We start from the raw sequence: 108,507 nt of genomic DNA on the forward strand, positions 1-108,507 counted from the left end.
GGACATTGCCGAATCGGCCGTCAATGCGCTCAGAGCGAGCGTCGCCGTACCGGCCGACGACGTAAAAGTGCTCGTGCGCGACGGCTGGATCACGCTGGAGGGAAACGTTGCGTTTCGTTACCAGAAGAGCGCTGCTGAGTCGGCGGTACGCAGCCTCTGGGGTGTCAAAGGAATCACCAATTCCATCTCGATCACGTCGTCCGTGCCGGCCGTCAGTCCCACAATTGTTCGTAGCAAGATTCAGAGCGCTTATCAGCGGCATGCCGCCATCGATGCGAACAAGGTAAGGGTCGATGTACTGGGCAGCACGGTGACTCTCACCGGCGAAGTGCATTCATGGCATGAAAAAGACGATGCCGAGAATGCAGCGTGGGCTGCGCCCGGCGTAAAGAGCGTCCACAACCATCTCTGCGTTGTGACACTTTGAGAGAACTCACCTGGAGGGGCCGGCAGCAGCGCGGCCCCTTCCTATCCGCGCGCCTATGCCATTTTGTGTCCATCCTTGACCGGTTCTCCCATGCGGGAAAGGTAATCGGCCACCGCAGTCGCTTCTTCGGTGTCCAGACCATCGAAGTATCTTACGAGGTCGCATCGACGTTGAGGCGATGCCAGGAGGCGAATGCTGGTCGCGGACCGAAGGAATGAATCCGTCGTCGTCGCCTCGAGCGTCCTCTTGATGACAGGACGCGCATTGGTCCTGATAGAGAGCAGTCTCGTCCCGCGCCCCGCGCGGCGACCACCGGTGGATTCCCCTAGCCGTTCCGCGAAATCCAGGTTGCCTGTAGTGCGCAATTCGCTGGAAACTGCTGCACTGGAAATAGGAGAAGGCAGATGGCGACTTCAGTAGATGCCAAAAAGCCCATTGTCTATGTCGTCGATGACGATGACGGCATGCGCCGCGCGCTGGCCACGCTGCTGACCACGATCGGGTACACCCCCGCACCGTTCGCGCGCCCGACCGAATTCCTCGCCAAATATGATCCGTCCAATCCCTCCTGTGTGGTGCTCGACGTTCGCATGCCCGAGATGAGCGGCCTGGAAGTCCAGCAGCAACTCAACCGCACCGGCTCGATGATTCCGGTGATCCTGATCACCGGTCACGGTGATATTCCCATGGCGGTGCAGGCAATGAAGGACGGCGCCTTCGACTTCCTGCAGAAACCCTTCCCCGACGATCAGTTGCTCGACGCGATCAAGCGCGCCCTGGCGCAAGATGTCGAGAACCGCCGCAGCGTCGAACGTCATGCGGACCTGCGCCATCGGGCCGCGTCGCTGACTCCCCGTGAGCGGGAAGTCATGAAATTTATCGTTGACGGCCGTGCAAACAAAGTAATCGCAATCGACCTTGGGTTGAGCGAACGCACCGTTGAAATTCATCGGGCCAACGTGATGGAGAAGATGGCGGCGCGTTCGGTCGCGCACCTGGTGAAGATGCATTCGCTGCTCGGGGGCGATGCTTGAAGTCAAACAGACACAACACGCATTTTCTGACCGTGGGTCACGTCGCTCAACCTGACTGAACGTCGCTGCAGTTCTCATTCAGTTCGCTCATTGCTTCCCTGCGCTTCAACTCTGCTGGCCGTTCGCGCGAGCGTCACCGCGCGAAGTCCTCTCATTGCCGATTCGGCATGACCTCATCGTCGACCCGGCACGGGCAATCTCCGCTGTAGCACATACCTGGGCGTCGGCTGTAGCTCAGACTCTAGGAGCCTCCGCGGATCGGTACTCATTGAATTTTAGCGAACTCCGAGTAGCTACTGCAGCGACCTCGCTTGCAAGTCTGGAAGTAAATCTCACCGTAGTGATCGCCGGCAAGGGCTATCGCCTCAAGGACAAGCGCAAAGCGGGGTCAATCAAGGCGGCGGTGAAGACTCAGTAGCAGGGTGCCCCGGTGGGTCAAAATTCAATCGGCGTTGACAGGGATTGCTGCCGTTGGCATCACACCTGGCGCATGCCACCGTCGACGCACAGCTCGGCGCCCGCGATGTAACTTGCGTCGTCGCTGAGCAGGAACAGCGTCGCTGCGGCGATTTCTTCGGGCCGGCCCATGCGGCGCAGTGGGATTCGATCCAGCAACGCCGCACGCATTTCTTCCGGCGTGGCAGCCATCATGGCCGTATCGGTCGGGCCAGGGCTCACCACGTTGACACGGATGCCTCGCGGCGCCAGCTCGGCTGTCCAGGTGCGCGCGTAGGATCGCAACGCCGCCTTGGTCGCGGCATAAGTTCCATACGAGGGAATGCCCATTACATCGGCAATCGACCCAACCAGCACGATGGAACCCCCATCGCTCATCTCAGCGGCGATTGCCTGCAAGCCGAGCACCGGGCCGCGCACATTGACGGAGAACAGACGATCGAAGTGTGCCGGCGTCTCCTCGGCGAGCGTGGCGGGCTCTGAAATCCCAGCATTCAGGACTAGCGCATCGAGGCGGCCATGTGTCGTGCATATGGTTGCCGTGGCTGCCGCTACATCCCGCGGCACACTTGCGTCCGCAACCAGACCCCGCGCTCCTCGCCCGATCTTCTCCGCTGCCCACTCAACCTCATCGGCACGACGGCCGGTGAGGAATACTGCCGCACCTTCGACGGCCAGGCGCTCGGCCACGGCAAAACCGATTCCCTTCGCGCCGCCCACCACCAACGCCACCTTGTTCGTCATTCGAGCCATCGTCAGCACCTTGTTTCAACGATGGCAGATTAGATATACGGTATGTATCTGCTTTCAAGAACGCACCATGAATAGCCTAGATATAGTCGAAGATACCGACCTCGAGACGTTGTCCCACCGCGCGCTCTGCGACATGCCGAGGGTGCGGCCGGTGCTGGATCAGATTGCCGACAAGTGGACCATCCTGATCCTCATCGTGCTGTGTCCGAAACCGACCCGGTTCAACGAGCTCAAACGACGCCTCGGGCGCATCACTCACAAGGCGCTGGCGGATTCGTTGAAGCGCCTGGAGCGCAACGGCTTGGTGACGCGGAAGGTGCTACCCACGACGCCCATCGGCGTGGAGTACGCAATCACTCCGCTTGGCCATTCGCTGCGCCAGCCGTTCGAGGCGCTGTGCGCGTGGGCGCTGGCTCATGGCGACGCCATCCTCCAACACAGTCAGCAAGCCAGCGAGTCGCACTCTGGTTCGGACCGGCAAAATGACGACGGGCTTTTTTCGGACGCTGTAAGTCGCTGACGCCACTGCGACTTTATTTTCTGTCGCTCCAATCCATCATGGGCGCCACGGAGATGCGGCGCTCTGAGTCTTTCACCCGCTCCGAATGGCCGCGATCGCCTGCTTCGCCGCCCGTCGACCTTCAGTCGCGGCCCAACGCCAGTTCTGATGTCCGTTGAACTCGGAGTGTCCGAAAGCGATGCGACCGAATCCCAGGCGTGCAATCGAGCTCGGCGCCGGCTGCCCGCCGCGACCGAAATAGAATCCCGGCTGGGGGGCGACGAACGCGTGTCCCCAACGATTGAGAATGATGCCTTTGATATCGCGTCGCGCATCGAACCCCTGCGCGGCGAACATCGTTTGCAACTGCTCGCGAAGCTGCAGCTCGAACTGTCGGTAGTTCGTTCCGAACAATTGCGCCCTACCCGCGGCGGTCTGCGCCGCCAGCGGCAATCCGGCATGAGGGAAGCCAAGATAGAACGTCAGTATCGCTGGATAGTTCGGATCGAGCGGCGGTGCCCGCTCGCCGACTCGCACCGACGATCGAATGTTGGTGAAGAAACCGAAGCCCTCGAACCAACGCGCGGCCGACACACCTAGCTTGTCCAGGAAGCGCCACTGCGAGACCGCCACGTTCGCAACCAGAATGGGCGCGTGGTGGAACTGCGCGAATGCACCGACGTGAGCCTCGGGAAGATCTCGAACGATCCGTCGCGTCACCCATGAGCCCGTGGACATCACGACCGCGCGGGCGCGAACACGTTGCAAACGTCCGTCACGCGAATAGATCACCTCGACGGTCCTGGCCGTTTGCGGATCGCCCACGTGTCGCACGGCCACTGCCGTGGACTGCAGCCGAATACGCAGCTTCGCTGTCGGGCTGTCGAGCGCGTCGAAGCGGACCTTGCCCGTGGCGATCGACACCAGGTCCTTGCCCCCTTCGATCGCGTCCGGCCGCAGCGCTTTGATGAAGTAGCGATACAACGTCGCATTGCCGCCGGGAAACCCCTCCAATGGATTGCCCAGCGCCGCGGCTTTGTCTTTCACCGTGCCCGGCATCGTCAACTGCTTCGCGGCGAAGGCGGAAATGGCGTCGCTGCCCACCCCGTATGCGCTCACCGCCAAGATCGGATCCACATAGCGCATCCCTGCATCGCCGACCCCATAGGCCGTGCGCAAGAACTCGGCGTAGCTGCGCTGATCCATCCATTCGTCGCTGGCCGCCTCGGCGACGACGTGAGCATCGCTTCTGTGCAAGCGAAGCAGGTCGGCACGGGTTTCTGCGACGAGCGGCGTCCGTTGCAGCTCATCCGACCACATGTCACGCACCCAACCGCCACGCTCACCGTGCGTTCGTGCGTCGAAGTAATAGCCGATGGCAGCGCCGGTATCGCGCATCATGGGCTCGTAGTATTCGTTGGCGATGCGCACGCCGTCCGCAACGTTCGCGGGACTCGCGTGCAAGAACTCCGTTGGAATGCCGAGACGGCTCCACATCTCCTGAGCCAGGTTGGGGGCTGCGCCCGCCTCGACTAGCGGCGGCACGCGAAAGTTGTGCGAGCCTTGCGGGCCCACCAGCCGATAGCCATCGACCTCCATCTCGTTCTGCCTCGCCGCGCCTCCGAAGATCGCGTGATTCTCCAGCATCAGGCAGCGGCCGCCGCTGCCTGCGTCGTTGAACTCCAAGGCCGCTGCCGCGCCGGCGAAACCACCGCCGACGATCACCAGGTCATAGAGGTCGTCGACCGCTCGCGCCTGCTCCAGTTTCTTTTCGAAAGCGCCATCGCGGAGCGCGTGCGCCGTGTTGACCACTGCTGCGGTGTTGCCGTTGGCCCGCGCGTAGTCGCCAATCCCTGAATAACCGCCCCAATCCGCATCGAGCCCTTGCGCTCCGGCGAGCGTCGGTATGCCCGGCAGTGCCGATCCGGCGGCCACCAGCGCGCCCCCGATGAAATCCCGGCGAGTGATCGCCTCATCCAACCCCAGCCGTCGCGCAGACTCATCGCGATTGCCCATGCGCCCCTTGACCTCATTTCAAGCTAAAGCCGCTCACATTGTTAAGACAATCGAGACGCGAAATCCGGCGGCCTCATCTCATCGTGCGCTCGAAGAAGTCGAACACCTTGTCCATCGGTCGCGCTCGCGGTCCCACATGACCCGCTTCCGGGGCGATCGAGAACTCGACGTGCACCCCTTGCTCGAGCAACCGATAGCCCAGATCGATGATCCCCTCCATGTGCCCCGAGCGGTCCAGCTCTCCCATGGTGATGAGCGTCGGTGCACGCCAGGCCGCGATGTCGGCGGGGGCGGAGGAGCGAAACGCCAGCGCTTCGATTTCCATGCGCTCGGACAGTTGCATGGACTCGGGTGGCGCGTTGGCTCCGCCTTCATCGCGCTGGTCGAGCTTCATCTCGGTTACCCAGTCACTGACGCCGCTCAAGTGCGCGCCCGCTGCGAAGTACTGCGGCAGTCGGGCGAGTGCGAGCGAAACGATATAGCCGCCGTACGATCCGCCCATGATGCCGATGCGACGACCGTCCACGTCGTCGCGTCCCCGCAAATACAACGCCAACGCCTCGATGTCCTTGACTTCGCTGCCACCCGTGGCGCCGCGGCCTTCGGGCAGTCGGTACTCGATGCCATCACCGGTGCCGCCGCGGTAGTTCATTTCGACGAATAAATAGCCGCGAGTGACGGCATACTGACCCAACGCGGTATAGACACCGTTGCCCGGAGAGACTCGCCCCTCGGGGCCGCCCTTGGCGGAAACGATCACGGGGAATCCTGCTTTCGGGGGCGCCACGCGTGGCCGGAGGATCAGCTGTTGAGTGACGACACCGTCGGCGGCTCGCACCGGCACGACCTCTGTATCGACGAATTGCTGCCATACCTGCTGTGTCCGCGCCGACGATTGCGTGTTCGACAGAGTGCGGGCTGACTTGCCCCCGGTCAGAAGCATGCGGCGATTCGGTATGCGGCCCCGATCATTGCCTACATAAGCGATGACGCCGTTCGCGAGCGGCACCGGGCTGTGCTCGACGCCACTTCCGGATGTCAAACGCTCGGCTTGACCTCCGCCGAGAGAAACGCGCCACAGGTGCAAACGCGCCGGATCATCCACGTTCGATGCAAACACCACGCGACCGTCAGTACTCACGACAGGTTGCGCGACCTCGCCTTGTCCGGTCATCAAGGGGCGCGGCGCCCCACCCTTCACGGCAATGGAATAGGCCGAGATCCAGCCAGTCTTCTCCCAGGGGAACACGATGTGTCCCGATGCCGTCCAACGCAGCTGCGCCGCTTCGATGTTCGGTTCCATCCACGAGCCGATGCCATAGGGCACGAACACACTGCCGACACCTGCATCTGCCTGCCACAGCGTGCGGACGTTCTCGCTCCTGGCATCAGCGATCATCAGACGCCACGGTGCACCTTGCTTACGCGGCGAGAAGCGATACTCGCGCGTCCAGTTGCCGGGTACTCGAATGAACGCGAGTTCCTGTCCATCCGGTGACCACGTGGGCGATACGTCCCGAAAAATACCCGGCTGTAAGTAACGCGCCTTGCCGGTAGCCACATCGAGGATCGCCACGTAACTCTGCGCAGCCTTCCGCCAACTGACGTAGGCGATCTGGCTGCCATCGGGCGAGTACGACAAACTCGTGAGCTTCACAGCTGCATAGTGCTCGGCATTGTTCTCCAACAGCGCCCGGCGCGTGAGGCGCTCACCTTCCATCCGATACTCATAAACGACCGGGCCTTTGACCGCAACGAACGATTGACCATTCGGTGCGAAGACGGGCTGTCCATAGGGAACGTCATCGCCAGTGGCCAACCGCCCCGTGCGCCCGCTCTGGACGTCGACTTGCCAGAACTCTCTGCTGTCGTTCGCAGGGTAAGGACCGAACGCGGGTTGAATGGCGCCTCGCGTGTAATAGAGAGTCCGGCCCTCCGGCGAGGCATAGACCGCACTCGGTGCCACACCGTCCCGAGTCGCCACCAGATCACGCGGCTGGAAGGTCGGGGCGGTGGCGATGAGTAATCGCGAGCCTTCGATCCACGCCGCATAGTTTCCCGAAACGGGCGCGACAACGTCATTCGTCCTGGGCGAAAAGCCGGCATGCGCGGCGATGGACTCAGCCAGCGTGAACGACGGCTCGGCCGAGTACGCTGGCCCGCGCAGAGCCGCCGATATCGCGCAACAAGCGATCATTGCGCCATTTCTGAAGCGGCGGCTCCGTGAGCTAGTCATGAATCATTCTTCCTGCCACGCGCGCCAGCCGACTGCCCGATAGATCGCATCCGCCTCGTCGTAGTGATACTCGAGATCGTTCAAATTGATGTCGTCACGCTTGAACTCGCCGTAGGCCTTGAGCGTGGCACTGGGCTCGACATCGGCACGCACCGGATACTTGAACACGTGCTCGGACAACAACGCCTGGCCTTTGCGACTGAGCAGGAAGTTCACCAGCTTGAGCGCATCCTCCTTGCGCGTGGTGCCCGACCGAACACCAACACCCGTGACGTTCACATGCTGACCGTAGCCGTCCTGATCCAGCCACGCGACACCCACGGTATCCGCCAGCTTGATGCCCTTCTCTTTCTCGACACCCTTCGCGACCTGATAGGCGATGTAGTACGTATTCACGAAGCTGAGCGCCATCTCGCCGCTCGCGACACGCCAGATGTTGCCTGTATCGCCGCTGTACTGCGGGTTCGCCCCGGCATTGCGCCTGACCGAGCGCGCCCACTCGACTGCGGCATCGTGTCCCTCATGGACAATCATCGAGGCCAGCAACGAGCGGTTATAAACATTGGCGGCCGAACGCAAGGCAACTTTGCCCTGCCACTTCGGATCCATCAGGTCGCGATAGCTGCGGATCTCATCCGGCTTCACCTGGGCCTTGTTGTAGATCACGGCGCGCGCACGCACTGCCACGCCATACCAATAGCCGTCACGGTCGCGCCAGCGCGATGGCACGATGGCATCGAGCTCGGCGGACTTGATGGGCTCGAAATGATTGAATTTCTTGCCTTCGGTCAGGCCCTTGAAATCCGACACCAGGATCACGTCGGTGTCGAACTTGTCGTAAGCGTCCGTGACCACCACGGGGATGCCGCTCTGCTTGGTGAACGCGTCGATGACGGGGCGGAGATAAACAGCCTGGTGATACCAGTTCACCGTCAGAGGCGGCTGCGCAGGTGTCGCACTCGACGCGCTGCCAATGCAACCCAGGCTCATGACGACACCGAGCAACGCCCGCCTCAACAAAGATCGACTCACTACTGACCACTCCACTGTGATGATTGAACAGATCATCGAGCCGGCGCTCTGTTGAAGCGCTGGCCCCTGAGCTCCAGCGCCTGCGCCACGCCGTCCTGATCCGCTACGACACTGACGAGGTAAGGACCGGGGCGGATGCCCTGCCACGTGAGCTCGAGCGCTCCCGGCTGCAAAGCTCGCAGAGTGCCGGTACGCATCGGCCCTTGATCGACATGCAAGATGCCGTCGCTTGCTTGCGTAATGTGCATCTCGCCATATGCAGCGTGAACGTAAGTGCCCACATAAGATGCAGCGGTGATCGGCGACGGCTTCATCGGCGGCGTCGCGATCGGCGCGGCCGCCTTGGCCATGAAGGCCACTTCGTTACGCGTCCAGTGGTACGGAGCGATCTTGAGCGCACGTTCGATGATGTCCAACGCCAGGAAACGCGTGATATCCACCGTGCCATCGCCGGCGTTGGCCATGACCACGATGGCCAATCCATCGTCCGGCAGCACCATTACCTGGGAGCGAAAGCCGGCGGACTTGCCGGAGTTGTGGATGATGCGGTGGCCGAGATACTGGCTGATTTCCCAACCCAGGCCGTAGTGCCAGCCGAACTGGCTCGCACGACGCACATACTGCGGACCTCGCGTCACATCGGGGGTGCGCTTGTCGGTTCGATACATCACCGGCTTGCCCAGCGTTCGCATTGCCTCGGTGCTGAGCACGCGCGTGCCATCGACGACACCATCGTTGAGATACAACTTGAGGTAGCGCGCCATGTCCTGCGCCGTCGACCACAACCCGCCGGAAGGCCCTGTGATGGAGCGGGCCCAGTGCATCGGACGCGCAGTGGTGCCGGCCAATGTGTGTGGAATGGCCACATTCATTGGCGTGCGCAGCGCCGCGCTACCGAGCGGAGGATGATCGATCTCACACGCACTACAAGGCGCCAGCTCCGAGGGACGCACGTTGTCGTCGAAGTCCGCGGTCGTGGCCTTCATTCCCAGCGGCTCGAGAAGATTCTTTTGGAGCACGCGTTTCCAGCCGCCCGAGCGGGCACTGGCAGCGACGCCCGCCGCCGAGAACATGAAGTTGTCGTAGACGAACTCGGCGCGAAACGGTGCTTGCTGGGGCAAGTAACGCAGGCGCCCGATCGCATCCTCCAGCGTGACACCCGGAATATCATCCAACCAGTCGGTCGCCTCGACGCCGATGCGATGACTCAACGCGTCCTGCAAGGTCGCCTCGCGACTCACCCACGGGTCTTTGAGTTGAAACGACGGATATAACTCGCTCAGTCGATCGGTCCATCGCACCACGCCGCGATCGACCTCTACGGCGATGGCCGTGGCCATCATCGATTTTGTGATCGAATTGATTTTGAACTGCGTGCGTTCGTCCACCGGCTCGGAACTACCGGCGGAGCGCACGCCGAAGCCGTGCACATAGTCAGGGCGTCCTTGGCTGACTACCGCAATCGACAGTCCCGGGATACCCGACATCTCGAGTTGCTCTCTCACCGTCGAAGTGAGCCACACCGGATCGATGGACGCCGCCGATGCCGACGACATCAACCCGACGCTCATCGCCCAGCCGAGCGCGGTCTGCTTGAAACTCATTGCTACTCCCCTTCGGCTGCGGCATGTCGCCACCACCATTGCTCACCGAGTGAGCGGCGCCGTGGCCACACCTCGTTCATGGTGTTCGCCTCATACAAGCGCCCATCCTTCATCACGTGGCTGATCGTGGCGGTGTTACGAATGTTCTCGAGAGGATTGCCCTCCAGAATCTGCAGGTCGGCGAGCTTGCCCACTTCGATGGAACCCAAATCCCGACCGTGACCGATCGCATCCGCGCCGAACTTCGTGGCGATGCGCAGAACATCGAGTGCGGGGACGCCTCCTTCGGCGAGCAGCCACATCACCCAATGCGACCCGAGCCCCGGCAAGTTACCGTGCGAGCCGAGCCCCACTCGCCCTCCAGCCGCGACGATGCGAGCAGCTTGCGACGCCAACACTCGCGATTCGTTCTGGTTGGGATGGGATTGTGTGACCCCGCGCAAGAACACAGCGTCGATCTCCTGATGCGGATAGAAGCGCTTGAGCTTCGCGTCCGCATGCCAATCGCGTTCCAAATAGAACGGCTCGCTGCCGTTGGTGTTCTGCCCGGCCGCGAGCGTCGGCGTATACGTAATGCCGCTGATCGCAAACAGCTTGATCACGTCCTCATAGAGCGCCGTCGTGGTCGCGCTGTGCTCCATGCCGCCGTAGCCATCGAAGAGTCGGGTGAGCGCCGTCTTCAGATCGCGATTTGCCTCGAATGTCGGCGCAAGGCGTGCCTCACGCGCCGCCGCCATGAGCAGCTGACGTGACTTACGATCGCCATGGATGGCGTAGTCCTTGAGCGTTTCGGTGTTCCAGAACTGCACATAGCGTCGCGTCAGCAATCGCGCATCCGCTTCGGTCTCCGGCAGGTCGGCCAGAAACACGCCGCGACCCGTGCCAAACACGCGCGGCCCCAAGATGGACCCTGCCGCCACGCGGTCGGAGTACGTCAGAAAATCTGATGTTTGTGTCTGCGGATCGCGGATCGCGGTGACGCCATACGCGAGATAGCTCTCATACTCCCACACCTGCTGACGATGCACGCCGCGCGGCGTGAACACATGACCATGAATATCGATATATCCAGGCAGCACCGTTTTGCCACGAACATCGAATCGATGCGCTGTCGACGGAATCGTGACGGTGCCGCTCGGGCCTAGCGCGGTGATGCGGTTGTCAGTGATGACGATGTCTGCGCTCTCGATGACCTGAGCCTCGCGCATGGTGATGACTCTGGCGCCAAGCAGCGCGATGACACCTCGTGACGTCTCGCGTGGCAACTCGACCTGGAGCGATATGGAAGTGAGCGCCCGCGACTGGGGCACATTAAAATCGTAGCGATATAACGTCGAACTGAGTGCCCAGCTCAACACGCCGCCGTTCGCGCTCCATTCCAGAAAATCCGCACCCTCACGCGTCAATCGAGTGGCGCGCGCGCCCGCCGCATCACGCGGCAACAGGACGGGCTCCGAACGATCTGGCGCAACAGCGTCGACAGGCGCGATCCAGATCTGCCCGTTCACCAGCGCCGCGACACGCTTGCCACTCGGATCGAGCAACATCTCCGTGGCGAGGTCACGATCGCCACCGCCCCAGGCGAGCGCATCGATGCGCGCCATGGCTTTTCGATCCGTGCCATCGAGCGATACCGAGACCAAGCCGTCCACCGGGTCGAGGAACGACACACGACTTGCATCGGCCGTGAAATGCGGCTGCCCGTAGGACGCCTCCGCCGTAACGGGCGCGTTCACATAGGAGACGGACTGGATATCACCCCGCCCCTGCGTTGGAACTGCAATGAGCTCCGGACTCTGCGCACGCCGGAAATTCTTCATCTCGTTGTAGAACGTTTCGCGCTGCTCGCGCGGACCGCGCCGTGCAATCACGTACCGCCCATCCGGGGAGTAAGCGATCTTCTCGTAGAATGCACGAGCCTGCGTCAAGCGCTCGGGTTGCGAGCCTTGCGCCACGCCGATACGCCAGATATCTCCCCCTTCGAGATCATTCCAACTGACATAGGCAACATCGCGGCCGTCGGGCGACCATGAAGGGAAGAACACGCCGTCCTCCCCGGTCGGTAACTGACGTGGCTGCGAGCGGTCCGTGAGGGATTGGATCCACAAGCGGCCCAGCGCACCGAACACCACCGACTTGCCATCCGGTGAGATCCGGGGCGTTTCGATTCGTCTTGCGCGCACCGCGCCCTGAGGAATCGAATGCTCGAAACGCGCGGCTGGCGCCACCCCGATATCGACGGCCGCTTCGAACGGAATTGGCGTGACGTGCCCGTCGGGCACGGAGATGCGCCACAGCTTGCCGTGAAAGCCAGCGATGAGTGCACGGCTGTCCGGCGCAAAAGCCATTCCAGGTAGCAGATCGCGCCGGAACGACCAGCTTTGTTGCTCGTCCCGGTCGAGCGCTGGCTCCAACGTCGTCGAGTCGCCCGAGGCCCGTTCCAACAGTTTCAGTTGAGTGATGCCGTCGATACGCGTGCCATAAGCCGCATATCGCCCATCTGGACTCAGCGTGGGGCGCATCGCGCTGCCACGTTCGTTGGTCATCTGGGTGATACGTCCAGTGGTCAAGTTGACTTCGGCGAGTTGCCATCGTCCGTAGGCGGACCACGCATCGGACAGGCGCAGCGAGACGTAAGCGAGGTTCGCTTGTGCGCCGAACGCCACGCCTGTCATGGCCGAGGGTCGTAGCGATCCGCGCAAAAGAACTTCGTTGGCTCGCTCATCGCCCGCGTCGAACGTGAGTTGTCGCTCACTGCCCGGCGCGGACGGGTCGAGTGCGAACAGTTGATAGTTCGCCGTATGATCCAGAATCTTCGTGCTCTTCGACACGATCACTTGCGCGCCATCCGGCGTCCATGCCGGCGAGATGAAACTGGTGTGCCGCTCGTCCGTGAGCGCGCGCAGGTTTTCCCCGCTTGGGTCCATCACCCAAACATTGTCAGCACCGCCGCGATCGCTGACGAATACGATCGCCTTGCCATCCGGCGAATAGCGCGGTTGCGAATCGAACGCCGTGCCCGAGCTGATCCGCCGCGCAGTGCCACCCGCCAGTGGCAGCGCATAAAGATCTCCCAGCAGCTCGAACACGATGTCGCGACCATCAGGAGACACATCGAGCGACAGCCAAGTTCCCTCCGAGAGTGTCGCTCGCCAGCGATGCTCCGGCTCCCTCAAGGAGCTGGACACCGCCGACGCCAGCGCCTGATGGCCAACGATGGCGAACAGCAGGGCGCAAGCGACCCGGCGCGCGACATTGCGCGCCGTTGCCGGGCATCGTAAGGGCATCGTTATCTACCGAACTTATAACGAACGCGCGCGTTGACCTCACGCGGCGGGCTGATCTGATAGCCGAAGTTCAGTCGTTCGCGGGGCGCCGAGTAGTAGCGATCGTCGAGTGCATTGGACACTCCAAGATCGAACTGCCATTGCGGCAGCGAGTAGAACACCCGGAGCTCGACCTCGGTAAAATCGTCGAACAACAGGATGGGAATGTTCGAGCCGAGTACCGTCGTATCTCTATCGCGTTTGTGCACGACGCCGCCGCCAAACCCCAGACCCCGCAGCACGCCGTTCTGGATTTCATAGCTGGTGAACGCGGAGATACCGAACTTCGGCGCATTGATCGGCTGAATGCCTTTGTATTGGCCCTCGATGTACTCCGCATCGATCGCCGCAATAGAGCCGAACACCTGCCAGCCGCGCACCACCTGGCCCTGGAATTCCAGCTCGACGCCCCGGCTGCGTTGCACGCCCACCGGCTCGCGATACGGTGTTCCCGCCACGACCTGGGCGATATTGGTTCGCTCCATGTTGAACAGCGCCAGCGAGTACGAAAGCTTTCGGGAAGCGGTCTCGCCCTTCAGTCCGAACTCATAGGCCTTGCCTTCCTCCGGCGCAATCGCGACACCGGCGGCGACGAAACCGGATTGCGGCTCGAACGTGGTCCCATAGTTGGCGTATGCATTGAGCAACGGCGTCAACGCGTAAGTCACGCCGGCTTGATACGTGAAGGCATCTTCCGTCAGTTCCTGATTCGGAACCAGACTCGACGTGGCTGCACAACAAGATTGCGCCGTCGCCGTGTTGGTGTGCGAGTAGCGGCCGCCTAGATTCACGATCAATCCGTCGATCGGGCGAATCAGCATCTGCACCGTCGCGCCGCTGCGCTTGTGCTTCTCGGTCGCGGCGAAATGCTCGGTGTAGTCGCTCAGGTTCGCGGGCGGACGCAACAGATCGTAGTCTGGATCCAGGATGCTGAATCCCGAGCTGCTGCCAGGCAGATAGTTCGACGGATTGGTGTAATCGAAATCCCATTCGGCGTAGTCGGCGCCCACGAACAGCGTCTGCTTGCGACCGAACGCTTCGAAGTCGCCGAACAGGTTCACCTCGCCCAGATAACTGTTGCCGGTAAAGTCATAGCGATAGACGACGGCATCGGTCTGTCCGAGCTCGTCCGTGCTGAACATCAGCACGCCATCGTTCTCCTTGTCGATCTTGCCGTACTGCGCGCTGGCCTTCAGAGTCCATTCACCCATGCGATGATCCAGCAGGGCCTGGGCCAACGTCGACTCCTTGGTACCGCGGTTCCAGGGTGAGTTTCCGGTCCGATCCTCCGGCACATCGGGAATCACGTAATTGGCGGGATCGGTGTCGGAGCCACCGATGAACTGCGTACCGGGGCCGTTGTAGGGACCGAAGTCCGAATATTGGTAGTACACGCGCGCCAGGACCGACGTGTCGTCGTTGAACTCGTACTTGACGCTCGGTACCACGACCGTGCGACGGTCATACGCGAAATCGACATAGGCGTTCTCGTCCAGGTAGCCCGCGACCAAGCGGTACGTCAGCGAGGCATCGTCGTTCAATGCACCGTATATGTCTGCGTCGGCCCGATAGTGATCGTAGCTGCCGGTCTCCAGCGACACCGCGCCGCCAAACTCGCTCTTCGGTTGCTTGGAGACGGCGGTCAGCGTGCCGCCGACCGAGTTCTGACCGTAGATCGTCGACGTCGGTCCCTTGATCACTTCGAATCTTTCGAACGGCGCGAGATCGAGTTGCACGAGCGGCGGCACGCGAAACCCGTCGACCGTCATCGCGCCGAGCTGAAAGCCACGATAGTAGGAATTGCGTGACGGATATTGATCGCCCGAGTGCGACGGGCCGCTCGACGCGTCGATCTTGTAAAAGTCCTGGAATCTCTGGATGCCGGCGAAATCGATCAAGTCCTGCGTGATCACTTTCACCGACTGCGGCGTGTCCTTCGCCGACAGCGGCATCTTGGTGGCGCTGGAGACCTCATCCTCGCGAAACTCGATGGCACGCACCACCACTTCTTCGAGCAGCACGGCGTTGTCCGCCGTGCGATCGGTCTTCGCGGTGCCGGATTCCTTACGCTCGATGCCGACGATGTTTTCGCCGATCACCTGAAACGTCAGCTCGGTGCCGGCCAGCAAACGCGTCAACGCGGTATCGATGGACAACGCGCCCCGCACGCCTTGCGTCTCCGGATTCTCACCGATCCGTCCCGGCATGATGAGCTGCACACCGGCCTGGTTGGAAAACTGGATGAGCGCGGTGGACAGCTTCTGCGGCTTGATATCGAAGTCGACGGTGCGAGACAGATTCTGTGCCTGAGCTTGCGACGCGACCGCGACTGCCAGCAGCGCGCTGGTGACGATCGGCCTGGAGCGAAGGATGCGCCGAACGGCGCGCTCGAGCGGAGAATGTGACATGAGCCCTACCCTGTGTTGTCTTATATGTCGCGTAAGGCGCTTCTGCCTCATCGCTGCGTATAAGACACGCAGGCCATCGGAAGCGGAACTGCTGCCGTCAAGATTTCCTCATCGAGGTTCGCCGGGCTGCGTGCGGCTGACGAGCACGACCTCGCCGTCTGCTCGCGTCTCAACGTCGACAGGAAACACGCGCGGCAGCGCCTGCGTCCAGGCATCGATATCGCTGGTGAAAACCGTGCCGCTATAAAGTATGCCGCCGATGCCCGGATCGGCCAGTCGCACCGGACGCTGCGAATAACGATTCACGTCGGCGATGACCGAGGCGAGCGGTTCGTTCCAGTATTCGAGTCGTCCCTTCTGCCAGGCCGTGGCATGCGAGACGGCGATAGGCGTGACCTGCGGCTCCTTGGTCCCGGCAACATTCCACGTCACTTCGTTGCCAGCGCCCACTCGAACAGTGTTGGTTCGCGCGCGCGAATCATGGGGCTGCAAATATGTGTCGACGATGCCTTCGGTAACGGTGATGACTACGCGATCGTTGGCACGTCGTATGTTGAATGCGGTGCCAACGGCACGAACTTGCACGTCGTCCACTTTCACGATGAACGGTCGCGCGGGGTTCTTCGCCACCGCAAAGAACGCCTCGCCGGCGTTACCATGCATCACCAACACTCGCTCCTGCGAGTTGAAGTGATCGGTGACCGAAGAGTTGGCCGCCAGGGTCAGCGTCGAGCCATCCGACAACCGCGACTCACGGACCAACGGCATCGCTGGCGACGCGCTCATGCCGATCGGACGTTGGTGCAGCGTCAGGCCGACGGCCACTACGGCAATCGCCGCGGCGGCCGCGAAAGTCGCCAGTGCCGTCCGTCGCCAGGCACGAGGCCTTGCAATATTCGAAGTCGACGCCGGCGCGGTGTCCGCCAGCAACATCGCGACGTCGACGCCACGCCCGGACTCGACCAGCCGGCCGGTCTGCTGCCAGAACGTCCGCATTTCCTCGAAAGCTTCGCGATGGCGTGCATCCGCTTCGTACCAGAGCCACCATGCCGCGAGCTCTTCCGGCGACGCCCGTTCATCCCGCAAGCGCAAGACCCAGTTCCACGCCGTCGTGTGCAAGTCCGACCCGGGGTCGGCAGTTACCGATCGTTCACTCATCCTTCACCCTGGCTTTCGCCTCTTCGGCCGAATACCCCAGAACCCGCTGGCGGCAATAGGTGCCGGCGTAGCTCAGGTATTTCCGTACCATCCGTTCTTGAACCTTCAGGTCGTTCGCGATCTCCGGCTGACTCCAGTCCATGAACCGGTACAGCACGAACGCCCGCCGACATTTCGGCGGCAGCTCGAACAAGGCCCGCTGCACGATCGCCAGCTCTTCATCGGCGAGCACCCAGCGCTCGGGCGTCAGATCGTTGATCGGCGGCTCGAAGTTGGCCTTCACATCCAACACCGCGCGCGTACGCCGCTGCCGGGAGCGGTTGAGTGCGATATTGGCCGCCGTCTTGAATAGATAAGCGCGCAGAAAGCTGATCGTGCCGGGCCGATCGAGCTGCAGCATCTGCACGTAGGCCTCCTGAGCGATTTCGCGCGCTTCGTTTTCATCGCGGACCCGCGTCATCAGAAAGGCACGTAGCACCGAGTTATGTTCTTCGATGAGCCTGGCTATCGCCGCCGCGTGATTGGCGGATTCAGCGGGCGGTTCGGTCGCCGGCGGCAACTTGTCTTGCGACTTCGGGGTCATTGCGCGTGCATCACGGACCAGCGGTCGATACCAGGCGAGAACGGATAAGACACGCGACCCACGAAAAGCGGTACTCGCCCCAGGAAAATTTTTTGGCGTCGAGTCTGTCCCTGGTTGCGCCGAGGCCGATCCATTACATTGCCGACATGCTGATTCGAACCCCCATTCGGGCGTTGGGCCATGTGGACTGCCGCAGTCTCGCGGCCCTGGCGACGGCCGCGCCCGAGGCGGCCTGGTTCGACGATGTCCGGCGGCAGACCGACTATGACGTACATGCCGAAACGCAGTCCATCATTCTGAGGTTCTGCACCGGCTGGCCGGCGGTATCAGTGACCAACGGACCGGGATGGGAACCGTTCGCGACCGCCGCCATGCCGATCATGCAAGCAATCATCGGACGGCATTACCCCGAAGGCGGCGTCATCCTGCGTGCCATGTTGGCTCGCCTACGACCGGGCTGCCGGATTCCCCGGCACCAGGATGCCCATCCCTCCTTCGCCATCTGCCATCGCATTCATGTCCCCTTGGCCACCAACGACGAGGTGGAATTCATCGTCGGCCAATATCGTGTCCCGCCTCGCGAGGACGACGCTTTCGAATTGAACAATGCCATGCCTCATCAAGTTGCCAACAACGGCACCACGACGCGCATTCATTTCATCTTCGACTACGCACCCCGTCCCGGTTGACACGTGAGCGCCCTTCCCAAAGTCGTCGCGTCCTCGGTGATTCGAGGCTCGCAACTCGGCGAGAGCCACGGCGGGCTGTACCTCGTCAACCTCGACGACGGCACGGCCGAGCAAACGCTGGACTGGAATCGCACCGACATCGACGTGAGCGGTCGCGGTGGCGATCGTGGCCTCCGCGGCATCGCATTCCACGCCGATCGAATCCTGGTGGCATCGAACGCCGCGCTGCTGATCCTCGACCGCGAATTCCAGGTGCTGGAGAATCACACCCATCGCTACCTGCAACACTGCCATGAGATCTGCGTCGTGGGCGATCACGTGTTCCTGACCTCAACGGGCTTCGACAGCCTGCTCACCTTCGACTTGCGCAGCCGGCGTTTCAGTCACGGCTTTCACCTCGGCGCCGAGGACAGCTCGTTGAAAGTGCGACAGTTCGACCCGCAAGGCAGCGGCCCCGCACCGAGCCGCCGATTTCATCTGAATAGCATCCAGGCCAACGCCAATGATCTGTGGTTCAGCGGCTTGCATACCCCTGGGCTGCTGCACCTCAGCCCGGGAGGTCTGTCGCTGGCATCGCCGCTGCCCTCGGGAACGCACAACGCCACGCAGCTACAAGACGGCGTGATCTACAACGACACGCAAGCCGACTGCGTGTGCTATCAAAACTCGAGTGGCGAAACGTTGCGAATGCCCGTGCCGGCGTACGACGCAGCCGAGATCCTGAATCTCGACCGGTTTGAATCGAGCGTGGCGCGGCCGGGTTTTGCGCGAGGTCTCTGCCTGCTCGATGCCGAACACATCGCTGCCGGCTCATCGCCCTCGACCATTTGTGTCTATCGCCTGAGCGATGGTCGACGCGTGGCTCAGTGCAACCTATCGATGGACGTGCGCAACGCGATCCACGGTCTGGCGGTGTGGCCTTACTGAGTCGGCCCCGCGGTCTCATGCTTGCCCTCTTCGAGCAAGCGCTGCAGCGGTTGCAGGTGGGCTGCGTAGTTTCGCCAACGGCCGATCGAGCTCGTGTACATCGCCTGACGGACCTGCCAACGACTCGGCGTGCGCACGACGCTCGGTGTCGTGTGGAACTGCAGACATCGCGAATCCCACGGCAAGTCGAGATAAGCAAGCAATGCGCGTGTTTGTTCTTCCTGATTCGATATCAATGTTTCGTATTGCAGCTCACGCATCCGCAACGGCAGCACCGCCCGCCAATGTCGCATCAGGCGTTGATACTGCAGGAAGTAATGTCCGAAGCTGAGCAGATTGCTGGTGAAGTCCCGCTGCAAGTCGAAGCGCTCGATGAAGCAGGATAGCCCGGTGTCCAGCGGATCGCGCTGGCAATGGATGACGCGCGCACCGGGGAACAATGTGGCGATCAGACCGAGTTGCATGAAATTCAAGTGCAACTTGTCGATCACGCGCTGCGCATCGGGTGTCGCATGCTGCTCGATCGCGGATTGGTAGCGGCGCGCCGATTCGTCGAGCTGCGCGGCGGGCATCCCATCGAGCGCCTCGGGATACGCATGACCGAACCCCTTCACCAGCTCAGGTAGTGCGCGCGACTCCCCGGCGCTATACACAGCGGGATGACTGGCAAGGATCTGCTCCGTCAACGTCGTGCCGGAACGGGGCATGCCGACGATGAATATGAAATGTTCGCCCTGTGCCGCTCGCGCCGGCAGCTTCGCAAAATAGTCCGCGCTGAACGTGCGAATGATCCGATCGAATTGCTCCGTGGTTTCACGCGGATCATAGGGTGCACAACGACGACTCAGCACCGAGTTGGCCGCCGTGAAGTGGTCGAACGCCTGGTCGAACTCCTGCCTGCGATCCAGATATTTGCCCACGCCGGAATGCAGTCGCACGCGCTCTTCGCTTTCCAGATCCTTGCCAGCGAGCAGGCGCGTCGCAGCTTGCACCTGCGCGGCCTCTGGCTCATAGCCCGGAATCGACAGCAGGGCCGATAACGCACGCGAATGATCGGGCGCCTGTTGGAGCACGGCGAGATAGTGATCGGCGGCTGCCTCGAACCGCCCCATCTGTTCCGAGAGCATTGCCAGATTCAAGTGCGCCAGCAGATGGGTCGGCTGGCACTCGATGGCTTTGGCGTAATGGGCCGCGGCCTGCTCGAAATCCCGATCGTTCTTCAGCGCATTGGCCAGGTTGTAGAGCACGGCGGCCGAGCGCGGCTGGCTTTCGAGCAAGCGTCGATAGAGGTCGATCGCCGCCGTTGCTTCGCCACTTTCGGCCAACGCGTTCGCCAGATTGTTCGCCGAATCCGCGTGCGTCGCATCGACCTGCAGCGCCCGCCGGAACGATGCGATGGCATCGCTCAGCCGGCCTTGGCTGACCAGCACCTGCCCCAAGTGATTGTGAGTTCTCGGGTCGTCGGGCGCCAGCTCGATAGACCGGCGCAACAGCTTTTCGGCATCCATGCCGCGCCCCACCTGCTGAGCAACCAACCCTAGATAATGCAAGGCGAGTGGATGTTCGGGGTACTGGGCGAGCACTTGCCGGTAGGTCTTGTAGGCAAATTCCACGTCCCCCTGCTTCTGACGCTGCAACGCCTGGTCCAGGACCTGCCCGACGCTGCGCGTGATCGGTTCATTCATGGTCTGCATTCTGCTCTCGCCGCACGATGACGCAAGCGCCACTATTGCAGGTGGCGATCGAACCAGCCGAGGCCTCTTGTCAAGAAATCGCGTTGATGCGGCAACTCGCGCATGCCGTGGCCTTCGCGCGGGTAGATCACGAGCTCCACGGGCACGCCCTTCCATTTGAGCGCCGTATGCATTTCGATCGCCTGGCCCACGGGACAGGACTGATCGAGCTCACCATGGAGCATGAGCAGCGGCGTACTGGCTCGGCGCACTTCGAAGATCGGCGAGCGCTCCAGATACAAGTTGAAATGTTCGTATAGCGGCGCGTCCCAATGTGCGCGCTGCTCGTGCCAACGACTCTCGTTACTGCCTGCCTCGCTGATCCAGTTGTAGATGCCCGCCCCGCCCACCGCCGCCTTGAAGCGATGACTGGCGAATGTCGCGCCCCAGCCGGCCGCATAGCCGCCCCAACTGAAGCCATAGATGCCGGCACGTGTCGGATCGCCGAGCCCCGAGGCGATCACGTGATCCAGGGCCGATTCGATGTCCTCCCACTCCCGCCCCATCATGTCGCGGCGATTGCCGGATATGAAGGTCAGACCACGGCCGCGGCTGCCGCGATAGTTGGGATAGATGACCACATAACCACGCGCGGCGAGCAGTTGCCCCCAGTCGTTGTAGGTCGCCCGCCACCCGTTCGAGATCACGCCTTCGGACCCGCCGTGCACGTGCACGATGACGGGGTATCGCTTGCCTGGTTGAAAGCCCACGGGCTTGATCAGGACGCCTTCGACATCCAGACCATCGCGACTCTTCCACCGCACGATCTCCTGCGAGCCGAGCGCTCGCTCATCGATCTGCGGATTGGAGCGTGTGAGACGTCGTACGGGATCGAATCGCCCGGTGCCGTCGCGCCGTGCGACGAACACATCGTTGGGATGCGTCGGCGTGTTGATCGTCGCGGCAAGCGTGCGTCCGTCCGCCGAGAACGACGGCGCGCCCGAGAATATTCCGTTCGGTGCCGCCAGCACCTTGCGGGCACCGGAGCGCAGATCGATGGATTGCAGCGTGGTCGCCTGCTTCTCCTCGACGATCAGTGCCAGCGTATTCGGCTGGCCAGGCAGCGGGCCGAGCCACGTCGCAGTTGCCTCGTACCCCTCGGTGAGATTGCGCGCCGGTCCCTTCCCATCGGCCGGTGCAATCCAAACATCGCTGTACCAGGGATCGAACACGACCGCGGAGCCCAACCATGCAATCTGCGTCCCATCCGGCGACCAGCTCGGAAACGCCACCCAACCGACCGTTTCAGTGACTCGTTCAGGTTCGCCGCCTCGTGCGTCCACGATAAAAGGTCGGGCATGTAACATCTCATCGTCGACGGATGGCGTCGGTGCCGCGATGAGTGCGAGGCGATCCCCGTTCGGCGACCAGGCGAAGTAGTGAACACTCATGGTTTCCGGTGTGACCGGCCAGGTTCGACCGCCGGCGAGTTCGACGATATGCAGGCGAATCTGTCCCACCGGCTCGCCGAAGAGGGTCCAATCCTCGCCCGCATCGAAGGCCTGTTGTTGCTGCCGCGAGCGTCCCTCTCGTGAGGTGAACGCGATGCGTGTGCCGTCAGGCGACCAGACGAATGCCTCGACGCCCCGAGCAACTGCCGTGATCACTCGCGCCTCGCCACTGGAAGCGTCCCGCACGAATACTTGAGGAACTTGCGTCGATGTCGCCCGGCCGATCCACGCGATTCGTCGTCCATCCGGCGCCCACGCAGGACGCGTAGCATCCGAATGCACGTCCGTCAGCAGCTCGGGATGCTCACGCTTCGTCGCCGAGGTCCAGAGTGCCCCGCGCCTGACGGCTCTCGACTCTGAGGTCGTCGCTGGAGATTCGGCACGATAGAGCACGCGCGAACCATCCGGCGACAGCGCCACGTTCGACACCGTAACCACCGACAACACCGTCTCGGGCGTTGTAAATGTTTGTGCTTCGCCAAGCGCGGCTTGCAAACCGATCAAGCTCAGCACGAGTCCGGGCAATGAGGAAGTCATGCTTTGATCAGAAGCGCTCTTGGGAACGACGAAAATACTTCGACCTCGCCCTCCGTCACGCGCACCGTCTCACTCAGCTCGAACCCCCAGCGATCCATCCACATGCCCAGAATGATATGAAATGTCATGTCCGGCTGCAGCACCGTCGCATCGCCCGATTGCAAGCTCGCGCTCTTGTCGATCCACGAGGTGAGCGGATAGCCGATGCCGATCGAGTAACCGATACGCGACTCCTTGGCGAGCCCTGCCCGCTTGAGCAGACCGTTCCAGTGATCGGCCACTTCGCCGCAGGTGGTACCAGCCCGCATGCGCACCAGGACTTCGGACATGCCATCGATCGTCACCTCGGCACAGCGCTGCAGCTCAGCCGGCGGCCGCCCAAGAAAGAAACTGCGTGACAGACCGGCGTGATATCCATGGCGACAGCCGCCGAGCTCTATACTCACCAGCTGTTGGGAGTGATAGCGTTCATCGGTCCACCCGAGATGAGGTGCCGACGTTCGCTCGCCGCTGGGCATCGCAAGGCCTCCTTGCATCGTGAGGTGACCGGCGTAGCCTTCCGTGCCCGACACCAGCGCCGAATACACCTTCGCGGCTACGTCACACTCGCGAACGCCGACCTCGATGGCCTCGTGGGCCGCTTGCATGGCCCGTTGCGAAATCTGCGCCGCCTGCCGGAGGTAATCGATCTCCGCTTTCGACTTCACCAGCCGCGCTCGATTGACGAGCAGATCCGCATCGACCCAGCGTGCCTCCGGCAGTGCGTGCTTCAACTGATCGGCGCAGCGTGGCGTCAGCGGCGCACTGTCCATTTCCAGCCCGAACACGCGCCGTTCCCAACCTTTGTCTCGCAGCACCTTGCCGATGAACTCCATCGGATGCCGCGCCGACACCCCGATGTAACTTTCCGGATAACCGAACAACCGATCCTCGCCCATGAACGCGGTGAAACGCGCGCACGCCACGTCCATCTTGCGTCCGAGCCATAGCGGTTCGTTCTCGTCCAACGCCACCGCGACCATCTGATGCGTGTAGTAAGAGAACGCGTTGTAGCCGGTCAGATAATTCATGTTGGCGGGATCGCTGATCAGCAACACATCGATGCGCGCACCGGCCATGAGTTGCTTGACCGCTGCAACGCGACGCTGAAACTCCGCCGTGGTGAACGCCAGCACGATTGTCGACTCAGCCATCGTTACTCTCCTCCGCTCCATGCATGTATCGCTTCAACCAAGGGGTCATCGCCGCAAGCGCCAGCGCCGTCAGTGCGCAGCTCACGGCCAACTGAGTGAACACCATTTGAAATGAGTAGTGCTCTGCCAGCCTGCCGATGTAGCTCGTGAGCCAGGTACCGATGCCGATGCAGACATACCATCCACCTACCAGCAGCGGTCGATAGCGCAACGGCGCGAGCTTGCTGGTGAGCGAGATCTGGTTCGCCCACACCAGTGAATCGCCCAATCCGAACAGCACATACGCGGCGATCAGCCACAGCACGCTCGGCAAGGTCGTAGCGCTGTTGATTTCCGCGGCAACCAACACCGAGTAACCCACCGCGAGCGAGGCAATACCGAGCGCGAGTTTGTACGAAGCACTGGGATTGCGTTGACGGCGCGCCAGGCGCCGCCATGCCAGGCTGAGCAGCGGCACACAAACGAAGAAGCTCCAGAGATTGACGGTTTGCAGCCAGGTCGCCGGCACTTCGAAGCCGCCGATGACGCGGTCGAGACGATCTCTCGAGTACAGCGTCAACATGCCGAACATCTGATAAAAGGCCGCTGCGTAGAGGATTGTGAATATGCCCTGCGCGCCGACGACGCCGATGCGCTGCCAGTCCATCCTCCCCAGCGGCCGAGTGTCGGCAGGCTCGCTCCCCGGCACAGTCGTACCGATGTCGCCGAGCCATTCGCGCTGTTTCAAGAGATACGCCGCCATCCCGAGCGCCATGGCGACGGCGGCGGCCCCGAAGCCGTAGTGCCAACTCACACGCTCGCCGAGATAACCGACGATGATTGCGCCGAACGCGGCGCCAACGTAGATCGCCACGAAGAACCATGTGAAGCCTTCGTCACGGCGCGCGCCCCCTTCAGGGTAGAGGCCTGCGACCATCGAAGAGATGGCCGGCTTGAGCAAGCCGGTGCCGAGCAGCACCGACCCCAGACCGCTCAAGAAGATCGCCGTCTCCGCCGCATTCGTTCCCGACTCGGGATGACTCAGATGCGCCACGGCCATCAACAGGTGTCCGCAGAGAATCACCGTGCCGCCCGCCGCAACACATCGGCGCTCGCTCACCAGAGTGTTGGCAATCCAAGCACCGACTGCCGGCAGTGCGAACGCAAGCCCGGCGTACCAGCTGTAAAGCTGCAGGGCCGGACCGCTCTCCCACCCCCAGCCACCGGTGTCGGTCGACGCGGTGAGGAACAACACCAGCAAGCCGACCAGGCCCCAATAGCTGAAACGTTCCCACATCTCGACGAACGCGACGAGGAACATTCCGCGGGGGTGACCCAGCCAAGTCGCTCCAGCCCCCGCCCGCACCGCCCCGCTCTCAAGCGTGTCGGCAGACACCACGGAATTGATTGACATCAGCTCGAGGTAACTCCACGGCGTCAGTGACAGGGATTCGCGCAGGCCAGGTCGCGAACCTCATCAAGACACCTGACGAGGAGAAAGCGGAACCGAGGGTCAGAAGATGGCCATGCCGCTCGATGAGATGGCCGGTCGGATAGTCGCGCCCGAAAGCGACGATGGCCTGCGGTAAATCCTCGAGCTCACGGACCCGTTCGAGTCGCGAAGGAACCTTTGCGCAGTACGCGCCCATGAACGCTTCCGGATGGCAGTGCCGGTCACTGCCTCGCGAATCGATATAGCTCAGCCGGCTTGCCAAAGAATCGCGCAAATCGGCCGCATACTATCGAGGAAGCGACAAGAAATATCCTTGCCTCATGCCGCCTCCCCCGGCACGCCGGGCGAATATCCAGCTGCCGCGCAGACAATCTCAGATGCGGGATTTCCAAGGCTTGGCGTCGAGACTTCGCAGCAGCGTGTTTTGCCGACTGGAGACAACGTCGCGATCGATGTACGCCTGCTGCATGTGACGTGTGCCGCTTTCGAGCTTGAACGCGCGGCGCGCGTGGCAACTGCACTGAGGTCGCGATAGCAGCGCCGCCCCGATGGATTCGATAACCTGTGACGGCCACATTCTTACGGGACGACCCACGCAAACGGGCCCATGTCGAGATACGGATTGAACGGAAGCGCGCCGCGTCCATTGGCCACGACGATATCGTTCTCAACCGCATGGACCCCGCGAATCGATGCTGCGACGGTATCGGCGATCTGTCGCGCCAACCAGTTACTTGCCTCTCCTTCCAGGGTCACCGCGCCATCCAGAACGCTGATGCCGATCACGGCATCGCGCGTGGCGCTATTGCGCTCCAATGCGCGGTCGATTCTTGCTTCGATCTCCGCATCCGAGAACAGCTGCGCCGTCGCCGGCACCTGCAGCTGACTATCGACCGAACCCACGCCGCGCACGGCATGGGTAAGTCCGAGCGCAACCCGCTTCGCCAGCAGACTGTCGACTGCTCCGCTGAGGGTCACCTCTGCATGCTGTACAGCCACCTCGACAGTGGAATCACGCAGTCGCGGATCGGCCTGCAGCGCTCGACGAATGATCGCGGCAAGCTGCTCATCAGAAACAAGTTCGAACTTTCCCAGCGAATCCTCCGACACTTCTTCGATTCGTCGGTCGACCACTTTGAGCTGAGATGCATTGACATTCTTCGCACCGGCGACCCAACTCAAGGCAATCGATCTACGCCGTGCGGCCGCGCTATCGACCTTGCCGGCGAGCATCACGACACCGTCCATCGCAGCGACGTCAATGCGACGGCCATCCACATACGCATCCCAGGCGAGTGCCTGACGGGCATCGGCGACGAGTTGTCGATCCGACGGGCGATGGGAACTGGCGATTCGTATTCTGTTGGCAACGGCCGTGACCCCAATGATGCTTCTCACGACTTCCTCGGCGAACTGGCGCTCGACATGGCCGGCGACCACCCCCTCGAGAGTGACCCGTCCCGAAGCATCGGCCGAAACGTCGATCGAGTTGCCCGCCGTGGCCGGGTCGGTGAGCAATGCATAGCGAACATCCGATTCGAGCCGTTGTGTATCGGCTTCACGCGCTTGGCGGACGCTGAGTCGATTGACGACGCGACGAACTCCGGGAACCGTCTCGGCGACGTAGGTCGCGCGATCGGAGGCGAGCAGTAGCGACTGACTACCGGTGAGGGTGACGACGCCGTCGTCAGTCCGTATGTCCAGGCCACTTAGCTCGACAATGGGATCTTCTTTCAAGGCGTTGAGTACATCCGCTGCCAGTCTCGAATGAACAATCGCTTCCGGAAGCGCTTGTCCGGTCGCCGGAGTTGCGTCGCGGACCACCATCGTGGTCTCGGCGCTCGCCGCGAGCGCCATTCCCAACTGGGCTGAAATCATCGCGAACAACAGGGTCAGCCGTGACATGGCGCCTCCCAACAGATGTCTTCTTTTAGAGACAGTCAAAGTCGAGGTGAGTTCGCCCCAATCCAGCGCCCGGTCATATCAATTTTGAATCAATTATATCGATTGCAACGTATTTCGATGCCAGCCGGGAATGAAGCCCCGCTGGAACTGACGCGCTCGGTAGCGCTACAGCTCGGCCATCGGGCGCTCAGCCGCCGCTTCGTCCTTGATGTCCAACGCCGCAATGATCTTCTGCAACCCGGAATGCAGCCGCGCCAGCTCCGTTCGCGACAGCTCGGCGATGGCCTCGGGCAGGACGCCTTCGGCTGGCCCGGGAGACCGCGCGACAATCTGCTTGCCACTTGCTGTCACCGACAATAGAACCCGGCGTTGATCATCGGACCCGCGCACTTTCTTGAGAGCGCCGCGCCGGACCAATTTCTCGACCAGCTGGCTACAGGTCGATTGATGAATTGAAAGCTTTTCAGCCAGCTCGGAAACCCCGATCCCGTCCGCCCTCAAGACCTCGTGAAGAATCCACAACTGAGAGCCCGACAGGCCACAGACTTCCTGCACCTGCCGGAAGTGCTGGCGCACCGAGCCGTAAATCACGCGAAAGCTCTTCAGAACGGCGACCCCTACGTCCTGCTGCCGGCGGCGAACCGCGCGCTGTTTGCTTTTCATAAAGTGAAGCGACACCCTCTCGTGACCCGTGACGGAGCGATGATATCAGGGGCAAGCACGCCGACGCATATGTCAAGGGTGGTATCACCGGGGCGGAATGTAGTAAAACTGCCGGCGAAATTACATTGGTACCCATTGATTCCGGCAAAAGACCGCGTGACCACGGATGCGACCGACATCTCCGATCGAGTGCTTCGCTTCCTGGCGGAGAACATAGATACGGTGCCGCAGCTCGAAGCGCTGCTGTTGCTTTGGCAGGAGCCGTCCAAATCCTGGACGGCTGACGAGATCGCGGGCCGCGTCTACGTGACTCGTGAGACCGGCCAGCTGATTCTCCGCGCGCTGCAAGCACGGCGGTTGGCGACCAGCGACGACCTGCTGCTGTTCCGCTATTCCAAGGACTGGGATGAGTCCGGAACGCTCATCGACGAACTTGCAACGACCTATCGGCGACATTTGGTACGCATCGCCACCTTGATTCACAACGGCGCCTCGTCGTCCGTACGCGACTTTGCCCGGGCATTCGACCTGAAGAGGGATCGTTAGCATGCCCTATGCGGTGAACATCCTTGGCACGATCACGGTGGCGCTATGCGCCATCCTGTTGCTACGTAGCTATTTCAAGAAACGCACCCGCCTCTTGCTTTGGAGTGGCCTGTGCTTTGCCGGACTGACGCTGTCCAACGCGCTGCTGTTCATCGATCTGGCCGTAGTTCCGCACATCAGCCTCTACACCTGGCGTCTCGGTGCGGCCGCAGCCTCGATTCTCCTCTTGCTCTACGGATTGGTTTTCGAGAGCGACTCATGATCGAAGGATTCCTGCTCGGCATCATCGTGACCGGCTCGGCGACTGCCGCAGCCTTCTTCTTGCGCTTCTGGCGACAAACGCGGGACACTCTGTTCCTCGCATTCGCGATTGCCTTTCTGGTCGAAGCCGGCAACCGCACGGCGTTCCTCTGGCTGGACAACCCGCATGAAGGAACGCCCGCAGTCTATCTGGTCAGACTGGTGTCGTATCTGCTGATACTCACCGCCATCGTAATGAAGAATCGCGCCTAGAGCCCCCCCCCGGCGCGCCGACTTTCACCTCAGCTCTGCGTGCCGCGTTTGCGCCGCCGAGGGAACCATTGGCAAAATATTGATACCAATACTTCCTTCCCCCGTCGCGCCCCTGCACGCGCACGGCCCCCGGCTCGATAGAGCCGCACATTTTCCCTTGCGAGAGGTTAACGATGACTGACTACTCCAACCTGGCTCAGCTGCCGCTGTTCAGCAACTCGCTGCTGGACTGGTCCCTGGCGCTCGCGATCGCCGCCATCGCGCTATTCGTTATGCTGATGGCGCGCCGTGGCATACGTGCCTACTACAAACGTATGCAGGCGACCGCCGAGACCGAGCTGTTGGAAATTCCGCTGCAAGTGTTGAGTCGATCCACGCTGCTCACCCTGCTGGTCGTGGCGCTGTATATCGGCGCCCAGTGGCTGACAATGGGCCCCAAGACACAGCAAGTGCTCGGCTCGGCGGTCACCATTGCACTGTTCTGGCAGGTCGGCATCTGGATGATGGCCGCCGCATCCATATGGCTCGAGCGCAAGCGTCAACGCAGTCTCGCCGCAGACCGTGCCGCCATCGGCTCGCTCGGCATCATCAGTTTCGTGGTCAACGTCGTCATTTGGGCGATGATGCTGCTGTTGACGCTGGACAACCTCGGCATCGACATCACCGCGCTGATCGCCGGCCTCGGCATCGGCGGCATCGCCGTGGCACTGGCCGTGCAGAACGTGCTCGGCGATCTGTTCGCCTCCTTGTCCATCACTCTGGATCGGCCGTTCGTGATCGGGGACTTTCTGATCGTTGGCGACTTCATGGGCAGCGTCGAATATATCGGCATCAAGAGCACGCGACTGCGCAGCCTGAGCGGCGAGCAGATCATCATTTCCAACAGCGACCTGCTCGGCAGTCGCGTTCGAAATTACGGGCGCATGCAGGAACGGCGCGTCGTATTCGCGACCAGCATCACTCGCGAGACGCCTATCGAATTGGTGGAGCAGATTCCCGCGCTGATCCGCAAGATCGTTGAGGACCAAGCCGATACGCGCTTCGATCGCAGCCACTTTGCCAAGCATGCGGCCACCTCGCTCGACTTCGAGACGGTCTACTACGTGCTCTCCGCCGACTACAACAAGTACATGGACACCCAGCAGGCTATCAACCTGCGCTTGCATCGCGAGCTACAGCAAAGCGGCGCGGAGTTCGCATACCCCACGCAAAAGCTGTACCTGTCTTCTCAGGAGAGCCCTGCTGACGACGACGACAGCCCCGCCGCCAGGGGGCGCAATCGAGCCGAGCGACCTGAGGCGGCCTGAGGCGATGCACAGGCGCATCGATGATTCCACGCCGTCGTGTTCGCGCTTCAAAATACGACGATCGTGGATGTCCCTACTCGACGCCTCGGCCGCAAGTTACAGCTTTCGGTGTCAGGTTTCGGCCTTCGACGCTCGCAGTGCCGCCATGAAGCGATCGGCCCATGCATGGATGCTGTGCTCCCGAAGAGTCTCGAGCAACTGAGCATGACGCTCACGACGCTCCCCGAGCGACATGTGCAATGCCGTCTGCAAAGCGTGCCCCAAAGCGCGTGGGTCGTAAGGATTGATCTGCAGCGCGGACGTGAGTTCACGCGCCGCTCCAGCCAGAGTCGAGAGCACCAGCACGCCCGGATCGTGCGGATCCTGAGCGGCAAGATACTCCTTGGCGACCAGGTTCATTCCATCGCGCAGCGGGGTGACCAGCCCCACGTGCGCCGAGCGCAGAAATCCCATCATCACGTTGTGCGCGAAGTTGCGGTTCAAGTATCTGATCGGCGTCCAGTCGGTATCGGCGAAGCGGCCGTTGGTCCGGCCCGCCGCCTGTTCCAGCGCACCGCGGATTTCGGCATACGACGGCACATCCTTGCGTGACAACGGCGCGATTTGCAGATACGTCAGCCGGCCGCAGTTGTCGGGAAACATTTCCAGGAACCGCTCGTATGCGGTAAAGCGCTCGACCAGTCCCTTGCTGTAGTCCAGACGATCGACCCCGATCACGAGCTTGCGCCCCGAGAGACTGTCGACCATTCGCTGGACGACCTCGCTGGCGCGCGCTGCAATCGCCTCTTGCTGAATCGCATCGACATCGACGCCAATGGGAAACACGCCGCAACGGACCGTTCGGTCGCCGATGTTCAGGTGCCCTTCGTCCACTACGCACTGCCTGCCGAACACGTGCGCGGCCGCGGTGAAGAACGAATCGAGATCGCTCTGCGTCTGAAACCCGATAACGTCGTAGGCGACCAGGTCGCGCACCAACTCGGAGAATGTGGGCAGCACGCGCAGCGTTTCGATGTATGGAAACGGAATGTGCAAGAAGAAGCCAAGTGGCACCCGCACCCCCAGCTCTCGAAGCCGACACGCGAGCGGTATCAGATGATAATCGTGGGCCCAGACGATATCGTCCGGTTTCAACAGCGGCTGCAGCTTCCGTGCGAACTGCCGATTCACGTCCTCATAGGCCGCGTACTCCTCGGGCTGAAAACGGAATTTGCTCGGCATGTAGTGGAACAGTGGCCACAGCGCGCCATTGGCAAAGCCACCGTAGTAGCGCAAAAACTGTTCGCGGCGCAGTTCGATCGTGGCGTAATTCACGCCTTCGCGTCGATCGAGCGCCGCTTCGCCGGGCTCCTGCTCGGTGAGCTCACCGCCCCAGCCGAACCACAGGCCGCCGGTTCCCTTCAAGGCGCTGAGAATCCCCACCGCCAGTCCCCCTGGCGCTGCCGTCCGGCGCGGCACACTGACGCGATTTGAAACGCAAACGAGCCGTTCAGTCATCCCGCGCGCCCATGCGGCGCGCAGACGAATACGTTCTTTTTCACAATCTTCTCCCGCTATCAGCGCCAAACGCAGTGCCCCCTCCCCGACGAACAGGCGACTGCATTTGGCGACAACGAGACCTTACTTCTATTTGGCGCTCAGCTCAACCCCGAAGCCCAATTTGCGCCCCCATGCCGGGAGACAATGCATTGGCGCCAATGCATTGCCGGACGCATCGCGAAACGCCGGCTCAGCGTCTGATATATTGGCCTCCAATGAATTTGTATCCATTCGATAGATGACATCGGTGGATCTTTCGACTCATTGGAACAGCCGCCGCGACTCGGCGTTATCGGATGGCTACGTTGGCGTTCGCACTACAAGGCACGCGCCCATACTTCCGCCCGCCCAAGGAGGCCGAGATGAATGTCGTGAACACTTCCACCGTGCTGTTGAGCGCGGCCGTCCTGCTCTTGACGGCCGCTTGCTCCAGGCAAGCTGAACAGGTTTCTTCCGGCACGAAACAGGTCAGCGACGTGATCAGCCTACGCAGGTCGCGCAGGCCGACGACCTGATCGCGATCAAGCCAGAACACCGTGATCACAAGAACGAACAGGAACAGCACGAGCGGCCGCCCGCAGCAACAGCGTCCGACGCTCGCTGTGCTCGCCGCCGACGAACAGGCGGCGCCCGGGAACTTGCAGGCGACGATTCAGCGTGTCGGCCGCCGGTTGCAATGGTTAATACTCACGATGCTGACATCCAAAGGCGGCTGCGCCCGTTCGCGCCGGTATCGACATCTGACGTTCTTACAGCAGGAGAAACGCCGCAGCCGCGACGAACGTAGGCCCAAGCGCGCCGAGAAACAATCCGAGCGCACCGATGGTCTCGTTCGAAAAGCCGGCTTTGAGCAGCGACGCTCCAGCCGGGTTCGGGGCATTGGCAATCACGGTCAAACCGCCGCCCGCGACCGCGCCCGCCACCAACATGTACTTCGCCTGATCCGAGATACCCGCGATCAACGAGCCCAGATAGGTGAGCGCGGCGTTATCGGTAATCGCGGTGAGGCCCAAGGCGCCGAAGAACAATGCAAGCGGCTGCAATGCCGACACGATGGGCTGCAGCCACCACTGCTGCATCCCTCCGAGCACGACCAGGCCCGCGAGAAAGAAACCGACCAGCAATGCCTCTTTGATGATCAGCGGACTTTGGAAACGCTCATACGCCGTGGTGAATCCCAGAAACAGTAGAAAGATACCGATGAACGCGATCGGATGATGCGCCATGGCGACCACCGCGGCGAGCAGAATGACGTGAACGGCGATGATCGGCAGTGGCATCGTATCGTCGGTAGAACGACGCATCGCATCGCCCTGAGAGGCCCGCGGCAGCTGCTTCCTCAGCAGGATAGTTGCCACGCTTGCATTGACGAATACCGCCAACACGGCTTTCCATCCGAACTGATGCAACATGAACGTGCTGTCCCACTGCCATGTCGATGCGACCATCAGCACGGGCGGAGCCGCGTAGGCCGTCAAGGTGCCGCCGACGGACACGTTCACGAATAGCACGCCCAATGCGAGGTACTTGGAACGCTCCGGCAGCTCCGGCCGGAACACCAGCGGGGCCAGCGTCAGCGCGGCGAGCGTCATCGCCGCCGGCTCGGTGATCAACGAGCCCAGTAACGGAATGATGGACAAGCCCAACCAGACTCGCGCCAGCACCTCGTCGAACGGACACACGCGCGCCAGCGCACCGATGAATCGGGACACCACATGCAATATCGGCTTCGAGGCTGCCAACACCATGATGACGAAGACGAACAGCGGCTCGGCGAAATTGCGGGATTCGGCATAGCTCAGCGCGCTCTCGGCGCCGTCGAGGAGCGCCAGCAGCGCGATGAACACGATGGCCCAGAAGCCGAACACGATCTCGACTTCGCCCAGCAGATGGAACACGCCGGCATGCGAGGGAAACCGGAGTGACAGCCTCTCGAGCTGTTTCACAGAGAACGTATGCAGCAGCGCCAACGCGAAAATAACGGCTGCGACGATCTGAATGGTGGAGTTTGCAAAAGTCATGCGCGCGCAGCCACTGCGTGGCGGCCCGACCATCGCGATTGCCTGTCGAAGAGGAAGGTCGTCGACACCCGGACGCGAATTCTAGCGGGTCCTTCCAAATGACTCCAGGCCCAGGCGCCGGCCCGAAGGCGGCCAGGTGATCGCCACCAGCGTCACCTCCGGATTCATGGCCCCCTTCAAGCTCGCGTTGTTCGTGGCGTTGTTCATATCGATACCGTACGCGCTCACCCGCGCGATCATCTCGCGCACTTGCGCCGGCACGCCCGGTTCACCGCAGGCCGGCCAGCACCGCCTCTGCGTCGGCCATTTGCGGCACGAGCTTCGGATGCACGAAGCTCGTGACCTCGAACCTTCCCGGACGAGGACTTCATTTTATCAAGAAATTTTCGGGTTGAATGATCCTCGCCGCGTTGTTCCAGCTTGCGCTTGTAGAGCGCGACGCAGCCGTCGCAGATGGTTACCGAACCCCCAAATAACGATCCAGCCATTGCAGCCGACGTTCCCAGAAGTCGGCGATATTGTCCGGCCTCTGCAGAACATGACCCTCGCCTTCATAGTCACGCAGTTCGGCGGTTTTACCCAAGCGCCGAAGCATGGCAAAGACGGCGCCACTGTCGGCAGCGATCCCGTCGTCGGTGCCCCGCCCGATCAATAGCGGAGTCTGCACGCGGTCGAGGAAAAATGACGGCGAATTCTCGAGGTAGCGCAACGGCTGTTCCCACGGCGTGGCGCGCATGCCACCCTGGCCGCGCTCGTAATAACCGATGTTGTACGCTTCGCCACTTTCGAAACGAGCATAGCTCTCGAAAAGATTGGAGGCGCCAGCGCCGGTCATGACGGCGGCCTTGAAACGCGTCGTGTGCGTGATCAATGACATCGTGTTGTAGCCCCCAAAACTCTGCCCCATGACCGCGAGTCGCTCAGGATCCGCGATGCCCAACTCGATCACTTTGTTGACCCCGGGCATCACGGCGTCGAGGACGTCCGCAATCGGTGCGCCCCCCTTCATGGGAACATCCGGGAACAGGACTGCGTAGCCGCGCGTCGCCAGCATCTGCATGTTGAACACGGGCCCCCAGCCAAAGCCGAATCGATTGAGCGCATCCGAGCCGTAGCTGCCACCGTATACCCAGACGACTAGCGGCAAGCGTTGTGCGGTGTGCGCACCAGGCGGCATCAGCAACGTGCCTTGCAGCCCCTCCCCCTTCGCGGAACGCCAATCGATCAGCTGCGTCTTGCCCATCTCGACCGCCGCCAATTGCGGATGGAATTTGGAGAGCTGCCGCGACTTGCCGCTGTTTACATCGAGTAGATAAAGCTCGTGAGGATGCGCCGCATCCTCCCTGAAGTAGGCAACCTGCGAGCCGCCCGACGCGCTCGCGAGCAGTCGCTGCCCGATACGAGCGTCGTACTCAGCGATGCGGGTCGTTCTTCCGGAGCGCGGCTCGAGACGATAGAACCCTTGCTGCTTCGACTGCGGCGCGTGCGTCCGCAGGATCATCGTGTCTTCACCCTTCGGCGACCAATAGGTGTTACGAGACGATTGCATCACGATGTCTTCGATGCGCCGGTCGCCGACGGTAGCCAAGGCTCTGCCCGGGCGGCCATCCGCGGGCAATTCCCAGATGCGACTTGTTTGTTTCGCATCTTCCATCCCTTGCGGTGTATCCAGCACATAGACATGCGCTGTATCCCGACTCCACAGTGGCGGCCCCCAGCGCACGCCTTGCAGCTTCTCACCGGCAGGTAGCGTCATCGCGGTCTTGGAACCGTCGTTCACGGCGACGACATAGGCGCTCCAATCCCGGAATCCTTCGCCGCCGCGCGACACATATGCGATTCGATCGCCCACCGGCGACCAGCTGAATTCCGCTGGATCTTCGGGAACGACGCCGTCGTCGAGCACGGTTTCGGCACCATCGCGCAATGAGTAAACACGCAGCGCGAAGCGAGCGAACTGGGTGTTGGGAACGAGGCCGACCGCGCCCAGGATGGCCACGCTCGCGCCGTCGGGCGATATCGCATGCCGCAGCGGATAAACGCGCTTTGCAATTCGCCGCAGGCGACCGTCGGCGAGGTCTACGCTGACCAGATCGGACAGATATCGATAATCGAGAAATGCGGAACTGTTCGCAGGCTTCGCGCCGGCGGCGGACGGCTCCGTGGAATGAACGCTTACCCGCAGGGTATTCGCGCCGGGTTTCTCGAACTTCCGCCGATAGTCGGCGTTGAATTGTGAGATATCGTCGAGCGTCATGCCCTCAGGCAGGGTCTTGAACACGATACGCGTGCCGTCCGGCGTCCATTCCGGACGATCACTGTTACGGAACATTCGTACGGTGGCATCGGAGAGCTTTCGCACTTGCCCCGTGCTTCGTTCCCACAACCACACCGCCGCTTTGCCGTCGCGATCGGAGTAGAACGCAAAGTGTCGACCGTCGGGCGACCAACTGCCACTCCAACTGGCACCGTGCTCCGACGACAACTTCACGACCTTGCCCGTCGCCACTTCCATGAGCTGCGCGCGGAACACCGCGAGCCCCGCCCACATCGGATAACCGCTCGCGGTGAAAGTTTGCGAGGGATACTCATACTCCAGCGATTCCCGAGTATCGGATGTATCGAACGCCAGCCAGCGTCCGTCCGGCGATGCCTGGATGCCATTGAAATAGTCGACATCGAGCTCGCTCACGACTGCCTGCACCGGCAACGCGACCGCATGTGTTTGTGCCACGGCGACGATGGCGACGAGCATGCTGGCGCAAACCTGCAGCGCGCGATTGCGCAAGGAAATAACAAACATGGATGCTTGCCTCTTACAACCGCAGCCCGGCCTGGACCCACAGATAGCGCCCGGTGAGCTCGTACATGAACGGATCGTAGCCATTGAAGCCGAGCCCGCTGTCGGAGTACTCCGGCAGCTTGTTCAAAACATTGCGGGCACCTCCCGAGATCATCAGCCGCGACCACAAGGCGGAGTCCGGGGCGAACCTCTGGCCCAGCTCGAAACGGGCGCTCAAATCGAGATACCAGAAATCGCCGAGCTGTTTTGGATCGGGCCGCACGCTGGCCACGTCTCGATACGGACCGGTGTAGCGACCGACGACGCCGACCTGCGCATTCCTGCCCTCCCAGCTCAAACCCGCTGTACCCTTCCAACGCGGTGCGAACGAGCCTTGGTCGTTCGCTTTCGAAACGGCGTCCTGCGTGCCGGCTCCTGGCGTGAACTCATAGTCATAGTGATAGACGTAGGCGAGCGCGAGCGACGGCCGCCATTTGCCGAGCGCTGTGGCTTTGCTCCAGTCGACCTGCAAGTCGACGCCCGACTCATCCATGAAGCCGAAATTCCCGATCGACTGATCGAGATAGATCAGACGGCCGACGCCGTATGGATCGCCGGGCTCGACGGGCGCACGAATGGCACGGCCCGGATAGAGATCGGGCTCGGCGAGGATGGCATTCGCGCCCGCACTCACGAAGCCGTTGTCCAGCCGCATATGCCACTGCGTCAGCATGATGTCGAGCTGCGGCGTCGGCGAATAGACCAGCCCCAGGTTGCGCGACCAGCCCGTTTCCGGACGCAGCTTCTCATTGCCGCCGTACGCCTGCGTGACCATGACTGTTTCATTGCCGCGCAATGGATCTCTGATCGGCGATTCAAACGTCGTGGTGGGCGCGTAAAGGTTGTACAGCGTGGGCGGCTTGAATGCGGTGCTATATGACGCACGCAGCAGGAGATGATCGATGGGGCGAAATTCCAAGCCGGTGCCGACGCTGGTACGACCGCCGAAGTCGGCGTAGTCGTCGTAGCGCAATGCCACTTGCAACGCCAGCACGTCGGCGCCTGCGCGTTGACCGCCGCCATACAGCGGCGCGCGCAGCTCCGCAAACGCGGCCTTCTGATTGCGATCGAAGCTGAAGTTGTCGCCGACCTCTCCCTGCGGCTGCTCGGATGAGAAGACACTACGCTGGAATTCCGCGCCGAGCACCGCTTCGATCGTGCCGCCGGCCCACTGACCGAGCGGCCCGCGCACGAACGCGTTGGCTGAATCCACCGAGCCCTCGAACTTGCGCGGCGCCTGACTGAAGAAGCGGCGCTGCAGATCGACGTTGCCGCCCGCGCCATCTGCAAAAGGCGTGAAGCTGCCGTCCGCCACTGCGGCGTTGAGTGCCACCGAGTCCACGGCCACAAATCCAGTAGGAATATTGGAAGTATCCCGCGACGTCCACGCGGCTGCTTCCCAGCTCCAGTTGCTGAACAGACTGCCGCGTGCGCCCAGCAACGGGCGGAAATAATCCGTGTCCTGGCATTGGCCGCAAATGCGGCCGATTTGCTCGAACAGATAATTCAGCGAGACTGCCTGGCCGAAAGGATTGTTGGGACTGTCGGCCGGCACGCGTATCACCGCGACCGGCGGGTAGACGTAGAGTTGCTTGCGCTCTTTGCTATAAAGAAACTCCGCGAACAATTCCGTGTTTTCGCTGAGCTCAAACGTACCGGAGGCGAACGCACCATAACGCTCGGCTGGCGCCAGCATGGAATAGTACGGACTGAACGAGACTTGATTGATCTGCCCGGCGGTTGCCGCGAAGTCCGCGGGTGTCAGGCCCACACCGGAGCTGCCGGCCGGTACTGCCGCACAATTGCTGGCGAGTCCACTGAGGTTGCTGCCATCCTGCGTGCAAACAGTCGCGGGATTGCCGTAAGGCAGGCGAAAGTCCTGGCCACCGTACGGAGTGAAGTCCTGCGTCGACGTGACTGCGCGCTCGCTCCCGCGCAGTTCGCTGTTGCGCATGTAAGTTGCGATGACCGAACCGGACCAGCGTTCGCCCTTGGCACCCGCCGCCACGCTGTAATGTTGCTCATCGTAGGCACCGTCGCTGGTCTGGGCGAAGCGAGTGTTGAACTCCACGTCTTCGATACCCTGCCGAAGCACCACGTTGACGATGCCGCCGAGCGCGTCGCCGCCATAGACCGCGGATGAACCTGACGGCAGCACTTCGATGCGCTCGATCGCGCTCATCGGGATCGCACCGAGGTCGAAGAAGGAACCGCTGCCGGCCGAGCCCGACGAATGCACCCGCCGGCCATTGATCAATACGAGAGTCGTGCCGGCCGGCAAACCGCGCAGCTGCACGGTCGAGGAACCGTTGGCGTGTTGGTATTGGCCGGTCATCGTCGTCTGCACCGAGACCGACGGCAGCGTATTGAGGAATTCAGTGACGGACCCCGCCCCGGAGCGCTCGATGCGCGGGCGATCGTACACTTCGACCGGTACTGCCGATTCAGCTGCGGTTTGCAGCAAGCGCGAGGCGACCACGATTTCTTCGATCGTCGGGCCGAGATCGGTGGTCGGAGATCGTTCGGAGCGGATGGCGATCGTGCGCTCGTCGACGCGCTGAAACGTGAGGCCGGTGCCCGCCAGCATGCGCGTCAGCGCCTCATCGGGCTCGAGCTTGCCGGTAACGGCATGCGTGCGCACGTTGCGGACCAGCTCATAGTCGAACAATGTTTGCAGCTTCGCGGCGCGACCGAATTCGCGCAGCATCTTCGCCGCCGCGCCTTCGGACAGCTCGAACATTTGCGGCTCGGCGAGGGCACCGCTCAACGGCGCGGCCATCAGGATCAAGCTCGCGCAGCCGAGCCACCAGCGATTCATCGCCATACGTTCCCCATTCTTTTTGTGAGCAGCTCATGCGCTGCACTCAATAGGACGAACGATCGCGCAATCGCCTCTACTGCTCGCGACGTTTGCTCAGTACGATCAGCGAATCCGAGTGCTGTGCCTCGATGGCAAACGAAGCGCGCAACGCACGCACGAAGCCGTCCGGATCGGTCGCACGAAAATTTCCACCGATCCGTAACGATGCCAGTTCGGGATCGGCGATCTGGAGCTGACGATTGTTGTAACGATTGAACTCCGCCACGGCGTCGCCGAGCCGCAGATCGTCGAATACCAGATCGCCCACTTGCCAGGCCAACAGTCGCGAGACTTCCGGCTGCGCCACGCGCTCGACTTTCACGCCCGCTCGCTTGGCGTGCGCCAGATGCATCGCTGCGATCGGCTCAGGGCGCTGCGAACCGAGCGACACGGTCCCTTCGGTGACGAGCACTTCGACATCGTCCGGTTGGCGTATGCGAACTGTAAAGGCCGTGCCCACGGCACGAACTACAGTTCCCGATGCGATGACATCGAACGGTCGCTGCTTATCGTGCGCGACAGTGAAATGCGCCTCTCCATGCAGCAGGCGCACCTCGCGACGAGCGTCGGTAAAGCGCACGCTGACCTTGCTATCCGTGTTGAGCTGGAGGACCGAACCGTCGGCAAGCAGCACGCGGCGAAAGTCGCCAACATCGGTTGTGTAAGTGTCAGTTGCCAATAGGTGCCATGTGATCAAACCAATGGTCACCAGCAGCATCGCCGCGGCGGCGAAGCGGATCGTGGATCCACGCACACCTGAAGTACGAGAGCGAAGCACGCCGGGGTCGACGCTGGCATCGCCGGGCCGCCACGACTTCAAACCGTCGGCGCTGCGCCAGGCTCGTTCGAGCGCCAGATAGGCGGTCCGGTGGCGCGCATCGGCGGCCAGCCACGCTTCGAAATCCCGGCGGGTCGTAGCACACTCTTCCATGCGATCGCGGCACACCAGCCAACGGGCGGCCTGATCGTCGACGTCAGTACCTGACTTCATTGTCTTGCTCTCCGGCGCCAGCGCTGCAGCCAGGACTCCGGCGCGCGAGTCGCGCCCGGTGTATCCGCCGCCATGCCCGCCGCACAACGCTTGACCGCTTTGACGAGATGCGCTTCAACCGTCGATATCGAGATACCAAAGTGATTTGCAATTTCCTTCTGCGACCAGCCATAGACCTTACGTAGCGTGAACACTTCGGCACAGCGCGCCGGCAACTCGGCCACCACCGCCGCTAGGCGCAGCAACTCTTGATGCGCATTCACGATTTCGTCGACGCGCGATTCGCAATGTTCGGCGTACAGCGAATCGAGATCCTCGACCGCATCTATCGGCACCACCCGACGGCGACGCATCCAATCGATGGCCACATTGCGCGCCGTGGTCAGCGCGAAGCGCTGTATCGCATCGACTCTCAGACGGCGTTCGGACGGCAGACTCAACAGCCTTGCGTAGGTCTCCTGCAGCAGGTCTTCAAGATCCGCCGATTTGGGCGCGAATCTATGCAAGTACGCACGCAGCAGCCCCTCCAAGCGCAGGATGTCGAGGACGTAGCTGTCATCGGAGTAGGCCACTGTGCGCGGAGTCTACGTCGCAAGCACGCTGGCCACTACGGGGCGCAGCAGGATTTTCCGCGCAGTAGAGGAATGCTCGAACGCATCCGTCTAGGCCGATGCAATGACACACCGGATACGAGACCCAAGGTCGGGGCCTAGCTGGATCAACCACTTGTTGATCGAGCCGCTGTCGCGACCGGATCGGTTCGACGCCCGAGGGGAGTAACGGGCGGGGTGATCCGGTCAGCAATGACATGATGCCCCTCCACGGATTCGTTGCGATTTGCCTGGGCCTGGTGAGCGGCGCCGTAGGCGCGGCTCCACCGACGCCGTCCACCGACCTTCCATTCAAAGGCAAGATCGAGGTTCGTAGCCGGGATTCGATTCCCGCCTGGCCAGCGCCGCGTCAGGCGCCGAGCCGCGCGCCAAACATCTTGGTCGTACTGCTCGACGACATCGGCTTCGGCGACACCAGTACGTTTGGAGGCGTGGCGCAAACGCCTGAACTGGACCAGTTGGCGGCGCAGGGGTTGAGGTACAACAACTTCCACACCACCGGGATGTGCTCGCCGACGCGGGCTGCATTGCTGACCGGCCGCAACCACCATCGGGTCGGATTCGGCATGATCGCGGATTGGCCCAGCGGCTTTCCCGGCTACGATTCAGTTTGGAAACAGAGCACGGCCTCGATCGCCGAGGTTTTACGTGAGCATGGCTACAGCACGGCCGCGTTCGGCAAGTGGCACAACACGCCCGATTGGGAGATCCTGCCCACCGGTCCGTTCGAGCGTTGGCCGACGGGCCTGGGATTCGACTATTTCTACGGCTTCATGGGGCCGGCCGGGGCGGAGAATCAGTGGGAGCCGACCAAGTTATATCGCAATACCGCGGCTGTGGATCCCCCGCGGTCAGCTTCCGCCGGATATCACCTGACCACCGACATTACCGATGAGGCGATTCGCTGGGTGCAGACTCACGAATCGGTGGCGTCGGACAAACCGTATTTTCTCTACTTCGCGCCAGGTGCCGTGCACAGTCCGCATCATGCGCCGGCTGAATGGATTCAGCGGTACCGCGGAAAATTCGATCAGGGGTGGGACGCGCTGAACCGCGACATATTTGCGCGTCAGAAAAAGCTCGGCGTCGTCCCCGCCAACGCGATGCTTACGCCGCGGCCGGCGGAGGTTCCTGCTTGGGAGTCGCTGACGGCCAGTCAGCGGCAGCTCTATGCCCGGCAGATGGAAGTCTACGCCGGCTTCATCGCTCACACCGACCACGAAGTGGGCAGGCTGCTGCAAGTCGTGCGATCGACGGCAGATTCCGACAACACCCTGATTCTCTACATCGTCGGAGATAACGGCGCAGCCGGCATTGGCCCCGTGGATGGCTACACCTCCGGAGCGCGAACGGTGCAAGAGCAACTGCGTCGCGCGGATGAACTGGGCGGTCCGGCAGTTACGTTCAACTACTATTCGCGCGGCTGGGCCTGGGCAGGCAACACGCCATTCCGTTACTGGAAGAGCGTTGCTTCACATCTAGGCAGCGTGCGTACGCCGCTCGTGGTGTCATGGCCGGCGCACATCAAAGACAAAGATGGATTGCGAAGCCAGTTCACTCACGTCAATGACGTGGCCGCGACGCTTTACGAAGTGAGCGGCATCACGCCGCCGAGCGTGGTGAACGGTGTCGCTCAACAGCCGCTCGATGGCGTCAGCTTCTCCGCTACGTTCGACAGTGCCGCCGTCCTCTCGTCCCATCGCACCCAATATTTCGAGATCCTGGGCAGTCGCGCGCTCTATCACGACGGTTGGATCGCGACGGCGCGCCATGAATTGCCCGATAAATGGTGGACCGCCACTCACGACCCCGACAGCGACCACGTCAGGGATCGATGGGAGCTGTACGATCTCTCGACGGACTTTACCGAGGCCACGGATCTCTCCGGGAAATATCCGGACAAGCTGACCGAATTGAAACGTTTGTTCGATCAGGAAGCACGCAAGAATTTTGTCTATCCGTTGGGCGCATCGTTGTCCGGCAATGGCAAGCCGACGGCGCTCGCGGCAAAAGAACATTTTGTCTACTACCCGGGGACCGGGCGCATTCCAGTGGCGGCCGTGCCCGATCTCGCACGACGCGACTATCGAATGGAGGCGGACCTGACGATTCCGCCCGACGGGGCGCAAGGAGTGATTGCGTCCATTGGCGATCGCACCGGCGGGATGAGCTGGTATGTGAAGGAAGGTCACGCGATCTTCGAGAGTCGAGCGGGCGGTCGTCCAAGCGTGCTCGAGTCGCGCGATCCGTTACCTCGCGGCGAGCTGACAGTGGCGTTCGAGTTCATTCAGGATCGAGCCAAGGCCCCCGGTTTCGGCATCGGGCGGTTGTACGTCGACGGCGAACTCACCAGCGAAGCGGCGCTCCAGATGGAGAAGGGCTCGGACGCCGCGCTCTATATCGGCAGCGCAGGCAGCTCGTCGGTCAGCAGCGCTTTCTCGCCGCCCTTCGCATTCAGCGGCACCCTGCACCAGCTCAGACTCACGCTGCTCGAAGCGCCGGCGATCTCGTTTCAAAAAAACGCCGCGCCTTGATCTCAGAAGTCCCGTCCGGCAATCCAGACCGTGGCGTTTTCCGCCAGGGTGTTGGGGTTGCGAGCGCTCGCAACCGCCTTGAATGCTTCGAACTCTTCGTTCGCCATCCTGAAGCTGCGCTCGAACGCGTGGTAGGCCTGGTAAATTTCATCGAGCGCGTCAACGTCGAGAGGTCGATCCCGAGCCGCCAGGCGCAGCGCTTCGTACACCCGCCGGGTCCAGGAGTATCCAAAGGTTTCCTTGATCGCCCCGGCGCATCTCTGCCGATACAGGCCAGGCGTCAGAAACTCGTCGATGGCGGTTTCATCCGGCGTCAGCTCGATCGCCAGCGCATTCTGAAGTCGGGGAATCTGCGCACGCCAGTCCGCCACCAGATTCCGATACTCGATGAAGACACGAGGCAGGCCGCGAGAATAGCGCTCGGCCAACAGGTTCAGCTTCAGCCAGGCCGCGTTCGCCCACTCGACCGACATCGTCACGCCGCCTCTCTTCCCCATGCTGGCCATCGATGCATGCCACTCTCCGGGGTGACGAATACAGATGGCCACCTTGGTGGAGAATCCCTCCCGGCGCGCGGCTTCCAGCCAGAACTGCATCAGTGTCGTAATACTCGGATTCTTCACCACCAGCGCATCCGCACGAGGACAGCGGCTCAAGAAAGACTGCAGTTGCCGCACGAAATCTTCCTTGACCTGTTCCTCCAGGGCGCATTCTTGAAAACGCACGGTGGGGTCGCTGGCGAACGTGCCGTGCTGGATCTCGAAAGATCTGTTCAGCATGGCGCCTTCAACAGGTTCCCAGTACCCCTTTGGATTGTCGCTGTGGGAACCCCGCACCGCCTCGGGGAGCGTACAGCCGCACAGTGACAGAACCCGGGTCAGGGCGGAGGTGCCGGAGCGTCCGGCACCGATGATGAATACGATGGCCTTCTCGGGCATGTGCGTCTCGCGGGCACGAGTGACAGTCTGGTCACAAGTTCAGCATCGCCGTTTTGAAATGCGGTTCAAGCCGACATTGCCTGAGGACGCGAGCCTCACCGGTGCGGTGGCGGTGTCAGTGATGGGGTTATTGGAAGCGCGATGCGCCGGTCGTTCTCGATGAACCATTCCACCGTGCGCGGCGACGCCCCCTGGCGCGAAGCTCCCCGCTCTGCCGCCCACACGATATTGCCATCCTCGGCTCTGGTCACATCGAGCCACTGGTCGTACCAGGCCAGGACGCTCGCCGTGGATTGCCGAACGTTCGCCGGGCTGGAGATGCCGTGCCCTTCGCCCCTGTAGCGCAGGAACTTCACCTCTTTACGCTGCAGATATAACGCCGTGAACATCATTTCGTATTGCATGAAGTTGATGGCATCCATGTCCGAATGAATCATCAGCAGCGGCGTCGTGATCTGCTTGGCATGGAATAACGGACTGTTGCTGAGATATCGGTCCGGATTCGCGTACGGGCTCACGCCCAGTCCGAAATCGCCGCCGTCGACTTCATAGCGGACCGAATCGCCGATGTAGGGAATCAGGTCGGTGTAGAAGTGGTGATAGATCGTGCTCTGGAAATAATCCGAGTACATATCGGACCAGCCGTTGCCCGAGACCACGGCCTTGAACCTCGGCGTCTGGGTCGCGACCCACAGCGATGAGAAGCCGCCCTGACTGAACCCGAACAGTCCCACCCGGTCCGCATCCGCATAGCCTTGCGCAATCAACGCATCCACGGCGGGCAACACCACGTCGGTCATTCCGGCGATCGGGCCGGCGACGGTGCGAATCAACTCACTCGGCGTCGTGGGCTGAACCACGATGTAGCCCCGCGCCGCGAGGATGTTCGGCTCCCACGGCCTCATGTGCTCACCGATATCGTCGATGGCGCGACTCGACGCCAGCCCACAGCGCGGGCGGATGCCGGGATAGACGTCGACAATGAGTGGATAACGACGACCCGGCTGATAATCCGGCGGCAGCAGCGCGCAACTCTCCAGCTCCCATGGACCGAGATGCGACTGGACCGTGTACTTGAACTGCAGCCACTCGCCCGGTGTGACGGACGCAAGATGCTCGTTGATCTTCGCCAACTGCTGCTGCCGGCCCGACGCGTCTCGCAACAGCAGCTGCGTGACGGCACCCTTGCGTTGACGGAACAATGCGGTGTGACGCTGCGCCGATCCGGCCATCAGGATGGCATCGGCACCGGGCGAGGTCACGACCGATACGACATCGTTCGTCTGATCCAACAGCGCCACTCGCAGCGTGTCGGCAGTCTCTTCGATGAACGAGGCGGACGAAGGGAACGGATCGTGCGCCGTGCTCCAGCGCACTGGATTCGGATGGTTCCATTTTCCTGGCGCGCGTGCAGTGAGCTTGCGCGGAGCCCGTCCTGGGGAGACCCGCCACACCGCACCGTCGGCCAGCACCGTCAATGAATGCGCGTCGGCATTCACCGGAATCGGTGAGATCGAGCCGAGCTTGCCTGTGAGCTTCAGCGCCTCGCCCTTCGCATCGAGCAGGAACCAATGCGGCGGCGTCGCGCGGACCGTCTTGAAACTGTCTTCGGTCGAGTACGTAAATCGAGGCGCGGCCCGGCGATCCGCCTGCTCGCGCGCGAACACGGCCAGCTTGCCGTCGATCCACAGCGCGCGCTCCGGCTTTTCAGCGAAGCCTCGCTCGCGCTCGGGGACCAGATCCAGCCCGGTATGCGCATACGGGACGATGGCGCCGGTGTTTGCTTCCAGCGCATGGAACATTCCCTGGCGCGCGCCGGCCCCCTTCTCCCATGCGAAGAACGCCAGCCGATCCGAATCTTCCGCCCACGCCAGAGTGACTGGAAACACATCCTTGTCCGGCACCAGGCGCTGGCCGGCGCCGCCCTGCTTCAGGTCGAACAAATAGAGCTGGGAGCGCGTGAGCACCCAATCCACATCCGCGACTCCGGGCTGGGGTTGCACGCGCCGGAGCTGACGCAGCCCGGCGAGAAAGCGGCCGTCGTGAGAGGGCTCGAGATTCTCGTAGAGACCGTCCGCCATTTGACGCAACTCGCCGGTGCTCGCGTTGGCGCGCAACAGGCGTCCCGGCAGAAATGCATCGTCCTGATCCTGCACATGGCTGCTGACCTCGCTGCCCGTCGGCTCGACACCCCGCCACGCCTTCTGCCATTCCTGCGCCAGCCGTTCGCCGGTGTGACGACGCAGACTGATGGTGGCAGGCTGATCCCCTTCAGGCAGCGCGGAGAATACGAACTCGTCGTTGGCGATCCAGGCGGATCGGTGCCGCCCCATGAGCGGCACGGCGGGGGCAACGTTGAACGTCGTCACCTTGCGCAGCTCCAAGTCATACGCGCCGAGCTCGATCCGTCCGGCCGTCGCGGTGTAGAACAGCAAATAGCGCCCGTTCGGCGAAAAGCCTTCCAGCCAATAGGACTTGAGCGGATCGGCGGCAAACAACGGCGCCGCGCTGGGCCGGGTCGCGCTCAGATCCACCGCCATCAGTCGCGCGCCGGTGCCTTCGCAAGCACAGAAGCGCCCGATCCCATAATCCGGCAATTGATCGTAACGAGGGGTCTGCTCCCAGACGATCCAGCGTCCGCCCGGATCGACGGCGGTGTTGTAACCGATCGTCTCCAGCTGCAACTGGTCCGTGACTGTGTAGGGACGGGCGCCGGCCGCGAACGAGAACAACGCGGCGGTGAGGAGCACGAGCCGAAGCATCGGGGGACGCGCGTTCATCGCCACGCCTTCACGATGCGCACGGCGGTGTAACGGCCGAGCGGCTGGGCATTGGTCACGTCGAAGCGCAGGCCGCTCATGCCGCCGCGGAACGCTGGCGGATCGCGATCGAACAGATTGTTGACGACGAAAGTGAGATTCAGATTCCGAAGCCACTCGGCCGAGGCGAGCTGCGCGCCATCGACGCGCAGCGTCGCATCGACCGTCGTCCAGGACGAGATGCCGCTCGCCGGAGTGGTGAAGGGATTCGAGTAGCTGTCCGTGTAGTTGACGAACGCGGTGGCCGAATATGCACCACGCTCCCAACCCATGCTGCCCCTCAATCGAAACGCCACCGGCTTACCCACTTCGTTCAGCAACTCGAACGCCGGACTCGTCACGGTCACGCTGCGGTCATGCTGGAGCGTGTAGGTGCCGTTCAATCCGAAGTTCAGGCCGCCCACGGCGGTGTGCAAGCGGGTGGCGATCTGCAGATCGATACCGTTGAGCTTCTCGACCGCGATATTGCTGGTGCGGTTGTCGAACACCACCAGGTTCGGGAACACGGAGAAGATGTTCTGCGCGTGACGGTCGAAGCTGGTGCCGGTGTAGTTGTAGTACAGATCGTCGCGGGTCCGGGCATCGATCTGTGCGATGAGCGCCGCGTCCGGGCTGCGATGGACCAGGCCGGCGAAGCGATCCTGGTTCACCAGCACCAGGTCCTGATCGGTTTCGCTGATGGCCGGCTGATCGATACGTTCCTTGTAGGAGATCTCGAAATAGCTGAGCGAGATTCGGGTGCCGGGCACGAAACTCGGCTCCAGGTCGACGCCGACGCTCCACGTGCTCGCCTTCTCCGGGCCGAGGTCGGTGTCGTTACCGGTCCAGTTCAAAACGGGCGTGAGTCCACCCGTGGTCGGATCCATGCGATTTCGAATCAGCACCACGCTGTCCGGTATCAGCTCGATGAGCGCCGGCGCACGGAACGCTCGCGAGTAGGCGCCTCGCAGCGTCACCGTCTCGACGGGTTGCAGAACGATGCCGGCCTGTGGATTGACGGTGTCGCCGAAATCGTCGTAGTCGTCGTAGCGGCCGGCCAGCGTCAGTTCGAGTTTTCGCAACCCGCGTCGCGTGCCCTGCTCCACCAGCGGCACCAGCAACTCAGCGAACGCCGAGCGCACGGTGCGCTCGGCATCGGCGTATGCGATACCCGCGGACCTGTCGTGCAGAGCATAGGACTCACGGCGCGCCTCGACACCAATGGCGGCCCGCGGCGTCACTCCTGCAAGAGTAAACAGCGGCCCGTCCGCTATCACCGAACCTACCGTCACACGCGCCAGGCTGTCGCGATCGCTCAGATAGTCGGTGGAGAAATAGCCCGCGTCGTAATGGACAGCTTGCCGCGAGTCGGAGTGCGCCTCGCTGCGGCTGCCATCCACCTTCAGTTCCCACTCGCCGAGTCCCAGCCGCGCGCCGAGCGAAACGCTGTACTGCTCGTTGGTGTTGTCGTCCGCGAACACGCTCGAGGTCGGCGCGCCGCCGACGAGCGTCTCTTGTACCGCCTGCATATTCTTATGCGAGTACAGAGCGTCGCCGTGCAGCTCGAGGTTGTCGGTCGCCTCGAAACTTCCGGACAGCAACGCGGAGTGACGCTTGCTGCGCGGCTGGAGCACCATGCGCAGCGGCGTGCCGCCATAACCGTCGGGTGCGGTCATCAGGCCGGCATCGACCGCGTCGAAGGGCCAGTCCGACGAGTAATCATAGGAGGCGGCAAATCCGCCGCGCGCCAGTTCCATGCCGGTGATGGTGCTGAACTGCAGATGCTCCGCCCCATCGCGGGTGCCGCCGTATTCGATCTGACTTTCCACGCCGTCGAACTGCCGCCGCGTGACCAGGTTGACCACGCCGGCGACCGCGTCGGCGCCGTACACCGCCGAACGCCCGCCGGTAACGATCTCGACGCGTTCGATCGCCGACAACGGAATCGCCGACACGTCGACGATGCGCCCGAAGGAGCTGCCCGCCCGCCGCTGTCCATTGACCAGTGTGAGCGTGGAGTCGGCGCCGAGCCCGCGCAGATCGATGCCGGTGGCACGATCGATGTTCTGAACCGCCAGGCGCGATCCGCCCTCTCTGGCGTGCTGACCGGACGGACTGATGCCGTTGAAGTTCTGCGGCAGGCTGGCGAACAACTGCTCCACCGACGAATAGCCGGTCTTGGCAATCTCTTCGCGACTGAACTGCAGCGTCGGTGTGGAGGCCTCCTGCACGCCGCGAATGTGAGTGCCGGTGATGAGCACTTCCTCGAGGCTCGCTTCCTTGAGGGGGTCGCCGGGCTCGCTGCGGTTGCCTTCGGTCAGGCCACTGCGCGAAGTGCCGTCCGGCTCGGAGGCACGCGGGTCGTCCGAGCCCGCACTGGCCTGCGCGATCCGAGTGAGAGACGCGTCGCGCTCGGCCCGGCTCGTCGAGTGATCCTGGGAACTCTCCGAGCCGCGAACCGCGACGCGTATCGCGACCGTTCTGCTGTCGAGATATTCCGCCTCCAGGCCGGCGGGTTCGAGCAGCCGCCTCAATGCCTCCTGCGCGGTGTAGCGGCCGGACAAGGCCGCCGCCATGATCCCTCGACCGACCTTGGTCTCGACGATGATCGTGAGGCCCGACTGCTCGCCCAGTCGGGTCAGCGCCTCGCTCATCGGCATCGTCTGAATGTCGAAGGCGATGGTGGGTGCCGGGTTGTCCGCCGCCGCCTGGACTGAGCTCTGCGCGGCGGGCGAAGCCACTGCCGGCGTGGCGGCAAGCGCCATGGCCTGGGCCAGCGTCCAGGTGATCGCTGTCGTTACACTGAGCTTCGCCGTCGGGCGAAACGATGGCGCTGCCGCCTGTTTGAAACTGTGCATGACTGTCGTCGACTCCCCGTGCAGGCGCTATTGTTACGCCCTTACCCACTAAGTCTGGCGCGGCGCCTCGTTCGGGTACGGGTATGCCCGATTACTTTTTTTGCTCCGACTCGTACCCGCACCCCCTGCCGCAAACGACTTATCCTGTGTATGGCCGTTCCGTAGCATCGGCCGGGAGAACGTTCGCTGCCAGAACCCTCGGACAACGATCAACCGAAGCTCCTCGAGGAAGCGTATCAGCGCTACCGGGCCGAGCTGCGGCAGCTCTTTGCCCGCAGGCTGCGCGATCCGCAGGCGGTGGACGATCTGATCCAGGCGATGTACGTCTCGCTGAAGAAGACCCGGCCGGCCGACGCTATCCGCGATCCGCGCCGCTATCTGTTCGGCATGGCATGGCACCTGCTGCACGACGCGAACCGGCGGATCGCCAGCGAACGCGGTCATCTGGTGGGCTGCAACTTCGATGAGTTCGACGCGCATGCCGAACGTTCCAACCGCCTCTGGGTCGAGGACGACAGCTCATCGGACTATCAACGCGCCGAATTCGACCGGTTGCTCGCGCAACTGCCGGCCGCCTGTCAGGTGGCGGTGCTGCGCCAGTACCGCGACAATCGCTCCTATGCGGAGATCGCCAAAGAGCTTGGCGTCACCTCGCACGCAGTGAAGAAATACATCATGCGTGCGCTCAATCACTTTCGTATGCATTTCAAAACGCTCCAGCTCGACGCCCGCCAGGAAGGAAAACGCGGATGAGCAGCAACGACGATTTCGATCCACGCAGCGATGCGGAGCTCGGCGAACAAGCCGCCGAGTGGCTGCTGCGCCTGGAACAAACGGCCGACGATCCGGACGGCGGGTATCCGAACGAGCACGCCCGCAATACAGCGTTCTTCGACTGGCTGGCACTGTCTCCGGGGCATCTGCGCACCTTCCTCGAAACGATCGAGATGCATCGACGCATGCGCATGATCGACGCGGACCGCATGATCCAGGTGGAGGCGTTAATACGGCAGCGGGCCGATGTGATTCCGCTGCGAAAAGAGAAAGCGGCGCGCATGGAGCATCGACCGCCAGTCTCCACGCGCGAAGATCCCGAGCATACAACGACGACAACGGAGGCACGCGGGCGCGCACCGCTGCGCGTTGCCGCCGCAGTCACGCTCTGCATTCTGGGCGCGGGAGGCTACTTGTGGTCGCAGGCTCCGCACGTGTACACCACCAATGTCGGCGAGCAACGCAGTACCAAGCTCGAAGATGGCTCGTTCATCTATCTCAACACGGATTCGAAGGTCGAAGTCGACCTGACCAAGCACGCTCGCAACATCCGGCTGGTGCGGGGCGAGGCGTTGTTCATCGTGGAGCACGACTCTTCGCGGCCGTTCACGGTTGCAGCCGGCGGCACTTCGGTGCGCGCACTCGGCACTCAGTTCAATGTCAGACGGCGCGAGCAAGGAGCCGATGTGGCCGTCGTGGAAGGCAGCGTGCAAGTGACGGCGATAGATGTGCAGTCCGACGTCCCGCCTCGCAAGCTCGCGGCCGGCGAAGATGTCAGAGTGGAAAAAGGACAATTCGCCGCTCGCGCCGGCCAATCCGTGGCGGACACTCTCGCCTGGAGACAGCGCCGGCTCGTGTTCCACGACGCGCCGTTGGCCGACGTCGCGGCGGAGTTCAATCGCTACAACCGCACGAAGATTCGCATCGAGGGCGACGACGCAAGACAGATCCTGTTATCGGGAATCTTCGATGCGGACCGGCCGCAGGCGTTGATGCTGTATGCCGCCAGCAATGCCGACCTGGCCGTGGAACCCGTCGGCAACGACTGGGTGATTCGCGAGCGCTGAGCCGCGAATCACCCGTGCCTGAATCGGGGCGGTCGCCTTCAGCGCTGCGCACTCTCGCAGTACCAAGGTGACCCGTTCGCGCTGGGTTGTGCCCCGCCCTCGCCAAACAACCGGCACTGATTGCCGCGCATGGTCCGCCACCGCTCGTACTGAGCGGCATCGCCGGACAGGTTGCTCTCGACCCCTCGCAGCCAGAAATTCAGCCAGTCGATGTTCCGATGATAGATGGCGAGTCGATGCGCCGGCTGCCACTTGATGTGATATTCGTCGGGATGCACATACATCTCGACGCTGCGCCCGGCACGATCGAGCGCACTGAAAGTCTCCGCCGAGCCGCCGATGACTTCATGGTCCGCGACGTTCAGCAACAACGGCGCAGTGATGCGATCCGTGTTGTAAACGACGGATAGCGAGCGCCAGCGTTCGCTGTAGGGATCGCCCAACCCCCACTTTTCCCACGCACGCCAGCCGCCGCCTGCCTGTGTCATGAACACATCCGAGGGCACCATGGCCGCGCTGCTGGCGATCGCGACGGTCAGGGCCGGCATGTTGAACAAGGCGTAGTTCGTCGTCTCGGCCCCGAACGACAATCCGGTCAACGCCACGCGCCGCCCGTCGATATCGCCACGCTCCAGGAGTTTGCGCACCAGCGCATCGAGCCCGGCCTGAACGAGCCGTTTTTCCGAGTCGTTCTTACGCAAGGCGCTATTCAATTCACCCGGCACGAGCGTCGCGAGAAGATTGCCATCCATGGGCGCGTCGACACAAAGCACTGCGACCCCCTGCCCGGCCAGCGGCAGGATCGGATATTCGTCGCCGACTCCGCCGCGCAGGAATCCTGAACAGCGATAGGTGACCATCGCGAGCGGCAAGCGCTGGCCGGCGAGATCGTCGCGCCTCACCAGAAAGCCGCGGATGGTCACACTGGGCGAAGCGAGCGCATCGATCTGCGTCACTGTATAACCGCCAGCACGCCGCGCGACGGACTCGTTCGGATCGTACAGCGTTCGCAAAGTGCCGCGCTCCACATCGATCGCGACCAGTCGCGTGGGTTTTCTCAGCTCCTCGTGGAAGCAGACCAGATCACGGCCGCTCAGCGCGCAATCCGGGACCAGCGAGCGCGTCTCCGCTACAAATATCCGACGCACTGCCCCGGAGCGAACATTCCAGGCGTAAAGCGTCTGCGGGCCTGGCAGGATCGACTCCGATCGGACGAACAGCACTTCATCCTTACGCCACAGCGCGGTGCTGAAACGAACGCCCGTACACTCAGGCGCACCACATACAACAGGCTTGCTCGAAGGCGTCAGCGCGGCGACGAGTGTCACCGGAGGATACGTGCCTTGCATCGCTGGATTGCGCGCCTCGAACCAGGCGCGTCGACCTTTATCATCGGTCGCGCGCGGTTCGCGCTCGTTAGCAGGCGTCGGCGTTGACCCTGCACTCGCCTGCTCCGCCGGAATCTCCTGATAGCGCAGCGTGCGCAGGTCCACGCTGAAATTTCGTTCTTGTGCGTCGTGGGTACTCGACTTCCTCGCCATGGTGCGAGCATCCACTCCAAAGTCGCGCGGCACCACCGGTCGTGTCGATATCGGCAGTGAGAAACGCTCATCGAACAAGAACCCCGACAGCCCCTCTCGTTGCAGCTCGGCCTGCGCGCGCTCGGGATCCGGGCCCACGTTCACGACCAGGGAAGCGCCGTCAGTACTCACTTCGATGCGCTGAATCTCACCATTGAAATCCGCCACCTGCTGCGTGGCGCGATCCGCTATCGAAGTGCGCCACAACTCGCTGCGGCCGTTGTGATCTTTTCGATAGAACAGCGCGGCGCCGTCCGGCGACCACAGCGGCTTCGGATGCACGATGTGACCGTTGATGTAGCCGTACAGATTGGGAAGGATCGGATCGCCGGCGTCGGCGAGCTCACGAACCTCGCCGGTCGCTATGGAGACCAGCATCCAGCGCTGCACATAACTGTTGGCACTGGGGTCGCCGCGCCGCGCGACGAAAGCGGCCAGTCGCCCATCGGGCGAGATCGACATCGCCTCGAGATCCGTCAATGTGGCCAGGTCCTCCGCCGTAACTCCGGGCGCAGTTTGCGCCCGGAGTGGCAGCGAGAGACCGCCGACAAACAAGGTGAGCGCCACGATGGCGCCGCGAACGGCGGCCGCCGTGTGCAGCCTGGTTTCCGCTATCCGTCTTGAACCGTGCATCGATGTGACTTCCCGGGTTTGGCACTATGGATGTGCCTCATCAGCTAAGTCGCTTTTCCGCACGGGGTCGGGTACGGGAATGGGTCACTCACCAGATCTTTACGCGCTCTTGCGGTGGCAGATATAACTTATCGGACGGCCGCACATTGAACGCCGCATACCACTCGTCCATGTTGCGCACGGCACCGTTCACACGGAAATACGATGGGCTGTGAGTGTCCGAAAGCACCAGCCTGCGCAGGTACTCGTCGCGATACTTGGCGCGCCAGACCTGCGCCCAGGAGAGGAAGAACCGCTGCTCACCGGAAAGGCCTTCGAGCACAGGCGCGGGCTTGCCGTGCAACGACAGGCGGTAGGCATGCAACGCCATGTTCAAACCGCCCAGATCGCCGATATTCTCGCCGATCGTGATCTCGCCGTTGACGTTCAGGCCTGGCAGCGCTTCGAACGCGGCGTATTGCGCCACCAGTTTTCGGGTCTGCGCGGTGAACGCAGCCTCGTCGGCGCCGGTCCACCAATCGTTCAAGCTGCCGTCGGCGGCGAACTTGCGCCCCTGATCGTCGAAGCCGTGGCCGATCTCGTGGCCGATGACCGCACCGATCGCGCCATAGTTCACCGCATCGTCGGCGTTCGGATCGAAGAACGGCGGCTGCAGAATCGCGGCCGGGAACACGATCTCGTTGTTCAACGGGTTGTAGTACGCATTCACGCGCTGGGGCGTCATGAACCACTCGTTGCGATCGACCGGTTGATCCAGCCGCGCGAGGTCGCGACGCCATTCCCACAACTGGACCCGTTTGACGTTGTCGATCAGATCGCCGCGCCGGACTTCGAGCGTCGAATAGTCCTTCCATTGGTCGGGATAGCCGATTTTGGTGACGAACGTGCTCAACTTCTCCAGCGCGCGCTGGCGCGTGTCATCGCCGAGCCAGCTGGACTGTTCCAGGCGTTGTTTCAATGCCGCGCGCAAATTCGCAACCAATGTTTGCATCTTGGCCTTGGACTCGGCCGGGAAATGTCGCTCCACATACATCCGGCCGGCCAACTCACCGACGCCCTGATTGACGAGCGCCACGCCGCGCTTCCAGCGATCGCGCTGCGCGGGCTGGCCATTCAGCACCTGACCATAGAACGCAAACTGCGCATCGTCGAAACGCTTCGGCAGGTGGTTGGCGTGCCCGCTCAGCAGGTGGAACGTCAGATAGGCCTGCAAGGTCTCGAGCGAGGCGCGCTCGATGAGCTTTGCGACATCGCGGATCGCAGTAGCCGGCCCGAGCACGAACTGCTCTCGCGAGGGAATTTCCAGCGCCTCGAAGAACGCCTGCCATTCGAAACCCGGCGCGTAGGCGAGCAACTGCGCCTTGCTGTATGGGTTGTAGGTCGCATTGGCATCGCGCAAGCGCTCGATGGGCCAGTGCGCTTGCGCGAGCGCCGTTTCGAAAGCCAGGACGTCCCTGGCCTTGGCCGACGCCCCGCTTACATCGCCCAGGGTCAGCATGCGCTCGATGTAGCCGAGATATTGCTCGCGCACTTCCTTGAGCTTCGGGTCGTCCTTCACGTAGTAGTCGCGATTGGGCAAGCCCAGTCCCGACTGACTGATCTTGAGCGAATAGCGATCGGGCTGTTTCGCATCCGGCGTCGCATAGATCCCAAGCGGCGACTGCATGCCCGGGGCACCAAACAGCGCGGCGATGGCCTTCTTGTCGCGCGCCGCCTCGATTCTCGACCGGTCCTTCGCGATCGGCTCGAGCCCCGCCGCCTCGATGGCGGCCTCATCCATGAAGCTTGCATAGTAGTCGCCGACTTGCTGGGACGGCGAACCTTGCGCGCCCCGCGCAGCGGCTGCGGCCTCGATGAGAGCGCGCATCTGCAGTTCCGTATCGTCGGCGAGCTTTTCGAACACCCCGTAGGAAGTCTTGTCCGCGGGAATCTCGAAGCCTGAAAACCATTTGCCGCTGGCATGCGCGAAGAAGTCGTCGCCCGGCTGCACGGCCGGATCGCCGGCAGTGAGATCCAGACCGAACGGACCAATGGCGGCAGTGGCAGCCGCCGTGCGCGGCTGGTCGTTCATGCCGCAGGATGCGATCAGAATGGCGGCGGGCAACGCCAGCCAATGTTTGCTGAGTCGATGTGTCAAGACTGTCAATCCTTGTTGAGATTTGGTGATGAAGCGAACAGCCGTTGCCGGTATCGGACGAGCGCGGACGGCGGCGTTCTGCAGTATTTTTTTGAGCAACGCTACGCCGGCTGGTCCCAGCGCACCGTTGCCTCCAGGCCGCCGTCTCGATGATTGCTCAACTGTACGGTCGCGCCGTTTCTGTCCGCGAGCATGCGGGCGATCGTCAATCCCAGGCCCGCTCCGCCGGTCTCGCGCGAGCGCGATCGGTCCACCCGCACGAAGGGATCGAACACGCGCTCCAGCATCTCCGGCGGCAACCCCGGCCCGTGGTCCCGGACGCGCACCACGACGGACTGTCCGTGACGCTCCGAAGAAACGAGCGCCGAACCGCCATACTTGACCGCGTTCTCCAGCAAGTTGGAAAACAGGCGCCGCGTCGCGAGCGGCCGGACACTCAGCACCGCCCGGCTGCCGCCCACGAAGCTGGCATCGCTGCCGGCATCGACGGCGTCTTCGACCAGACTTTCGAGCAACGAGTCCAGATCCAGGCGCACACGCGGCTCGGCCGTATCCGCGCTACGTGCGAGCTCCAGCCCCTCATCGATCAGCGCCTTCATTTCCCGCAGATCCGTCACCAGTCGCTCGCGCAGCTCCGGGTCGTCGACCCGCTCCATTCGCAAACGCAAGCGCGTCAGCGGCGTTTGCAGATCGTGGGTGATGGCGGCGAGCATTCTGGTGCGCTCGACCAGGTGATCCTGGAGCTGCTTTTGCATGGCGTTGAAGGCTTGAGCGGCCTGCCGCAGCTCGGTCGGGCCGTGCACCGGAAGCGGTGGCCGATCGAGATTCTGTCCGAGCTCGGAAGCCGCATCGGACAACCGGATCAGCGGTCGCGTCGCGAATCGCGCAACCACATAGGCGAGCGTCACGATAGCCAATGCGAGCAGCACGATGCCGGTCGGCTGGAACAAGGGGCTGCGCTCGCGCTCACCCCAGATCGTGCCCAGGCTCAACTTCATGACCTCGCCGTCACTCAGGCGCAGCTCGACGATCCGACACTGCGGTGGCACGGATCGAGTTCTCCTGGGCGGCTGGCTGCGCGTTCCCCAAGCGAGCTCCAGCGCTTGCCGGACCTCTTTGCTCTCCCAGACTTTGCGCAGTTCCTCCGACGCGCGCGCCTCGGAGGAGAAACAGGTTTCCAGAGCGCTGTGGTAAATGCCCGCGTGCGCCGAAACACCGCCACGCGCAGCCAGAACGCTCTCCAGCGCCGCATCTCGTTGCCCAGCCTTCGCATCCGGCGCGAGCTTGATTCCACCCGGGCCGGCGCTGACAAAAAGCTTCGGGCGTATCTCGGCGGGAACGTTATCCAGCAGCACCGAGTACACCTCGATCTGATCGGCGGCGCCCTCGAGCCACTGTCGCTGGAAGTCGCGCTCCGCGATGTAGGAAGTGACGATGGCCGCGAACACCGCCGCCGCCGCCATGCCCAATGCCAGCATCGCGAAGATCCGGCCCGTCATGGACCGGAAGAAGCTCCGCACCCCGCTCATTTCATGCTCACAGCGGCCGCCAGCACATAACCCTCGTTGCGTACCGTCTTGATCAAGGCGGACTCCGCTTGATCGTCGCCGAGCTTGTGGCGCAGACGGCTCACCTGAAGATCGATGGCCCGGTGCTGGGATTCGTAGGGTCGTCCGGTGCTGAGCGACACCAATTGCTCGCGGGTGAGCACCCGGTTGGGATGCGAAATGAACACTCGCAACAGCCGGAACTCGGCCCCCGAGAGCACCACGACCCGCCCGCGCGGATCGATCAAGTGCCGCTTCTGAAGATCCAGGGTCCAGCCGGAGAACTGCGCGACTCCGCCACTGATGGCCTGCAGGTTGGCTGGCAGCGAATGCGTCCGGCGCAGCACGTTACGAATGCGAGCCAGCAACTCGCGAGGCTCGAAGGGTTTCGTGAGGTAGTCATCCGCCCCCATCTCCAGTCCCAGCACGCGGTCGATGGGCTCGCTGCGCGCCGTGAGCATGATCACGGGCGTGCTGGCCCGCGACCGCAGCTCGCGACACAGCGCCAGGCCGTCCTCCCTGGGCAAATTCAGGTCGAGCACGATCAGGTCCGCGTGCTCGCGATCCAGCGTGCGCCGCATCTCCTGACCGTTGCTCGCGGTGCTGACGCTGTAGCCCGCCTTGCTCAATTGCTCGGCCAACATGAGCCGGATGTCGTTGTCATCGTCGACGACCAGCAATCGATGCCCGGAACCCTGCTCACTCATGCGCTCATATTCGCACGCGTTGCGCCGCTTGGCACCAGGGCAATTGTCACCTCATGTGTCGCCCGGATCCGCTTGATACAAAACGTTACACACGGCCGGCGGCTCGACACGTAACGACACATTCCGTGAGTTGAGCACCGGCCGCGGCTCCGGCCACACTGAGCTCAGGCCCGCTCGACCACGCTCATCCCACACGCATGAAGCTCGCATCCTCACTTTCCACTCGCCGCCGAGTCCTTGCAGTGGCCGTCTGTCTGGCACTGGCGAGCGGCGCAACCCTGGGGCTCGCCCGTCCCACCAAGGATCCGACTCTGTTCGCGACGGCGCCCGCCGTCGTCGCCGACATCGAGGAGACCGTGATCGCGGCGGGATTGCTCGAAGCGTCCCGGATGGTGAGCGTCGGCGCGCAGGTGTCCGGCCAGATCCGATCGTTGCATGTCGACCTCGGCGATGAGGTCAAGGCCGGCGATCTCATCGCCGAGATCGACTCCACCACGCAGCAGAACGACGTGCGCGATGCGCGGGCTGCGCTGACGGCGGCTCGGGCGGAGCGAAGCATGGAACTGGCCACATTGAAACGAATGGACCTTGCGTTCGCGCGTCAGAAAATGATGTTGGCCGAGGACGCCACCTCGCAGGCGGAATTCGAGCTCGCCGAAGCGGAGCTCGACGCGACGCGCGCACGGATCGAGGCACTCGATGCGCAGATCGAACAACGCCAGACGCGACTCGATACGACATTGGCGAACCTCGGGTACACGAAGATCCGCGCACCGATGGACGGCGTCGTCGTGGCTGTGGTCGTGAAGGAAGGTCAGACAGTGAACGCGATGCAGGCCGCACCGACTCTGGTCAAGCTCGCGCAACTGGACATGATGACCGTGCACGCGGAAATCTCCGAAGCCGACGTGGTCAAGATCGAGGCGGGACAGCCGGTGTACTTCACCATTCTCGGCAAGCCCGAAAAACGTTTCACTGGAACCCTGCGCACGATCGAACCGGCACCCAAATCCCTGGAAATCGAAACCTCGATGAGCAGCGCGAGCACCGCTGGCAACTCCAACAACGCCATCTACTACAACGCGCTTTTCGAAGTGCCAAACCCCGCTCGCGAGCTGCGCATCTCCATGACGGCGCAGGTGTACATCGTGTTGAACGCCGCGACCGCCGCCCTGACGATCCCTTCGGTGGCACTCGGCGAGCGCACGTCGGACGGGCGTTACACGGTGCGCGTGCTGGATGCACAGAGGGCGCCCAGCATGCGCGCGGTGGAAATCGGTATCAACAATCGCGACGTCGCCCAGGTGATCCACGGTCTGCACGCGGGTGAGCAAGTGATCGTCGGCGAAGCGGCGCCGGGACAGAATCGATCGTCACCGTTCTTGATGTGAGCATGGCTGAACCACTCCTGCAGCTGCGCGCGGTTCGACGCGAATTTCCCGCCGGCAACGAAACCGTCGCGGTGCTCAAGGGCATCGACCTGAGCATCGACGCCGGCCAGATGGTCGCCATCGTCGGTGCCTCCGGCTCGGGCAAGTCCACGCTCATGAACATCCTCGGCTGCCTCGACCGGCCGACCGGCGGCGACTATCTGATTGCCGGACGCTCAACCGCACTGATGAGCGCCGATCAGCTCGCACAACTGCGGCGTGAGCATCTCGGTTTCATCTTTCAGCGATATCACCTGTTGGGCGATCTGACCGCCCTGGGCAACGTCGAGGTGCCGGCGGTCTATGCCGGTCGCACGCGTGCGGAGCGCCACGCGCAAGCACGGCAGCTCCTGTCCCGGCTCGGGCTCGAGGAGCGCATGTTCCACAAGCCATCGCAACTCTCCGGCGGACAGCAACAGCGCGTCAGCATCGCTCGCTCACTGATGAACGGCGGCCATGTGATTCTCGCCGACGAGCCTACCGGCGCGCTCGATAGCCGCTCCGGTGCCGAGGTAATGAAGATTCTCTCCGAGCTGCATTCGGAGGGTCGCACGGTCATTCTCGTGACTCACGATATGGCCATCGCCGAGCACGCCGATCGCATCATCGTGATCCAGGATGGTCAGATCGTGGCGGATCGCCAGCAGCGACCGGCGCGCTCGACTGCGCCCCCAGGAACGCAGCCGCCCGCATCGAGCGCGAACCGCTGGCAGGCCCTCAAGGATCGCTTCGCCGAATCGTTTCGAATGGCGCTGCTTGCCATGGGCGCGCACAAGATGCGCACCTTTCTCACGATGCTGGGCATCATCATCGGCACCGCTTCCGTGGTCCTCGTCGTTGCGCTCGGCAATGCCTCCCAGCAGCGCATCCTCAAGAGCATCAGCTCACTGGGCACGGACACGATCGAGGTATTTCCCGGCGCCGGCTGGGGAGATCTGCGCGCCGGGCGCGTGCAAACATTATTGCCTGCGGACGCCGATGCGTTGAGTCGGCAAAGCTATGTCGACAGCGTGACCCCGGCACTCAACACCCAAGTCACGGCTCGCTACGGCAACCTCTCGGTCAACGCGCAGGTCAATGGCGTGGGCCATTCATACTTCCGCGTCAAGGGCATGACGATCCTGGCGGGCCGCGCGTTCGCAGCGAATGCGCGAAACCTGGAACAAGTGGCGGTCATCGACGAAACGTCAGTCGCCGGTTTACTCGGCCACGACGCCTCGGATCCGATCGGTAAAGTCATCCTGCTCGGCAAGGTCCCCTGCCGCATCGTCGGCGTCGCGCGCCAGGCCTTCGGTCGGTCGCCCGGCAGCAATCTGACGGTGTGGCTGCCGTACGCAACTGTGATGGCCCGCATGCTCGGGCAAGGTCATTTGTCAAACATCACTGTTCGCATCGCCGCCGACACCCCCGTCACGGCCGCCGAACAAGCCGTCACCAGGTTGCTCACGCAGCGGCACGGCCGCAAAGACTTCTTCCTGCAGAATGCAGCGCAAATGCGCGAGACGATCGAGTCGACCACGAAGGCGACGACCCTGCTCATCAGTTCGATCGCCGCGATCGCCCTGATCGTCGGCGGCATCGGTGTGATGAACATCATGCTCGTATCAGTGACCGAACGTACGCGCGAGATCGGCGTCCGCGTCGCGGTCGGTGGACGCCGCAGTGACATCTTGCAGCAGTTCTTGATCGAGGCCGTGCTCGTCTGTCTGCTCGGCGGCATCATCGGCGTCGCGCTGGCACTCGCGGCCGGCGTCGTCGGTCGCCTCTGGGGTGGTTTCGAGATGATCTTTTCGGCCGGATCGATCGTTGCGGCATTCGCCTGCTCGACGCTCATCGGCATCGTGTTCGGCTTTCTGCCCGCTCGCAACGCTGCGAACTTGAATCCCGTGGAGGCTCTGGCGCGCGAATGAATGCGACAGTCCGTATTGCACTCGTCACTCTCGCTGCCGCCGGACTCTCGGCTTGCGTCAGCACGCCAGTGCGCGCGCCACTCGAGGATCTACGCGTTGCAGGTGAGTATGGGTTGGGAAATGCGACCAGGAACACGCCGAGCGTGACGGTCGATGCGACCGCTCTCGCACGTCGCGAGCCCACCGATGAACCGTGGTGGCACAGATCGGGCGACACGCGTCTGGAGCACCTCGTCTCCCGTGTGCTTGCAAGGAACACGGATCTTGTGACTGCCGGGCTGGCGTTACAGCGTGCACAGATCAGCGCGGGCCTGGCTCGCAATGAGCTCATTCCTCAGCCTCAGGCCGGGCTCGACAGTACGTACGGCAGGTCGCTTCAGCAAGGCGCGTCAGGGGCGCGAACCTACGATGCCTCGCTCGGCGTCACTTATCTCATCGATCTTTGGGGCAAGCTGCGTCTGCAACGTGACATCGCTACCTGGGAGGCGCAGGCCACGGCTGAGGATCTACACGGCACCCGACTGGCGCTGATCGGCGCTGCAGCCTCGCTCTATTGGCAGCTCGCTTTTCTGAATCAACGGATCGCGGTCGGCGAGCGGACCCTCGCGGATCTCGAACGCACGTATGTGCTGGCTCGTTCTCAATACAACGCCGGCGCCGTGTCGCGCCTCGACCTGTTCGAAGCCGAGCAGACCCGACAGACCCAACGAGCGGTACAGAGCGAATTCGAGCAACGACGCGTGGAGGTACGCAACGCGCTCACCGTCCTGCTCGATGGCGAGCCCTGGATGGACGAGCCCACCGAGCTGAGCGGCGGGCACGATGTCGACGTCGATCCTGGCCTGCCAGCCGAACTGCTGAGCAGACGTCCCGACCTGCGTGCCGCGGAGCTGCGGCTGCAAGCAAGCCTTGCAAACATCGGCGTCGTGGCCCGGAGTTACTATCCAACGCTCACATTGACTGCCGGCATCGCCGGCGCCAGCTCGCAATTGCGCGACGTGGTGTCCAATCCTATCGCCACGCTCGGCACAGGGCTGACGCTGCCCTTCCTGCGCTGGAATGAGAGATCACTTAGCGTGCAGCTTGCCGGCGCCGATTACGAGATCGCCGCCAACGAGTTCCGCAGCACGCTCTATACAGCCTTCAAAGAAGTGGACGACGCCCTCTCCGCTCGCGTGCAGCTCGCAGCACAGATTCAGAGCCGCGAGGCTTCACTCGACGCCGCGACTCATTCGACTCGATTGTATGAAGTTCGTTACCGAGCCGGCGCCGTCCCTCTGCGACACTGGCTCGACGCCAAGGAGCGCGAGCGCATGGCCGAGCTTGCGCTGGCCGAGGCACGCCTCCAGCAATTGCAGGTGGACATGCAGCTGATGCAGGCACTGGGAAATGGCTGACCCGACGCGGGCCCGGACGTCTATGGCGAACGCGGCCCCAGATCTTTCATGGCTGCGACGATCCACAGGATCAAGTCATCCCGCTGCGGCCCCGACAGTCCATGCTGTTCGCGAATGAGCTGAAAGGCGCTCGTGAAGTGGCGGCGCCGGCTCGCCTCGATGCTGCCGGCGAAATGTTCGCCGGCACCCGCATCCAGCACCAGCGATTCGCGTCGCGCATGATTCGTTTCCGCGACCAGCCGATGATGCAGGAGGGCGCGGCCGAGGATCACCCAGGGCAGATTGACGGCTGAGATCGGGCCGACAATGAGCCGGTGACCGCCGAGCGCGGAGCCCATCAGTCGAACTTTCGCCAGCCGGTTCGATCCCAGCATGGCTCCGAGCCCGCCGACGATCGCGCCGATGCCGGCGCCGAGCAGCAACGAAGCACCGCCTACCGCCGCGTCGATCGCGCCACCGGTCAGCGCGCCCGTGGCGGCGCCGGTCATCGACAGCTGCGTGTTCGACAGACCGAACATCGAGAAGCTGCGTTCAGAAAACAAATCTTCCGTGAGCAGCTCGAACTCCGAGGACTGCAGACGCAAGGCGGTGTGACGATACAGCTCCTGCACGGCGCGTCGAGCGGCGTGCTCGCGCTGTCGAATGCGCTTGCGCAAGCGTTCGGTGAGCTCCTGGCCGAGTTGCACTTGGTCGGCGCCCTCCGGACAAGGCGCGGATTCGCTATCCGACAACACTTCGATGAGCAGGTCCGCGATCTCGGCAGCGGCTCGCCGCTGCCGAGCGTCTCGATCTCTTTGCAGAATGTCGACGGCTTGCTCCAGCGAGCGAGCCCAGGACTGATCGGCTTCCGCGAGCTCGCGAAATGCCCGCAGCAGCTCCAATCGTTTGCTGAAGTCCGCGCGCAACGCGTCGAATACTCGAACGATGGAAAAATACTGATTCAAGGCGCGCCGCCATTCCGCCACGTGATCGCCGGGGCCAATCATATTGATCAGCGCCATGCGCGGTTGTCCGGTCCAACGCAGGATTTCCATTTCCGCTTCGTACTCGGCGCCGTACGGATGCGCACCATCGACGACATAGAGGATGCCGGCCCCCGCGAGGATCGGTCGCAGCAGCTCGCACTCGTCCTGAAAGCGCGCATCGCCTTCATGGCTTGCAACGAACTCGCGCACCACGGCCGGACGTTCGCTGGCGCCACGCTCGTGCGCTTGCAACCATTCGAGCAGCGCGCGCGGCCGCTGAAAGCCGGGCGTGTCGACCAGCTCATAAAGCACGCGGCCGTCGCTCTGCATCTGAAAGCCACGAGCGTGCCGCGTGGTGCCGGGATCCGGCGAGACGACGACCGTTTCGTCCTCCGCCAGCGTGGCGACGATGCTGCTCTTGCCCTTGTTCGGATGGCCGACGATGGCGAACGTCGGGTGCACGCTCACGCGCCGGTCTCCATGTACAACGCCGGATCGCCGACGCGCGCCGTCCAGCGCGACCAGATGGACCGCTGCGATTCGCTCGAAACATCGCCATTGGCGCCGACCGGCACCAGGATCAGTGAGCACTGCGAGCCGACCTTCGCCCGCAACGCCTGGATGAAATCCTGCAGGTCCAGCAGCGGCGCTTCCCAGCCGCGCACGTAAACGATCAAAGCCTCTGGTTGGAGCCCGGCGATTCGTTCGACGACTGCCGCGTCGGCCGCGATCGTTCGATTGCCTGCTGCCATCGCCTCCGTCACGCGCCATCGCAGATGTTCGGCGGTCCAGCGATGCACTTCACCGAGCGGCAAGGCGCCGGACCAGACGACTACCGCGGCATCGCCGCTCATCGCCGGTGCTGGCCGCGCGTCCACATCTGGGAAGACCGCTGCTGTTTCCTTTACGTCCGATCCCAGATGAACGTCGGCGGCACTCATCCGATCCAGCAATGCCCGCACTCGCGGATCATCCAAGAGCAGGTTGCGAGTGGCCGCGCGCAACCGAATCGAAGCGAGCAGCAGCAGACAGCAGCGCGGCAGCAGGCCGTAAGTCAAAAGTGCAGCCAACAGGAAGGGCCACCAGCCGGTCAGCTCAGACGCCGCGACGGCACTCGGCGGCGAGGCAGCCAGGCGAAAAAATCGCGAATGCTCGATCAACTCGGCAGACGGCACCGCGGCCGGCCAGAGCTCGCGCCAGGGGGCGGCCAGCAGCCGGGCCAGCCGATATACATCGGCATCGTCGAGGCGCAGCGTCGTACTCCAGCCAAACGCCAGATCGGTGAATGCGATCAGCACCAACGCGCAGACCAGCGCAGCCACGTTGAACGAGACCGCCGCGCACTGCGACCAGGTCAACATCTGCCAGCGGGCAAAGCGCCCCGCCGCCGGCCCACGAGCTTCGTGCCATACGAGTAAACGCGACCGCTCATCTTTCCGACCTGCCACGCGCCTATACAAAGCCGCGGCCAGAGCACCGGGATTGAGCCCACTCAGCAGACTTTGCAACGCGCCGAGTCCCGGCACCTTCGGCAACATCAAGATGAGCGTCAATGCGATCAGCACGAGTTGCAACACTGCCAGGACGGCGAGCACCGTCACGACATTCACCGGCCAGGTACCGTCATATCGAAACACCGCCGCAGCCGTGCCGGCACCGGCCAGTGCACCGATGAGCAACATCAGGAATGTGATGATTCCGCGCGCTCGCGACAGGTTGGCGGCGAACTCGGCATCCGGCGCGGCGGGCGGCGTGTCGCGTCGAACCGCCAGCCACCAGTGACGCACTCGAGCGATCGGATCGGAACCGGGTAAGGTGGCCGCGATGCTGCGATCCCGCTCCAATCGGTCAGTGAGCGACCGCGTTCCGTCGGCTTCCAACCAAGCAGGAATTTCCAGAGCTTCATGGAATAGCGAGCCAGGCCGCGCGTCGTGCATCGAGCGATGATATCAGGGGTTCAGCGGATCGAGTGCGGCTGCCCCGGGCACGACGTAGGAAGGATGAGTACGCTCTTGAAAAACAGGCAGGTACGCGCTCGGGTGATGATTCAACCGCGCCGGACCTGCGTCACGAATGACGATGATCCGCATGTCGCCGGAGGGGGCGGGTGCATTAGATTGGCACCACCGGTTCATCCCCACCTTCGACCATGAGTCTCATTCATTGCATCTATGCGAGTAGCGCAACCCGCTCGTTCGAGGTTGCGGACATCCCGTCCCTGCTCGAACACGCGCGCGCCAAGAATGCCCGGCTGGGCATCACCGGCATGCTGCTTTACATAGAAGGCAGCATATTCCAGGTCCTCGAAGGCGACGCCGGCTCAGTCGATTCGATCTACACCGCGATCAGTGCAGACCGTCGTCACGCGCGCGTGACTCAAATCATCCGCGAGCCGATCGCCCATCGCGCTTTCGAAGACTGGACCATGGGATTCGAATCGCTCGATCGCGGTCAAGCCTCCCGGCTCCTCGGCGTGAACGACTTTTTCGCCACGGCCTCTTGCCTGGAGCGGATCAATCCCGGTCGCGCGAAGAAACTTCTCTTCGCATTTGCCTCTGGAAGATGGCGCGCGGATCAGACGGGTGTACACGTCGCTCGCGCGCGCGTCGCGTAACGACGTGGTCTCATCGTCAATCAGCTTCGCATTCCAGCCGATTGCCGACATCGAGTCGCGCACTGTGTTTGCCTACGAGGCGCTGGTGCGCGGCCCACGCGGTGAATCGGCACAGCATGTCTTCTCGACTGTGTCCTCGGGACAGCTCGCTGAGTTCGATCACCATGCGAGAATCGCGGCGGTGAATCTTGCAAGTCGGCTGGGATTGAGCGCCAGGATCTCGCTCAATCTGCTGCCGGGTTCGTTGCACGCCTGCCCCGGCAGCCTCGATGAGCTGCTCGGGCGAGCGCAGGAGTCCGGCCTGGCGCTCGATCAGCTGCTCATCGAAGTCACAGAAAGCGAAGCCATCGAGCGACCGGGTGAGTTCATCGATCTGCTCAACCGCTACCGCGTGCATGGATTGCAACTGGCCATCGACGACTTCGGCGCCGGCTACGCGGGCTTGAATCTGTTGGCCGACTTCCAACCCGATCTGGTCAAGCTCGACATGCACCTGGTGCGGGATATCGATCGCGCCGGCCCCCGCCAAGCCATCGCAAAGGGCGTATTGCAGGTCTGCGACGATCTCGGCATCGAAGTGATCGCGGAGGGCGTGGAGACGTTAGGAGAATATCACTGGTTCCGACGGGTCGGCGTTCGGCTGATGCAAGGCTATCTGCTCGCCCGCCCCTGCTTCGAGGCGCTCGAATTGCCGGCATTCCCCGAGCGGCTCGGCGGAACAGAAGTCATGGCGCGGGATCGGTGATGAGTCGCGCGCCATGAGCCGTTCGTGGTGGTCCTGGGAGATACAGCGGCGCTAGCGCCCGCGTCGGGACAACTCCGCGATCTCCTCGTCGGTGATGCCGAGGATGGCCTCCTCGGCCTGATCGAGACCGCCGCCCAAGCCGGCCTCCTCCGAATTGACGATTCGATCGACGCCGATATCGCGGTCGACGACGCCTGGGTCGGCGTCGACTTCCGCACTCAGGCGCTCGCCCGTGCCGGCTCTGTCCGAATCGCCCATTCCATCCAGACCGGCAAGATCCGACCCGGCGTCGGAGCTGTCGCTCGGACCGATGGACAGCCTTTCGGGTCCGGCCGCTATTTCATGCTCCGACAACGGGCCTGAATCGAGCACTTTACGCTTCGCCATCACCCTCTCCTTCCCAGCCAGCGCAAATCCGCAGGCCGCAATGATCAACGCCGCGGCTACGTACCGGTTCCAGGCGCGCAACCGGTTCGCTCGCCGATCTTCAGCTGCCGCCTATCCCAATTGGGCGAAGCATGCGATCGAGCGTCATGGGGTCGGCAGATCATGCGAGGCAAGCTGCGCGTGATTCACTGTTCTAATGACCGCTGCGATCGCCCCGCCGTCCCGCTTCATACAACGACCACGTGCGCCGCTCGGTTTCGTCGATCCAGGTCTCGATGAGGCTGGTCGTGGCGAAATCGCGATAGTCGCCGCACAGATCGTGAACTTCACGCAGGCGGCCGACCATGGCTTTATTGTCTTCGCGCAGCTCCGCCAGCATGTCGGCCGCGTCGACGTAATCCGCATCGTTGTCGCTCACACGTTGCAAACGCGCGATGTGGCCGATCGAACGCAACGTCGGCCCGCCGATCTTGCGAATGCGCTCGGCGATGACGTCGGTCATGGCGAAGATCTGGCTCGCCTGCTCGTCGAACATCAAGTGATAATCCCGGAAATGTGGACCGCTCACGTGCCAATGAAAGTTCTTGGTCTTCATATACAACGCGAACGCATCGGCCAGCACCGCGTTCATCGCGGCTGAGATATCGCGCGTCGCCTCGGGTTGCAGATCGGTCGGCGTGGCCATCGGTGCCTGGCGCCGATGGATGGCGGAATCGTTCTTGACAGCGTCGTTCTTGGCCATGAGCTTGACTCCAGTATTGACTACCCGTTCATTGAACTGCGATCGCTGGTCCGTGGACATTGAGGAAGCCGCGTAACGCCTCGGTACTCCCTGCAGGTCGGCATCAGCTCGACCCTCCGGCGGACGGTGCGTAGCCATTGAGGAAATTTCCTCCTGGCCTGCGCCGTCACTCGCGTGCGAAATACAGGACCGGATCGCCTGTTGCTCGCCGGGCACGAAATTCAGCCCATCGCCCGCCCGGTATCGCGCTCGTCCTCGAACGCCTTGACGATCTCCATCTGCAGGTGGCGTTCGGCGCGCAGCGAGTTGGCAACCAGGCAGCCCTCTTCTGCTTTATTGAGTGCCCGCTCGCAAAGCACAGTGGATGCGTCCGCGGACACCGTGAGCGTCGCGTGAGTGACGACGCGAGTGAACTGCGTGACGCCCTCCCGCCGCTCGAGCGTCGCCTCCACATTGCAATCCAGTTGCGACCACTGCAACTGAGACGCCCGCGCAATGGCACGAAACGTCAGAATGAAACAGCTGGCGACCGCGGCCGCGAGCAGCGACTCCGGCGACCACCGGTCACCTGGACCATCGAACTGCGCCGGAGGCGCCACTGCCAACTGCTCCAGACCGGCGGCCGACACGGACACGTTACCTGCGGCACTCGCAGCCGCCGCGACCGAATAGAGATGAGGAAATGCTTGCATGATTCAACTACCGTTGTGTGGCCTTCTGTGTTCACGCCGCCGCACCATCCAACACTTTCCGGATGTGCGTCGACAGTTCTTCCGCATCCACTGGCTTGTGAAAGACGCGACAGGCGGCAATCGAGGCGCATCGCGGTGTCACCTTCATCGTGTCGCCGCTCAGCACTATCGCGGGAATCTCGCGATGACGCAGTTCACGCAGCTCTTCGATCAGCTCCGCGCCATTGACCGTCGCATTGAGCTGAAAATCGCTGACGATCACATCCGGGGATTGATCCCATTGGCGCACGATGCTGAGCGCCTCCTCGGGCGAGCCGGCGGACTTCACTTCGTGTCCATCCATCGTGAGAAACAGCGCCGTCGCGTTACGCACGGCAACCTCATCATCCACCAGCAAGATGCGCCCGGCGCGAGCAATGCCCGGCGCGCTCCACACGGGCGGCTTGACCGTCTGCAGGCTCGCGACCGCCGCCTCGAGTTTCAGCGTAAAGGTCGTCCCCTTGCCGAGTCGCGAGCTGACGCCGATGGGAATATCCAGCAGCCTGGTCAATCGGTTCACGATCGACAAGCCCAGACCGAAGCCCTCGCGCGGCTCCTGGTTGCCGACGCGAATCTGATGGAACTCCTCGAAGATGCGCTCGAGCTGATCCTCCGGAATGCCGCGTCCGGTGTCCGACACCTCCAGCGTGACGACCTCGCCGTCACGGCGCGCTCGCACGCAGACGTGCCCCCGGGCCGTGTACCGTATCGCATTGGCGACCAGGTTCTGCACGATCTCACGAAGCAGCGTCGGATCTGTGCGCACCGCTTCGCTGGAGGGCTGCACCTCGAGCTGCAACTGCCTGGCCCGAGCCTGCGGTGAGAACTCGACTTGCAACGATGTCAACAAGCCCTCCAGCGACACATCCTCCACATGAGTCTGAATGACCCCCGACTCGATCATGCTGATGTTCAAGAGCCGGTTGACCAGACAGGACATGGCATCCACTGAGTCTTTCTGCGCGGCGACGATTGCCTGCGCCGGCGCGCTGAGCAGTTGGCCGCTCAATGCGGCGTTCAAGAGGGAGAGCGAATGCAATGGCTGACGCAGATCGTGACTGGCGGCGGACAGAAAACGGGTCTTGCCGGCCGTCGACTCCGCGAGCGTGGCGTTCACCTCGTCGAGCTCGCGCACCGCCTCGGCGCGAGCGGCCATCTCTCGTTGAACCCGGAACAGCATCATCAACAGCAGCAGTACGGCCAGGATGAAAAGGGTCACGATCAGATAGAAATTGCGCTGCAGGCTGGCCTGCTCCTGCTGCTTGCGCTCGATGAGCAATCGCTCCTCTTCCGCCGACAGCGTTGCAAGGGTGCTGAATACATCGTTCATCGTTGCGATACCGTGCCCACGCTGAATGAAGCCGATGGCGGCATCGATGCCGTCGTCGTGCCGCAGTTCCAGGCCACGATCGAGTTGCGCGCGTCGTTCGGCGACCAGCGGCTGCAGGTCTCTGAGGCGCCGCGCTTGTTGATCGTTGTCGGAGATCAGCTGTTGCAGCTCCCGCAACTGACCGTCCAGGCTCGCGGCGCCGGCGTTGTAGGGTTCGAGATAGGCATCCTGTCCGGTCAGCAGAAAGCCCCGCTGTCCCGTTTCCATTTTGAGCAGCGACTGGCTCAACGCGGCCAGGGCCAGGCGCACATCCTGAGTGTGATCGGACAGATCCGAAGTGGCGCGCACCTCATGCACGCTCAGCTGCGCCATCCAAAGAACCACCGCGAGCAACACGACGCTGGCGACGACGCTGGCGGCGTTTTTGCGGCCGAAACCGGCCAATGAAGCGGAGCCCACACGCATGTCGTTCACGCCAACTTGCCAACATCTCCAATAACAACGCGCATCCGCTGCAACGGCGAGGTCTTCCTTGGCCGTCGCTCCGGGGTCGAACCACAGCCTAGCAATGCCCTCGAGAATTGAATTAAGGAGACCCGCCTAGTCGCCTTCGGGTGCGCGCGTCGGTACTGACCGACTGCCAGATGCTCCTCTATAGAACCAGTACTTGGTGAGTTCCGCGGCAGCGACGTACGCGAGGGTGATGATGACCAGTGTGCCGACCACTGTGAGCGGGATCGGCACGAAGCCGAGCGCACCGACGGCAGGCAGATAGGGAATGATCGGTGTCAGCACGGCCAGGATCAGCGTGGAGACCAGCAACACCGTACCCGGCCTGCTCTTGAAGAACGGACGGCGCGTACGGACCACCAGCGCAATCGCCAACTCCGTGAGCAGCGACTCGACGAACCACGCCGTTTGGAACACCTCCGGCGAGGCGTGGAAGATCCACAGCAGCGCGCCGAAACACAGCAGATCGAACAGCGAGCTCAGCAATCCGAACTCGATCATGAAGCGGGCGATGAACCGCATGTCCCAGCGTCTCGGCCGCTCGATCATCTCGCGGTCGACGTTGTCGCCGGCCATGCCCACCGCGGGAATATCCGACAGGAAATTGTTGAGCAGAATCTGGCTCGCGGTGAGCGGCAGGAACGGCAGGAACAGCGAGGCGAGCGCCATGCTGACCATGTTGCCCAGATTCGCGCTGGTCGTGGTCAGCACATACTTGAGCGTATTGGCGAAGGTCCTGCGCCCCTCTTCCACGCCGCGACGGATCACGTCCAGATCGCGTTCGAGCAAGACGAAGTCGGCGGCCTCGCGCGCCACGTCGACGGCCTGCTCGACCGAGAGACTGGTATCGGCGGCATGCATCGCCGGCGCGTCGTTGATGCCGTCGCCCAAAAAGCCGACGACGCGCCCCGCTCGCTTGAGCGCGCGTATGATCCGCTCCTTCTGATTCGGATCGAGCTCGACGAACAGATCGGTGCGCGGCGCCTCGCGCCATAGCGCCGCATCGTCGAGCTGTTCGATCTGACTCCCTGTCAACACGTGCGCGGTGCTCAAGCCGACCAGTCCGGCGACATGCTCCGCGATCAATTTTGCATCGCCGGTGATGAGCTTGATCGTGATGCCGAGCCGGCGCAGACCGTCGATGGCTTGCGAGGCGCCTTCCTTGGGACGATCGAGGAAAGTGAGAAAGCCGGCGAACCGCAGCTCCTGCTCGCAATCACGACCGTACTTCTCGCGCCGCTCGAGCCGCTTGGTGGCGACGGCGAGCACTCTGATGCCGCCCCTTCCCCACTCGCCATAGCGTTCTTCCAACGCGGCACGCGCTTGCCGATCCAGCGCCGAGCCGTCGGCGAGACAGGCGCAAGCATCCAGGACTTCATGGAACGCGCCCTTGGTAACCAGCAGCACCTCGCCGCCACGCTCGACGATCACGCTGACGCGACGGCGCACGAAGTCGAAGGGAATCTCGGCAAGCTTGCTGAATTTTCCCAGATCCGGACCGCAAGCGTTCATGATGGCATCGTCCAGCGGGCTGGCCAGACCTGTTTCCAGCGCCGCGTTGATCGCACCCAGCTCGATGACGGCCTGAGCCTTCGCTCCGTGCGCGTCATAACCGCCTTCGAGACTGATGACGCCCTCGGTCAGAGTGCCAGTCTTGTCCGTACACAGCACATCCATGCTGCCGAGATTCTCGATGGCATTGAGATGCCGCACCAGCACACCCCGGCTCGCGAGCATCTGCGCGCCGCGGGCGAGATTCACGCTCAGGATCGCCGGTAGCAACTCCGGGCTGAGTCCCACGGCCAGGGCAACGGCGAACAGCAACGTTTCCACCACCGGTCGGCCGGCAAGCATATGCGCGACGAACACCACCAACACCATCACCAGCATGGCGACGGTGAGCAAGTAGCCAAACCGCATCACGCCGCGATCGAATTCGGTCTGAGGCGCGCGCCGCTGGAGATGTTTCGCGATGGCACCGAACTGAGTGCCGCCGCCGGTCGCCACCACCACGCAACGCAGGGTGCCGCTGCGAACATTCGTGCCCAGATACACGCTGTTCGAGCGTTTGCTCAGAGGCGTGTCCGCCGGCAACACGCCCGGCCCCTTCTCCACCGGAAAGCTCTCGCCGGTCAGCGCCGATTCGCTGACGAAACAATCGGCGGCCTCGATGACCTGCGCATCCGCCGGTACCAGGCTGCCGGCGGCAAGCAGCATCACATCGCCAGGTACGACTTCGTCGATCGGCAACCACTGTTCCTGCCCGTCGCGAAGCGCTTTGGTCCGCGTCTTGATGCGCGCATTGAGCGCCGCCGCCGCGGTGTGGGCGGAATATTCACGCCGGTAGCCTATGAGCGCACTGGCGCCGAGGATGACGCTCACGATCAGAGCATCCGTCAGCTCACCGGTCGCGGCGGCGATGATCGCCGCGAATAACAACAGCAACAGCAGAGGGCTGGCAAACTGTCTCAGCAGAATATCCAGCCGCGACATCGTTCGTGACGCGCGCAGCTCGTTCCGGCCGTATTGGCGAAGGCGTCGCTCCGCTTCATCGGACGACAGTCCTGATGCGCCGGTACCCAGTTGCTTGCAGACCTGATCCACCGGCTGGTTCCAGCACTCGCGCAGCGCGATGCGAGACGCAGGCGCTTCCGGAGCGAACATCCGTCGTGCCAGATATATCCCTGGCACCATGGGCAGCCAAAAGCTCAGTCCGCGAAACAGCAGCGTCGCGGAGAGCGCCACCGGCAACGGCACACCGATGAGCTGCAAAGTGAGCACCGAACTCGTCTCGAATGTGCCCAGACCGCCGGGCAGGACGCCGAGCGTTCGAAACAGGTTCGAGACCATGAAGCTCGCGAACACCGCGATGACCGACGACGTATGACCCAGCGCGGCGATCAACGCCCAGACAGTCGCCGCATCCAGCAACACGATCGCCGCTTGATACGCGCCCGACTCCAGCAACACCCGCCGATTGCGCGCCAGCTGCGGGTCGGACTCGGCGAGGGATTGAACGATGGGTCGCAACAGTCGCGTGCGTGAAAGTGCGTTCGTGAAATGTCCGCTCGTGCCGGCAAACTTGAACAGCACGAACACCATCGCCGCGCAGCCCGCAAGGAACGCGAGGGCTGCGGCCGTCACGACGCCCCGGACAGCCACCGGCATCGGCAGCAGCATGAGTGCCGTCAGCAACAAGACGGCATACATTGCGAAGTACGATACGAGGCTGATGACGACGATGGCCATGACCGACGGCCTCGCCATGCCTCGCTGTTCGAAATATTTCGACACCGCCGCCGTGCCGCTGATCCCGGCGGACGGCAGCGCCTGGTCGATGAACAGTTTGGCCAGGCTCAGCCTGAAGGCCGTCCTCACCGACAGCGGAAATGCCGCCGGCCTGGCAACGACTCTCCAGATCTGCCCTTGCGCGACGTAGGTCGCCAGCTGCAACAGCACCGCCACGATCAACCAGGATGGACGCGCCTGCGTAGCGATGCGTGCGATCTCTTCGGTCTCGGAGAAATGCAGCGCCGCCACGCTCACGCCAACCACCAGCGCGATCCCCAGGCCCCAGGTCAGCCAGCGACTCGATCCAGTCCCGGCTGCCGCATCGGCCATGACTTCAACCGGTGGCGTACATCGCTGGCATTCGGCCGGCGAGATTCAAGAAGGCCGAAGGATCGGCGTGTGAAGCGAACTCGGTTGCCTGCGCTTTGATCTTGCGCACGGTCTCAATCACCCGACGCGGCGTGCCGAGGTCGCTCCACCCGCAGGCGGGCACTTTGAGCACGCGTAGCGAATCGGGACTGCGTTGGAGGATATCCCGTGAGAAATCGATCGTCGGTGAGCGCGCGTACAGCTCGCTGAGTCGCTGCATCTGTGTCGATGCGGGCGCGCGGGTCACGATATGGCGCATCTCCCCGACCAGATCCGGACAGGTCTGCTCGAAACGTCGCAACAGGGCCTGGCCGTTGGCCGCGAAGATGAATGAATTCCATACACCGCCTCGCGCAATCAGGGCACGAGCGGTTGTGACATCGGGCTTCTCGACAAAGTCGCGGACTGCGCCCACGTCGCCGTTCCAGTCGGCAACGATGTAACCGAGCTCCGGATCCGCCTCTTCAGCGGTCATGCCCAGCAGCAATATGCTGTCGGGGGTGCGAGTGACTTCGCCCATCGCCTGGCGCAAGCTCGCGGCCAACACCAGCTCGTTGCTCACATAGTGATCCGAAGGTAACACCAGGAGGCTGGCGGCAGGATCCCGATGCAGGATCCGTAACAATGGCAAGAGAATTCCCTGCGCCGTGCCGCGGTTGCCGGGTTGACTGATCAAATTGCGCCCGGGAATTCTCAGATCGAGGTGCTGCCACCAGCGCCGGTGATGCTCCGACACGACGATCGCCGTCTGTTCAGGCGACGTCACCAGACTCGAACGGGTCACGGCATCGTGCAACAACGAGCCGCTGTGGCCCAGCGAACAGAACTGTTTGGGGACCGCGATCCCCGATGCCATTCGGGTCAGCGATTGCAAGCGCGTGCCCTCGCCGCCCGCCAGAATCAATGCCCAGTTGTGCCCGGCATCCCAATGAGTTTCCCAGCGCTGTGATGACATCGAGGGTTCCCCCTGGGGTCGCTGTGGTGGATACCGCGAGACTGTCAGCTCCCGCGCCCGTCGACAGCCGTGAACGGCCCTGGGACGTTACGTAGTACACCGGAGTCGGTGCGTGGGTTCGCCGCTGGTTACCAGGACCGGGTCGGCGCAGAGTGCTTCCATGCTGCTGTTCGCCCCCAAGGCATCTTTGGAGCTCGCCACTCGCGTCGCGGATGCACTTGGCGTCTGCTTGTCCCCCAGTGAGGAGCGCGAATTCGACGGCGGCGAGCACAAGATGCGATCGATGATCGACGTACGTAGTGAGGACGTCTTCGTCGTGCACAGCTTGCACGGCGATGCCGCTGCCTCGGCGAACGACAAGCTGTGTCGTCTATTGTTCTTCGCCGGTGCTCTGAAGGACGCCGGCGCTGAACGCGTGACCGCCGTGACTCCGTACCTTGCGTATGCGCGCAAGGATCGGCGCACGCAGCCGCGCGATCCCGTGACCACACGCTATGTGGCCGCGATGATGGAAGCCGCGGGGATCGATCGGACTGTCACCTTGGAAATTCACAATGAGGCGGCGTTCGACAACGCGTTTCGCCACCCTGCCGTGCGTCTCGACGCCGTCGACTCATTTGCTCCCGAGATCGCCAGGGAAGTCCGGGATCAGCCGGTCATCGTGATGTCGCCCGACATCGGCGGCGTCAAACGCGCGCAGCGGCTCGGGGAATGTCTGGCTGGCACGCTGTCACGCGAGATCGATCTCGCATTCATGGAGAAACGACGTGCGAAGGGCGTGCTGTCGGGTGAAACGGTGGTCGGCGATCTCGACGGACGAGCGGTGGTCATCTATGACGACCTGATCGCGAGCGGCTCCACCATTCTGCGAGCGGCCCAGGCGGCTCGACGTGCCGGCGCCCGGTCGGTGCTCGTTGCAGCGGCCCACGCCGCGTTCATCCCGGCCGCCCTGCGATTGTTCGAATCGCACGTTGCCGACCAGATTCTGGTGACTGACTCGGTCTCGCTGCGTCCCGAGTTCACGCCATGGCTGAGCAAGGGGCTGCGCATTTGTTCCATAGCTCCGCTGTTGGCCCGAACCATCGCGGAGCTCCAGGAGGTTCCATGAACACACGATTCGCGCTGTTGGGATGCTTGATCGCCGCCACGCTGGCCGCGTCCGCTCAGGCCGATGAGCAGGTGCCTCGTCACTGGATCGCACGGATCGGCGTGCATCCGGTCGACCCGCAGCCCGACAACCACTCGCAGTTCACGGTCGACAATGCAGCCGGGCTGTCCGCCGGCGCGACGTATCTGTTCACCAAACATTGGGCGGTCGAGCTGTTCTCGGCATTTCCCGCCGGCTTCGACCTTCACGACGCCGACGGAACACGAGTCGCGCGCTTCTCGATGGTTCCATCGAGTGCGACATTGCAGTATCACATCACCGACGCCAGCGGCATCTTTCGCGCCTACGTCGGTGCCGGCCTCTCCTACGCGTATCTCGGCGGCGAGCAGACGAAGGGCTCCCTCGGCGGTCAGACGCTGCGGCTCGACGATTCGACCGGTCTGGCTGCCGCCATCGGTCTGGACATGGACCTCGGCTCGAAATGGTTCGTGAACATCGACGCGCGCTGGATGGATATCGACTCCGCCATGAAGATCGACGGCGCCTCCCACGGCTCGCTCCAGCTCGATCCCTACATGTTCGGCCTGTCCGTGGGCCGACGACTTCGCTAGCGAGAACCTCATGCGAGAGACCACGCCAGCCTCGCCAGACCAAAACGTTCCCGCCCCACGGATGGCCCGCTTCATTACAAAACGACTAACGTCGATGGCGCCACTTGATACATCGGACTGAGGATGTACTATTTGCAACGGCGCTCGCGGACCGACCCCCGCCGCCCGTGGTTGTTCCGGTCGCCAGACGTCGGAGGACGGGCGGATGACGATTCACCAGCAATTGCTCGCGGATTTGGTCGAGTTTGCTCCGGACGCCATGCTCATCGTAGACGCCTCCGGACGGATCCTGTACGCCAATCAGCGCGTCACTCACGTCTTCGGCTATGAGCGGGACGAAATCGTCGATCGCAGTGTCGACATGCTGCTGCCGGAACGTCTGCGGCCAAAGCATGCTCATCACCGTCGCAACTTCGCGGAGGATCCACGTACGCGCCCCATGGGCGCGGGGCTCGACCTGCTGGGCCGTCGCGCCGATGGCAGCGAATTCCCCGTGGAAATCAGCCTCAGCCCGCTGCGCGACGGCCTGGCCGCGGCGGCAATCCGCGATGTCTCCGACCGCAAGCGCGTGGAGCAGGAGTTGATCAACGCCCGCGAGGCCGCCGACCAGGCTCGCGAAGAAGCCGATCGCGCCAACCTGAGCAAGAGTCGTTTTCTAGCAACGGCCAGTCACGATTTGCGCCAGCCGTTGCAAGCGCTCGCGATGCTGCACGGGACACTGTGCCGCGTGGACATGCATCCCAACGGTCGCGAAGTGCTGGCCCAGCAGGGACACGCGATCGACTCGATGAAGCGCTTGCTGAGCGCGCTGCTCGACATCAGCAAGCTGGAGTCGGGTGCGATCAGCCCGCAGCCCACGGATTTTCCCATTCATCAGTTGTTCGAGCTGCTCAGCGCCGAATTCTCGCCGGCGGCGCGCTCCAAAGGTCTGACATTGGTCGTCGAGCCGACGCAGCTGTGTACCCACACCGATCAGTCCCTGCTCGAACAGTTGTTGCGCAACCTGATCTCCAATGCCATCAAGTACACGCGTGCTGGAGCTGTCACTCTGCGAGCCACGCCGATTGCGAGCGGCGTGCGGATCGAGATCTGCGACACCGGCGTGGGCATCCCCACGGATCAACTGGCTTACATCTTCGATGAGTTTTTCCAAGTCGGCGTGGCGAGGAACACGACGCGCGAAGGCTACGGGCTCGGGCTCGCGATCGTGCAGCGAATCGCGAAGCTCCTCGGCCTGCGGATCCACGTCCAATCCGAGCCGGGCAAAGGCTCGGCATTCACATTGGAGTTGCCGCGTGCCGAAACATCGAAGTCGGACTGGCCCATGGACGCATCCGCCTCTGGCAATCACCTCGCGCGCCCCGCCCAGAGCGGCAAGATACTGGTCACCGAGGACGAGCCGAGCGTGCTGCTGGCCACCCGGCTGCTGCTGGAGCTGGAGGGGTATCAGGTCATTTCCGCCAGTAACCGGGAGGAAGCCCTGCAACGAGGTTGCGAACATCCCGACATCGACTTGCTGATCAGCGACTATCATCTGCAGGAAGACCAGACCGGGCTGAATGTCATTTCCGGGGTTCGCCAGCAGCTCGCCAGGAATATTCCGGCCATCCTGGTGACCGGCGACACCTCCAGCGCCATGCGCAAGCTGCCCGGTGACCGGCAGCTGCGGCTCGCCAGCAAACCCATCGACGCGGAGGAGTTGCTCACGTTGATGGACGAGCTGCTGCATACGCCGGACGCTCTCCGGCCTGCTGAGCGCTTACCTTAGCTCGCGACGCTCCTCGCATGCCGCTCGGCCAGCGCAAGGTAGACATGTGCCTTGTCGGCCCAGGGAGCGAGCGAGGCGACCGTTGGATCCAGAATGTGCCACGCCAGGATCTTCGCACGCACCAACGCCCGACAGCTCTGATAGAAATCCAGCAAGCGCCGCGAGCATGCATCGCCGGCCTGGCTTTGACAGGCTGCGATGATCTGCCCGGCGACTTCGGTCGCACCGGCCAACTCGCATTCCAGCCGCAGAAAGGCGAGCTCCTCGGCCGGATCCAGCACGCGCAGCTCGCGAGAGAATTCCAGCGAATCGATGATACAAACGGGCGCGAGACAAATGTGCTCCGGCCGCAGGTCGCCGTGACATTCCACGATTCTGCCGGCCATCGCGCGCTTTGCCAGCTCGGGCCGCAACGAGTCCAGCGCCTCCTCGACAGCCGCGACCGCCGCATTCACCACCGCCAGATCCAGCTGCAACTCCGGCGCGCGCAATGCTTTGCCATCCATCGCCGTCCGCTCGACCAGTCGGCCCAGATAATAGTCCGCGGGCAGGAAATATCGGGGCTGCCGCTCGTAGAAACGGGCAAGCAGCGCTCCGACCTCCGCCAGCGCGCCCGGCGCAACCGCCTTGTCGGCGATCGCGCGCTCCAGCATATGGCGTGAAGGCAATCGCTTCATCCAGACCAGCCAGTCGACGATGTCGCCCTCGCCGTAGACCTTGAGCTGCCCTCGCTCATCGAGCACCAGCGGCACGGCGTCCAGATAGACATCGGGCGCGAGCCGCCGGTTCAGACGCACTTCCTGCAGACAGTTGCGATGACGATCCGCCAGCGAGCGCAGGTCCAACAGCGGGTACGCCGCCGGCTTCTTCATCTTGTACGCGTACTGGCCAACCAGAAACACCCAGGCGAAATGCGTTTCGATCAACTCCACCGCTGCCGCGGGTGCTGGATAGGACGCGACCGAGCACAGCGCTTGCAACTTCCGCGATGTGCTCACCGAACCGCTACGCTCGCCTGTCACGTCCATGCGCGGCCTCAACGCCAGTGAATGGTCTCGATCAACCGCTTGAGACCCTCATCGTGAGGATGGGCCAACATACGTTATAAAACGACCAGCTCCGCGAAGTCCGGCGTCTTGACGACCAGCATGTCGCACGGCAACTGCTCGAGCACCGCCTCGGCTGTACTCCCGACGATCAGGCGTTTCAAACGACGGCGGGAGATGGCCCCCATCGCCATGATGTCGATTCCGTAGGCACGCGTGAGACGGCACAGCACTTCGTCGACGCCCCCCGTTTCCAGATGAATGTTGTCGCCCGGCAGTCGCAAGTCGGAGGTCAGCGCGATGAGCTCCTTGAGTTTCAGCTTGCGCTCCTCTTCCAGCGCCTCGGCGGGAATATCGATCAACAGCGGCGGCACGGTGACCGCCGCCGCCGCGATCATCGCAGCTGGAATGTAGGTATGGATGGCGTGCAGCTCACCGCCGAGCGCCTGCGCAAAGCGGGATGCTTCTTCCAGGATGGAACGATCCAGCAACCTCGGCTTGTCATCCAGGTGGCCGGGATCGAGCGCTGCACCGATGCGATACTTCGACGACCACGGCGTGGGCTTCACCAGCAGCAGTGGCACCGGACAGCCGCGAATCAGCTCCCAGTCGGTGTTCGTCAAGAACGTCCGCTGCGCAACCGTGTGATGATGCGTGTCCTTGATCACGAGCCCGGCGCACGTATGCTTGACCCGTTCGAGCAACGCGACGTGCAGCGGATCGGCAGCGACGACCTCCGTCGTCACATCGATGCCGCGATCTCGCAATGGTGCCGCAAGCGACTCGAGCTGTTCCCGCAAGTCGACTTGAAACGGCGTTCGCGGCGACTCCCGCATGTGCTCCGCATAGCGCAGCTCTCGCGCGACCTTCGTATCGCAAATAAACAAGTCCAGCCTTGCCTCGAATTTTTCCGCGAGCAGAGCCCCTTTGGCAACAGCCGGCTGCTGTTTCGCGGTCGGATCGACGATGACCAGGATGTTTCGAATCGGATTCATGGTCGTTCCTCTTCAGGCAAGCGCGAAGGCTATGCTTCCGATATCGCGGCGCTGACCTGCAGGTCATGCACCACTTCCGTTTCGGCCGCGAGCCAATCTTCCAACTCATGACCCGGCTCGAAGCCGCGCTCCTGCGCACGGAAGTAAGCAGCAGTCGCGATCATTTGATGCCGTTCAACGGCGCGACTGGCCGCTTCACTCGCAGCCATGCGGACGATTTCCGCGTGATCGACCCGAGGCTTACGTCGCGGCGTGATTTTCGGCGCGGACGTTCCGGGCTTGGGGAGATGAAGGCGTTTAGGTTGCGAGCTCATGACGTCACCTGCTGTCGCTTATTTCACCTCGACGGCAATCGACTGCTCCGGCTGGGTCGGCGCCGTCTTCGGGATCCGAACCCTCAGCACCCCGTCCTTGGACTCGGCGCGAATGTTCTTGGCATCGATGTTGTCCGGCAGCGAGAAGCTGCGGGAGAACGTGCCGTAGAAACTCTCGACACGGATCTCGTTCTCGCCCTTCTGTTTCATTTCCTGGCGGCGCTCGCCGGAAATGGTGAGCAGCCCCTGCTCGAACGTGACTTTGACGTCCTCTTTCTTCACTTCCGGCAGCTCGGCTTTGATGACGTACTCGGCGTCGGTCTCGCTGATATCGGCGACCGGGCGCCACGTGCTTTCATCCCCCTCGAAGCGGCGCATCGCGCGCGAGAAGAACGGCGAATATTGCCGGAACATATCTTCGACTTCGCGGAAGGGTTCCCAACGGGTAATGTTCATGTCGCATCTCCGATGAAGTAAGGTTCACTGGTCTGCGCCTGAAATAATTGGCGCGGCACGTCGCGCTCGCCATTCGGGGAACGCCGTAAGCGCTACGGGATCTCTGCGCCCCCGGACGCTCCTGTCACCCCGCGTGGTGCGCCGGCGCCCGCCTGCCCCTGTTGGCGGACAGCTCGCCCCGCCCAGTCGCGAGCCGCGGGCTCGGCGCGAGCTTCGGTACCTTGAAACTGCCTGGCTTGATCACCAGCAGATCGCAAGCAACCCGATCGATGACGCGCTCCGCTGTGTTGCCGACGACGGGATGCGTATCGACGCTTCGAGATACAGCCCCCATGACCAACAGATCTGCGCCGGCGCGGCGCTCGATCGCAGGAATGATGTCTTCGGGCGCACCGGCTTTCACTTCGCACGCGTCGGCGTCCACGCCATGCCGGGTCGCCAGATCCTGCACCGCCTGTCGGGTCCGTTCGACGATCAGTGAGCGAACCGACCGGCTGGAATCCGGGACGTGGCATGCATGAACCAGACTCAGCTGCCCGCCGAACTGCCCGGCAACGACACTGGCCGTATGCACCAGACGTTCATCGAGTGCCGCCGGCTTGTCGTGCGCGTGAAAGGGATCGACCGCGACGAGAATGGTCGGCCGCGGAGCAACCTCCGGCGATCGCACGAACCACACCGGACAGGGGCACTGACGGATCAATTCCCAATCGGTGTTGGCCAGCAACCACCGGGCCAGCCGCCCGTGCCTGTGGCTCGCCGTGAGCAACAGGTCGGGCCTGGTTTTCAAAACCTGACGAACGATGGCTTCATGCGCCGGATAGTCCCAGGTCGCGATGCATTTCGAGTCGCGGGCCCGAGTCAGGTCGACCAATGCTTCCATGCGCTCACGCCGCTGCCGAAGCGCCGAGGCAATGATCTGCGATCGCGATCCCATGGGAACATCGTTGACCGGCTGTGGCAGCATGAAGGAATTGAACAGCACCAGCCGAGCACCGGTGCGAAGTGACAAGGCCACGGCCTTGGTCAATGCGGGCTGATCCTCCGCGAAGGGATCGGCGATGACCACCATCAGCGTCTTCCACGCTCGTTTGCTCATGGTTGCTCCTGTCACGCGCAAGTTACCCGACGATCTGCGCATGGCTGCCGTTGACCACGCCAGCTGCGTTCGCCTCATCGGTGTCCAGATGCAGCTCGAGCCGGAAGTCCGGCGCGACACGCACCGTGACATCGCCGAAGATCAGATCGCGTCCCTCGCTGTCGATCTTCACGCTCACTACCTGGCTGTTGCGGACGCCGAGCTGCCGGGCTTCCTCCGGGTTCATATGAATGTGACGGCGCGCTGTAATGACGCCGCCCGGCAACGTGATCGAACCCGCCGGACCGATCACTTGCAGCCCGGGCGTGTTCGCCACGTCTCCCGAGATACGCAACGGCGCGGCGATACCCAGGGTGCATTCGTCACTTCGCGACAGTTCGATCTGATCCCGATTTCGCGGCGGCCCCATCAGACGCACATGATCGATCCGCCCGCGCGGGCCAACCAGACTCACTGTTTCCTGTGCTGAGAACTGCCCGGTCTGCGACAGCCAGTGACGCACGTGCAGTTCGAATCCATCGCCGAACAGCGCACGCAACGTCGCTGCACTCAGATGCGCATGCCGCGCGGAAACCGCGATCGGAATATTCACCTCAACCCGCTCGCTGGCGTCGTTCCTGACGCTGCTCGTGCTTGACCGCGCCAGTAATGTCGCACATGAACGTCGTGATGACATCGAAGGCGTCATCCATCGCAACGACACCCGCCAGCCCGCCGCGGAGATCCACCACGGGAACGCGGCGGACTCCTGCCAACTGCATGGCTTGCAACACATCGCTCAGGTCTTCAGTCTCATTCGCGACGACCAGATCGCGGCTCATCACGTCATCGACCGTGACCGTGTCTGGATCGACCCGCTGCGCCATGACTTCGACAACCAGATCGCGATCGGTCAGGACACCTATGGGCCGACGCGTGTCGTCGCCAAGCCGATGCACGATCAGAAATCCCACATGATGCTCTCGCATCAATCGTGCCGCGGATGAGATGCTTTCGGTATTGGCAATGGAGACGGCGCCACGTCGACAAACTTCACCGACTTTCATGACATCCTCCACGAGCCAGCGGGCTCTTGGCTACTTCGAGGAGTGTCGATCTGCGCGCCCCTGCGCAACCATGCGGGGAAGGCCGTAAGCGGTACGTGCCGTCACCCGTGGCTCGGGCTTGCGACGGCCGCTGTTTTTTTCACGCCATCAAAGCGGCTGAATCCAGTACTTCGCGCCGCTCGCCCGCAAAAACTCCTCGCACTCGTTCCCACGCAGCATCGCGAGTGTCGTCAATGTGCCAGCTTGCGTGCACGTGTCGGCAGCGACCGTGATTGAATGAGGGGCGTCTGTCACGGGCCAGCCGGTGCGCGCGTCGATGATGTGCGAATAGCGACGACCCCGATGCAACACGAAGCGGCGTGAGTCGCCGCTCGTCGCGAGCCCGCCACGGGTCAGGTGCACGAGTCGCACCGCCTTTCCCGCCTGTCCCGCCGCCTCGATGCCGACTCGCCAGGGCTGTCCATCCTGACGCGGGTTTCGTACCGCCACATCGCCGCCGAAATTGATCAGGCAGCTGGAGCCCGGTGCGATCTGTTCGATCTGGGCCGCCGCCAGATCCACCGCATATTCCTTGCCGATGCCGCCCAGGTCGATCTGCATGCCCGGCCGCAACTGCAGGACCGGTTTGCGCCACTGAACGTGCTGCCATCCGACGCACGTCATCACAGCGTCGATTTCCTCCTGCGAGGGAACGACACTGCCGCCGTCGAACGTCCAGACGGCGCGCAGCACGCCCGAGGTGATATCGAAACGGCCTTCCGACATCCTGGTCAAGGTCTCGGCGAAATCGATCAGGGCGGCGGACTCTTCGTCGAGCACGACCGCGCGTCCCGCGCTCGAGTTGATCGTGTGCACGACGCCGTCCGAGCGGTAGCGGCTGAACTTGAGCTCGATGCGCCAGGCGCAGGCGGCGGCGGCTTCGACGATCCGTCGCGCGACTGCCTCCGGGGCCCGTTCGATCAGCACTTCGCAGGGGCACGCCATCGCCGTGAACCGCCCGATCCACTGCTCCTCGTCGCGGCTCAGCGTGATGGACGAAGGTGACGAAGTCGTGCCCTGCATGGCGAAGCGGCCCGAATGTCACAGCCCGAAGCGGTAGCCGAACTGAGCGATGACTGCCTTCAGGTCCGGATACTGTTCGCGACCGAACTGATTGCCGATCAGTTGCTCGTGCGAGATCGTGCCGTTCTGCTGGTAGTACTCCAGGCGCGCGCTCCACTCGTTACCGGCTGAGGTCTGATGACCGAACTTCGCTCCGACGGTCACGGCATCGAATTCACCCAATCGAAAGTCCGCGGACGCATATGCTGGCAATGCCGCGCCCTGGACCAGACTCGGGCGATAGAAATCCGCCTGTGATTGCATGTAGTAGCGGAGCACCGGCTCGACATAGCTCGCGCTGCCCAAGGGCCAGCGCAGACGCACTTCACCGGTATGCGAATCGATGCCCCAGTCGTCCGTCATGAATCGATACGAGCCATACAGCACCGGCGCGCCGAAAGCGTGTTTCATCTCAGCGTACAGACTCTGCTTGGAGCGCGAATCGGGCCGGCTTTCGTACAGATAGACGCCGGTCGGCCCCGCCACGCCCGGCGCCGGAGCGCGCAGGATCGTGTCGCCCGTAGTACCGTCGACCACACTTAGAATCTTGTAGGGATCGTTCAAATAGCCACTCGACTGGCTATACGAATAGTTCACGCGCAGCACGGTAGTGCGCGACAGAACCTGCGTCACCCCGAACAGCACATCGACGACGTCCTTGCTGTCGCTGTTACGTTTGTTGCTCAGGTCGCCCACGTCCCGCATCTGTGACAACGGCACGGGCGCGCCACCGACCGGATCGATGTCGTCCTGGGAATACGCCAGGCCGGCGCTGATCGTCGTGTTGCGCTTGTTGAAATCGCGCGCCAGCGAAACATTCGCGCCGAGGTGCGTGTAGTCGTACTCGGTGGAGAACCCAAGGCCGGCCGACAACGTGTACAGCCGCGCAAGCGGCTGCGTCCAGCTGGCATTGAGCGCGAATCGCGTGTCGTGGAAGGTGTCGTCGAGGGGCGTCTTGCCGGCGGGCGTCGAGTAGACGGCTTTGCCCGACGGGCTGGTAAAAGTCTGCGGCGTATCGGTGGCGATCGCGCCGCTGGCCGACGCACCTGTCAGCGTGTCCGCGCTCAACGTGAAATTCAGCAACCGCTCGTCGTCGAAGGCCCGCTTCGCACCGATCGTCGCACTGACGTCCTGCACTCGATCGTCATTCTCGCCGTAGTACAGCAGCGCGGTGTCGAACGACCAGCGTCCGGCCTCGTCCGCCATGACCGGCGCCGCGCCGGTGCCCAACAAGGCGCAGGTGGCGGCCGCGAGCCTGGCGGTCAGATTCCTGTCATCGCTCATGCGTGTTCCCTTCTGTGCTCGTCAATTGCAGCCGCAGCCGCCGCCACCAAAGCCGCGTCCGCCGCTGGAGGCTTCTTTGCTGAAATAGATGTGGTCGTCGATGGCGGCATCGACGGGACTTGCATCCAGCGACATCTCCGGTCGCGCCAGCACGTCGCGCTGCCAGGGCTCGACGCCAACGCTCGCGCACCCTTGCAGAGCCAGAGCGGCGATGAACAAACCAAGTAGCTTCATTCCGGTTCTCCCGTTCATGGATTCATTGAGGCTGGACTCGAGACGCGCCGCCGCTTGAGAGCAGACGCTCCAGCTCCGCCTCGCGCCGCTCGCGCATGTCTTTGCGAAAGCCGATGTGGACCTCGACCTGCTGGCCATCCCGCCCGATGACGTATGAGCTGGGCATGCCAGGGACCTGGTAACGCGAGGCGAGCACGCCGTCGGGGTCGTACACGATCTGGAAATCGGCCGGGGTCTGCTGGAGAAAGCGATCCGCCTCGGCGCGCTCCCGATCGACGTTGACGCCGATGACCACCAGACCGCGATCGCGATACCTGGCCTGCATCTCGTTCAGCCATGGGAAGGATTGCCGGCATGGCGCGCACCACGACGCCCAGAAATCGATGACCACGACCTTGCCCCGGAATCGAGCCAGATCGAGCGGTTCAGCGCCCGCCATGGCCAGCGACGGCAGCCAGGCCAGCGCGGCCAACACTATGAATCGGCAAGTATTCGCGTAGATCGCATCGGCACCGAATCGGCTCATGGGTCGCTCGCGGCAAGACTGCATCCGCGTTAGACGCGCCCCTACGGGAAATCAATCGAACGCGCCTCTTCAGAGCTTGCCCACCGCCCGCTCGTTGGCTGTAATCGTCGCGCAGACAGCTTCCGGTCTTCTCATTGCTGGCGCTCCTCGACCACGCTGCGCGCCGACCGGCGTCGCAGATACGCGTAGTACAGAACCGGAATGACCACCAGCGTGAGTGCTGTCGATACCAGGATGCTCGTCGTATCGGGGCCCATAGATCTCGGCAACGAGCGGCGCCTGAACCGGCGGTCCTGGCGGCACTTCCACGACCTGTACGGAAGCGCCGAAGCGCTCGCCGATCGCCGCGAGATCGGCACGCACCGACAGTGCGATCTCGTGGCTCTGGCGCGATCTGAGATGCTTGTCGACCAGATTCACCTGCAGGTCGCCCAGCTCCGGGCTTTCGCGCAGATAGTACTGGCGCACCAGCCCGTTGAAATTGATCGGCGCCGCGGTACCTGCGCCAGCGGACAAAAACCGGTGAAGGCTGCCGCAGCCGCGGCTGGACTGCTCAAAGCGCTGGCGAACGAACAGCGGCTGATGATTCTTTGCAACCTGGTCGAAGGGCCGCTCTCGGTGGGAGAGTTGAATGAGCGCCTCGATCTCAGTCAATCCGCACTATCGCAACATCTGGCCGTGCTGCGCGAGGCAAGCATCGTGGCGACGACGCGGGAGGCTCAGGTCATCCGCTACTCGCTGCCGCCGGGCGTCACGACCGACATCATCAACCTGCTCCACCGCGAATTCTGCGAACGATGAGAGCGACATCGGACTGCCATCTATGGCGCCGGTGATTTCCTCTCCACGGGGATCGAGGCCGCAACGAGGCACTCTCCGGGATTTCCAGCATGCACTCGCGGGATGTTCGTGTGGGCAGGCGTGCTGACGCGAACACAATGGGGTCTGCAACTCCCCCCATCGCCACGCGAGGATCCGCGTCATGTCCCGATTCATGAAAGCCGCTGTGTTCGTCGAGCCCGGTCGGATCGCGCTGGAGCAACGTCCCATCCCCGAGATCGGGCCGTTGGATGCCCTGATCCGGGTGACGACGACGACGATCTGCGGCACCGACGTGCACATCATGAAAGGTGAATATCCGGTCAAGCCGGGTCTGATCGTCGGCCATGAACCGGTCGGCGTGATCGAGAGACTCGGCTCCGCCGTGCAAGGCTATCGCGAAGGACAACGCGTCATCGCGGGTGCCATTACACCCAGCGGCCACAGTCACGCGTGCCTCGCCGGCGATGGCGCGCAGGACGGCGCCGGCACGGCGCACGGCTGGAAACCCATCGGTGGCTGGAAATTCGGCAACACGATCGATGGCTGCCAGGCGGAGTACGTACGAGTCCCCGATGCGATGGCCAATCTCGCACCGGTGCCCGATGAGCTCAGCGACGAGCAGGTCCTGATGTGTCCCGACATCATGTCCACCGGCTTCGGCGGCGCTCAGCGCGGTCGCATCCAGATCGGCGACACGGTGGCAGTGTTCGCCCAAGGCCCGATCGGCCTGTGCGCAAGCGTCGGTGCCCGACTGATGGGTGCAACCACCATCATCGGCGTCGAAACAGTCGCGGCGCGGGCGCAAGTTGCTCAGCGGCTCGGCGTCGACCACATCGTGGATTTCCGGAAGGAAGATCCCGTCGAGGCCATCATGAAACTCACTGGTGGCCGCGGCGTGGATGTCGCGATTGAAGCGCTCGGCACGCAGCCGACGTTCGAAGCCGCGCTACGAGTGCTCAGACCCGGCGGCACGCTCTCGAGCCTGGGCGTTTACTCCAAGGATCTCACGATTCCGCTGGGCGCATTCGCCGCGGGCCTGGGCGATCACACCATCGTCAGCACGCTGTGCCCGGGCGGCAAGGAACGGATGCGGCGCTTGATGCAAGTCATTGCGTCGGGCCGCGCCGATCTGAAGCCGCTCGTCACCCACCGCTTCAAGCTCGACCAGATCGAGCAGGCCTACGAACTGTTCGCGAACCAACGCGACGGTGTGCTGAAAGTCGCCATCACGCCCTAGCCCGGACTCGAGTGGCGCGGATCAATGCGGAATCTGCGCCACTTCTTGCGCGAGTCGATGCTGAAGTTGCGAGACCTTCATCGGCGCCTGTAGCACGTGCTCCAACGTGCGATACGCCAGAGGCAGCCTCGCGAGTTGTTCTGCGCAATACGCGCGAGCTTCTGCCAGCGGCGCCGACGCGCACAGGCGCCGGCCATTCATCATTACTTCGTGCAACAGCGGCTCACCGTCGATGGCCTCATCCTCGCAACCGAGCACGTCCATGCCGAGATAGCCACTCTGATCGTACTGACGAAAGATCTGGCGCGGCCCCGGCCAGGTTTCCTTCCACTGAGACAGCTTCCTGACAGGCCGGCCGGCATACTGTTGCAGCTTGTATGCGCAATCCAGCGATGGGGCGTCTTCCGAGACCACCAGCCTGGTACCCAGACAGAAGCCATCGATCGGCGCCTTGGCTGCGACCATCGCGTCGATGGCATATTCATCCAGGCCGCCGCTGGCGTAGATACGAATGTCCCGACACTTGCCCCGATCGAGCACGGCGCGTACGGCGCACGCCGACTGGGCCAGATCGCCGCTATCGATTCGCACCCCATGAATGCGCAAACCCTCGCTATGCAGGCGATGCGACAGCTCGACCACGCGTTCGGCACCTCGCAGCACGTCGTAGGTATCGATCAGCAGGACGACATTGTCCGGATGGCAACGTGCAAAGTTCTCGAAGGCGTCGGCTTCGAACTCATGCGCTTGCACGAAGGAATGCGCCATGGTTCCCGACATGGGAATGCCATATCGAAACGATGCTTCGACGGTGGCGGTCGCATCCATCCCGGCGATGTAGCTGGCCCGGCTTGCCAGCACCGCTGCCTCCGCGCCATGCGCGCGTCGCATCCCGAAATCGATCAGCTCCGCTTTCGGCGCGGCCAATCGACAACGGGCGGCCTTGGATGCCACCAGTGTTTGATAGTGCAGCAGGCTGACGATGCGGCTCTCGACCAGTTGCGCCTCGGGCAACGGCGCTTCGACGCGCAGAATCGGCTCGCTTGCGAAGAACACCGTCCCTTCGGGCACCGCGAACACGCGGCCAGTGAAGCGAAACGACGCCAGTCGCTGCAAGGTATCGGCGCTCAAACGGCCGGTCGACTGCAGCCACGCGATCTGCTCCGGCGTGAATCGAACGGTTGCGAGATAGTCGAGCACTTGCTCGAGCCCGGCGGCGACCAGAAAGCTGCGCCGCTCCGGCAGGCGCCTGACGAAAAACTCGAACACCGCCGTCTGCTGCATTCCCAACCGGTAATAGGCATCGAGCATCGAGAGCTGATACCAGTCCGTGAGCAACACCGAAGGCGGATCGTCATGCATCGACATGTTTCGCTCCCGGATTGCCGATCAGGCTGCCGTCGACCGGGACCAGGATTCTGCTGTACATGGCGCGTACTCCGATGGGCTCGAATGACCCCTGGTCCCATGGAATCTAGGCGCGAGCGCGGCCGGAGCGAACTCGGACTTCTCCGGAATGGACACGCACTTTCGCGGGGACGGCGCTGCGGCCCTAAGGAACGCCGCGTAGCTGCCCTCGGGAACGCTCGGGTTTCGCGACCTCTGGCGACGCTCATACTCCAGGCACCGTTCATCAACAGAGCCCGAGCCATGGTGCGTGTTGCGGTCCTGACGAGTGGCGGCGATGCGCCGGGAATGAATGCAGCGATACGAGCCGTCGTGCGCTGTGGCGTGCTGCGCGGCCTGCAGATGCTGGGCGTGCGGCGTGGCTATTCCGGACTGATCGCCGGAGATTTTATTCATCTCGGGCCACGCGAAGTGGGCGGCATCATTCATCAAGCCGGCACTGCGCTGGAAACCAGTCGCTGCGAGGAATTCAAAACCGATGCCGGTCAGCAAGCCGCCGTTCAGCAGCTGCATCATCACGACATCTCGAATCTGATCGTCATCGGCGGCAACGGCTCGCAAGCCGGCAGTCTCGCACTGGCAAATCGGGGCATCCGCGTCATCGGCATTGCCTCGACCATCGACAACGACCTGCCCGGCACGGATGTTTCGATCGGCACGTCGACCGCATTGGACACCGCGCTCGCAGCCATCGATTGCTTGCGAGTCACCGCCGCCTCTCACGAACGGGCATTCATCGTCGAAGTGATGGGACGGCACAGCGGCTACCTCGCCGTGTCGGCCGCGATTGCCGGGGGCGCCGAAGCTGTGATCATTCCTGAGGCGGACACGACGCCCGAGGATCTCGTTCACCAACTGCATACGTCACGCGAGCGCGGTAAGAAACATGCAATCGTGGTGGTCGCGGAAGGCGCGAAATACGACGCAGACGCACTGGTCCGGTATTTCGACCTGCACGCGGCGAAGATCGGCATTCAGTTGCGCATGACGCGGCTCGGCCATGTGCAGCGTGGCGGCACCCCGGGCGCCTTCGATCGAATCCTTGCAAGCCGCTTCGGAGCCGCCGCCATCGAGCTCATCGGCCGAGGGCAAGCCGGCTGCCTGGTCGGCATCCATCGCGGTGAGATCATCCATACACCGCTATCGGAAGTGGCCGGTCACAGTCGGCCGCTGGACCCCACTCTACTCGAGCTGGCGCGAGCTCTGGCAACCTGATCCTCGGAGGTATCGACCATGCAACTGAAAGAACTCTGTGTCCTCGACGTCGCCTGCTGCAAGAAAGGAACGAGCGTTGCCGAGGCCGCGCGACTCATGCGCCAGCATCACACCGGCGATCTCATCGTCACCGACGATAGCGACGGGACCCGGGAGCCGGTCGGCATCGTCACCGATCGCGACATCGTGATGGAGGTGGTCGCCAAAGGTCAGGATCCCGATCGCCTGCAGGTCGGTCAGATCATGGCGAAGCCGATCGTGGTGGCCTCGGGATCGGAAGACATTGCCACCGCCATCGAACGCATGCGTACCCATGGCGTGCGCCGGTTGCCGATCGTGGACGACAACGACGCCGTGCTGGGCATCGTCACGCTGGACGACCTGTACCGGGTGCTTGCGGATCAAACGGCCGCCCTCGCCGCCATCGTCAGCAAGGAACAAACGCGTGAGAACCGGCATCGGCGCTGAGCGTCCAAAACAATTCCGTTCATTCGCATGCCTGACAACAAAACCCGTTTGAGTTTTTACGGCGCGGCAGGGACAGTCACGGGCTCGCGTTACCTGCTGGAGAGCGCCGGCCGACGCATCCTGGTCGACTGCGGTCTGTTCCAAGGCTATAAGCAGCTGCGCCTGCGTAATTGGGCACCGCTGCCCTTCGATCCGCGCACCATAGACGCCGTGATCCTCACTCACGCGCACATCGACCACAGCGGATATCTGCCGGTACTGACGCGCGAAGGCTTTCGCGGCTCGATCTACTGCTCGGAAGCGACCTTCGAGCTCTGCAAGATCCTGCTTCCCGACAGTGCCTACCTGCAGGAGGAAGACGCGCGGTTTGCGAACCGGCATGGAATCTCGAAACACCAACCGGCCCTGCCCCTCTATACCCGGAGCGATGCGAGCGCGTGCTTGCAACAATTTCGCGTCGCAGGGATCGATGACAGCGTTGCACTGGGTGCCCGCAATGCTTTCACATTGCGGCGGGCCGGCCACTTGCTCGGCGCGTGTTTCGTTCGCATCGAATGCGATGGCACCTCGGTAACTTTCACCGGCGATCTGGGACGGCCGAACGATCCTGTTCTGATGGCGCCTGCGGCGCCGCCGGCCACGGACTATCTGGTGACCGAGTCCACCTATGGCGACCGCGAGCATCCGCAGATCGAGCCGGAAGCGGAGCTGGCTCGATATCTCAACCCTGCCATCGCCCGCGGCGCGGTGATCGTCGTACCCGCATTTGCGATCGGCCGCGCGCAAAGCCTGCTGCTGCACATCGCTCGACTGAAACGCGCCGGCCAGATACCCGATATTCCCGTGTTTCTCGACAGCCCGATGGCCATTGACGCGAGCGGCCTGTACCGCCGTTTCATGCTCGAACACCGGCTCGACGCGTCCGATTGCGACCTCATGTGTGGAGCAGCGACATTCGTCAACACGGCGGAACAGTCAAAGACGCTCGATCGGCAACGCGGCCCCATGATCATCGTTTCCGCCAGTGGCATGGCGACGGGCGGCCGCGTCGTTCATCACTTGAAAACCTTCATCGGCAACGAGCGCAATCTGATCCTGCTCACGGGCTTTCAGGCGCCGGGCACGCGCGGCGGATCGCTGGTGAATGGGGCATCGACTCTGCGCATCCATGGGGAAGACTTTCCCGTCCGCGCCGAGGTGCGCCAGCTGCAGGCCAGCTCATCGCACGCCGATGCAAATGAGATGGTCGCATGGCTGAAACGATTCCCCGAGCCACCGCGCAGAACGTTCATCACCCATGGCGAACCCGGCGCGAGCGACGCACTTCGGCAACGAATCGAGCGGCAGCTCAGGTGGTCGACGTTGGTGCCGGAGTACCGGCAAACGGTCGAGCTCGATGCCTGAGCGCCGACGGTCGACCCTTTCATAGCTTGGGGCAAGAGCGCTGCGGCAGCGGATTGTCGCCTTCGCCCTTGATGAAATAGTCGAACCAGGCCAGATCGCGCTGAATGTAGTCGCGCAGCGTGGTCCAGTCGAAGATGCCGTGGCCGTCTTCCGGATGAAGGATCATCTCCACCGGCTTGCAATGAGCGTGCAGGTACGCGAAGTACGGCAGCCCGGAGGTCACGAACTGGCTCGGCATCGGCGTCTCCAATTCCTTCAGACCGAAGCGCAATTGAATTGGGGTATTGACTGTCATCGGGTTCACAGTGGGGAAGGCCTTGTCGAACAGATGTCCTTGGAACAGACCGGCGTACAACCAATAGTTGGTCAGGCGATCGCCGCGATAGGACACCGCGCCGCCGATATTGAAGTCGATCACCGCGTCGTTGGCGGACGCTGCCTTGAAACGATCGGTCACGCTCACGGCAAATGTCGTCACCCATCCGCCGTAGCTCCCGCCGGCGATGCCCAGCTTGTCGGGATCGGCGTAGCCCAGGCGAATCGCCTCGTCGACGCCGGCAAACAAATCGTTGAGCGTGGCCGGTGGCAAGCCTTCCAGCAAAGCCTCTTGATGCGCGCGACCATAGGTCGGATCGCCGCGGGGATTGACCATCAGCACCATGTAGCCGCGCGCGGCGAAGAGCTCCGGCGGCACTTGGTGCCCGCCCGCGAAATGCACCGTGTCGAAACTATTGAGGAATGCCGCGCCCGGACCGCCATGCACGTCCAGAATCAGTGGATAACGCTTGCCCTTCTCATAGTTGGCGGGCTTCAGCAGCCAGCCGGAAATGGTGAAGCGGTCGTCCTTGCTGCGGAATTGCAGCTGCTCCACCGAAGCCACCGCATAGCTCGCGCGAGTGTCGTCCTCGAAGTGCGTCAGACGCACCGGCCTGGCCGACGGCTGTTTCAGGTCCAGAAAGTAAGCCTCGTTGGGCTGATTCACATTGCCCTGGATCAGCGCCATTCTGGCCCCGTCGGCGGACACGCTGAACCTCGACACGTGCATGCCGGCCGGCGTCAGATCGCGCCACTCGCCGGTGGCCGGCGACAGCGCCTTGATGCGTCCGGACGCCTGATCGACCCATTGAAGATAGTAAGTGCCACCGGCACGTTGGTCGGGCGCCGGCGCCACGGCTTGTTTGATTTCGTCGCCGACAAAGATTTCCAGCGTCGTCTGCTGGGCTAGCGGCATCGGCTTGCCGTCCAGGCCAAAGCGTCGCATCGTCAGCGGGACGAGGCGCCACGTCGCACGCCAATCGCTCACGTCGCCGATACCGCCGACGCTGCCGCCCACGGGGGCGACGAAACTACTCTCGTCGGACGTCAGCACTGGCATATGGGCCACGGGCATCTCCGCCGAGGTGGCTACGATCCTGCCAGCCGCCACGTCGTAACGATGCGCGATCCGGCCCGACAGAAAACGCAACCCGGCGAGATCCCCATCGCGGGTCGCCATGATCCACAGCGTTCGCGGCGATTTCCAAGTCAATGCGCCGTCATCCGACATGAAGGTGCTGCCTTTGGCGATCTCCTTGCCACGCGCCGAAGCGATGTCGAACAACACCACGCGGCGCTCGTATATCGGTTTGCTCGCGTTTCGATATAGCGTGGACTGCGACGCCACGATGATGGTCGGCGGCTTTTCCGGCTGTTCGCTCCACAGCGGGCTTTCGCACACCACCGCCATCTGCCGCGCATCCGGGCTCCACGCCAACGTACCGATGCTTTCATTTTGCGAGCAAGGGGTCAGCGTGCTGACTTTCTGCCGGGCGCCGAAGTCGATGATACGCAGTCTGGTCTCTTTCTCTGTCTGCGCGCTGTAGGCCAGCATCTTCCCGTTCGGGGACCACAGCGGCCGGGTTTGCGACACCTCGCCCGGTTCCTCCACGGCGCGGCGCGGCTTGCCGCCCTTGGTGGAGACCAGCCAGAGTGTACTTTCCTTGGCCCAGTACGCCTTGGTGCTCTGGCGTTCGGACACCACCGCGACCTGATCGCCCGCTGGCGATATGGCCACGCCCGACGCGCGTTCGAGCTTGAACAATGCGTCCACGGTGAATGGCGCTGGCGAAGCCACCGGCTGTGCGACAGCCACGGTCGCGGCAAGCAGGCCCATGCAAGCAAGGGGCGCAACGATTCTTTTCACAAGAAACTCCGACGGTCGATGACGAACGGAACGGGCAGGACTGACTCGGTTGGCAAGCAACTTCCGGCTCACCACTTCCGGGTGATTCCCAGCGACAGCCGACGGCCGAAGGGATCGGCATTGGCGCCGTCATAGAAGTTGTCGTTGGCCGCCGTGGAGACCCGCGGGGGCGCTTCATCGAAAAGATTGCTGACGCTGAAAAATAAAGTGAGTCCGCTTGCCGCCGGCTCGCCTTCGGGACCGATGACGTAGGCCAGCGTCACATCGGTGGTGAGATACGAATCCACGGTCTCATGCGGGATCGCCGTGACATTGGTGTAGCTGTCCGCGTAATTCACGAATCCGCTCACCCCCAGAGGTCCCCGGTTCCACGACACACCCACGCGGGCACGCAGATCGAGCGGCCGGTACAACACATCGAGGTCGTCCGAGATCGGCGCTCCCGGCGCGGTCTGGTTGTCGAAACTCAGGATGCGATTGACGTTACAGCTGAAAGTCATCGAGCCCTTCCCCACCGGGCGCGTGTAGCTGGCCATGAAGTCGATACCGCTGGTCTCGGTGGCCGCGATGTTGCGCGTCCGGCCGTCGATGATGGCGTACACGCTGGCGGGGTCGAACGAGGGGCCCACGAAGTTGGTCACGTAGGCGGGCGGGAAGCTGGCGACCAAGGCATTCACGGCGTCGGCGCCCGGCTGGAGCTGCACGAACCGTCCATAGATGTCCGGATTCAACAGGAAGCTGGCGGCACCGAAGGCAACGCTCGCGATCCGATCGTCGAATACGATGTTGTAATAGGTGACATTCGTGTTGAAGCCACGAGCCGCGGGCGGATTCCAGTCGATGCCCACGGTCCAGGATTCTCCGCGCTCGGGCTTCAGGTCCCGCACCGTGCCGTTCAGTTGCACCAGTGTGAGCGGCCCCAGCGTCGGCACGTTGTCGTTGGACAGCAGCAGCGTCTGCGCATTGTGGGCATGCCCCTGTGCCGGCGCCTTGAAAGACGTGCCCCAGGTGGCACGCAGATTCACCCCTTCAGTCGGCGTCAACGCCAGGCCCACCCGCGGATCGGTGGTCGAGCCGATCGCGTCGTAGTCCTCGTAGCGCGCGGCCAACGACAGCTGGCCGGACTCGAATCCCAGGAAAGAGGCGCCAGCGGGAATCAGGGGAATCAGGGCTTCCATGAATGCCGCCCGGGTATCGCGATCCGCCTGCGAATAGGTGCCGGGCCCGGTGGGCGACTGACGCTCATTGCGCCACATCGCACCGACAGCCGCGTGGATCGCGCCCGCCGGCGTGTCGAACAACGAGCCGCTGACCACGGCATCAGCCTCGGTGAAGCGATTCCAATCGCCGAATTCGTACTGTTGACCGAAGGCGGTGGCCCGGATCTGCTCGTCGGTGCGGCCCCAGACACCGGACAGCTCCATGCTCCAGTCGCCGCCCAGCTGCATCGACAACGAGGGCGCGAACGTCAGGTACCGCGTCCGATAACTTTGATACAGATCGGCGAAGAACGGCCGCGTGGTATCACCCGCTCGTTCGTTATAGAAGGTGTCGAGACGTACGCGGGTACGATCGTTGATCTCCTGGTTGAGCGACAGCATCACGGCGTGACGGGTTTCCGGATCGGCCAGCGTGGCCTCCGGAACGGTCTGTCTGGAGTAACTGCGATCGGAATATTTCAGCGGGTTCTGATCGCGATACTCGTACGTCAGCAGCGCCCCGCCCGAGGACCAGTCGTGACCCAGCAATTGAGTGACATTGAGCTGGCTGTAGTCGCTGTGCGCCGCGTTGCCCCACTGCACCGATGTTTCGGCGCCCTCGTAGCGATCGCGCAGGATGAAATTGACGACGCCCGCGATGGCGTCGGAACCGTAAATCGCCGAAGCGCCGTCGGTCACCACTTCCACTCTTTCGATGGCGCCCAGAGGAATCAGACTCACATCGAAGTCTCCGCCCACCGACATTGGCGCCATGCGTCGGCCATTCACCAGGGACAGCGTGCTGCCCACCGCCAGGCCGCGCAGGTTGGCCGTCGTCAGGTTGGAATTGTTGGCCACATTATTGAAACTGACGGACGCACGGCCGCCGACGGCGTTGCGGCCGCCGCCGAAATTCTGCGGCAACGTGCCGAGAAACGTTTCGACGTTCGCCGCGCCGGTTCGCATGATTTCATCGCGCGAGTACTGGGTGCGAGGCGCGGACTTCACCTCCTCGCCTTTGATGTGAGTTCCAGTCACGATGATTTCCTGGAGCTGCCACTCATCCCGGGTGCCGGAGGATTGCGCAGAGTGGTGTTCAGCCGCTGGGCCGGTGTTTTGCGCCAGCCTGAGGGAAGTCGCAGACGCGGCACCCCGCGAAGAGGTTTTCAGCTCGGCCGCTCTTGCGGATGGGTCGATGATGGAGATCGTCTTGGCGTCGATGAACTCGTATTCGAGGTCGCTCCCTTCGAGCAGCCGCTTCAGAGCGACCTCGGGGGTGTACCGCCCCGTGAGAGGTTTTGCAGGCCGCTCGGTGACTTTCTCTCCGGCCGGATAGATCAGCTGCAGCCCGCTCTGTTCGGTGAGCTGGATGAGCGCGCGGGAGAGCGTGGGCGCATCGATGTCGAAGTCGACCGCGGGTAGCCGGTTCGTGTTCGCATCTTGAGGTGCCTGAGAAAGACGAATACCGGATTGATCTGCGCTAGTATCGTTTGCAGAGGCCGCCGTCGTGAGAACCGAGGACACGAGCATCGTCGCCATCGTCGTCACCGGTGTGAGTATTGTTTTGCGCATACGTATTCGAGCTCCCCAATTGTTGTCGACTCGCGCCTGTGCCCAGACTGAGGTCGCTGCAACTAAGAGCGCCGGGCGGACGGCAAAGGGGTAGCCGGGACTATGAAAAAAAAATGCCGCCGGCAGTACCCCTTTGGCCAGCTCCGGGCACTCTTAGTTGCATGGGCCTGAAACCGCGATGAAGTCACCCCCCTCCAATCCGGGACCTGACCCTCCCAGCTTCGCCGCCGAGGTGCAGAAGCTGTACGGCGCGGATTTGTTCTTCTTCCTGCTGTCGCGCCTCAGAAACGAGCAGGACGCCAAGGATGTGGCTCAGGAAATCTATCTGAGGCTGCTGCGCCTGGGTCAGGGTGAGCTGGTGCGGGATCCGCACGCCTACGTGTACTTCGTGGCGAGCCAGGTGCTCGCGCAGTTCCGTATGCGGGCCAGGCACAGTCCGTTGATATACGACTCGACGCTGCCGAAGGATCGGGTGCGGCCGCCCACCGATATCGGTCGGGATGGCGCCGCGGATCGCTGGATGGCGCTGGCGGAAATCGAGGAGCTGTTGAGCGAGCTGCCGCAGATGCATCGCAAGGTCTTTTTGATGAGAAAGATAGACGAGCTGTCCTGGGCCCAGATTGCGGAACGGTTGAGCATTTCGGTGCATACCGTGAAGAAATATCTGTGCGAGGCGAATGCGCGCATCAGTGTGTCGCGCAGAGAAAAGGAGTAGCGCCATGCCCGATCCCAAAAACCTCCGGTTGACCGAGCGCGGCCGTCACGAAGAGCTGCTGAGAGTCGCCGAACAGGCCGCGGCCTGGTTGATAGAGCTGGAGGATGGTGGCCCGCGCGAGCGAGCGGCTTTCGCGAGGTGGTTGGAGGAATCTCCCCTGCACGTCGAGATGTTCCTGCGCGCCAACTCCGTGGATCGGATGATGGAGCTCATGGAGCCCGCCGACGTGAAAGCATTGGCCCAAAGAAATTGGGACGACGTGAACACGGTGACGGAATTCCCGCGTTCGCTCGATCCTCCGCGGCCTGCCTTCGTCGCTGCTCGCCCAAAGAGAGTTTACAAAGCACGGTTTGCCGCCATCGCAGCCGCGGTGCTGGTGCTCGTGGGCAGCACGATGTGGTACGAGATCTTGGGACCAGGGGCCTGGGACGTGCAGCAGACGCACGTCGGCGAACAACGCATCGTGCAGCTCGCGGACGGCTCGATCATCTACGTCAATACCGACAGTCGGCTCGAGGTGCATTACACCGAGGCGGCGCGCTACGTGCGGTTGCGCGACGGCGAAGCGCTCTTCAAAGTCGCACATGACGTGCAGCGACCGTTTCGAGTGCTGGCGGGAGACAGCACCATTCAGGCGATCGGCACCCAGTTCAACGTATATCGCCGCTCGAGCGAAACCAAAGTGGCCGTCGTCGAAGGCATCGTACAGGTCTCCAAAGGCGTCGAAGAATCCGCCGGCGCTCCGCCCGCAAGAGACCTCGAGCGCCTGACCGCGGGCCAGGGCCTCGTCCTCGGCGAGGACGGCGCGCCCAAGAAGCCGGTGGCAGTGAACATCGACCACGCAACGGCATGGCGCCAGCGGCGGCTGGTGTTCGAATGGCAGACGCTGGAAGAGATCGCTGCCGAATTCAATCGCTACAACCGCTCACCCCAAATCCGAGTGGAAGGCGACGAGGTCCGCAAGCGCCGCTTCACGGCCGTGTTCGACGCGGACAATCCGCAAACGCTACTGAAATTTCTGTCGAGGGACGACCATATCCAATTCGCGGCCGAGGGCGACAACTTCGTCATTCGCTCGCGGTAGCACGTCACCGCCCTGAGCACGACGCCGTCGAGAGCTCATATCGAGATTGATGACAAGCGCCCAAGTCCGGCGCTATGCTTCATGGGCAGCAAGAAGCAGCCACAGGTCAGCAGGAGGCAGACAGTGAAGTGTTCCTACGTCCCTCGCATTCGTCATCCCATTCATTCCATCGCGCTCGTCCTCGGCATCAGCGCATCTCTGCTCGCCACGACCGGCGAAGCCACCGACCTCTCGATCGCCGGCACGGCCAATGGCAGCAGTGCCGTCCTGACTGTGTCCGACGGCTATGGTGGAGCGATACGATCCTTCACCTACCGCGGCAAGGAATATATCAACGTCAAGGATCTTGGCAGGGAAATGCAGTCCTCGGTGGCATTCGACTACTACAAGGAGTGCTACAACCCGAATGAAGCGGGCAACAACCTGCACACGCCGAGCCAGTTGCTGTCGTGGTCGAACGCCGGCAACGTGCTGAGCACGTTCACCAACATGGCGTTCTGGTTGGCTCCGGGCCAGCAGGGGGTGTGCGGCGGCGGCGCGAGCAGCGCCGTGAACACCACGGTTCATTCCGGGCTGGTGTTCGAGAAGTCCGTGCAGTTCGGCGCCAATGGCGTGCCGAACGTGCTCGACTATCGAGTGAGATATCACCTCAACGAAAGCCACGGCTACGCCGTTTTCGAGACCTTGACCGCCTACCTCCAGCCGGAATTCGTGGATTTCTTCACCTTCGATCCGCGCACCTCGACCCTGTCGCGCCTCGACATGCCCACGACGTGCTATGACATAGTGAAGTGCCAGTACCAGGGCCTGCCCGTCATCGCTGCCACGTTCCCTGGTCATCATGCGATCGGCATCTATGCTCCAGTGCCGCCGACCGGCAGCTATGGCGCCTACAAGAGATCCCAGCTACACGGCGCCGATAACTTCACCAAATGGAATGCCGTCTATGTCGAGAGCCCGACCACTGCCGGCACGGTTTATGAGCGTCAGCTCAAAGTGCCGTTCGGCACGGTCGAGGAAGTCACGAACGCGATGCGCGCGATCACCGGCGTGCCGCTGATTCCGGTGTTCCGATTCTATGGGCTCAACGATCATTTCCTGACGTTGACGTTCTCCGAGCCCGGCTCGTCCTACGCTTTCGAGAGCACGGCATTCCGTGTCCATGCGAGCCCGCAGGACAGCGGCATGATGGCTCTGTATCGCTGCTATAACGCAGCGGCAGTGGATCACTTCGTCAGCGCCGATCCCAATTGCGAAGGCCGGCTGTTCGAAGGCACCTACGGATATGTTTCTTCCTATGCCCGCCCCGGCTACGAACCCCTGTACCGGTTTTACAAGAACAGTATCTCCAATCATCTGACCACGACCAATTACGCCGAAGGTATCAACAACGGCTATGCCTACGAAGGCGTGCAGGGCTACGCGCCGATGGCGAATTATTGATCGAGCATCCTCGATATCTTGCTCGCGAGCGCATCGAGATCGAAAGGCTTGGTGATCATCGCCATGTTGGCACCGAGAAAATCGGCACGGCTCGCTGCATTCTCGGCGTAGCCCGTGATGAACAGGATGGGCAGCCCGGGGCGGTGTCGACGTGCGACGTCGGCGAGTTGCCGCCCGCCCATCCCAGGCAACCCCACATCGGAAATCATCAGGTCGATGACACGATTCGACGCCAGAATGCCGATCGCGATGTTTGCTTCCTCGGCCTCGATCGCAACATAGCCCAGCTCCTGCAAAACTTCGCACACCAGCATTCGAACCGATGCGTCGTCTTCCACGAGCAGAACTTTCTGACCGCGCCCCTCCGGCGCGGTCGGTTTTTCGGTCGATGGCTCCGGCGACGGGCGCTGCTGTGCCGCCGGCAGACAGATCGATACTGTCGTGCCCACGCCGATCGTACTGACGATGTGAACCTGGCCGCCCGATTGCCGCGCGAAGCCGTAAATCATCGACAATCCGAGGCCCGTTCCCTGGCCGATCGGCTTGGTGGTGAAGAACGGCTCGAACGCCTTCTCGAGGACTTCGGCCGACATGCCGACACCCGTATCCGACACGGCCACGACCACGTACTGGCCGGGCTGTAACTGCTGCGCCGATGCATCGGCTGCATTCAGTTCGACAGCGCTGGTCCGAATCGAAAGGCGGCCACCCTGCGGCATGGCATCGCGCGCGTTGATGACGAGATTGATGATGGCATTCTCGAGTTGATTTGCGTCGGCGACAGCCGGAGGCAACTCCTCGGCGGCGGCAATGTCGATCGAGATATCTTCGCGCACGCTGCGATGGAGCAGTTCCTTCAGAGACAATGTCAACTGATTGACGTCTATGGGCCTCGCGTCCAGCGACTGTCTCCGCGAAAACGCCAGCAACCGTGCAGTGAGACCCGCCGCGCGCTGGGCCGAAGCTGTCGCAGCGTCCATGAAGCGATCCACATCCTCCAGACGCCGGGTCAGAATCCGGCGTTTGATGATGTCGAGCGCCCCCATCACGCCTGTCAGCATATTGTTGAAGTCATGAGCGATGCCGCCGGTCAATTGACCGACGGCTTCCATCTTCTGACTCTGCCGCAGCGAGGCCTCCGCCCGCATGCGGCTCGCCATTTCGGCCTCGAGCGCCGCGGTTCTCTCCTCGACCATGGTTTCCAGCTCGGCCCGGGACCGGGCCAGCAGCTCGCGAGCCGCAACGATATCGTGAATGTCCGTGCACGTGCCAAACCAACGGACGATCTCACCGCTTTCATCTCGCAACGCCTGCGCACGGCCGAGAACCCAGCGATATTCGCCGCTGTGATGCCTGAGCCGATACTCGATGTGGTAAGGCTCGCCGGTGTTCAACGAGCGATGCCACACTGTCCATGCTCGCCCCCGGTCGTCCGGATGAAACATTTTGTTCCATGCTTCACCGTCGGTTGAGCCGTGCGGCGTGCCAGTGAACTCATACCATCGATTGTTATAATAGTCGTGGTAGCCGTCCGGCCACGTCGTCCATATCATCTGATCGATCGAGTTTGCGATCGCCTCGAAGCGACGATTGCTTTCGCGCAGCGCCGATTCGCTCCTGGCCAGCGCATCGTTGCGGATCGCCAGCTGTTGCGCCTGAGCGGCCAGCTCCATCATGCGATCGCGCATATCGAACTGTCGTCGCCTGGCGCGGATGGCCGAGGCCGTCGCACTGAGCAGCGAGTCGAGCGCCAGAGGACGCTCGAGGACGATGGCGTTACTGGTCAGTTCCTGCAACCGGACACGCTGCGCGCTGAGCGAGCCTTCGCGACCGGTTTTTCGGGTGGTGAGGAAAATGAAAGGAATATCCGACCACTCGGGCTGCCGACTCAAGACCTCACTGAGCTCCGCCGCATCCTCCCGCAACGCCTCTTCAGTGATCAGCACCACGCCAGCAAGCCCACTGCGAAGCGCAGCAGCCAGTCCACCCAGTGCCTTGCAATCGCGAGCGGGGTAACCGTGTTTGCACAACAGGTCCGCCACGCTCTGGGCGTCGCGACCGTAGGGCGCACAGATCAATACTTCGCAGTCGCTCGGCGGAACACTATGACTCAAGAGATCGGTCTTCCAACAACGGCTCGCGTTCGCCCATGTATTCGGGCGTGCCGGTGAGCACGCCCCTGAAGTCGACCAGAGGTTCACCGACCCGAACGCCCCGGGCATCGACACGAAACTCGCGAATCGAGTCCTCGTGCGCGCCACCTCGGTGTTTGAGCACCGAGATTGCCTTTCTGATGCGCCCGCCCGCCTCGAAGAAGCGCAACATCAATACCACGTCGGCGATATAGGAGATGTTCAAGTTGGTTTGCATCGACCCGAGCAGCCCCTGTTGAGGGTTGATGAGAAAAGTGGCCACGCCCTGCTGGTTCAGATACGACAGCAACTCGTGCAGCTGCAGGATGAGCTGTTTCTCCTCAGGCATCGCCGCGAGGTAGCCGTTCAAGCTGTCGATGACCAGCAGCCGCACCCCGCGCGACTCCACTTGATGACGTACCCGAGCGGCGAATTCGCCCGGGGACAGCTCCGCGGGATCGATCTGCTCGACCTGGAGCGATCCGGATTTCACGTGCGCCTCGATGTCCATGCCGAACGCTTTCGCACGCGCGAACATCGTCCCGATGCGCTCGTCGAATTCGTAGATTGCCGCAACCTCGCCTCGCAAGCAGGCGGCGTGCAAATACTGGAGGGCTATCGTGGTCTTGCCACATCCCGCCGGCCCCGTCAGCAAGGTGCATGTGCCTCGCAGCGGACCGCCGTTCAACAGAGCGTCCAACTCTTCGACACCGCTGGACACCGCGTCTCCGACGAAGGGAGCGTGATGCGACGAGGCTATCAGTCTCGGAAAAATCTCCAGCCCGCCTTTACGGATGGCGAAGTCGTGATAGCCGGCGACAAAGTCGACCCCTCTGAGTTTCTGGACCTGCAAACGGCGGCGAGCGGCGCCGAATTCGAGCGTTTGCCGCTCCAGGGTGATGACGCCATGACAGATGCTGTGCAGATGCCGATCGATTTCTTCCTGATTCGAAGTCATGTCGTCCACGAGGATCACGGTCATGTTCCGCCCCGCGAAGTACTGCTTGAGCAACAAGACCTGGCGGCGATACCTCAGCGGGTCCTGCGCCAGCAGCCGCATTTCCGAAAGACTATCGAACACCACCCGGGTGGGCCGCACCCGGTCGAGCTCCACCTGGATCAGCCGCATCGTCTCGCCCAGCTGCATTTCCCAAGGATGCAGAATCGATTGATCGCGGCCCTCGCCGAGCACTTCCTCGAGGGCGCTGAGCTCGAAGATATCGATCTGACTCAGATCCCAGTCGTGCGAGGCGCCGACCGCCATCAGCTCCTCTTTGGTTTCGGACAGCGTCACATAAAGGGCACGCTCGCCGTCGGCAATGGCCCTGCGAAGAAACTGCAGGCCCAGCGTCGTCTTGCCGGAACCGGGCGAGCCCTCCAGCAGGTACAATCGATTGGCGGGCAAGCCGCCGTTGAGAATCAGATCGAGGGCAGAATTGCCCGACGGAATCCGCGATAGCGTGTTGGCCAATCGACCTCCACCTCATTCTGAAGTCATGGCTGTCAGCAGTAATGCCTGGACCATGCAAAGCGTTCCAAAATCGATTGCGGCGTCTATCTGTGTAGCGGCGGGCTACGGAATATCATGGCGGTCCTTTGCCCGCCGGAGCATCCATGGAACGGCATGATCTTGCGCCAGGCATTTTCACCATCAGCGACGTCCTGACCGCGGACGAGTGCCAACAGTTGATTGCATTGGCGGAGCAACGAGGCTTCGACACCTCGCCCGATGAGACCCGCGGCAACGATCGGACCATCGTCGACGACGTTGACCTGGCGAAACGGATTTGGAGCCGGGTCGAGCCCCATGCGCCCCGCATGCTGGATGATTGGGTGGCACGAGCTCTCAACGAGCGTTTCCGGATCTATCGATGCGTGCCAGGCCAGCGACTCTCCTGGCGCGGGGATGGCACGTATGCCGCGGCCGACGGTGTAAGCCTGCTGACATTGATGATCCATCTGAACGATGACTATGAAGGAGGCCCGACGCAGTTCGAATCCTCGTCATTGACTGGTAAGCGCGGGATGGCAGTGTTATTTGAGCACCTGCACTCTCCCGAAGGCGCCCCAGTCACGAGTGGCGTCGAGTACGTGCTTCGCTCCGAGGTGGGATATGGCCCGAGTGCCCGCGAAACGCTCGCGGACCGACTGAACATCCTGACGAGGCATTGGCAGTACTACGAGACGTTCTATCGGGAAAGCCTGCACTCTGAGCCGATGGCGGCGTTCGTCCAACGCGTCGCGCCGCTGGCCATCGCGGAAAATATCAGTCCACGAAGCTATCTCGCGTGGCTGGATCTCAGAAAGCCCAATCGTCGACGCTGGGTCCGCTTGTTGTGCAACAGACGCGGCAGCCGCTTTGGGATCACATGGTATAAGGATTCGTGCCGAATCATGCACACCGTCAAGGCCATGGACAGCACTCGCTGGCAACGTCTCGTTGCCTGGCTGGACCTGCAGGATTGAGCTCGCGATCGATGAATCGGCCTGCCACGCCGATGGGCTCAATGCCGCGCGGGCCTATTGATCAGGCAAGCGTTGGCTCGCGTGTCGAGACGACCCCTTGTTCGAGCAACGAAAGAGTCGCCTGAGCATCGGGACGTAGGTAACATGCGCTGCGCCGACGATCAGGCACTCAGGGAATCCCTTAGCATTGGACAAGCAGTTTCGTGAAGACATCGAAGGATTGCGCGCCATCGCGGTCCTCTCGGTCGTCATCTTTCATTTCGGCGTGAAGACCCTGTCCGGAGGATTCGTCGGTGTCGACGTGTTCTTCGTGATCTCCGGCTATCTGATCAGCGGTTTGTTGCTGGCCGAACTGCAGCGCACCGGCTCGATCGATCTGTGGCGCTTCTACGGTCGGCGCGCGCGCCGACTCCTGCCGGTGTCGTTGTTGGTTACGGTAGTCACGCTGGTGATGGCGGCGTTCTTGCTCGCGCCCGCTGAACAATTGTTTGCAACCAAGGGCGCGCTCGCCTCCTCGCTCTACGCCAGCAATTTTTATTTCATGACGCTGCTGGCCGACTACTTCGCCCCCGAAAGCGCCTCGAATCCGTTTCTGCACACCTGGTCGCTGTCGGTCGAGGAACAGTTCTATCTGATCTGGCCCACGCTGTTGCTCCTCGTGTGGCGCTGGCGACCGACAGTGCGCGTCATGGCCGGCACGATCGGTGCGCTCTCGGTGCTCTCCTTCGCGCTGTGCCTGTGGCTCAGCTATCGCAAACAAGATTGGGCGTTCTACGCCTCCCCCACCCGCGCCTGGGAATTCGGGATCGGCGCGCTGTGTGCCTTGAAGCCCGTGACGGACTGGGCACGTCGCTTCCGGGGTGCTGCGCTACTGGGATGGTTGGGCCTCGCCGGGTTGATCGCAACGTTCTTCGGGTTGACGGAGGAAGCGCGCTTTCCGGGTTGGATTGCTCTGGTGCCCGTCGCCGCGACGGCCGCAGTGCTCGTCAGTGGAGCAAGCGGACAATCCGGCAGTCCCGCCACGCTCCTCAAACTGCCCGTGATGCAATGGTTGGGCAAACACTCCTACTCGCTTTATCTGTGGCACTGGCCCATCGTGGTGTACGCGACGATCTTGAACGTCGAAGATCCGCTGCAGCGAATCTTCGTCTGCAGCGTGTTGACGCTGGCGTGTGCCGCCGCGGGATTCAAATTGCTGGAGCATCCTGTCCGAGCCAGCACGTGGCTCGCCGCGCGACCGATGCGTTCGGTCGGTCTCGGCGCGACGCTGACCATCGCAGGCGGCGTGATCGCCTTGGGCACCGGGCAGGCGGCGCTTCGTGCCTCATCGCA

The 108,507-nt window shown here is 62.7% G+C and carries 84 protein-coding genes and 2 pseudogenes (1 of these 86 only partly in view); 30 read left to right on the forward strand and 56 right to left on the reverse strand.

All coding sequences use genetic code 11. The annotated features are described in order from the left end of the window. Together EKO19_RS34260 and EKO19_RS34265 are read left to right on the forward strand one after the other, a co-directional pair. A protein-coding gene (locus EKO19_RS34260) for a BON domain-containing protein (RefSeq protein ID WP_129781925.1) crosses the window boundary here: on the forward strand, positions 1 to 427 show its 3' portion. Its footprint begins 239 nt before the window's first position; 427 of the gene's 666 nt are visible here — the last part of the coding sequence; its start codon lies off the left edge, out of view; its stop codon occupies positions 425 to 427. 404 nt (positions 428 to 831) lie between these two features. Beyond that, entirely contained in the window at positions 832 to 1,461 is a 630-nt protein-coding gene (locus tag EKO19_RS34265; RefSeq protein ID WP_129781926.1) for a response regulator transcription factor, read from the forward strand. Between the two features lie 477 nt (positions 1,462 to 1,938). Here the strand turns inward: EKO19_RS34265 and EKO19_RS34270 are convergent, their stop codons facing one another. Next, positions 1,939 to 2,670, reverse strand: a complete 732-nt coding sequence (locus EKO19_RS34270; protein ID WP_129781927.1) for an SDR family NAD(P)-dependent oxidoreductase — start codon at positions 2,668 to 2,670, stop codon at positions 1,939 to 1,941. An 82-nt stretch (positions 2,671 to 2,752) separates the two neighbouring features. Here EKO19_RS34270 and EKO19_RS34275 point away from each other — a divergent pair, with 82 nt between their 5' ends. Then, positions 2,753 to 3,190 (forward strand): winged helix-turn-helix transcriptional regulator, encoded by a 438-nt coding sequence (locus EKO19_RS34275; RefSeq protein WP_129782017.1) that lies wholly within the window; start codon positions 2,753 to 2,755, stop codon positions 3,188 to 3,190. A gap of 72 nt (positions 3,191 to 3,262) precedes the next feature. On the opposite strand, the gene EKO19_RS34280 is transcribed toward EKO19_RS34275, so the two are convergent. The 8 genes from EKO19_RS34280 to EKO19_RS34315 form a co-directional block, all read right to left on the reverse strand. Then, positions 3,263 to 5,185, reverse strand: coding sequence for an NAD(P)-binding protein (locus EKO19_RS34280; protein ID WP_129781928.1), 1,923 nt, complete (start codon positions 5,183 to 5,185; stop codon positions 3,263 to 3,265). A 73-nt stretch (positions 5,186 to 5,258) separates the two neighbouring features. Further along, positions 5,259 to 7,421, reverse strand: a complete 2,163-nt coding sequence (locus EKO19_RS34285; RefSeq protein WP_129781929.1) for a S9 family peptidase — start codon at positions 7,419 to 7,421, stop codon at positions 5,259 to 5,261. Between the two features lie 3 nt (positions 7,422 to 7,424). Beyond that, positions 7,425 to 8,453, reverse strand: a complete 1,029-nt coding sequence (locus EKO19_RS34290; RefSeq protein WP_157995573.1) for an extracellular solute-binding protein — start codon at positions 8,451 to 8,453, stop codon at positions 7,425 to 7,427. A 32-nt stretch (positions 8,454 to 8,485) separates the two neighbouring features. Further along, entirely contained in the window at positions 8,486 to 10,057 is a 1,572-nt protein-coding gene (locus tag EKO19_RS34295; RefSeq protein ID WP_157995574.1) for a serine hydrolase domain-containing protein, read from the reverse strand. 2 nt (positions 10,058 to 10,059) lie between these two features. Further along, positions 10,060 to 13,344, reverse strand: coding sequence for an amidohydrolase family protein (locus EKO19_RS34300; RefSeq protein WP_129781932.1), 3,285 nt, complete (start codon positions 13,342 to 13,344; stop codon positions 10,060 to 10,062). 2 nt (positions 13,345 to 13,346) lie between these two features. After that, positions 13,347 to 15,791, reverse strand: coding sequence for a TonB-dependent siderophore receptor (locus EKO19_RS34305; RefSeq protein WP_157995575.1), 2,445 nt, complete (start codon positions 15,789 to 15,791; stop codon positions 13,347 to 13,349). Positions 15,792 to 15,899: 108 nt separating this feature from the next. Next, the gene (locus EKO19_RS34310) at positions 15,900 to 16,949 is read right to left on the reverse strand and encodes a FecR family protein (RefSeq protein ID WP_129781934.1); all 1,050 of its coding nucleotides are present in this window, start codon (positions 16,947 to 16,949) and stop codon (positions 15,900 to 15,902) included. Further along, complete coding sequence (locus EKO19_RS34315) at positions 16,942 to 17,532, reverse strand: RNA polymerase sigma factor (RefSeq protein WP_129781935.1); 591 nt, start codon at positions 17,530 to 17,532, stop codon at positions 16,942 to 16,944. The genes EKO19_RS34310 and EKO19_RS34315 overlap by 8 nt, the downstream gene beginning before the upstream one ends. A gap of 146 nt (positions 17,533 to 17,678) precedes the next feature. Here EKO19_RS34315 and EKO19_RS34320 point away from each other — a divergent pair, with 146 nt between their 5' ends. Then, positions 17,679 to 18,221 (forward strand): aspartyl/asparaginyl beta-hydroxylase domain-containing protein, encoded by a 543-nt coding sequence (locus tag EKO19_RS34320; RefSeq protein ID WP_129781936.1) that lies wholly within the window; start codon positions 17,679 to 17,681, stop codon positions 18,219 to 18,221. A gap of 3 nt (positions 18,222 to 18,224) precedes the next feature. Continuing rightward, positions 18,225 to 19,148 carry a hypothetical protein gene (locus EKO19_RS34325; protein WP_129781937.1) on the forward strand — a complete coding sequence of 308 codons (924 nt, stop codon included), beginning with the start codon at positions 18,225 to 18,227 and terminating at the stop codon, positions 19,146 to 19,148. Here the strand turns inward: EKO19_RS34325 and EKO19_RS34330 are convergent. The 6 genes from EKO19_RS34330 to EKO19_RS34355 all read right to left on the reverse strand — a co-directional run bounded on the left by EKO19_RS34330 (position 19,142) and on the right by EKO19_RS34355 (position 27,990). Beyond that, positions 19,142 to 20,833 (reverse strand): tetratricopeptide repeat-containing sulfotransferase family protein, encoded by a 1,692-nt coding sequence (locus EKO19_RS34330; protein ID WP_175597295.1) that lies wholly within the window; start codon positions 20,831 to 20,833, stop codon positions 19,142 to 19,144. The genes EKO19_RS34325 and EKO19_RS34330 overlap by 7 nt on opposite strands. A gap of 41 nt (positions 20,834 to 20,874) precedes the next feature. Continuing rightward, positions 20,875 to 22,869: a S9 family peptidase gene (locus EKO19_RS34335; RefSeq protein WP_129781939.1), complete on the reverse strand. Its 1,995-nt coding sequence runs from the start codon at positions 22,867 to 22,869 to the stop codon at positions 20,875 to 20,877. Then, the gene (locus EKO19_RS34340) at positions 22,866 to 24,062 is read right to left on the reverse strand and encodes a M24 family metallopeptidase (RefSeq protein WP_175597296.1); all 1,197 of its coding nucleotides are present in this window, start codon (positions 24,060 to 24,062) and stop codon (positions 22,866 to 22,868) included. Before EKO19_RS34340 ends, EKO19_RS34335 begins: the two co-directional genes overlap by 4 nt. Further along, positions 24,055 to 25,455, reverse strand: coding sequence for a peptide MFS transporter (locus EKO19_RS34345; RefSeq protein WP_129781941.1), 1,401 nt, complete (start codon positions 25,453 to 25,455; stop codon positions 24,055 to 24,057). Before EKO19_RS34345 ends, EKO19_RS34340 begins: the two co-directional genes overlap by 8 nt. A 618-nt stretch (positions 25,456 to 26,073) precedes the next feature. Next, a complete protein-coding gene (locus EKO19_RS34350) occupies positions 26,074 to 27,399 on the reverse strand; it encodes a BON domain-containing protein (protein WP_129781942.1) in 1,326 nt (441 codons plus the stop codon). Positions 27,400 to 27,564: 165 nt separating this feature from the next. Further along, entirely contained in the window at positions 27,565 to 27,990 is a 426-nt protein-coding gene (locus tag EKO19_RS34355) for a MarR family winged helix-turn-helix transcriptional regulator (protein WP_217705783.1), read from the reverse strand. A 228-nt stretch (positions 27,991 to 28,218) separates the two neighbouring features. Between EKO19_RS34355 and EKO19_RS34360 the strand changes: the two genes are divergently transcribed. The 4 genes from EKO19_RS34360 to EKO19_RS34375 all read left to right on the forward strand — a co-directional run bounded on the left by EKO19_RS34360 (position 28,219) and on the right by EKO19_RS34375 (position 30,428). Next, complete coding sequence (locus tag EKO19_RS34360) at positions 28,219 to 28,608, forward strand: hypothetical protein (RefSeq protein WP_129781944.1); 390 nt, start codon at positions 28,219 to 28,221, stop codon at positions 28,606 to 28,608. A gap of 1 nt (position 28,609) precedes the next feature. Then, on the forward strand, positions 28,610 to 28,870 hold the full coding sequence (locus EKO19_RS34365; RefSeq protein ID WP_129781945.1) for a DUF5985 family protein: 261 nt from the start codon (positions 28,610 to 28,612) through the stop codon (positions 28,868 to 28,870). Continuing rightward, entirely contained in the window at positions 28,867 to 29,121 is a 255-nt protein-coding gene (locus EKO19_RS34370) for a DUF5985 family protein (RefSeq protein WP_129781946.1), read from the forward strand. Before EKO19_RS34365 ends, EKO19_RS34370 begins: the two co-directional genes overlap by 4 nt. Positions 29,122 to 29,294: 173 nt before the next feature. Then, positions 29,295 to 30,428 (forward strand): mechanosensitive ion channel family protein, encoded by a 1,134-nt coding sequence (locus EKO19_RS34375; RefSeq protein WP_217705784.1) that lies wholly within the window; start codon positions 29,295 to 29,297, stop codon positions 30,426 to 30,428. A 111-nt stretch (positions 30,429 to 30,539) separates the two neighbouring features. Here EKO19_RS34375 and EKO19_RS34380 read toward each other — a convergent pair whose 3' ends face one another. The 8 genes from EKO19_RS34380 to EKO19_RS34415 all read right to left on the reverse strand — a co-directional run bounded on the left by EKO19_RS34380 (position 30,540) and on the right by EKO19_RS34415 (position 41,253). Next, entirely contained in the window at positions 30,540 to 31,925 is a 1,386-nt protein-coding gene (locus tag EKO19_RS34380) for an alpha,alpha-trehalose-phosphate synthase (UDP-forming) (RefSeq protein ID WP_129781947.1), read from the reverse strand. Positions 31,926 to 32,256: 331 nt separating this feature from the next. Then, positions 32,257 to 32,532 carry a hypothetical protein gene (locus EKO19_RS34385; protein WP_129781948.1) on the reverse strand — a complete coding sequence of 92 codons (276 nt, stop codon included), beginning with the start codon at positions 32,530 to 32,532 and terminating at the stop codon, positions 32,257 to 32,259. 184 nt (positions 32,533 to 32,716) lie between these two features. Beyond that, complete coding sequence (locus tag EKO19_RS34390) at positions 32,717 to 33,988, reverse strand: putative Na+/H+ antiporter (protein WP_129781949.1); 1,272 nt, start codon at positions 33,986 to 33,988, stop codon at positions 32,717 to 32,719. Between the two features lie 81 nt (positions 33,989 to 34,069). Further along, positions 34,070 to 34,249, reverse strand: coding sequence for a hypothetical protein (locus EKO19_RS34395; protein ID WP_129781950.1), 180 nt, complete (start codon positions 34,247 to 34,249; stop codon positions 34,070 to 34,072). A gap of 196 nt (positions 34,250 to 34,445) precedes the next feature. Further along, positions 34,446 to 36,791 (reverse strand): S9 family peptidase, encoded by a 2,346-nt coding sequence (locus tag EKO19_RS34400; RefSeq protein WP_175597297.1) that lies wholly within the window; start codon positions 36,789 to 36,791, stop codon positions 34,446 to 34,448. A gap of 13 nt (positions 36,792 to 36,804) precedes the next feature. Beyond that, positions 36,805 to 39,648, reverse strand: a complete 2,844-nt coding sequence (locus tag EKO19_RS34405) for a TonB-dependent receptor (RefSeq protein WP_175597298.1) — start codon at positions 39,646 to 39,648, stop codon at positions 36,805 to 36,807. Between the two features lie 76 nt (positions 39,649 to 39,724). Continuing rightward, on the reverse strand, positions 39,725 to 40,681 hold the full coding sequence (locus tag EKO19_RS34410; RefSeq protein WP_129781953.1) for a FecR family protein: 957 nt from the start codon (positions 40,679 to 40,681) through the stop codon (positions 39,725 to 39,727). Further along, positions 40,678 to 41,253, reverse strand: a complete 576-nt coding sequence (locus tag EKO19_RS34415; protein ID WP_129781954.1) for a sigma-70 family RNA polymerase sigma factor — start codon at positions 41,251 to 41,253, stop codon at positions 40,678 to 40,680. Before EKO19_RS34415 ends, EKO19_RS34410 begins: the two co-directional genes overlap by 4 nt. 236 nt (positions 41,254 to 41,489) lie before the next feature. Here EKO19_RS34415 and EKO19_RS34420 point away from each other — a divergent pair, with 236 nt between their 5' ends. After that, positions 41,490 to 43,826 (forward strand): arylsulfatase, encoded by a 2,337-nt coding sequence (locus tag EKO19_RS34420; RefSeq protein WP_129781955.1) that lies wholly within the window; start codon positions 41,490 to 41,492, stop codon positions 43,824 to 43,826. Positions 43,827 to 43,828: 2 nt separating this feature from the next. Here EKO19_RS34420 and EKO19_RS34425 read toward each other — a convergent pair whose 3' ends face one another. The 3 genes from EKO19_RS34425 to EKO19_RS34435 all read right to left on the reverse strand — a co-directional run bounded on the left by EKO19_RS34425 (position 43,829) and on the right by EKO19_RS34435 (position 50,420). Continuing rightward, on the reverse strand, positions 43,829 to 44,764 hold the full coding sequence (locus tag EKO19_RS34425) for a sulfotransferase family protein (RefSeq protein ID WP_129781956.1): 936 nt from the start codon (positions 44,762 to 44,764) through the stop codon (positions 43,829 to 43,831). Positions 44,765 to 44,859: 95 nt separating this feature from the next. Continuing rightward, on the reverse strand, positions 44,860 to 47,544 hold the full coding sequence (locus EKO19_RS34430; RefSeq protein WP_129781957.1) for an alpha/beta hydrolase family protein: 2,685 nt from the start codon (positions 47,542 to 47,544) through the stop codon (positions 44,860 to 44,862). Further along, positions 47,541 to 50,420, reverse strand: a complete 2,880-nt coding sequence (locus EKO19_RS34435) for a TonB-dependent receptor (protein ID WP_129781958.1) — start codon at positions 50,418 to 50,420, stop codon at positions 47,541 to 47,543. The genes EKO19_RS34430 and EKO19_RS34435 overlap by 4 nt, the downstream gene beginning before the upstream one ends. A 186-nt stretch (positions 50,421 to 50,606) precedes the next feature. On the opposite strand from EKO19_RS34435, the gene EKO19_RS34440 reads away from it, so the two are divergent. Further along, positions 50,607 to 51,173, forward strand: a complete 567-nt coding sequence (locus EKO19_RS34440) for an RNA polymerase sigma factor (RefSeq protein ID WP_129781959.1) — start codon at positions 50,607 to 50,609, stop codon at positions 51,171 to 51,173. Then, positions 51,170 to 52,261, forward strand: coding sequence for a FecR family protein (locus EKO19_RS34445; RefSeq protein ID WP_129781960.1), 1,092 nt, complete (start codon positions 51,170 to 51,172; stop codon positions 52,259 to 52,261). Before EKO19_RS34440 ends, EKO19_RS34445 begins: the two co-directional genes overlap by 4 nt. 38 nt (positions 52,262 to 52,299) lie before the next feature. Here EKO19_RS34445 and EKO19_RS34450 read toward each other — a convergent pair whose 3' ends face one another. From EKO19_RS34450 to EKO19_RS34465, 4 genes are all read right to left on the reverse strand, one after another. Then, positions 52,300 to 54,474, reverse strand: coding sequence for an Atxe2 family lasso peptide isopeptidase (locus tag EKO19_RS34450; protein WP_129781961.1), 2,175 nt, complete (start codon positions 54,472 to 54,474; stop codon positions 52,300 to 52,302). An 88-nt stretch (positions 54,475 to 54,562) separates the two neighbouring features. Then, a complete protein-coding gene (locus tag EKO19_RS34455; RefSeq protein ID WP_129781962.1) occupies positions 54,563 to 56,611 on the reverse strand; it encodes a M13 family metallopeptidase in 2,049 nt (682 codons plus the stop codon). Between the two features lie 101 nt (positions 56,612 to 56,712). Continuing rightward, positions 56,713 to 58,140 carry an ATP-binding protein gene (locus tag EKO19_RS34460; RefSeq protein ID WP_129781963.1) on the reverse strand — a complete coding sequence of 476 codons (1,428 nt, stop codon included), beginning with the start codon at positions 58,138 to 58,140 and terminating at the stop codon, positions 56,713 to 56,715. Then, the gene (locus EKO19_RS34465) at positions 58,137 to 58,865 is read right to left on the reverse strand and encodes a response regulator (protein ID WP_129781964.1); all 729 of its coding nucleotides are present in this window, start codon (positions 58,863 to 58,865) and stop codon (positions 58,137 to 58,139) included. The genes EKO19_RS34460 and EKO19_RS34465 overlap by 4 nt, the downstream gene beginning before the upstream one ends. Positions 58,866 to 59,107: 242 nt before the next feature. Here EKO19_RS34465 and EKO19_RS34470 point away from each other — a divergent pair, with 242 nt between their 5' ends. From EKO19_RS34470 to EKO19_RS34480, 3 genes are read left to right on the forward strand one after another with little or no spacing between them, the layout of a single operon-like run. Continuing rightward, positions 59,108 to 60,256: an efflux RND transporter periplasmic adaptor subunit gene (locus tag EKO19_RS34470; RefSeq protein WP_217705786.1), complete on the forward strand. Its 1,149-nt coding sequence runs from the start codon at positions 59,108 to 59,110 to the stop codon at positions 60,254 to 60,256. Then, complete coding sequence (locus EKO19_RS34475; RefSeq protein ID WP_129781966.1) at positions 60,253 to 62,205, forward strand: MacB family efflux pump subunit; 1,953 nt, start codon at positions 60,253 to 60,255, stop codon at positions 62,203 to 62,205. Before EKO19_RS34470 ends, EKO19_RS34475 begins: the two co-directional genes overlap by 4 nt. After that, positions 62,202 to 63,602, forward strand: a complete 1,401-nt coding sequence (locus EKO19_RS34480) for an efflux transporter outer membrane subunit (protein WP_129781967.1) — start codon at positions 62,202 to 62,204, stop codon at positions 63,600 to 63,602. Before EKO19_RS34475 ends, EKO19_RS34480 begins: the two co-directional genes overlap by 4 nt. 20 nt (positions 63,603 to 63,622) lie before the next feature. Here the strand turns inward: EKO19_RS34480 and EKO19_RS34485 are convergent, their stop codons facing one another. Together EKO19_RS34485 and EKO19_RS34490 are read right to left on the reverse strand one after the other, a co-directional pair. Then, positions 63,623 to 65,035, reverse strand: a complete 1,413-nt coding sequence (locus tag EKO19_RS34485) for a GTPase/DUF3482 domain-containing protein (protein ID WP_175597299.1) — start codon at positions 65,033 to 65,035, stop codon at positions 63,623 to 63,625. Continuing rightward, positions 65,032 to 66,504, reverse strand: a complete 1,473-nt coding sequence (locus EKO19_RS34490) for a DUF2868 domain-containing protein (RefSeq protein ID WP_129781969.1) — start codon at positions 66,502 to 66,504, stop codon at positions 65,032 to 65,034. Before EKO19_RS34490 ends, EKO19_RS34485 begins: the two co-directional genes overlap by 4 nt. A gap of 212 nt (positions 66,505 to 66,716) precedes the next feature. Between EKO19_RS34490 and EKO19_RS34495 the strand changes: the two genes are divergently transcribed. Together EKO19_RS34495 and EKO19_RS34500 are read left to right on the forward strand one after the other, a co-directional pair. After that, entirely contained in the window at positions 66,717 to 67,181 is a 465-nt protein-coding gene (locus EKO19_RS34495) for a BLUF domain-containing protein (protein WP_129781970.1), read from the forward strand. After that, positions 67,150 to 67,926, forward strand: a complete 777-nt coding sequence (locus tag EKO19_RS34500; RefSeq protein WP_217705788.1) for an EAL domain-containing protein — start codon at positions 67,150 to 67,152, stop codon at positions 67,924 to 67,926. The genes EKO19_RS34495 and EKO19_RS34500 overlap by 32 nt, the downstream gene beginning before the upstream one ends. Positions 67,927 to 67,977: 51 nt before the next feature. Here the strand turns inward: EKO19_RS34500 and EKO19_RS34505 are convergent, their stop codons facing one another. The 6 genes from EKO19_RS34505 to EKO19_RS34530 form a co-directional block, all read right to left on the reverse strand. Next, entirely contained in the window at positions 67,978 to 68,313 is a 336-nt protein-coding gene (locus tag EKO19_RS34505) for a hypothetical protein (RefSeq protein ID WP_129781971.1), read from the reverse strand. A 193-nt stretch (positions 68,314 to 68,506) separates the two neighbouring features. Next, complete coding sequence (locus EKO19_RS34510) at positions 68,507 to 69,055, reverse strand: Dps family protein (protein ID WP_129781972.1); 549 nt, start codon at positions 69,053 to 69,055, stop codon at positions 68,507 to 68,509. A gap of 221 nt (positions 69,056 to 69,276) precedes the next feature. Beyond that, positions 69,277 to 69,747: an OsmC family protein gene (locus EKO19_RS34515; RefSeq protein WP_129781973.1), complete on the reverse strand. Its 471-nt coding sequence runs from the start codon at positions 69,745 to 69,747 to the stop codon at positions 69,277 to 69,279. Between the two features lie 31 nt (positions 69,748 to 69,778). Then, positions 69,779 to 71,581, reverse strand: a complete 1,803-nt coding sequence (locus EKO19_RS34520; RefSeq protein ID WP_175597300.1) for a CHASE3 domain-containing protein — start codon at positions 71,579 to 71,581, stop codon at positions 69,779 to 69,781. 135 nt (positions 71,582 to 71,716) lie between these two features. Further along, positions 71,717 to 75,247, reverse strand: coding sequence for a magnesium-translocating P-type ATPase (mgtA, locus tag EKO19_RS34525; protein WP_129781975.1), 3,531 nt, complete (start codon positions 75,245 to 75,247; stop codon positions 71,717 to 71,719). Between the two features lie 4 nt (positions 75,248 to 75,251). Then, the gene (locus tag EKO19_RS34530) at positions 75,252 to 76,241 is read right to left on the reverse strand and encodes a sugar phosphate nucleotidyltransferase (protein WP_129781976.1); all 990 of its coding nucleotides are present in this window, start codon (positions 76,239 to 76,241) and stop codon (positions 75,252 to 75,254) included. A gap of 160 nt (positions 76,242 to 76,401) precedes the next feature. On the opposite strand from EKO19_RS34530, the gene EKO19_RS34535 reads away from it, so the two are divergent. From EKO19_RS34535 to EKO19_RS34545, 3 genes are all read left to right on the forward strand, one after another. Next, the gene (locus EKO19_RS34535) at positions 76,402 to 77,349 is read left to right on the forward strand and encodes a ribose-phosphate diphosphokinase (RefSeq protein WP_129781977.1); all 948 of its coding nucleotides are present in this window, start codon (positions 76,402 to 76,404) and stop codon (positions 77,347 to 77,349) included. Beyond that, positions 77,346 to 77,960: an OmpW/AlkL family protein gene (locus EKO19_RS34540; protein ID WP_157995577.1), complete on the forward strand. Its 615-nt coding sequence runs from the start codon at positions 77,346 to 77,348 to the stop codon at positions 77,958 to 77,960. The genes EKO19_RS34535 and EKO19_RS34540 overlap by 4 nt, the downstream gene beginning before the upstream one ends. 205 nt (positions 77,961 to 78,165) lie before the next feature. Further along, positions 78,166 to 79,728, forward strand: a complete 1,563-nt coding sequence (locus EKO19_RS34545; protein WP_129781979.1) for an ATP-binding protein — start codon at positions 78,166 to 78,168, stop codon at positions 79,726 to 79,728. Here the strand turns inward: EKO19_RS34545 and EKO19_RS34550 are convergent. From EKO19_RS34550 to EKO19_RS40080, 12 genes and pseudogenes are all read right to left on the reverse strand, one after another. Next, on the reverse strand, positions 79,725 to 80,756 hold the full coding sequence (locus tag EKO19_RS34550; protein WP_129781980.1) for a hypothetical protein: 1,032 nt from the start codon (positions 80,754 to 80,756) through the stop codon (positions 79,725 to 79,727). The two genes, EKO19_RS34545 and EKO19_RS34550, sit on opposite strands and share 4 nt — an antisense overlap. A 74-nt stretch (positions 80,757 to 80,830) precedes the next feature. Next, positions 80,831 to 81,769, reverse strand: a complete 939-nt coding sequence (locus EKO19_RS34555) for a universal stress protein (RefSeq protein WP_129781981.1) — start codon at positions 81,767 to 81,769, stop codon at positions 80,831 to 80,833. A gap of 29 nt (positions 81,770 to 81,798) precedes the next feature. Beyond that, positions 81,799 to 82,083, reverse strand: coding sequence for a DUF2934 domain-containing protein (locus tag EKO19_RS34560; protein WP_129781982.1), 285 nt, complete (start codon positions 82,081 to 82,083; stop codon positions 81,799 to 81,801). 18 nt (positions 82,084 to 82,101) lie between these two features. Next, positions 82,102 to 82,539 (reverse strand): Hsp20/alpha crystallin family protein, encoded by a 438-nt coding sequence (locus EKO19_RS34565; RefSeq protein WP_129781983.1) that lies wholly within the window; start codon positions 82,537 to 82,539, stop codon positions 82,102 to 82,104. A 124-nt stretch (positions 82,540 to 82,663) separates the two neighbouring features. Continuing rightward, a complete protein-coding gene (locus EKO19_RS34570) occupies positions 82,664 to 83,638 on the reverse strand; it encodes a universal stress protein (RefSeq protein WP_175597301.1) in 975 nt (324 codons plus the stop codon). A 22-nt stretch (positions 83,639 to 83,660) separates the two neighbouring features. Continuing rightward, positions 83,661 to 84,230: a phosphate propanoyltransferase gene (pduL, locus tag EKO19_RS34575; protein ID WP_217705789.1), complete on the reverse strand. Its 570-nt coding sequence runs from the start codon at positions 84,228 to 84,230 to the stop codon at positions 83,661 to 83,663. 1 nt (position 84,231) lies between these two features. Further along, positions 84,232 to 84,684, reverse strand: coding sequence for a CBS domain-containing protein (locus EKO19_RS34580; protein WP_129781986.1), 453 nt, complete (start codon positions 84,682 to 84,684; stop codon positions 84,232 to 84,234). A 147-nt stretch (positions 84,685 to 84,831) separates the two neighbouring features. Next, on the reverse strand, positions 84,832 to 85,746 hold the full coding sequence (locus EKO19_RS34585) for an FAD:protein FMN transferase (RefSeq protein ID WP_129781987.1): 915 nt from the start codon (positions 85,744 to 85,746) through the stop codon (positions 84,832 to 84,834). Between the two features lie 18 nt (positions 85,747 to 85,764). Next, positions 85,765 to 87,069, reverse strand: a complete 1,305-nt coding sequence (locus tag EKO19_RS34590) for a DUF3570 domain-containing protein (RefSeq protein ID WP_129781988.1) — start codon at positions 87,067 to 87,069, stop codon at positions 85,765 to 85,767. 21 nt (positions 87,070 to 87,090) lie between these two features. Next, positions 87,091 to 87,303 carry a DUF4266 domain-containing protein gene (locus EKO19_RS34595; protein WP_175597302.1) on the reverse strand — a complete coding sequence of 71 codons (213 nt, stop codon included), beginning with the start codon at positions 87,301 to 87,303 and terminating at the stop codon, positions 87,091 to 87,093. Between the two features lie 22 nt (positions 87,304 to 87,325). Further along, positions 87,326 to 87,829, reverse strand: coding sequence for a TlpA disulfide reductase family protein (locus EKO19_RS34600; RefSeq protein ID WP_157995578.1), 504 nt, complete (start codon positions 87,827 to 87,829; stop codon positions 87,326 to 87,328). A 243-nt stretch (positions 87,830 to 88,072) separates the two neighbouring features. Beyond that, a pseudogene (locus EKO19_RS40080) lies at positions 88,073 to 88,339 on the reverse strand (hypothetical protein); the annotation flags it as partial. On the opposite strand from EKO19_RS40080, the gene EKO19_RS40085 reads away from it, so the two are divergent. Together EKO19_RS40085 and EKO19_RS34615 are read left to right on the forward strand one after the other, a co-directional pair. Continuing rightward, positions 88,310 to 88,630 carry an ArsR/SmtB family transcription factor gene (locus tag EKO19_RS40085; RefSeq protein ID WP_407676677.1) on the forward strand — a complete coding sequence of 107 codons (321 nt, stop codon included), beginning with the start codon at positions 88,310 to 88,312 and terminating at the stop codon, positions 88,628 to 88,630. The pseudogene EKO19_RS40080 and the gene EKO19_RS40085 sit on opposite strands and share 30 nt — an antisense overlap. Positions 88,631 to 88,811: 181 nt before the next feature. Beyond that, the gene (locus tag EKO19_RS34615) at positions 88,812 to 89,888 is read left to right on the forward strand and encodes an NAD(P)-dependent alcohol dehydrogenase (protein ID WP_129781992.1); all 1,077 of its coding nucleotides are present in this window, start codon (positions 88,812 to 88,814) and stop codon (positions 89,886 to 89,888) included. Between the two features lie 21 nt (positions 89,889 to 89,909). Here EKO19_RS34615 and EKO19_RS34620 read toward each other — a convergent pair whose 3' ends face one another. Continuing rightward, positions 89,910 to 91,256 (reverse strand): nicotinate phosphoribosyltransferase, encoded by a 1,347-nt coding sequence (locus EKO19_RS34620; RefSeq protein WP_217705790.1) that lies wholly within the window; start codon positions 91,254 to 91,256, stop codon positions 89,910 to 89,912. A 282-nt stretch (positions 91,257 to 91,538) separates the two neighbouring features. Between EKO19_RS34620 and EKO19_RS34625 the strand changes: the two genes are divergently transcribed. Genes EKO19_RS34625 through EKO19_RS34635 form a run of 3 tightly spaced genes read left to right on the forward strand, consistent with a single transcriptional unit; the run spans position 91,539 to position 94,382 of the window. Continuing rightward, the gene (locus tag EKO19_RS34625; protein WP_129781993.1) at positions 91,539 to 92,510 is read left to right on the forward strand and encodes an ATP-dependent 6-phosphofructokinase; all 972 of its coding nucleotides are present in this window, start codon (positions 91,539 to 91,541) and stop codon (positions 92,508 to 92,510) included. 18 nt (positions 92,511 to 92,528) lie between these two features. Further along, complete coding sequence (locus EKO19_RS34630; protein WP_129781994.1) at positions 92,529 to 92,978, forward strand: CBS domain-containing protein; 450 nt, start codon at positions 92,529 to 92,531, stop codon at positions 92,976 to 92,978. A gap of 27 nt (positions 92,979 to 93,005) precedes the next feature. Then, entirely contained in the window at positions 93,006 to 94,382 is a 1,377-nt protein-coding gene (locus EKO19_RS34635; protein ID WP_129781995.1) for an MBL fold metallo-hydrolase, read from the forward strand. Between the two features lie 19 nt (positions 94,383 to 94,401). Here EKO19_RS34635 and EKO19_RS34640 read toward each other — a convergent pair whose 3' ends face one another. The 3 genes and pseudogenes from EKO19_RS34640 to EKO19_RS40095 form a co-directional block, all read right to left on the reverse strand. Continuing rightward, positions 94,402 to 96,564 carry an alpha/beta hydrolase family protein gene (locus tag EKO19_RS34640; RefSeq protein WP_129781996.1) on the reverse strand — a complete coding sequence of 721 codons (2,163 nt, stop codon included), beginning with the start codon at positions 96,562 to 96,564 and terminating at the stop codon, positions 94,402 to 94,404. Positions 96,565 to 96,632: 68 nt separating this feature from the next. Then, positions 96,633 to 98,366 carry a TonB-dependent receptor domain-containing protein gene (locus EKO19_RS40090; RefSeq protein WP_407676678.1) on the reverse strand — a complete coding sequence of 578 codons (1,734 nt, stop codon included), beginning with the start codon at positions 98,364 to 98,366 and terminating at the stop codon, positions 96,633 to 96,635. 57 nt (positions 98,367 to 98,423) lie between these two features. Beyond that, positions 98,424 to 99,335, reverse strand: a pseudogene (locus EKO19_RS40095) (TonB-dependent receptor plug domain-containing protein); the annotation flags it as partial. Positions 99,336 to 99,513: 178 nt separating this feature from the next. Between EKO19_RS40095 and EKO19_RS34650 the strand changes: the two are divergent. From EKO19_RS34650 to EKO19_RS34660, 3 genes are all read left to right on the forward strand, one after another. Beyond that, positions 99,514 to 100,050, forward strand: coding sequence for an RNA polymerase sigma factor (locus EKO19_RS34650; RefSeq protein WP_129781998.1), 537 nt, complete (start codon positions 99,514 to 99,516; stop codon positions 100,048 to 100,050). A 4-nt stretch (positions 100,051 to 100,054) separates the two neighbouring features. Next, entirely contained in the window at positions 100,055 to 101,134 is a 1,080-nt protein-coding gene (locus EKO19_RS34655; protein WP_175597303.1) for a FecR family protein, read from the forward strand. A 123-nt stretch (positions 101,135 to 101,257) separates the two neighbouring features. Beyond that, the gene (locus tag EKO19_RS34660; RefSeq protein WP_129782000.1) at positions 101,258 to 102,577 is read left to right on the forward strand and encodes a hypothetical protein; all 1,320 of its coding nucleotides are present in this window, start codon (positions 101,258 to 101,260) and stop codon (positions 102,575 to 102,577) included. Here EKO19_RS34660 and EKO19_RS34665 read toward each other — a convergent pair. Then, complete coding sequence (locus tag EKO19_RS34665) at positions 102,571 to 104,691, reverse strand: hybrid sensor histidine kinase/response regulator (RefSeq protein WP_217705791.1); 2,121 nt, start codon at positions 104,689 to 104,691, stop codon at positions 102,571 to 102,573. The two genes, EKO19_RS34660 and EKO19_RS34665, sit on opposite strands and share 7 nt — an antisense overlap. After that, positions 104,681 to 106,180: an ATPase domain-containing protein gene (locus tag EKO19_RS34670; protein ID WP_129782002.1), complete on the reverse strand. Its 1,500-nt coding sequence runs from the start codon at positions 106,178 to 106,180 to the stop codon at positions 104,681 to 104,683. Before EKO19_RS34670 ends, EKO19_RS34665 begins: the two co-directional genes overlap by 11 nt. Positions 106,181 to 106,323: 143 nt before the next feature. Between EKO19_RS34670 and EKO19_RS34675 the strand changes: the two genes are divergently transcribed. After that, positions 106,324 to 107,175, forward strand: a complete 852-nt coding sequence (locus EKO19_RS34675; protein WP_129782003.1) for a 2OG-Fe(II) oxygenase family protein — start codon at positions 106,324 to 106,326, stop codon at positions 107,173 to 107,175. 187 nt (positions 107,176 to 107,362) lie between these two features. Beyond that, positions 107,363 to 108,507 (forward strand): acyltransferase family protein (locus tag EKO19_RS34680; RefSeq protein ID WP_175597304.1); only part of this gene is annotated, 1,145 nt, incomplete at its 3' end.

Origin of the sequence: Peristeroidobacter soli, assembly GCF_004138485.1 — a bacterium.
Taxonomy (GTDB): Bacteria; Pseudomonadota; Gammaproteobacteria; order Steroidobacterales; family Steroidobacteraceae; genus Steroidobacter; species Steroidobacter soli.

Coding starts and splice junctions, on each gene's coding strand:
- EKO19_RS34265 (WP_129781926.1), top strand. CDS start 832: ATGGCGACTTCAGTAGATGCCAAAAAGCCCATTGTCTATGTCGTCGAT.
- EKO19_RS34270 (WP_129781927.1), bottom strand. CDS start 2,670: ATGGCTCGAATGACGAACAAGGTGGCGTTGGTGGTGGGCGGCGCGAAG.
- EKO19_RS34280 (WP_129781928.1), bottom strand. CDS start 5,185: ATGGGCAATCGCGATGAGTCTGCGCGACGGCTGGGGTTGGATGAGGCG.
- EKO19_RS34285 (WP_129781929.1), bottom strand. CDS start 7,421: ATGACTAGCTCACGGAGCCGCCGCTTCAGAAATGGCGCAATGATCGCT.
- EKO19_RS34295 (WP_157995574.1), bottom strand. CDS start 10,057: ATGAGTTTCAAGCAGACCGCGCTCGGCTGGGCGATGAGCGTCGGGTTG.
- EKO19_RS34300 (WP_129781932.1), bottom strand. CDS start 13,344: ATGCCCTTACGATGCCCGGCAACGGCGCGCAATGTCGCGCGCCGGGTC.
- EKO19_RS34305 (WP_157995575.1), bottom strand. CDS start 15,791: ATGTCACATTCTCCGCTCGAGCGCGCCGTTCGGCGCATCCTTCGCTCC.
- EKO19_RS34310 (WP_129781934.1), bottom strand. CDS start 16,949: ATGAGTGAACGATCGGTAACTGCCGACCCCGGGTCGGACTTGCACACG.
- EKO19_RS34315 (WP_129781935.1), bottom strand. CDS start 17,532: ATGACCCCGAAGTCGCAAGACAAGTTGCCGCCGGCGACCGAACCGCCC.
- EKO19_RS34320 (WP_129781936.1), top strand. CDS start 17,679: ATGCTGATTCGAACCCCCATTCGGGCGTTGGGCCATGTGGACTGCCGC.
- EKO19_RS34330 (WP_175597295.1), bottom strand. CDS start 20,833: ATGAATGAACCGATCACGCGCAGCGTCGGGCAGGTCCTGGACCAGGCG.
- EKO19_RS34335 (WP_129781939.1), bottom strand. CDS start 22,869: ATGACTTCCTCATTGCCCGGACTCGTGCTGAGCTTGATCGGTTTGCAA.
- EKO19_RS34340 (WP_175597296.1), bottom strand. CDS start 24,062: ATGGCTGAGTCGACAATCGTGCTGGCGTTCACCACGGCGGAGTTTCAG.
- EKO19_RS34345 (WP_129781941.1), bottom strand. CDS start 25,455: ATGTCAATCAATTCCGTGGTGTCTGCCGACACGCTTGAGAGCGGGGCG.
- EKO19_RS34350 (WP_129781942.1), bottom strand. CDS start 27,399: ATGTCACGGCTGACCCTGTTGTTCGCGATGATTTCAGCCCAGTTGGGA.
- EKO19_RS34365 (WP_129781945.1), top strand. CDS start 28,610: ATGCCCTATGCGGTGAACATCCTTGGCACGATCACGGTGGCGCTATGC.
- EKO19_RS34370 (WP_129781946.1), top strand. CDS start 28,867: ATGATCGAAGGATTCCTGCTCGGCATCATCGTGACCGGCTCGGCGACT.
- EKO19_RS34375 (WP_217705784.1), top strand. CDS start 29,295: ATGACTGACTACTCCAACCTGGCTCAGCTGCCGCTGTTCAGCAACTCG.
- EKO19_RS34380 (WP_129781947.1), bottom strand. CDS start 31,925: ATGACTGAACGGCTCGTTTGCGTTTCAAATCGCGTCAGTGTGCCGCGC.
- EKO19_RS34390 (WP_129781949.1), bottom strand. CDS start 33,988: ATGACTTTTGCAAACTCCACCATTCAGATCGTCGCAGCCGTTATTTTC.
- EKO19_RS34400 (WP_175597297.1), bottom strand. CDS start 36,791: ATGTTTGTTATTTCCTTGCGCAATCGCGCGCTGCAGGTTTGCGCCAGC.
- EKO19_RS34405 (WP_175597298.1), bottom strand. CDS start 39,648: ATGAATCGCTGGTGGCTCGGCTGCGCGAGCTTGATCCTGATGGCCGCG.
- EKO19_RS34410 (WP_129781953.1), bottom strand. CDS start 40,681: ATGAAGTCAGGTACTGACGTCGACGATCAGGCCGCCCGTTGGCTGGTG.
- EKO19_RS34420 (WP_129781955.1), top strand. CDS start 41,490: ATGATGCCCCTCCACGGATTCGTTGCGATTTGCCTGGGCCTGGTGAGC.
- EKO19_RS34425 (WP_129781956.1), bottom strand. CDS start 44,764: ATGCCCGAGAAGGCCATCGTATTCATCATCGGTGCCGGACGCTCCGGC.
- EKO19_RS34430 (WP_129781957.1), bottom strand. CDS start 47,544: ATGAACGCGCGTCCCCCGATGCTTCGGCTCGTGCTCCTCACCGCCGCG.
- EKO19_RS34435 (WP_129781958.1), bottom strand. CDS start 50,420: ATGCACAGTTTCAAACAGGCGGCAGCGCCATCGTTTCGCCCGACGGCG.
- EKO19_RS34445 (WP_129781960.1), top strand. CDS start 51,170: ATGAGCAGCAACGACGATTTCGATCCACGCAGCGATGCGGAGCTCGGC.
- EKO19_RS34450 (WP_129781961.1), bottom strand. CDS start 54,474: ATGCACGGTTCAAGACGGATAGCGGAAACCAGGCTGCACACGGCGGCC.
- EKO19_RS34460 (WP_129781963.1), bottom strand. CDS start 58,140: ATGAGCGGGGTGCGGAGCTTCTTCCGGTCCATGACGGGCCGGATCTTC.
- EKO19_RS34465 (WP_129781964.1), bottom strand. CDS start 58,865: ATGAGTGAGCAGGGTTCCGGGCATCGATTGCTGGTCGTCGACGATGAC.
- EKO19_RS34480 (WP_129781967.1), top strand. CDS start 62,202: ATGAATGCGACAGTCCGTATTGCACTCGTCACTCTCGCTGCCGCCGGA.
- EKO19_RS34490 (WP_129781969.1), bottom strand. CDS start 66,504: ATGCACGACGCGCGGCCTGGCTCGCTATTCCATGAAGCTCTGGAAATT.
- EKO19_RS34495 (WP_129781970.1), top strand. CDS start 66,717: ATGAGTCTCATTCATTGCATCTATGCGAGTAGCGCAACCCGCTCGTTC.
- EKO19_RS34505 (WP_129781971.1), bottom strand. CDS start 68,313: ATGGCGAAGCGTAAAGTGCTCGATTCAGGCCCGTTGTCGGAGCATGAA.
- EKO19_RS34510 (WP_129781972.1), bottom strand. CDS start 69,055: ATGGCCAAGAACGACGCTGTCAAGAACGATTCCGCCATCCATCGGCGC.
- EKO19_RS34515 (WP_129781973.1), bottom strand. CDS start 69,747: ATGCAAGCATTTCCTCATCTCTATTCGGTCGCGGCGGCTGCGAGTGCC.
- EKO19_RS34520 (WP_175597300.1), bottom strand. CDS start 71,581: ATGCGTGTGGGCTCCGCTTCATTGGCCGGTTTCGGCCGCAAAAACGCC.
- mgtA (WP_129781975.1), bottom strand. CDS start 75,247: ATGGCCGATGCGGCAGCCGGGACTGGATCGAGTCGCTGGCTGACCTGG.
- EKO19_RS34530 (WP_129781976.1), bottom strand. CDS start 76,241: ATGTCATCACAGCGCTGGGAAACTCATTGGGATGCCGGGCACAACTGG.
- EKO19_RS34535 (WP_129781977.1), top strand. CDS start 76,402: ATGCTGCTGTTCGCCCCCAAGGCATCTTTGGAGCTCGCCACTCGCGTC.
- EKO19_RS34540 (WP_157995577.1), top strand. CDS start 77,346: ATGAACACACGATTCGCGCTGTTGGGATGCTTGATCGCCGCCACGCTG.
- EKO19_RS34545 (WP_129781979.1), top strand. CDS start 78,166: ATGACGATTCACCAGCAATTGCTCGCGGATTTGGTCGAGTTTGCTCCG.
- EKO19_RS34550 (WP_129781980.1), bottom strand. CDS start 80,756: ATGGACGTGACAGGCGAGCGTAGCGGTTCGGTGAGCACATCGCGGAAG.
- EKO19_RS34555 (WP_129781981.1), bottom strand. CDS start 81,769: ATGAATCCGATTCGAAACATCCTGGTCATCGTCGATCCGACCGCGAAA.
- EKO19_RS34560 (WP_129781982.1), bottom strand. CDS start 82,083: ATGAGCTCGCAACCTAAACGCCTTCATCTCCCCAAGCCCGGAACGTCC.
- EKO19_RS34565 (WP_129781983.1), bottom strand. CDS start 82,539: ATGAACATTACCCGTTGGGAACCCTTCCGCGAAGTCGAAGATATGTTC.
- EKO19_RS34570 (WP_175597301.1), bottom strand. CDS start 83,638: ATGAGCAAACGAGCGTGGAAGACGCTGATGGTGGTCATCGCCGATCCC.
- EKO19_RS34580 (WP_129781986.1), bottom strand. CDS start 84,684: ATGAAAGTCGGTGAAGTTTGTCGACGTGGCGCCGTCTCCATTGCCAAT.
- EKO19_RS34585 (WP_129781987.1), bottom strand. CDS start 85,746: ATGCAGGGCACGACTTCGTCACCTTCGTCCATCACGCTGAGCCGCGAC.
- EKO19_RS34590 (WP_129781988.1), bottom strand. CDS start 87,069: ATGAGCGATGACAGGAATCTGACCGCCAGGCTCGCGGCCGCCACCTGC.
- EKO19_RS34595 (WP_175597302.1), bottom strand. CDS start 87,303: ATGAAGCTACTTGGTTTGTTCATCGCCGCTCTGGCTCTGCAAGGGTGC.
- EKO19_RS34600 (WP_157995578.1), bottom strand. CDS start 87,829: ATGAGCCGATTCGGTGCCGATGCGATCTACGCGAATACTTGCCGATTC.
- EKO19_RS34615 (WP_129781992.1), top strand. CDS start 88,812: ATGTCCCGATTCATGAAAGCCGCTGTGTTCGTCGAGCCCGGTCGGATC.
- EKO19_RS34620 (WP_217705790.1), bottom strand. CDS start 91,256: ATGTCGATGCATGACGATCCGCCTTCGGTGTTGCTCACGGACTGGTAT.
- EKO19_RS34625 (WP_129781993.1), top strand. CDS start 91,539: ATGGTGCGTGTTGCGGTCCTGACGAGTGGCGGCGATGCGCCGGGAATG.
- EKO19_RS34630 (WP_129781994.1), top strand. CDS start 92,529: ATGCAACTGAAAGAACTCTGTGTCCTCGACGTCGCCTGCTGCAAGAAA.
- EKO19_RS34635 (WP_129781995.1), top strand. CDS start 93,006: ATGCCTGACAACAAAACCCGTTTGAGTTTTTACGGCGCGGCAGGGACA.
- EKO19_RS34650 (WP_129781998.1), top strand. CDS start 99,514: ATGAAGTCACCCCCCTCCAATCCGGGACCTGACCCTCCCAGCTTCGCC.
- EKO19_RS34655 (WP_175597303.1), top strand. CDS start 100,055: ATGCCCGATCCCAAAAACCTCCGGTTGACCGAGCGCGGCCGTCACGAA.
- EKO19_RS34675 (WP_129782003.1), top strand. CDS start 106,324: ATGGAACGGCATGATCTTGCGCCAGGCATTTTCACCATCAGCGACGTC.